The organism is Aliikangiella sp. G2MR2-5 (assembly GCF_015687155.1).
Taxonomy (GTDB): Bacteria; Pseudomonadota; Gammaproteobacteria; order Enterobacterales; family Kangiellaceae; genus Aliikangiella.
In genome coordinates this window covers 173,014-288,356 of the sequence record NZ_JADPQF010000004.1, presented here as the reverse complement: position 1 = coordinate 288,356, position 115,343 = coordinate 173,014, and the positions used below count along the sequence as shown (strand labels likewise).

Here is a 115,343-nt window from a genome sequence, read left to right as displayed (position 1 = left end):
CTGCCTAAAGAAGACTCTGGCCCAGATATGGGCGGAATGGGTGGTATGGGCGGCATGCCAGGAATGATGTAATTCATTCTCTTCCGCTAGAAAATTAAAGGCGCTCAATCGAGCGCCTTTTTTTTATTTCAATGCGATATCAATGAATTATTGATGTCGCTGTAACAACCTAATAGTTTATTTTTAATTGAGCTTTATCTACTTCTTTTGCTCCAGTTTTTCCTGCAATGCCCTTGCTTGCGCTGGAGATAAATTTCTGACGGCTCTTTCAATCGCGTATCGCTGTTCTGTTGAAGACATACTATCGAAACCTTCAATATTAATGACTTCTTTAATATCATCCCGTGTCAAAGTTTTTTGTACTTGAACAATCAAGTCATTCATTTCCAGAGTAATATATTGCCCTGCTTCAGGAGGTCGCTCTGAATAGTGTACTTCTCCGTTTTCATCAACCCATTGATAAACTTTTTGCTGAGCATGCTTTCCAGTATAGAATTCAGCTTGTGAGACTTGTCTACCCATAAAAATATCACCGATATCATCCATTAAAACGGAAAAATTTTCTTTCGCTTGATACTTCTCCAGAGCATAACCAATCTGCGTAAAGTCTCTGCCACCAAATAGTTGAAGTCCTAATAGTATTAATGCCATCAATACTAATATCAATAATAGTCGCTTAATCATTGGATATTGCCTCGCATCGTAACCACTCTATTTTTCCCTATTTGCGATAAACCTTAATTCGCTTCTGCTCTATTAACAGGAAATTCCATACCTAGCCATGCTTTGAAAAAAGCTTTCTGAGTTTCACTAGGTGATTCTAAAAACCTTATTTTTCTTTTTTTACTCAATCTCTTAGTAAGCTTTAAATGTCTCTTGATTAGCTGCCGGTCTCGAAACAGAGTCAGTTCAACTTCATCCCCTTCATTATATTGTATCAGCCATTTTTCCAAACTTTTTGAATCGACCTGTCGCTTATCAATTGCCAGCAGAATGTCTCCACTTGTTAATCCGGCTTCCCAGGCTGGGCCTTCTCTCTCAACCGAAGTCAATTGAATTAAACTACCTTGTTCTTTGCTTTCAAACCCCATCCAGACTTTATTATCGCTGTTTTTAACAGGAGCAAACTCAAGTCCAACTTTGTTGAGAAGATTATTGAAATCAATATCCTTTGGAGATTCTATATTTTCTCGCCACCAGTTTTTATAAAGCTTATTTGTGAGCTTCTCAATAGTCGCAACCACTTCTGCTGTGTCAAAGTCAGTTACGACAAACTGTCTTCCGTCACGTTTGTCATTTTGCTTTTGATAAAGAGAATCATGCAGCTCTTTAATTCCCGCACTCATATTGCTATCTTCAAGCATTTCAAAATCGAGTAGCCATGAAGCCATAAAGCCTTCCGTGTATATATTTACGCTGAAATTGTTAGCAAAATCACCACCTTGAGCTATCCATTTTTCCATACTCGCAGCAGAGATCGACTGGATATTTCTACCTGGCTTTTGTTGAAATTCATCGATTCGCTCAGCTAGCTTATCCAAAAATTCATCCATGGTCTGCAGATCTGAATTTAGCAAAATGTGGTCTTGTAAGTAACTTGTAGTCCCTTCAGCTAGCCATAACAAATCGGAGTAGTTTTCATGCTGGTATTCGTAAGGAACCAGTCCTTTGGGTCGATAAGCTTTTACGTTCCAGGTGTGCACCAGCTCATGTGCTGCAGTTCTTAGAAATCTGTCTAAATAGTCCTTCCTTTTAGCAAATAGCTCAGAAGGACGTTGAATTACGGTAGAGTTTATATGCTCGGTAGCACCTGTTGCTTCAGCTGTAGCATGGATAATAAACACATACTTTTGATAAGGATAACCCTTCCAGATAGTTTGCGAGGCGCTTACCATTTTCTGTAAGTCTTCAACTATCGTTTGACTTTTTTTTGCAGGTTTTCCCCAGATAACAACTTGATAGTCACGCTCATCCTCGCTAAATTCGTAGACATCATTCACTCCAGTTTCAATTGGAGAATCTGCCAGCTGGTGATAATCCTGTGCCAGGAACTCATGTGGCTGAGCCTGAACCATACCGGAAAAGCTCTTCCAGCCGACAGGAACATTCAGCTCGACACGATGCACTTGTTCCATCAATTCGGGCACATACATAAACACTGCTGTAGCATCGAGATATGCATGAGAATAATCGATATGACGAGTTCTTGAACTCAGTTCATTGGCATAGAGCAAGTAACTAACCGTCAATTCTCTTTCAGAAGGATTTTCGATCTGCCAACTCGACTTATCTATTCTCTTCCAAACGAGTTCTCGCCCGTTTTTTCCCTTAGCGATGAAATCACGGACACCATTCGCCTGATTGAGTATTTTATAATTCCCAGTACGCCATGCCGGCATCTTGACAACGACAGACTTCATTCCAGCAGGAATTCTCATTTCAACCTGTGCAAGATGATGCTCTGGTTGTTCAATGCTTATTAAATAAGACACTTTGGCGCTCAGTGAATAACAAAAAGTAGTTAAGAGCGAAAGAAATGTGATTTTTTGTATGAGTCTCATTGCTGACCAAATTGGTATATTGAGGCGTTTTACCTGATTAGAATTGTGGCTCATTTAAACAAAATCAAACTCTGGAATCAATTTAAGTGTTTAACAAGGTGAAATCCGTGAAATATAGTAAACTCAATTTTCAACATGAGGTTGCGGATTTTAACTGTATGAGCAAACCATATTCAGAAGCTTGTGAGAGAAATCAAAAGCCGATATTCGATGTGATAGAGCCCTATTTAGTAAGCTGTCGCTCGTTACTCGAGTTAGGTAGTGGTACCGGGCAACATGCAATTTATTTTGGTCGAAGACTAAAGCATTTGAGCTGGCAAACCAGTGATCTGAGAAGTAACCATCATGGAATCAATCAGTGGATCAAAGAGTCGGATATTGGCAATATACTCCCACCAATACCGCTTGATGTACTCAATGACGAATGGCCCAAAACCCTGTATGAAGCTTCTTTTTCGGCAAATACTGCGCATATTATGCCATGGGAAGCCGTTGAAGCCGCATTTTACGGACTTAGTCGAGTACTAAAACCAGAAGCACCGCTTCTGATATATGGCCCATTTAACTACAAAGGAAAATTCACCAGCGAAAGCAACTGTCAATTTGATCGTTGGCTGAAACAGCAACATGCACATCAAGGTATTCGAGATTTTGAAGCTATGTGTCTGTTGGGTGAAAAAAATGGCTTTCAGTTTGAAAAAGACATTGCCATGCCGGCAAACAATCGTATTTTAGTTTGGGTCAAGAAACAGTGATACCGGCTAAAGGCCATATAGGAAAGTACGGCCTTTAGCATGACTATCATTTATTGACTGGATTCAGCTTTCATCACCTTTACTTTTTGTCCTTTAGAATCAATTTCGTATTGCCCAACCTCAAGCTGGGTATCACCTTTGCCCACAACAACAGGTATAGTAAACGGCTTACTTAAAATCTGGCCATTTTCTTCAACCGATGCCACCAGATGAATGTAAAAAATACCATCTTTAGGAGCCACGACCTTAAGTGTCGGCAACGCGCTTCTTTCACCTGACTTTCGTAGTTCACTATGCAAATCAAGCTGCTGACTAACCCAGGTTAATTTATCAGAAGGAGTGATATTTGCACGAATACCAGATTTAACGCGAGAACTAAATGAGAGTGAAATTTCGATCTGCTCACCGGCACTTGGGTTTTTCGTTAATAGCTTATAATTCATATAGATTGGTGCAGATGGTTTGCCAACCGACTGTTTGACGCTATTGCTCTGCTTTTCATTGTGATGATTTCCAGCCAATACGCTTGTCATCATGGTGGATAACATCATAACTAAAGTTAATTTAAAATACTTCATAAGGATTATCCTTTTCTAGTTAGCCACAATTGTTACATCGACACAGGTCGTTTTACTGGTATTGGTGTCACCATCGACATTCGCATATTCATAAACATCCATAACATAACTACCGGCATTCAAATTCTGTGATGTCGTCTCATTACCATTCGTTTCACTGAAAAAGCTCACGGCTCCTTGTTGGTAAACAACTATATCAGGATCATCTCCACTATTTTGACCATTGGCAGTGAAGCCATAACTCCCATTGGTTGCAATATCAAAACGAATATACTGACGATTTCCCAACTTGTTATATTCGCCGTTAGTATTATTGAAACAAACTTCAACACTGCCTCCGCCCACTGTGGCAGTCTTATACACAGGTATTGAATCTGCATTTCCACCATCATTCGTTTCAGTGGAGCCATAATCATCAGCTACGGTAATATTCTGTGATGCGAGCAAACTATCTATCGCAGCACTATTACTCGGCGATTCCGTTTTGATCTGGTTGGCCAGAGAAAAAATGGAGGTAAAGGCATTGGTTGTTTTTTCACCATTGACTAACGCCTGATAAATAGGTGCAAAGCCCAGGGTTAAGTTATCCGAACCATCGTTATTTGAATCATAAAAGTCATAGAGTAGTGATTGCACACTCGACTCTGAAAACCAGCCCTGGTTTGTTGAGGGATTAGACTCAACATTTATGGAAAAGCCTTGTCCCTGAGCAGCGCCAAAGGAGTCTCTGTAAACAGGGTCGTCGGTCACAATGCCTGACAATGCGTTTCCGTAACCTTCACCAAGAGCAACACGCATATCTAGCTTGTCTGCGCCACCATGTTGTCCACCAAGAGAATCGGTACGAGAAAACTGATCTTCAAAATAATGTCCCCACTCGTGGATAATTACATGATCATCATATTCATCCGTATCGCTATTGGCTCCCCCAAGGATATAAATTCCAGGACAGGCGCCGCTACTCAAATAAAAAGACGTTCCAATTTGACCACTATCAAAATTGACACATTGGTCTCCATTGCTGCCTGAAGTATTTACATTATTCGCACTCCAGTGAAGCCTTAGAGCAGGAAATTGTGCGCTACTGTCAACTGAGAGCACTTTTTGAATCGATTGATATACATCATCTAGAATAGCGAAAGGTGCTGCAACTCTGGTTCCGCCATAACTTGAGCCACTCCAGCCTGAAGACGCATTCAGATTTAGGGAGACATCCCTTCCTGAAACATCCTGTGTCGATGAATCCATAACATAGATTGCATCATTGCTGGTGTTATCAACAACCGTAAAGTCCCATGACGCTGTTCCAGTCTGCTTGAGTTCCGCCTTAACTCTCACGATTACGTTTCCGCCGTCAGCGACATCGAAGTTGTAATTCCCAGATTCATCGCTGACAATAGTCTGCAATACGCTTGCATCAGAGGCCTGCAATAACTCTACTGTGGCGCCTCGAACAGGTGCCTGACTGATATTGTTGTAATCCAGAGCATTATTGCTTGTGTGAGGAACCAGATCGAAAGTGATAACGCCAGAAATAGTTCCCGGACCAGATAGACCACCGCCATCACCACCACTACCACCGCCACTATCATTGGAGCTGGAGCCACCACCACCGCACGCAATAACGGCCGATAAGAAAACTGCAGGAAGCAAAGCTTTCAACAAATTCATAATTACTCCTGTTCGAGCATGAAAAATATATTTATTGAGATAAAATACTAGTCGAGTTTTGCTGAATTGTCGGTGAATTATTCACCTTTTCTTTCGTAATTTTTGCAATATTCTTAAACGATACTTTTTTATTGTCTATTAACTCGCTGATTTTTACGAAATTAAAATTGCTCTTCAGTTCGGGCAGCTTCTTTGCCAGAAATGAAAAGGTTTCTGGGTAAGGGTGACAAATTACCACGACTTTACCGTATTGATGAGCAATATTTTTTGCCTGCTCTAAACGTCGGAGCAGAATTTTCTCCAACTCTATTTTTTCACTTTGAGTATGATGATCTAGAAAAATATCTCGACCGACGGCGGGAACTCCCCACTTGGAGGCAATACTTTCTGCCTGCGATTCTTTATTAGTTTTTGAGTCCAGAAAATACCAGTTTCGTGCTTTTACCGTTTGCATGACCTGATTCATTTTCTTGATATCTTGAGTCAACAAACTCCCCATATGATTATTCAAGCCAACCAGGTGTGGGATCGTTTCTGCATTTTCAATAATTGTATCTAACACTTCCTGCTCTTCCATGTCAGAAAAAATCGCGCCCGGACCAAGCAAATCAGGACGAGAGAAAGCTTCCATCGGTTGATGCATAATAACTTCATGTCCATTTTCATTAGCCAAATTGGCGATTGTGTAGGCATGTGGAGTTTTTGGCAGTATTGCCATAGTCAAAGGAACAGGTAGTTGAGCCAGTTGACGAGCAATTATTGAGTTATCACCCAGGTCATCAACAACTATTGAAATCAAAGGCTTATTCGCCTCTATTTTATCTTCGAGCTCAGCTGCGCTCACCGAAGCAAACATTAGATTAATGATTAGAGGTATTAACAACAACTTGTAACCAATGACTTTCATTTTGATATCTGGAATCCCGTGAACTATCAATTTGACTTATAAATTTATTAGGAGTTGATGTGCCTGCTCGAGTTCCAAATCAGAATATGAACTTGCATCCAGTGTACTGATGTTGCTTTGGCTAGCCCTAGACTTTGAATCGGAAGCTAAATTTGCTGATTCGGGTTTGTAGTATACGTTTGGTTTAACGCCGACATCCTGAATTTTCTTACCAGAGGGAGAATAATACTCGGCAGTAGTAAGCTTCATCCCTGCCTTATCATTTAATGCAAATATCGACTGAATAGAGCCTTTTCCATAAGAGTCACTTCCAAAAATTGTTGCCCGGCGATGATCTTTTAATGCTGCAGCCATAATTTCACTAGCAGAAGCAGAACCCTCGTTAATCATTACCAGAATTTCCATAGAACGAAACGGAGTTTCTGAATGCGCGTAGTAGGTTTCACTTGCTCCTTCTGCTCTGCCAGCTGATATCAAAAGCTTGCCTCGGGCAATAAATAGATCGGCTAGTTCAAGCGCGACCTCCATCACGCCGCCAGGATTATCCCTTAAATCAATAATTAATTTATTTAGCGGCTTGGATCGAGATAAATACTCAACCGCACGTTTAAACTCTTCAACACTATGTAGGGTAAACTGATTAATAGCGATATAACCTACACCAGAATCTAATAGCTTACTGGTGACACTTTCAATCAAAATGATTTCACGGGTAAGTTCAATAACTTTAGGTTGAGGAAACTTTGTTGACGCCACAGTGAGGGAAATACTAGTACCTGCTTGACCTTTAAGTAATTGATAGATTTCTTCTGCGGGCTTAAACTTGATAGATTCTCCTCCAACTTCAGTAACAATCATCCCTACTTCCAGTCCTGCTCTTTCAGCCGGACTATTTTTAAGCACTTCTGCAATTTCCAACCCAAATTTATGGTCGTTAAAACTCAAACCAATCCCAGCATATTCCCCTTCATTATCGCTATTAAACCTGGCAAAATCATCCGGAGAGAGATATCGTGAGTGTCGGTCAAGATGAGCAACCATTCCGTTAATGGCGGCTCTTAAAAGCGTTACGTCATCCACTTCTTTGACATAAGAAGTTTTAATTTGGTAATAAGCTTCGCTAAATGCCTGAAGCTCCTCAAGCGCCAAGGGTTCTGTAGGGGTTTTCGCCCATAGGCTGAAAGCTGCGGCACCACCAATGACAGTCCAAAAAAAGCGTAATTTAGTTGATTTCTTGTACATGATGAACTCTCAATTAACAGGTATAGAGAATTAGACTCTACCCCATACTAATACTTATTCTACACTGCATAGTCCCGAATGAGGCTATCAAATAGTTGGTTTGTTGAACCAATTCAAGTATTTTAGCCTTAAATCGGCTCATCTAAAGCAAATTATGGATAAGGTATTTTGAAAAAGAAACTACTTAAGTTTGGAGTCGCTTTACTATTAGTACCGATAACTCTTTATCTAAGCCTCCCTTTATGGGCACCGATCGCTGCAAAAAGCTTTCTACCAGAAAAGTGGGTGCTAACAAACATAGATCTTGGCTATCCCAATCTTAATGCCTGGAAGTTTAATTCAGTCCGACTGGAACATCAGGGGTATCAACTTTTTGTTGATGAGCTAATGCTAGAATTTGGTGCTGAGGCAATCAGGCTGTCTAACTTGACCGCTAAAGTGATGACTAGCACCTCTCCATCCGGCCCTTTGCAATTGCCCCGACTACCTCAACCATTGCCGCTAGATGATTTGCCATTCAATCAACTCACAATTGAAGATTCGATCATAGTACTTCCACATATCACTCTCAGTGTTGGTCATATCAGTTTTAGCAGAAACGCTCAACGACAATTCGAGTTATCAATAGACTCGATTTCCGAAACACGGCTGAAAACAAATGATAAATCTAGTCCATTACCCGCTACCCTGAGCCAGTTAATGCCATTAGTCGCTCGCATAGAAACTGACGCCCAGGGCTTTAAAATTCCGCTATACAAGGAAAATACTCGGATAGCTCAACTGAACTATCTAAACACGGAGCTTCCCCCTCAAGTTGTCGTCACTATTTACCCGGAAATAATCAACGCGCTACTAAAGGTATTGGCGGACAATAATTTCACACCTTTTTCAGGTAAATTAAGGAGCGCAAATTTTCTCTCTCCATTAGAGCTCATTGTGAATACCACACAAACTGAACACTTAACCGAGTTGACGGATTACCCGGTTAACGAAATCGGGGTAAAAACCAGTTTAAGTGTTGCAGAATTATCAAACTCTCCCTTGAATCTGGAAATATTCGTAAAACCGACAACATCTCCACACCAGTTCAAAATTAATAGCTTGCTTTCAAACGAAGGCTTAGTTGTATTTCAAGAATATGAGTTAAGCAAACCTAGGCTACACATTAGCGGTTTGCTAGATACCGATTCGATGCGACTAACAAATACTTCTGTCGATATGACCCTGGAGTCGTCTAATAGTATATTTGGTGAAGGAGAATTTAAAACAGATCAAGGGACCTTGAACATCACGACAGATTCGCTTGCGTTAATACTATTCGAAAATGCTAAAAATCTGATGTTCAAGCTGGCACTTAAAGTTAATAACCTTCAATTTTTGGAAAAAAATAAGAAGGGGGAAAAATTCGCATCCAATATAGATTCACAGTTAACTATTAATATTAAAGCTATTGAAAGCTTGTCACTTGAAAAACTATTGGAGACAATGAGTATCGAGGGAAATATAAACTTAAGCCACATGAAAAACAACCGTTGGACTCCTTCTACTTCTGCTACGGCAAATATTAATTTAAAAGAACTTTCCCCTTCATTATCCAGTGGCACTATTGAATTTATGTTAAAAGATTTTAATGGTAGTCTCGACGGACTTTATTACACTTCTCTGGACATTCCTCTAAGCTTTACACTTTCAAACAGTCAAATGATAGGAATGGGTCAAATAGTAGTTGATTCAGGTTCTCCAATCCCAATTGAAATAGATTGGAATAGAGAGAGAAAAAGAGGAACCATTGGACTAAAGAAGTCACCTTTGGAACTCAGTCTTATTGATCAATTGATTCAAAACAAACTGGGAGAGAAAGTTGAAAATTTCGCTTTGTTTAGCGGAGATTTAACTCAGCAGTCAAACATATATCTGGATAAGGATCTACATATAAAATCTTTGTTTAAGATGGATAACGGAGAAGTTTCTGTCAATGACAATAGCATTCAGCAATTATATATGCGCAGTGAGCTAGACTTTAAGGAATCAATCAAGGTTGACACCGATTTTAATGCAAAAAAAATTGTACTCGCCAGTGGTCTTGAGTTATCAGATTTCTCATCAAAAATAGAATACTTTCAAACGTCAACCACACAATCGATGACAACTAGAGAGGATTCTGACTTTGCTATAGTACTAACAGATATTAAAACAAAAGTTATGGGTGGAGAGCTTATTGCAAATCAGATAAGCCTCGATAGTGATGGATTTGATTCCAGTCAGATACTGTTGAATAAACTCTCTCTCACCGAACTCATCTTTTTTCTCGGTTTAGAAACACTTTATGGAGAAGGAGAGCTTGATTTTGAGCTTCCATTAAAACAAAAGGGCGATGCAATCGTTATTGAAAATGGTCTTTTTAAAAGCAAAGGAGACGGAATTATTAAATATGATACGGGTCAGGATCTTTCTGGAAGTCAAAATATTGCTTTTAAAGCGTTGCAAAATTTTCATTATAATGAGCTGGACGGGACGCTGAACTATAACAATGAGACGGGCTACCTGATAAAAATTCATCTATTGGGTTCCAACCCGGATTTATATGATGGTAGAGCTGTCGACTTTACCTTCAATATACAGGGTAAACTGCCAGGACTATTTCGCTCGTTATTCCTATCAGGCAACTTTGAGAAGAGTCTACTGGAATCTTTGACTAAAGAAGGAACGCTCGACACACAAAAAAACAACTAGTTGTTCATCCGCTATTCATCTAAACTGTTTTATTGTGTTAGCGAATAGAAATTCAAAACGGTTGAGTTATAACCGATTAAAGGACATCAAGATGCGAAATGCCATTATTATACTGATAGCAATCCCAATTCTAAGCGCCTGCAACCCTACTGTTAGGGTTGAACCCATTAAAATAGAGGCCAATATTACTATCAGCCATGAGATTAAAATCAAGGTTGAAAAAGATGTAGAAGAAGTGCTATCTGAGGAAGACCTCTTTTAATTATTCAATATTACTCGACAAACTTCACCGAATGCAGGATTAACTTATGAAAGCCATCAATTACCTAATACTTATTTTCTTGCTTATCTTTAGCGCCCAATTGTCAGCATCGCCACTTAGCGACCCCAAAGAGAAAGGAATTATAGGTGAACGCTTTGACGGATATTTGGGTATTGTTAAAGATGCATCTCCAGAAATTCAAGAGCTGGTAAAAAGCGTCAACACCAAACGTAAAGCGCATTACATGGAAATAGCCAAAAAGAGAAAACAGTCCCTATCTCAAGTTCAGATGGTGGCAGGTCAAACAACGATTAAGAAAACTCAGAAAGGTCACTATATCTTTTTACAGGGAAAAGGCTGGGTGAAGAAATAACAGGATCAACTTAAAAAGAGAGCGCTAGAGCGCTCTTTTTAGAGAAATCAGTGAAACCTAGTCCTTCAGTAGCGTAGTTTGAAAACATTCAACGCCACTCCAAATCTGATAAAACTTTTCCAGTTCGGGATAGTTTTTTCGCCATTCTATATCACGGTGACGAAAATCCAGATACTCAAGTGCGCTCATCAAGCAAATTTGTAAAATTGTTAGAGTTTCCGGCAAGAGCGATAATTTTGATTCGATATATCCAAGCGTACGCGTAATCGCTTTATTTTGTCTCTCCCACCAAAACTTGCTAAAAGAATCTTCGTTTTTTCGAGTTTCTTCAATTCGCCGGGAAACGAGGCTATCGATCAGACCGGAACAAACAGAAAGCAAAGACTTCAGTCGCCAGTCTGCATAAATAGGGTTGAATAGTTCTCCACCAGTATAATTCGCATCGAGATAATCGCAAATAACTTCGCTATCGACGATAGTTTCGCCATTATCTACCAGGCAAGGAACCTTACCTAACGGGCTCGCTGTGAGAAAAGCTTCCTCATCTTTAAACGGGTGAGACTCGATAAATTGCACTTGATCACTGATGCCCAGCAGGGCGATAATCGTTCTAACATTTTTGGCATAGGGCGAAGAAAGGGTATAGTAAAATTGCATGAGCTGTCCTTATTCAGGCGAAGAAGATGACAATCGAAAGTGAAACTAGTATAAACCATTCCGATAACGCTCGAACAGCGTCAAAAGTGCTCAACCCGTACCAGAGTCCGTCCGCCAAAGGATTATCTCATCAACCCGATGAAGCAGCACCAGAGCCAGACTATAAGCTATATCCTCCACTTTCTATAGCTATCGCAACATTACTCGGTTCATCGCTCGCGGGAGGTTTTTTACTCTATGCTAATTTTGATAGCGTTGGAGAGAAAGGCAAAGCTCTCGCTGTGGTAATAGCCACCATTTTGCTCTCGGTAATAATCATTTTTTTCAGCCTGGTGTTATTTCCCAACTCTTATTTAAGTTATATTGTGGTCAACTTTATCGTTGCGATAATGCTCTTGCCTATTGCATTTTTTTCACAAAGACACTGGCTAGATGAACTTGACGACGATGAAGAAAGACTTCACACACTGGGCCGTGCTGTGATTATAGGCTTCATCGGCTTCTTTGGCCAAAGTGTCATTATTTCTCTCGCGGTAACCCTATTTTTTGGGTTACCTCATCTGCTCTAAAAAAGAAGAATTTGCATGAACTATATCGAACCGGTTTTTAGACCGCCGAGTGAATGGAAGTCCTACATTTTGCAAGTCACTAATGGATGTTCCTGGAATCAGTGTACTTTTTGTGAAATGTATACAGCACCGCAAAAAAAATTTCACTTCAAGGAAATTTCGCAGATAGCAGATGAGCTAAAGCTAGTCGCGAGTCATCCGCAAAGAGTCTCCAGAGTCTTTCTGGCCGATGGCGACGCCATGACTCTATCAACCAGGAGACTGCTTCAAATATTGAAGGCAGTTAGAACCCATCTACCCAATGTCAACCGAGTAACAAGTTATTGCCTGCCAAGAAATCTTAAAAGTAAGACAGTAGCAGAACTGAAAACTCTTAGGAAAAATGGCCTAAAAATGGTCTATGTCGGCTGTGAGTCAGGCGATGATGAAGTACTTGAACATGTTAAAAAGGGAGAGAGCTACGAAACTTCTTTAAACGCACTGCAAAAGTTGAAAGCCGCAGGAATTAAATCATCGGTGATGATTTTGAACGGACTAGGCGGCAAGAAATTATCAAAACAACACGCAATCAATTCTGCTCGACTGATGAATGAAGCTCAACCAGAATACCTGTCAACCTTGGTTGTGAGCTTTCCCATGGGAGAACAAAGGTTTCGTTCCAATTTCACTGATTATGAAGCTCTCGGACAGCAAGGACTTTTCCAGGAAATGGAATGGCTATTATCTGAATTAGAGCTGGAAAAAACTATTTTTCGTTCAGACCACGCCTCCAACTATCTAGTTCTCAAGGGTACTCTTGGACAGGATAAAGATAAGCTACTCAACCAGATAAAACTAGCAATGCAAGACCCTGAGTTAATGCCTCTTCGGCAGGAGTGGCAGCGCGGCCTCTAATTTGGTCGCGCTTAAGGTGCTTTATCCACTAGCTAAGACTCTGTTGCTTGCTCGGTGATTTCTGCGAATGTAGAACCAGATTTCCACCGCCAACCCATTAATAATCCAGCAACTCCAGTAAAGGCTGATCTGGGCTGTTTCCGGTTCAAGCCAAAAAGAGAAGATAGGTGACAAGAGCCTTAGTGTGATAGCGGCCGTGGTTAACGCCATACTTCGGATCATCCAGATCTTATGTTTAGCGACATTACCCTGGAAAATCGCCATTACTGCTATCAGAGTACTCAGCCACCACAATGTTGCCAGCAGTGTCAAAGCAATGGTGCTACTCAGTCCTCCATAAGCATTCCAGGCCATGTAGTAACCTCCCATTGCGGAAAGCATGACAGAACAAACATAGAGTTTACCCGCAAGCCGGTGCCAGCCAATGCGTTTATTGATCGTTAAAATTTGAAACGGTACTAGCAGGGAAGCGATAGCCCCGGCAAACACGTGAGACCAAAAAAAGACAGGCGGTAATGCGGCCAACCGACTTTGTAGAGAACCCACAGGCTCTTGAAATGGAAGAGCAATCGCATAAGCTGCAACAATAATGCTGAGTAACACACTGACACAGAATAGTAGAACTTTTATTATTTTAGCAGCGCGCTTAAAGAGTCTAACTCGCTTCTGGTCATATAGGCTATTTGCGAGCAAGTCTGATGAAGGAGTGACTTCCATATAATTTCCTCAAATTGAACTTTGAGGTCATTACATCCAATAGCTAACTCATTGGCGTCTGCTTCGGTCGAATTGGGCGTCCAACAAGACCGAGCCGGACCTTTACTCATCAAATTTACGAATTTCAGCGCGATATTGGCTTGGAGTTTTACCAGTGAGTTGTTTAAAAGCAGCGTTAAAGGTACTTTTTGAGGAAAAGCCCGCAGCCAGAGCCAGATCGATAAATTTCTTGCTCTGATCACTTTGCAACTGACGGCATACTTCATCTATTCGGTATTGATTGATATATAAATAGAAGTTTTTACCGGCTTGTTGATTGAGAGTCTCCGAGAGATGGTGTCCACTGACGCCAACAGCTTCTGCCAGTTCTTGTAAGGTCAACTGATTTTGTAAATAGGGCTTGTGTTCATGCATATGACACTCCACCGCTGCAAGAATGTTCTTCCGGGTTTCAGCATCCAGAGCACCACTCTTGCCGGCCTCATCTTCTCCAGATTGTCCTGCATCAGGCCTTGTCACCTGCTGCTTGGCTTCAAATGACGAAGCTGACTCCCGACGAGTTAGAACTTGCTTGAGCTGAGCAATTTTAAATAAGTGTGGATGGCGCCACTGTGCCAGCGCGATACTGTAAATAAAAATCACAATAAGTGCGTCAGCAATACGCGAAAATACCATCATGGGCTGAACGAAATCTGCAACCAGCTTAAAAGTCCAGATGATGACATTGAGCCAGGAGATCTTCCACAACCATGCAAACACTTGCGGATTATAATTTGCCAGGTTTTTTGCTGCACTCTGTTCTCTGCTATGTATGAGCCTGATACTCAATCCCAGATACACAAATGCCTGGGTGTAGAAAATAGCATTACTCACATAAAAACTGATAGTATCCGGTGCCCCCCTCAATCTCACTTCAAGCGGCGCAGTTAATGCGTCAAAATTTAATAGATAGCAGAAAATGAATGGCAAAAAATGCAATAGATCTTTGCGATGAAAAGCACGCTCGATGGTTGCGAACTGACAATACAGATAAAACATGGCGCCAAAGCTGGCCGGTAAAAAATACACCCATCCCACTAAAAATCCCAGATAAGTATAGGCTTTATTGGCAATAGTCAGAGCTCCCAAAAAACTCAACGCTAGCAAAAAGCACCAGACCCCAAGAATTCGACCGGCTACTGAAACTTTGGGGGTTATATTCAGTAGTATCGCCAATAACGTCCCCTGAAAAACGCCAATTGCAAAAAGATATTGAATAAGTATCGACATTCCTGGATTAACAGCCTGATCATTTTCTACATTCGGCAAAGCATAAGGCAAGTGAGCAATCAAAAAAAGCACTAGATTGGAATAAATTAAACACCAATAAAAAAGGGAGCCAGTGGCTCCCTTTCACAGATGCATACTTAAATTAAATAACACCACGACGCTCTTGATCCCGCTCGATTGACTCGAACAGGGCCTGGAAGTTACCTTCTCCAAAACCACGGTCGCCTTCACGCTGGATCATTTCGATGAAAATAGGGCCGAATAAATTCTTAGTAAAGATCTGTAACAGGTAAGTATTGTCAGCTTGACTATCCACTAAGATCTGGTGATGCTTGATACGCTCTTTATCCTCTTTAACCCAGGGCACACGTTCCCAGATAGTGTCATAATATTCGGGAATAATATCCAATGTTTCAATATAAGAACCCTTGAGTGCATCACATGAAGCAACAAGATCTTCAGTTCTAAAAGCTAGATGCTGCACACCTGGTCCATCGTAAATGTCGAGATACTCATCGATCTGATTGTTGTTATCGTCTTTACCTTCATTAATTGGAATACAGAAAGTTCCGCATGGGCTAGCAAGAGCATAAGATAAAAGTGCAGTTTTAACGCCTTTAATATCGAAATACCTGACTTCTTCAAAGCCAAACACATCTTTGTAGAAGTTAGCCCACTTTTCCATCGTTCCTTTGTAAACATTGTTGGTCAGGTGATCGATCTCGATAAAACCTTTGCTTTCATTTACCACTGGTTCTGACAAATCCTCAAAATCTGTCGCAAAAATATTGTCGTCACCTTCATACTTGTCAACGAAATAGATCAAGCTATCACCGATACCGTAGATTGCTGGATAAGGAAAGTCTTTAGTTTCTGCTTCCTTCGCGCCGCGCTTGAGTGCTTCAGCTAATGCAAACTCCGCATCGTCAACTTTCCAACCCATTGATGAAATTGCAGGCCCGTGTGCTTTAGTAAACTCAGCCGAGAAACCATTCTTTTCACCGTTGAGCAAAAAATGAATGTTATTTTGCTGATAGTAAGTAATGTCTTTACCTTTGAATTTTTTCAACATTGAAAATCCAAAATCCATAAAAACATCGTGCATAAATTTGGTATCGGCTGAACAAAATTCAGTGAACAATATACCACGTAAATTTAGAGGGTTATTCATTGGTTGCGCTGACATTTTTTTCTCCGTAAGTTTAATCTTCTAACCAGCTCTGGTTGTAATCCTGTTCCATACAGTCTTTAAAATGATTTGTAGTTTTTAGTGGATTAAAAGTGTCCACCATGACTGCGTATTCGTATGTTTCTTTTTTACCCACAGAGGCTTCTGTTTTTCCTGGCTGTGGGCCGTGAGGTACGCCTTTCTTGTGTAGCGTAATAGAGCCGGCTTCAATTCCGGTTCTACTCATAAAGTCACCGTCGACGTAATAAAGAATTTCATCACTATCTATATTGGTGTGATAGTAAGGCGCTGGAATAGCTTCCGGATGAAAATCGTATAAACGTGGCACAAAGTTGCAAACTACGTAATTGTTTGCGGTAAAGATCAAGTGATCACTTGGAGGCAAATGAATTTTGCCCACCTTCGGAGCATAATCCTGAATATTGAATGCCCATGGGTAACAGGCTCCGTCCCAACCAACCAGATCGTAAGGATGCCATTCCAGAATGCTTTTCTGATATTTCTCACCATATTTAATAACAAGGGGAAACTCACCTTTTTCAACAATCGCTTCCTGCAGCTCAGGCGTTCGAATATCGCGCTCACAGTAGGGCGCATTTTCCAGTAACTGGCCTGTAGGGGTTCTGAAATGTTTAGGAATAGTCACCATCGTTGGCGACTCGATTACAAACAGTCTGACTTCATCATAGCTGTCAAACTTTAGCTGGTATGTCGTCCCTTTCGGAATAACAAGGTAGTCCCATTTCTGAATTTCCAGATTTCCATACTCACTGGTCAGTGTACCGGTACCTTCGTGTACAAAAATCACTTCATCAGCATAGGCATTCCGGTAAAAATCATTCGTATCTTCAGTCACCCTGGCAGTGTACAGAGCGACATCATTATTAAATACCTGTTGTCGACGCGCGCTAAAGAAGTTTCCACTCGATTCCCCACGATAAGTATGGATCTTGTAGTTTTGCAGCATTGCATCTTTCCACTCAACCCCATGGTTTACTTCATAAGGCTCAACCTTGAGTACTTTGGTGGGCATATTGTAGTGGTATTTATTTGAGTAGATATTGGCAAAGCCGTGTGTCGAGAAAAGCTCTTCACGGTATAGCTCGCCGTCATCTCGATAGAAAGTAACGTGGCGCTTCGCCGGAATTTTTCCCTGTTTGATATAAAAAGGCATATAAATACCCCTAATTTAATTAAGGACTTAAAAGATTGGTTAGTCTACGTGCTAAAACAAACAAAAAAAAGGATATTCTTTTTACTAATTATATCTAGATATTTGATTGAGTTACTGGGAAAGCTTTTTGCACTGAATCTGGGCTATGATATTGGCTGTTCTACTTTTTAAAGGAATTAATCGAATGGCTAAAGTACTTGGACTAGGCGGCATTTTTTTTAAGGCGAATAATCCGGAAAAGCTCGCTGAGTGGTATCGTGACTATCTGGGTTTCGACCTCTCTTTTCCAACCGGAGTTAGTTTTAATTTGGAAGATCTCCCTCAGCGGGGATATCAGGTGTGGGGAAGTTTCAAAGCCGACACTGAATACTTTTTACCTAGCAATAAGCCTTTTATGTTTAACCTGATGGTCGATAATCTGGAAGAAATTCGTGCAGAACTGGAAGAAAAAGGATGTGAAGTGCTGGCGGAAACAGAATCAAGCGAGTTTGGGCACTTTGGCTGGATACTCGACCCCGAGGGCAATAAAGTTGAGCTGTGGCAACCACCAGCTAGTTAGCCCTCGTCAGTTATGGTTCCCTAGTCAGTTACCACAGATTTCCTGTCGGGGGCTTGCCCGGCTTTCTGCTATCGGGGATAAACATAGTCGGTCAGTCAAGAAAGTGATAGCATTACATCTGTTTTTTCAGTCAGTTGTATATAAGTGAATTCCATGTCGGAAAAATCAAAGGAAAAAAGAGGCTTTTTTGGCCTTTTCAAAGGTAAAAAAACTCAGCCAGAAGAAAAAAATGGTGTCGAACAACCCCCTAATGAGCAGAGCCAGCTAGTAAATTTGCCAGCCAGTGATACTGATGGGGAGCAAATATCCACTCACAGTACAACAGGAAACCTGGCAGAGGAGTCCAAATACCTGCGAAATGAGGATACGAAGCAGGAAGAGAGTGAAAAACAGTCTTTTTTTCAAAGACTTAAAAACGGACTGTTAAAAACGCGTTCTCAATTTAGTGAGGGTCTGGCAAATTTAGTATTAGGTCAGAAAGAGATCGACGAAGAAATACTGGAAGAAGTCGAGACCTTGCTGTTGATGGCTGATGTCGGGGTAGAGACTACCAGTCGAATCATTGATGATTTAACTGAAAAGTCCAATCGGAAAGAACTTAAAGATACTCAGGCCCTTATGGATCGGTTAAAGGCTCTGTTACTTGATATTGTTGACCCGGTACAGCAACCACTCGAAATTCCACAACAAGAAACACCCTTCGTTATTTTGATGGTCGGCGTTAACGGCGTTGGTAAGACGACAACCATAGGTAAGCTGGCACACCAGTTTCAATCTCAGGGTAAGTCGGTAATGCTAGCCGCAGGCGATACTTTTAGAGCAGCGGCCGTCGAACAATTAAAAACCTGGGGTGAGCGCAACCAGGTCCCGGTTATTGCGCAACATACCGGAGCAGATAGTGCCTCAGTCATTTATGACGCTGTTGAAGCTGCCAAAGCAAGGCAGGTAGATATAGTCATTGCCGATACTGCAGGTCGCTTACACAATAAAAGCAACTTGATGGAAGAGCTTTCCAAAGTTAAGCGTGTTATGGCTAAAGTCGATGCAACAGCTCCGCATGAAGTAATGTTGGTTGTCGATGCGGGCACCGGACAGAATGCATTGGTACAGGCGCAAGAATTTAATAAAGCCGTAGCACTAAACAGCGTTACGATTACCAAGCTGGATGGCACAGCCAAGGGTGGCGTTGTATTCGCTCTTGCTGATAATATGAAGCTACCAATCCGCTATATTGGGGTAGGGGAAAGTAAAGAAGACTTGAGACCGTTTAACGCAAAAGACTATATCGACGCATTGTTCTCCTGATAGTTTTACCGGAACTATATTGTCTTTGGTGATAAATATGGCCCAAAGCTCTTCTTTTGAAGTGCAGGAAGTCACCTGCACATTAGAAAAAAATAGCAATATTCAGGTTAACTAATGATCGAATTCGCGGAAGTATCCAAACGCTATCCCAATGGCCAGGAAGCCCTGAAAAAAGTTAATTTCACTCTCGAAGATGGTGAAATGGCTTTTCTAACCGGCCATTCCGGTGCAGGTAAAAGTACTTTGCTTAAACTTATTTGCTTGATGGAACGAGCGACTTCCGGTCAGGTAATAGTTAACAACAAGAACCTCAATCGCACCAGCAGGAGAAAAATACCTCAGGTCAGACGTGATATTGGCATGATTTTTCAGGATCACCGACTGTTATTTGACCGGAATGTTTTTGACAATGTCGCTTTACCATTAATGATCGCGGGATATCCACACAGAGAAATAGGCCGAAGAGTCAGAGCTGCACTGGATAAAGTTGGGCTGCTATCCAAAGAGAAGCATCTTCCAATTATGCTTTCAGGCGGTGAGCAGCAGAGAGTAGGGATAGCCAGAGCCGTAGTCAATAAACCCCCGTTGTTACTCGCAGATGAGCCAACAGGAAACCTCGATCCTGAACTTTCTTCTGAGATTATGCACTTGTTCGAACAGTTTAATCAGGTAGGAGTGAGCCTGCTAATCGCATCGCATGACCTAAGCCTTATCGCTCAGATGCACTATCGAACCCTCGTAATGAAAGAAGGACGTCTGGTTCAGGATCAGATAGACGAAGTAAACTCGGAGGCGGCTGCTCATGAGTAATGAGAATCTGACCGGAGCGAGTCTATCTCAAGGTGCTAGCCTTGGCGCCAGGCTGAGAATGCTGGCAAGGCTACACAAAATAGAAGCCAAGCGCGGAATAATCGAAATTTTTTCCAATCCGTTTTCTAACTTAATGACCGTAATGGTTATAGCGATCGCTTTAGCGTTACCCGCGGGGCTTCAGATCTTGCTGGATAACGGAAAGACATTGTCAAACAGTTGGGATGGAGTGAGCAGAATATCTCTGTATTTAAAGCTTGATGTGTCACAACAACGATTAAATACATTAGCCAGCCGCATTAGACAAACTAAGGGAGTTTCGACAGTAGAAGTAATTTCGCCTGAGCAAGCCATGGAGGACTTTAAGAAAGCATCAGGCTTTGCAGATGCTATCAACCAACTAGACTCCAATCCATTGCCTCCCGTACTGGTTGTTCAACCCACTTTCGAATTCTCGACACCCGAGACTTCAGAACTCCTATTAGCCGAGTTCAAAACTTTTGCAGAGGTAGAACTGGCTAAATTGGACCTGGACTGGGTAAAGCGACTTTACGCTATGCTTCAACTTGCAGAAAAAGCATCTGCAGCGTTAGGTGTGGTGCTAGCTCTTGCCGTTTTGCTGATAGTCGGAAATACTATTCGACTATCGGTTCAAAATAGAAGAGAGGAAATAGAAGTTGTTAAATTGGTCGGCGCAACGGATGCCTTCATTCGTCGTCCTTTTCTCTATACTGGCTTTTGGTACGGTCTACTGGCAGGCATTGCCTGCTGGCTAATCTTACTTGTTTCACTAATCTGGCTGGAGGCTCCGGTCGCCAGACTGGCGGGGCTCTACCAGAGTCAATTTAAACTAGCAGGCCTCAATTTTGGCCAGAGCACTCAACTAATCGCGATCAGCTGCTTTCTCGGCTTACTTGGCTCCTGGTTAAGTGTAGGCCGCCATATTCGTCAGATTGAGCCCAGATAGACCAGGTCACTCTATTTGGACAATCGCCAATCCCCTTAATGACCTCACTTTTTTCATTAAATAGGGGGGTAACAATTTGTTTCATAACGAAACTTTTTGGATTTTTAGCACTCTGATAGGATAAGTGCTAAAAAATTAGCACTCTTGAATTTAGAGTGCTAAACTAGCAAGCAATTAGAATTGCCTGTGGCGGATTTATTAAGTCGCGCATAAAGGCAAATAACTTGCTTGATTAACGCAAGAGGATTTAAATTATGAGTAAAGCATTAGCAACAATCGCTATGTCTGTACCACAAGGTAATATTGAGTCATATGTTACTGTGGTGCACTCAGTGCCAGTGCTCTCCTCAGAAGATGAAAAAGAGCTGGCAACAAGATACCAACAAGAGGGTGATTTAAACGCCGCTCGTGAACTTATCTTGTCTCACCTACGCTTTGTAGTTCATATTGCTCGCAGCTATAGTGGATATGGCCTACCTCAAGCAGACCTCATTCAAGAAGGTAACGTTGGCTTAATGAAAGCTGTTAAGCGCTTTGATCCTGAAGTTGGTGTACGCTTGATTTCTTTCGCGGTTCACTGGATAAAAGCTGAGATTCATGAGTTTGTATTGAAGAACTGGCGCATTGTAAAAGTCGCAACCACCAAGGCGCAAAGAAAGTTATTCTTCAACTTGAGAGGTGCAAAGAAATCGCTGAACTGGCTAAATAATGAAGAAGTTAAGGCGGTTGCAGAAGATTTAGGCGTATCAGAAATTGAAGTTCGTCGTATGGAAAGCAGGTTAAATTCACGCGACACAGCTTTCGATTTACCAAATGATGCAGATGAAGAAAGTAGTTTTGCACCAGCAGCCTATCTGGAATCTCCAGAAACAGATCCTGCGCAAAAGCTCGAACAGGAAAACTGGGAAAACTTTAATCAGCAACGATTAATGAGTGCAATGAAAACACTCGATGAGCGAAGCCAACAAATATTAGCGGCTCGCTGGTTAAGTGAAGATAAAGCAACATTACAGGAGCTTGCTGAAAAATATCAGGTTTCTGCAGAGCGTATTCGACAGTTAGAGAAGAATGCGATGAATAAACTAAAATCTGCAATGAGTTAAGCAGCTAAAGTAAGTGGTTACTAGCAGTAAATTACGAAGAGGCGCCAATTGGCGCCTTTTTTAATGTCTACAAGAAAATTCTCTTAAACTGGATAATCTTCTCGCATTTAAAAATCTTTCTTTTTATGCAAATTCGCCTGTTAATTAATTAACTGTGAACTACACTTGAAATAGAGAGATAACGAAAATGACCAAACAAGATCAGTCTACAAGTTGGAGTGCAGGATGATAAGAAAGTTAACCTACTGCCTGGTCACCATACTGTCCATGCTAGTCATCAGTTGTGGTGAAGCACCTAAACCCGAAAAAAAAGAAAAAGCAGTTGCCAAGCAAGAAACAGCGCCTCCCAAAGTAGAGTCAGTCTTATCTAAATGCCAGCTCAACATGGGATGGGATCCTTGGGAGCCCTACCAATACTTGTCTCCAGATAATAAGGTCAGAGGTTTGGAAATTGAATTGGTAGGAGCGATAGCTCAAGAAGCAGGCTGCGAACTTAAGTTTGTTCAAAAGAGCTGGATGAACCTACTTAACGGGATACGTAATGGTAGTATTGACCTGCTCGGCGGTGCAACAAAAACGGTTGCCAGAGAGCAGTTTGCGCGCTTCTCAGATTACTATCGTCACGAATCTTTTATTCTATATGTCAGAAGTGGCGAGTCAGAAAAATATAAGAACAAATCGCTCAAACAACTGCTGGAAGAAGGGTTCAGGCTCGGCGTTACTCAGGATTATATCTATGGCGACCAGGTTACTCAGCTACAAGATATACCGGAACTTGCCAGCAAATTTACCAGCGTGCCAACGACAGAAGTGAACTATTATAACTTGATACAAAACAATATCGACGGCTTTCTCGAAGATCCTTTTGTTGCAGCATATACGATTAGACGAAAAGGTTTGCAGGAACAAATAATCGCCCATCCACTTGAAATTCATAGTGGTGATGTATCAATAATGTTTAGTAAAAATAGCGTAAACGAAGAAACAGTTGCGGCATTTAATGATGCTCTTAAACGTTTAAAAGAAAGTGGCGCCTACAAGAAAATTCTGGACAAATATAGTCACCATTAAAATACGACTGGTGAACAGCCCAAAAGTGCTTTGACTAGATTTTTGGGCTCATTGCTATCACTAGAGCTCTTCTCCCATATCTCTTTTAATATCCAGAATATCAGAGTGGATCTGGTTAACTGGTACGCCTTGTGTTTTTAGAGCTTGAAAAACATTCATAACCATCATTTCCGAGCCCGAGATAAAAACCTCGCACTCAGACAACTTTTGCCGCCATTTTGAAATGGCGATTTCATGCGGAAATCCGCTCTCACCCTGCCATGCATCGCCAGGCTCTGCAACAACCGGTATAAACTTAAACTCGCCGCTATCAACTTTCCAGCTCTCGACTATTTTTTTCTGATAGAGTTGGGTTTCATTTTGCGCACCTAAATATAGTTCAAAACGGCGTGCTATTTTTTGTGCAAATGCACTTTCAAGCAAAGCTTTCATCGGAGAAAAGCCCGTACCACCAGCAATAATAATTACCGGATTGCTGCCAGCTTGGAGAACGCACTCGCCGTATGGACCATCAAGGTGAATTCGCTTGTTAGATTCAAAAAGTTTGAGCATTTCTTCTGCCAGTGGATGCCCTGGAATCTTGCGAATATGTAACTCTATGAACTTTTTTTCTTCCGGCGGGCTTGCGATTGATAAAGGAATACGTTTTCCATCACACATCTGAAGATACAAGTATTGCCCGCCTTTAAAAGGAAAAACACTACTGCCTTCAGGCGCTATTCTGATTCTGTAAATTTCTTCGGTCAATTGCTTGATGTCGAGAGTCTTACCTTTAATCTCATTCATAAACCTAATTTCTCCCACATCTCATCTACTCGCTGCTTAACTGCCGGGTCCATAACTATGGGCTCACCCCATTCTCGCTCTGTTTCACCAGGCCACTTGTTAGTAGCATCTATACCCATTTTAGATCCTAGACCGGAAACTGGTGAAGCAAAGTCCAGATAATCGATTGGTGTATTATCAATCATTGTAGTGTCACGACTTGGATCAACTCTGGTCGTCAATGCCCAGATAACATCGTTCCAGTCCCTCGCATTAACGTCATCATCGGTCACTATTACAAATTTTGTATACATAAACTGGCGTAGAAAACTCCATACTCCCAACATTACCCGTTTGGCATGCCCTGGATACTGCTTTTTCATGGTTACCACAGCCATACGATATGAACAGCCTTCTGGAGGCAGATAAAAGTCGACTATTTCTGGAAACTGCTTTTGTAATAACGGTACGAAAACTTCATTCAGTGCAACACCGAGAATAGCGGGTTCATCAGGCGGCCTACCGGTATAGGTAGAATGATAAATAGGATTTTTTCTGCTGGTAATACGCTCAATTGTAAATACTGGAAACTCTTCAACTTCATTATAGTAACCGGTATGGTCACCATAGGGTCCTTCCGGAGCGGTTTCATCAGGAAAAATAAATCCTTCAAGCACAAATTCAGCACTCGCAGGAACTTGCAGCTCATTACTCAAACATTTCGCGACTCGAGTTTTCTCGCCACGGAGTAACCCTGCAAAAGCGTATTCAGACAAACTGTCTGGTACCGGTGTTACGGCTCCCAAGATAGTTGCCGGATCTGCACCTAGAGCAACACTCACAGGAAATGGTTCTCCGGGATGTGCTTTTTGCCAAGCCTTGAAATCCAGAGCTCCACCACGATGAGATAACCAGCGCATGATCACCTTATTCTTGGCTATTACTTGTTGACGATAAATTCCCAGATTTTGCCTCACCTGGTCAGGACCTTTAGTGACAACAAGTCCCCAGGTAATCAAGGGCGCTGCATCGCCTGGCCAGCAAGTCTGAATAGGGATTTGTGACAGGTCAACCGCATCGCCTTCAACAACTTCAGTCTGGCAATCAGGACTTTTGACCAGTTTGGGATTCATATTAAGCACCTGTTTGAAAATAGGGGCTTTTTCCCAGGCATCTTTAAGGCCTGCAGGGGGTTCAGGCTCTTTTAAAAATGCTAATAACTTTCCGACGTCTCTTAATTGCGATACATCATCGCACCCCATAGCTGCAGCCACTCTTCTGGTGGAGCCAAAAAGGTTGGCCAATACCGGTATTTCTGAGCCCACGGGATTTTCAAACAACAACGCAGGACCGTCCGCGCGTAACACGCGGTCGGCGATCTCGGTCATTTCAAGGTTGGGATCGACTGGGTGAGAAATTCTTTTCAAGTCGCCCAACTTTTCCAGATGAGCGATAAAATCTCTTAAATCCCGGTATTTGACTGATTGTGAAAGCATCCTGTTATTTCACCTGACACAGGCTACTTTCTTTTCATCGAATTAAAAAACTCTTCATTGGTTTTGGTTAAGGCTAATTTATCAACCAAAAACTCCATGGCTTCGATTTCCTGCATCGGGTGGATGATTTTGCGTAAAATCCACATTTTTTGCAGCTCTTCCGGGGTAGTCAACAAGTCTTCTTTACGAGTACCTGAACGATTAAAGTTAATCGCGGGGAATACACGTTTTTCTGCAATCTTACGATCCAGATGAAGCTCCATATTACCGGTTCCTTTAAACTCTTCGTAAATTACTTCATCCATTTTAGAGCCGGTATCTACCAGAGCGGTTGCGATAATGGTCAAACTCCCGCCTTCTTCAATATTTCTTGCAGCTCCGAAAAATCGCTTTGGTCTTTGCAGAGCATTGGCATCAACACCACCTGTCAGCACTTTGCCAGAAGAAGGAACCACAGTATTGTAAGCTCGCGCCAGACGAGTGATCGAGTCGAGCAAAATTACCACATCTTTTTTATGCTCAACCAGTCGTTTGGCTTTTTCTATAACCATTTCAGCAACCTGAACATGTCGACTCGCGGGTTCATCAAATGTAGAAGCAACGACTTCACCGCGTACAGATCGCTCCATTTCCGTAACTTCTTCTGGGCGTTCATCAATAAGCAGAACTATCAAGACACAATCAGGATTATTTGCGGTAATCGATTGCGCTATATTTTGCATCATCATCGTCTTACCAGCTTTAGGAGGCGATACCACCAACGCTCTCTGTCCTTTACCAATAGGAGAAGCCAGGTCTATGACCCTAGCGGTAATGTCTTCACTCGATCCATTTCCACGCTCCATCACCATACGTTCATCAGGGTGAAGAGGGGTCAAGTTTTCAAAAAGAATCTTGTTTTTCGCATTCTCAGGGCTATCAAAATTGATTTCTTTTATTTTCAACAAAGCGAAATAACGTTCACCATGCTTTGGAGGCCTAATCTTGCCCGAAATTGTATCCCCGGTTCTTAAGCTAAAACGACGAATTTGACTCGGCGAGACATATATGTCGTCGGGCCCAGCCAAGTAGGATGAGCCAGCATTTCGTAAGAAACCAAATCCGTCAGGTAGTATTTCCAATACACCATCCCCAAAAATATCTTCACCGCTTTTGGCGTGATTTTTAAGGATGGCGAAGATAATGTCCTGCTTTCGCATTCGAGCGACATCATCAAGTCCGGCGTCTTTGGCCATTTCACTCAGCTTTGCTGCTGATAACTGTTTGATTTCGGTTAGATTCATAGGATTACTTTTATACTTTGCGAGTAGATGTGGCTTTGTGTAATTGATTGTGGGTAAGTACAGTGACCGAGCAAAAGGCCGGACGGATGCGGCTTAAACAACAATCGAATATTCGTTTCTCGTAATTGATGTTCCTGTCAATGAAAAACAATTTAACGTTGTAGACGATTTCCCCAGTGCAAACTTAAATACCCAGACACAAATGTAGTGATCTTTAGGTTTAGCTAACAGAGGAAAATGACAATTTGAAGTTTATTCTTGAAACAACACAAAATTACCTGAAAGGTCCCCAATGTGCTGATATTTGAAAAGTAGCACTTATTGAACAGATTGTCCAACTTTTTGCCAATGGGCAGCAAAAATCTGCCCATAGCGAGATAAAAAGCTTTAAGAACAGGGTCTTAAAAAGCTGACGTGCTAGATATTGCTATCAAGAAACGCAGCAAGCTGAGACTTGCTTACAGCACCGACCTGTTGTGCTTCAACGGCACCATTCTTGACCAAAATTAATGTCGGGATACCGCGAACACCATACTGAGGGGCTGTCGCCTGATTTTCATCGATATTCAACTTACCGATCTTAACTTTACCATCATACTCTTCCGCCAATTCATCAAGAATTGGAGCAATCATTTTGCACGGACCACACCACTCTGCCCAAAAGTCGACTAGAACTGGCAGGTCTGACTTAAGCACCTCGGCTTCAAAAGTATCATCGGTCAATTGAACAATCTTGTCGCTCATGTATTTTCTTCTCCTAAAATAGCAACACTGGTGCAAACAGCATTCGCTCGATTCAAAGCGAAATGCTATGATGCGTTTTTCATTCACTTATCATTATTGGGTTCTATTCTGCTATCACAAGGGGGAAGTTGCAACTGAAGATCGAAAATTCTCCATAGAATTATTCAATTGACAACTTCGGTAATTGCTCCCTTCCTGACGAAAGAAGCAATGATAAGACTTTGAACGACAGACACCCAAATCAGGAAAAAATTTACAATGGTTACCCATTTATCAACAACTGCATTTAAAAACATGGGCTTACATCCTTCGCTTGAAAGGGCGCTGGATGATTTGGGATATGAATATGCAACTCCGATTCAGGCTCAAACAATTCCTTTACTGCTAGAATCAAACGATGTAGCCGGACAAGCACAAACAGGTACCGGTAAAACCAATGCATTCCTGTTAGCTATTCTTGATGAGCTTTTAACCTTGCCGGAAACCAAAGAGCGTAGCGCAAATGAACCGCGAGCACTCATTATAGCCCCTACTCGAGAACTGGTTATCCAGATCTATGAAGACGCCAAAAAACTGGCAAAATACACCAAGCTGAAGCCTTGCGTAGTCTTCGGCGGCGCTGATTATGAAAAGCAGCGCAATGATATCGAAAGTGGCTGCGATATTTTGATTGGAACTGTCGGTCGTTTGATTGATTACTTTAAGCAAGGCGTTTATAACTTCTATGCTCTAGATTGTGTGGTTCTAGATGAAGCTGATCGCATGTTTGATCTTGGCTTTATCAGTGATATTCGCTACCTGTTCCGAAAAATGCCACCAGCGAAAGAAAGGCTTAGCATGTTATTTTCCGCCACCTTATCCCATAGGGTTAAGGAACTAGCATACGAGCATATGAATAACCCGCAACACATCCATGTAGAGGCAGAGCAGGTTACTGCTGATCGCGTCAAGCAAGAACTCTATTACCCCGCCAACCGAGAGAAGCTCCCGCTACTTATTGGCCTCATGAATAAACTCCAGCCAGAGAAGTCGATGATATTCACAAATACCAGGCGACAGGCGGAGAAGGTCTGGTTAACACTGAAAGGTAACGGAATTAAATCCGGACTACTTACAGGTGATGTACCGCAGAAAAAGAGAATTCGTCTACTTGAAGAACTTAAAAAAGGCACTATCGACGTTTTAATCGCTACTGATGTCGCCGCTCGCGGATTGCATATTACCGGAGTAAGTCACGTTTTTAATTTTGACCTGCCAGACGATGCTGAAGATTATGTCCACCGAATAGGCAGAACCGCGCGCGCAGGAGCAGAAGGCGATGCAATTTCATTTGCAGGGGAAGACAACGCATTTAATTTACCAGCTATTGAAAAATATATAGGTTTTAGCCTGCCCACAGCGGAAGTCACTCCAAATCTGTTAGCAGATATCAAACCGCCAGCAACGGCTGATAAACGGAGAAGAGCAGGTAACAGAAACCAGTCTCAACGTTCATCAGGAAATCAAAGAACTAAAAACCGGGATGATAATGTAACAGAGCGCAATCCAAAAGAGAAAGCGACAAACTCGAGTACAGACTCCTCTACCTCAACTCAGACAAGCACGACGGATTCTCGCGAATGAGCGAAAAAATTGCAGTCGACCTCACGTTAGAAGCTGAAGGGCTGCGCTGTCCGGAGCCGGTGATGATGATCCGTAAATCCATGCGCACACTCTCAAAGGGACAGGTACTTCTGATCATCGCAGATGATCCTGCAACCAAACGAGACGTCCCTAATTTCTGTGAATTTATGGATCATCGACTACTTTTAAAAGATACCAGTCAAACACCTTTTCGTTACTGGATTGAGAAAGGCGCCTAAAGAGGAGATAAGGTTGAAATCCGCATCAAATTCTCCTCCAGAATCCTTGATAAAAGCCATTGGCGACTCACCTATGCCCCCCGTGGAAAAGTGGAATCCTGATTATTGCGGAGAAATGGGACTCACAATAAAAGCGGACGGCCAATGGATATATCAGGGCACCCCCTTTACTCATGCAAAAATGAAACAACTTTTCTCTCGAGTTATCAAAAGAGAAGGCGAAAAATATTACCTGGTAACACCAGTTGAAAAGCTGGGGATTGAAGTTGAGTGGCAACCTTTCACCATTGTGGATTTTGACTGGTGTGAAGGTCATAAGGGGCTCCAGTTAGAATGTCTCGATAACTGTAAAAATAAAATTCAGATAGCCTCTCCTGAGCGGTTGATACTCTCAAGCTTTCTGGGCCAACAACTACCTGCAGTCTTAGTTCGACGAAACCTGTATGCAGGATTCAACCGCAGTTGCTACTATCGTTTGCTTGAACAAGCCTCAATTCGACAGGATGATGACACGCATCAAGTTTATATCCGGTCAAATGGAATAGATTTTAACCTTGGCACATGCCAGCAGGATTAGTCAAAGCTATGCATATCCAGTTTAAGCGGGTCCCTAGATTAGCGGTTGTTTTTTACCTTGTGGGATTAGCTGTGATTGGCGTTACCTTACTAATCTATCATTATTTTCCCGAGTGGCTTCCTGTTCAAAGAATACAACAAGCCTTTATCGGTGGCGCCATAATTGTCGCTGTCGGATCGGTGATTAACAGTTTTTATCAATTTAAGCCTGGTCAGTCCAAATCTGGGCAGAAAGGCCAGCCTTCCGATTAGAATTTATAAGGAATCGCTATGCAAAGTGACGCAGAAATTGTGAAGCAATTTGAGCCAAAGCCCATTACCGAAATTGCTGCCGGCCTTGGCATAAATGAGTCCTTACTAATGCCTTATGGTCGAGAAATAACCAAGGTGAATATAGAAGCACTCAAGACTCCTACAAAGAAAAAGGGTAATTTGATTCTGGTTTCTGCCACCACGCCAACGCCGGCAGGAGAAGGTAAAACGACGACGACTATCGGCTTGGGGCAAGCATTTACACGTTTAAATAAATCAGTCTGTCTGGCTTTGAGGGAACCTTCACTGGGTCCTTGTCTTGGTATGAAAGGTGGTGCGACTGGCGGCGGTTATTCGCAGGTATTGCCGGTAGACAGAATCAACCTCCACTTTACCGGAGACTTCCATGCGATTACCTCCGCTAATAATCTGATTTCAGCCGCGGTTGATAATCACATCTATCATGGTAATGCCCTCAATATCGATCCTCGTCAAATCGTTTGGCGCCGCGTGATGGATATGAATGATCGTAGCTTGCGGAAAATAGTTCTGGGACTCGGAGGAAAAATGCAGGGGATACCACGGGAAGGCGGCTTCGATATTACCGCTGCCTCCGAAGTTATGGCTATTCTCTGCCTGGCCAAAGATTTTGACGATCTGGAGCGCCGACTGAATAATACGCTGGTGGGCTACAGTTACTCCGATGAGCCTATATTTGTACGCTCACTTGGTATCACTGGTGCACTACTTGCGCTATTGAGAGACGCTCTACATCCGAACCTGGTACAGTCTCTTGAAGGCACACCGACCTTTATACACGGTGGCCCTTTCGCCAATATCGCCCATGGTTGCAATAGTGTTTTAGCGACTCAAATGGCGATGCATCATGCAGACTGGGCTATTACTGAAGCCGGCTTTGGTTTTGACCTGGGAGCGGAGAAGTTTTTTGACATCAAGTGTCGAATGGCTGAGCTGGATCCCGTAGCCGTTGTACTGGTCACTACCGTACGCGCACTCAAAATGCACGGCGGTATGGATAAATCTCAGCTAACCAAAGTTAACACTGACTTTGTAAATTCAGGCCTGGAAAATCTGGACAAACATATTGAAAGTGTACAGTTATTCAATAAGGTGCCCGTCGTCGCACTTAATCGCTTTGCCGACGACTCAGACGAAGAAGTAGCAATAATAAAAGCCCATGTAGAGGCCAAGGGAATTGCTTTTGCCGAAAGCAATCACTTCAGTAAGGGCGGTGAAGGGGCAATTGATTTGGCAGAAAAAGTGATTGCAGCCAGCAAAGATGCAAAGCCCTTTGATCCTTTGTACGACCTCCGTGATGACGTAGTCGAAAAAATCCGTAAGGTAAGTAAAGCGATGTATGGTGCTAAGGATGTCGCCTTTACCAAAGAAGCCGAAAAGGATTTGCGTCACGTTGAACATCTTAAACTAACACATTTGCCCGTTTGTATTGCCAAAGCCCCGAGCTCGTTGTCTGATGATCCGCTACTTCACGGACGCCCTCGAGACTTCCAGGTAACCGTACGCAATATTCAGGTTAACGCTGGTGCAGGCTTTCTGGTGGTACTAACAGGAAATATTATGCGCATGCCTGGGCTGCCCAAAGAACCTGCAGCAATGAAGGTAGAGCTTCTTAAAAACGGCGAAATTGTCGGCGTCAGCTAGAAATGATTACAAACCTCGGTTAGTAATCTCTCTTCAATACCTTTTAAAAATATGACAAAGTTCACGGTTTGAGCCAGTGCCCGTTCAAACCGTGAATTTTTTACATTGAATACACAATAAAAAATTTTCTATAGTGCTTCAAGGTCTATACTTTAAGGCCGGATGGCAGAAATATCTCTACCCGTGATACTGGAGCTATAAATTGCGAGCTACCTTCTTTTTTAATATGACTTGTCTGATATCAGGCTGTGTTTTAGCCGCTTGCTCGACGCAAATATCTTCTACAGGTCCTCTGGAAAAAAAGAATAGCTCAGTCGAAACCAGTTCGATATCTATTGATACTTTGATCGGACAGGGCATTACAGAAAAGTCAATTTCGCTTAGTCAAACCATCCAGATCAACTTGAAGAGTAGCCCCAAGTGGAAAGTTATAGTTGGCCGAAAAGATAAAAATTCGACCGTAATTCATAGCACTGAAAACGGAACTCAACTGACTTTGACTTTTAACAGAATCGGCTACTACGAGATACTCGTGGAAAGCCTGCCAAATGTCGAAATGACGATGGCCCCAAACTTAATTAGGTACCCACTTAAACTGCAAGTTCGCGATTAGGCGAATGATGTTTATTTATTTCCTGCTCTCACGGTAGGACTATTAAGATAGGTTAATCAATGAAAAAATCCGCCAAAATATTACTTTCTAGTCTGGTAGCGACAATACCGGTCGGCCTGATAAGCTACAATCAGCTAAACACGCAACAGTGTGGGCTTGTCTTTGACTCAGAAAAAAGAGCATTACTACAACAAATTGACCTCCCTACTCAACAGAGATTGCGTCAAGAAAGAAGTCTACTCGCCAAAGAGCTATGTCAGATACCAGGTGACAAACTCTCTCATGCAATAAACCGACTCAGCCAGCCTAAGCCAGATATGCCTGGTGAAGCGCAAAAATTTCGTTATCAGCAACAAGTCAGTGAAAATGGTCGACTCAATGTAAAAAACTGGAACCTCGCGCGGGAACAGGTTAAATCCCAGCTGCTAAACCAGAAGAGAGATGCAGGCATTAACTCCGCAAATTGGGAGTCGATAGGTCCTGGCAATATCGGCGGAAGAATTCGCTCCCTGGCATTTGATCCAGATAATAGCCAGAGAATCTATGCAGGAGCAGTAGCCGGGGGAGTTTGGCTGACAGAAAATGGCGGTGCATCCTGGCAACCAACCGATGACTTTATGGCGAATCTTTCGGTGAGCACTTTGGTTGTCGATCCAAACGATAGCAACATCGTTTATGCCGGAACCGGAGAAGGTACTTTCAACGCCGATCAAGTAAGAGGCCTTGGTGTTTTCAAATCAACAGATAAAGGAAACAACTGGAGTCAACTCAGTTTCACCAATGATAATTCTGATTTTTACTGGGTTAATCGACTAACCATTCTTCCGGACTCTAGCAAACTGGTTGCAGCAACCCATACCGGTATCTGGGTATCAACGGATGCCGGCAATAACTGGACTCTGAAACATAGCGGCCGCTCTTTTGATGTAGATGCTCACCCAGCAGATTCTGCATTGTTGGTTGCGGGAGTCGCTGGCGGCTCGCTGTATTCAACCGATGGTGGAGAAACCTGGCAGTCGGCAAGTGGGTATGGCAGCATTGGTTCAGCACGAGTGGAAATCGCTTATGCCAGAGGCGATGCACAAACCGTTTATGCTTCTGTAAACCGCAATTCCGGAGAAATCTGGAAGAGTACCGATGGCGGTCAGTCCTTTTCACTTGTCAACAGTGGAGAAGCCTATCTGGGCGGACAGGGATGGTATGACAACGCTCTATGGGTTGACCCGACAGATAGTAACCATCTTATTGTTGGTGGTATCGACTTATGGCGAAGCGTTGATGGCGGAACGACTCTCACCAAAATTAGTACCTGGTGGCAAGCTCCGGACTCAGCACATGCGGACCACCACTTTATCCTTGAGCATCCAGGTTATGATGGTAGCACAAACCAACAAGTTTACTTTGCTAACGATGGTGGCGTTTACACCGCACCGGATATCACTGTTGCCTCAGGCAGTAGCGGTTGGCAAGAACTCAATAACCAGCTAACAATTACCCAGTTTTATGGTATAGGAGTATCTCCTGATGGTACGGTAGTTGGCGGTACACAGGACAATGGAACGCTAGTATACAAAGGCGATAGTGAAGGCTGGACAACAACTTTTGGCGGTGACGGCGGATATTCTGCGGCAGATCCTGGTGATTCAAATTACCTCTACGGAGAGTATGTTTACCTGCGTATCCATCGCAGTACAAATGGCGGCGTAGGCTATAGCTCGAGTTATATCTACGATGATGCAATGGATAATGCTGCAAACTTTATTGCTCCTTTTATTCTCGACCCAAATAATGCTAACCGTTTGCTTGGCGGTGGAGACCAGCTTTGGATATCTAACAATGCAAAAGCCAACCCTCCCAGCTGGAGTAGTGTTAAGCCATCAATTGGCAGCAACATCAGTGCGATTGCTGTTGCCGAAGGAAATAGCGACATAATTTATGTCGGTCATAACGACGGCTCTTTATATAAGACTACTAATGGTACTGATCCTTCTCCAATCTGGAACAGTGTAGCGACCATAGACTTACCATCTCGTACCGTTATGCGCATCGCGATCGATCCAGTGGATAGCAATATTGTTTATGTCGCATTCAGTGGATACAACAGCGGTAACCTTTGGAAAACTGTTGATGGAGGAGCGAACTGGGAAGATTCCACCGGAACCGATCCAGCCAACCTTCCTCCAGCACCGGTAAGAACTATTGCAATTAAGCCCGACGAAACCAGCATGATTTATGTCGGTACAGAGGTGGGCATATTTGCCAGTGAAAATGGCGGTACAAGTTGGAGTCTGGAAAATGACGGTCCGGCGAATGTCTCCGTTGACGAGCTGGTCTGGGGAGACGCCAATACTTTATATGCGGCAACTCATGGGCGTGGTATCTTTAGAATCAATATCGCCGGATTAAGTTTTACCACCAAAGAAAATGTGGCGCTTTCAAGCGTTCAGCAAAGTAATACTCAGACCATAACCGGCTTAACAGGACCAACCTCTCTTTCAATCACAAATGGAGAATTCTCAATAGGCTGCGATGGAACCTTCTCCAGCGAAACGACTACGGTAAGCAATGATCAAACCATTTGTCTGAGACATACCGCATCCAGCGAATATTTGACAGTAACAACGACCCTAGTCACCCTGGGAGCTCGTACATTTGAGTTCAAGTCACAAACGCTTGCGGACATGGTACCTGATGATGTCGTATTCACCCCTTTGGTCGACGTCGCTTTAGACTCATTGCAAACATCAAACTCAGTGACTATCAGCGGTGTAAGTAACCAGGTCAATGTGAGTGTTTCCAATGGAGAGTACTCAATCGGGTGTGATGATAATGGCTTCACACAATCTTCCGGAACGGTTAGCCTCAGCCAAACACTTTGCTTGAGACACACTTCATCTGCCAATGAATACGGGACGGTGACAACCGTGATCACGCTGGGTGAAAGTGAGTTTGAATTTACTAGTCGTACCCTGCACGATAAAGATCCTGACGTGTTCAGTTTTAACTCAGTGCCTAATGTAGAACTTGGCCAACAGATTACTTCTAACAGCGTTACTATAACAGGCATATCAGGATTGGTTGATATTAGTGTTACCAACGGAGAGTACAGTATTGGCTGTGGAACCAGTTTTACTTCAAGCGCTGGCACAATTAGTAATGAGCAAAGTGTATGTGTACGCCACACCAGTTCATCGAGCCATTCTCAATCAGTTGAAACAAGTTTAACCATAGGTAATGGTTCCGCGACTTTTACTTCAACAACCAAAGCTGCGCCTTCAGGTGGAGGTGGTAGTTTTGGCTATCTTCTATTGTTCTTGACCGGTGTTGTTTTCAGGACTCGCCGGACACAATAGCAAGCTCGCTTGACATTCACTTGATACCGGGCTCTCTCCAGCCCGGTATCCCTTCCTTGAATCTCAATAGCTAGTGCCGTTTTCTAGCCCAACATAGATACTTGCTGATTACTGGTTCCTGTTTAAGCTTTTCCAGTGTATTAAAATTCCGTCCCAGCTCCTTTTCCGAAAACTGGCGATGAATAAAGGAGTGACACGGCCGACAAACATCGATTCCAGTTAGACGCATCGTCTCCTTTGAGTAATGCTTGTTAAACCATTTATTCGAATGGCAGCTACGCGGTATAAGATGATGAAATGTCAACGGCTTTAACTGCCCACATAACTCACAGGCTCCATTTTTGTCTCTTAGTTTTTCCACTCTTTTTATTGCCCCTTGATAGCCTATAATCTCACCAATATTCAAACTACTACTTTTCAAAGGGCTGTTCGCAATCCATGTCATGTCAATTAACCCCTTGAATAGTCAGGTATTTTATAATGTATGGTCTACACTTTATTAAAGCCCTTTAATAACTCAACTACTCTTATCCTGTTTTCTATGCCTGTTCGCATTTTACTTATTCTAGCCCTGACTATAAGTACCGAACCCCTGGCCGGGAAAGCGGCTGACATATTTGAACTTGGAGACCCCTATTTTGCCACGGTCGGCGCAGAAGAGTCAGTTCCTCTGGGTATCGTAACCGCACTTGCCCAGGATAAGCAGGGGTTTGTATGGATAGGAAGTCAAAAAGGATTAGTTCGCTATGACGGATATAGATTTAGACTTTTCAAAAATAATAAGGACAATCTCAATTCCATTGGTGGCGAGTTTATCAGTGCGCTTTGGCCTTCTCCCGATGGTCGACTTTGGATAGGTACAAGACATGATGGGGTTTCGATTTATGATCCGAAGACGGAAAGTTTTTCACGATTAACCCACAAAGAAAATCACTCAGGACTTTCGGATAACTATATTTCAGCAGTTACCGGTAACAAAGAGCATGTCTGGATTGCAACACACCGAGGATTAAACAAGCTCGATCTCAGCAGCAATAAAATTACCCAATTTGCTGCAGGTATCTCTCAGGGTTCTTCAGCCATAAACATAAAAAATTCTATTTTAACTATCAATAACCTGCTATTGGATAAAAACAATCAACTATGGCTGGCCGCAGCTGATGGGCTATATCTGTTCAATGATAAAACAAATAGCATCGAAAAGTTTCAAGATTCAAATCAAATTCTAAGTGAGACCAGGTTTGACATTAGAAACCTTTTTCAGGATAGAAAAGGGCGAATTTGGTTCGGAACTTTCAAGAATGGAATAGGGTTAATCGACCAAAAAAACACCACCATTCGACTATTCAATAATGGTATTCCTTATTCCAACAATGCAATGGTTCGTTCGATCGTTCAGCCGACACACGATGAAATATGGGTAGGAACTTACAGTATAGGTATTTTTGTTTTTGACTCGGAAACTCTGCGCTTAAAAAAGAGATATCAGCACGATATATCGGTCCCCAGTAGCCTTAATTCCGATAGTATCGGCGCCATGTTAGTTGATAACTCTAACCTGGTTTGGCTGGGAACCTGGGGTAATGGCTTAAATATCTTTAACCCACTTAACTCGGCATTCCGAACTTTGAGACATAGTCCAACTAATCCTAAAAGCTTGAGCAATGTAGATATAGTTTCTGTCAAAGCTTTAAAAAATGGCGACGTATGGGTTGGAACCAGGGGAAAAGGGGTCGACATCTTACGACCGGGTGAAGGTGTTGTTGACAGGATAACACCAGATATAAATAACCCTGGGGCATTGCAAGATGGCACAATAGCCGCAATGCATGAAACCCGGGATGGAACCATTTATGTTGGAACTCGCTTAACAGGGTTATACCGCTACCTACCACTTGATAAAAAGTTTAAACGCTACACTACCAATGATGGTCTCTCAGACAATGTCATTAAAAATCTGGTTGAAGATCAGAATGGCTACATATGGATAGCCACAGCACGGGGACTGGATCGATTTGACCCCGAGACAGAAACCTTTCGCGGATATAACACCAAAGCCAATGCCAAACAGAGCATAGGCAGTAGAGTAAACTCTTTAGCGATATTAGAGAGCGGCGTGCTTTACGCCGGAACTTCTGCAGGTCTTTACAAGCTTTCTCCGGGAGAAAACTTTTTGGAAAGAGTGACCCATAATCCTGCAGAATCAAATTCTCTGTCACACAATATGGTGGTTGGACTTTTTGTCGACAACAATCAATCATTATGGGCTGCTACAGCAAGAGGTATAGACAAGTTAATTCGTTGGGACAGTCACGGAGCTTTTTTTGAATCAATCAATAAAAAACTAGGTTATCCAAATGATGCATTATGGGGAAATATGCTGATTGACCAACAAGGAAGAGTTTGGGACGGGAAAAATATTTTAGACATCAAAAATAACAAAAGGCGAGAGCTTACCAAAGCCGATGGCGTCGACTTTGGAGTGAACTGGTACGCTGGGTATAGTAAAACAGCAACCAATACCCTGTTATATGCTGGTTCGAAAGGGCTATTGATGATTAAACCAGAACTGTTTGCTGAGTGGGAATACAATCCTCCAGTAGTGATCTCACAATTAAAAATAAATAACCAAAAAATTGCCGGCAGTCAATTTGATAGTCTTACACTTGAACCGCAACAAAAGAGCTTCAGCTTTGAATTTAGTGCGCTCGACTATTCAGCACCAGAATCTTTGAAGTATCGCTATCAACTTGTTGGTTACGATACTGCCTGGCAGTCGACTGACGCGCAAAACAGAACGGCCTTTTATAGTAACTTACCCCCTGACAATTATGAGTTTCGGCTAAATGCAACAAACAGAAACGGAGTTTGGAGTAGCCAGGAACTTAAAATTCCCATACGCGTGTTACCTGACTGGTATCAAACCAGCCACTTCAAATTCGTAATTTTTATACTATCCTTTGGCATCTTGTATTTAGTCTACTATTTGAGAGTCAGGCAGCTCCATCAAAACCAAAAAGTACTCATACAAAAAGTTGACCAAAGAACTCAAGAGCTTGAAAAATCGAATTTGAATGTTCGCACCTTAAGTGACATAGGTCTCGAAATTAGTTCGACTCTGGATCTTAAAATAATTCTTAATACTATCTATCAAAGAGTCAACCAAATGATGGACGCTGCTGTTTTTTGTATCGGTTTTTATGAGGAAGAAGAGCAGAAGATTGTTTTTAAACTGGCAATTGAAAAAGGAGAGTACCTGCCAGAATTTTCAGTATCTATGTCAGAGAAAGAGCGATTTGCAGTTTGGTGTGTAACACATCGTAAACCAGTGATTATCAATAACATAGAAATTGATAGAGTTAAGTATGTTGGTGATCGTCCTCTGGTCGCCCCTAAAGCAGGGGATGAAACGGCATCCATTATCTATTGGCCTCTTGAGGTTGGCGGAAAAATTATAGGAACAATTACTGTCCAAAGTTTCAGTGCTAATGCCTATAGCGAATATGATTTGAATATTATTAAAACAATAGCCTCGACTACGGCAATTGTAATGGATAATGCCAACGCCTACGAAAAAGCACGTCATGCTGCTGAAGTAAAAAGTGTTTTTATGGCTAATATGAGCCATGAAATAAGAACGCCTATGAACGGTATACTCGGCATGGCTCGTTTACTCAAAGAAACAGAACTTTCAAAAACTCAATCGGTTTACGTTAACAACATTGATATATCAGCCAAGGCACTACTTAATATTGTTAACGATATCCTGGATTTTTCCAAAATAGAGGCAGGAAAAATGGAGCTAGAATCAGCCCCGTTTAGCCTTAGCTTGATGCTCAAAAATCTAGATACAGTTATTACAACTTTATCCAAGGATAAAGACACTAACTTTTCTTATCATATTGATCAAGAAACACCACTAGACCTTGTGGGTGACGCAACACGGCTTGGTCAAATATTACTGAATTTATGCTCAAATGCGATCAAATTCACCGCCAAAGGAGAAGTTACGCTAAACGTGACTCCATTGAGTCAGTCACAGACTGAATGCCTGCTTAAAATAGATGTAATCGATCAGGGTATAGGTATACCGGAAGAAGTCATACCCAGGCTATTTTCCAGTTTTAGTCAGGCAGACACATCGACCACAAGAAAATTTGGTGGAACTGGCCTCGGATTAGCTATTAGCAGACAGTTAGCCGTTAAAATGGGAGGTGACATCACCGTAAAAAGTAAACCCAAAATTGGTAGTTGCTTTACTGTAACTGTCGCTTTGCCAATTGCCAGCCAGGAAACTGCTCAATATAGGAAATTGTCTAATCTAAAATCGAAGATATCGGTTGCAGTTATAGAACCGACTCCAGATGACAAAGAAAAGTTATCGAGAGCACTTCAGATCAATCATTGCTATCAAACATTGTTTGTCGAAAAAAATATGGCCAATAATATGCCAATAAAAGAACTCTCTAAGTATTCCGTCATAATGCTCTCGGCAGACCATGACAAGAATACATTGCAACAACAGATAGAAGAGCTTAATAATAAACAAGGCATACCATTGAAAAATATTGTTCTTTATACAAACAATCCTCAAGATCCTGACTTCAAAAAAATAGTGAAATCTGAAAATTATTATTGGGTACATAAACCTTTCAGTCCAATCGAATTGCGTTCGGTGCTACCCAAGATGGTGATCGTATCTAAAAGCGCTCTAGAAATAGATAAGCCATTACCTCTAAAGAACAAGCATATTCTTGTCGCGGAAGACAATGAAATTAACCAAATGGTAGCCATCAAGCTACTGACCAATTTTGGCGCACAGGTAGATGTAGCCAAAGATGGTAAGGAAGCGATAAAAATGGTATTTGACAATAACTATGACCTTGTACTGATGGACATTCAAATGCCTAAAATGGATGGAAATACTGCTACCATTGAAATTCGTAAAGACCCGAGATTCAAAGAGCTTCCGGTAATTGCTACCACTGCAAACGTTTTACAGCAGGATATAGAATACTACTTATCCCATGGAATGACTGATCACATTGCCAAGCCAATTCGCGCGAAAGAGCTGTTGGATAAAATACAAATATACCTGTTTAAAGATACCTAGAAACCTTTCACTGACTATATTTTTTCGCTCGTATCCAGTTAACACTAAAAAGAGAAAAGGATCGAGGATATTTCTTTTATAGATAAAGAGAAGCGTCTCTCCTTATGGTAATCTTGTAGCAATTGATATTCAGTCTACAAAAATTTATTGAGTCATTTTATCTATGCAAATTAATCAAAACTCTCTAAGTAAAGCACGTCGAGAATTGCTGAGGTGTGAATATCTCGGACCCACAGTCAAAGCTTATGGTAGGTGTAACATTAATCCGGAAAACCGCGACCCCTTTGACGCGCTAATTGCTTCAATTATTTCGCAGCAGCTATCGGTTAAAGCCGCAGACACTATCGAAGGTAGAGTACGCGAACTTGTTGGAAAAAAATTTAAACCAACTGCAATAATCAATGCAAATGTGAATGATTTACGAAACGCAGGCTTATCTGGTCGAAAAGTAGAATATGTTCAGGGGATCGCCGATGCAGTGAAAAGGAAAAGACTCAATTTTAAGCAGCTAGAGTCAGCGAGTAACGAAGAAGTGATAGAAAAGCTCATTCAACTTCGAGGCGTAGGAAAATGGACGGCTGAGATGTTCATGATTTTTGCACTGGGTCGGATCGATATATTCTCTTCGTTGGACGTCGGCTTACAAAGGGGAATGCAAATACTTTTTGGTGAAGAGGCATACGATCTTGCGGCAATGGAAAAACTTGCCCAACGCTGGCAACCTTATAGGAGCATTGCCAGCTGGTATCTATGGCGACTTGCCGGATAACTTTATCAGGAATAATACTGCTTATAAATTCGCTGACAATATTTTACTAATACAGGATAATTTCTGGCAGATTCGTTGAAAGTATTATCCAGATCAGCAAGAATAACTTCTGCCAAAAACCCAAACAGTGTGGCGTCCAAAGAACAGGGTCTATCACCAAAAACAAAGGGTTTATCGCCTATCAAGTCTGTCAATGCTTGATAAGTCTTTTGACAAATACTGATGATTTCGTCCTTAGTGTGACGCGATACACCTTGACCGTAAAGTGTTCTAATCACTTGCTTTCTGGCAATAATCGGAACAATAGCGTTTAGCGGAAAAGGAAGCTTGCCAAAAAAGGCCTTTTTCACTTTTGCCCAGGATTCTTCATCCTGCCAGCGAGAATAGACTATTGCGAAATATAGGTTTTCATCCAAAGACTTGGTCGTAAGATAAGCAATGGCCTTCTGTTCAGCACTTAAATGGCCATCAAGTGGCCTGTTAAATTTATCTTCCAGATGATCAAAAATGAATTGTGAATCAGCAATTATCTTATCGTTATCTCTAATATAGGGAAGCTTGCCTTTTGGCGCGTGCTTTAAATTACTGAGTTTTGAAATTTTTCTATACTCAATTTTGGCCATCCGCAAGTAGGTGTCTACTTTTAGCACAAAAGGACTGGGATCTTCTAACCCCAAATTCGGTGTAAATCCATACAGTTCTATCATAGGTATTTTGCTCGTTCTCGTAAAGTTGCCCTACTATAAACGGTATCTCCTGACAGGGTAGTGTCAGGAGTGACAACTTGAGTGACAATTTTCAGACGCTTTGAGAAAATAACGTTATTTGAGAATACCTTTTTCTATCGCCAGCAATACAGCACGAGTTCGATCTCGCACCCCAAGTTTGGCTAATAAGTTTGATACATGGTTCTTGATGGTTCCTTCAGATTTGTGAAGCGCTTCTGAAATTTCCTTATTGGAACAACCACTAGCCATCAACCCCAAAACTTCCATTTCCCTGGGTGAAAGCGGCTCTATATTTTCCGGAGCCTCAAACTCAGATTTATACCCTTGTAGTCCCTGCATCAAACGTTCTGTGATTGCCGGTTGCATCAATCGATTTCCGGCATAAACCGTTTCTATTGCATCAATCAAAGTTTCCAGAGAAACATCCTTTAACAGGTAGCCTTTGGCACCAGCCTGGATACCCTTCAGAATAAACTCATGATCATCAAATGTAGTCAGGATAATCACAGGAATGGTAATCCCTTCACTAGCAAGAAGGTTAAGTGTCCCTATTCCATCAATTTTAGGCATGGATAGATCAAGTAAAATAACATCCGGCTGACAATGACCAATCGAGTCGACAACTTCGGAGCCATCTTTAGCTTCACCAACGACAGTGACCTTATCAGAAAGATTAAGCAGACTCTTAATACCTTCTCGAACTAGCATCTGGTCGTCGACCAGCATCACTCGGATAGACACCCTCAAACACCTCTTGAATACATTGGTGAAGCATTAGCCAATGGAATTTCGATGCTAATCTTAAGCGCATTTTTCAACCTGTTAATGTGCATGCAACCATTAAGCTCCTGTATTCTCTCTCGCATTCCTGTTAAACCATTACCTTGTTTAATATCAACGCCCGCTGAACCATTGTCGTACAACTCCAATACCAAATTTGACGGTTTGTTCTGCTTTAAATCTACCCAAAATTCAGTCGCGTTAGCATGACGCAAACTATTTGTCAGGGCTTCCTGGATTACACTGAACAGAGCCTTGGCGATATTCATTTGTTCTAAATTGAACTGGTATCTAATCTGACGATGTACTGTTAAACCAGGAAGAGAATCACACATCGCTTTAAGCATCTTGTCAAAATCAAGCTGCTGATTCTCTCTCAAAGCACTAACAGCTTCTCTAACATCGCTAAGTAATAATTTAGCTAACGCATGACACTGTTCTACTTTGGACTTTGCTTCGCCATCAGTCATTCTGCCAGCAACCTGCAGATTTATGATCAGTGCGGTTAGATGATGTCCAAGCAGATCATGCAACTCTCTGGCAATTCGCGTTCTTTCATTTTGTCTCGTAGCTTCAGTGAGTAGCGTTTGTGTTGCTTCCAGCTCTTTGTTTAACCTTTTAGCTTCGTCCGTTGCAATTTCAGAACGTCTCGTTTCATAGTTCATCAGTATTGCAAAGATTTGAAATGTGAGATACAGAAGACAGGTAAAGAATACGTTCTTATCACCCCAGTAGAAAGCATAGATGCTAAACCATAGCACTGAGATTAGCGTAGAAATAGTAACTGAAGCCCTCAAACTAAAAATGTGTGGCAAAATTGCGGACCAGATGATGATCAATATTGGCAAGAAATCCGCAGGGAAAAGGAATAGTAAGGCAAACGCTGAAACTAACTGTAAGCTTAAAACAACCAGTAACTTTGGTTTGCTATTAATGAAAGCGCTTTCTCTGACAATGGCCAGAAAACACGCAATGTATAAAAAGAAGCAGGCAACGATATACGGTGTTCTGTTTGCGATTGACTCTGGCGCTTGATGTAAAACATAGAGAGATATTCCGAGTATCACCGCCCAGGTCATAACAGCGGCAAGTTCAGCAAAAGAAAAGCGTTGGTTTAATATTTTCATATCCTAATTATGACAGATCTGGCAATAAACCCAATAGGCCAAAAGTCATGGTTTAAATTCGTGACTTCTCGCACTTAGAAGCAGCGAGAGAGTTACCTAAAATAGTTTGTCTTGAACAGGCATTAAGCAAAAAAATGCCATTCACTCAAAAACATAGACGAGGACAAACTTGATGGGCCCGTTAATACATCAAACCGCATTTTATATTCATGTTATCGCAGGAAGCATAGCACTGGTAGTCTTTTGGTTACCGATGCTAGCTTCAAAAGGAGGAACTATTCACCGTCAATATGGTCACTATTTTTCTATCGCTATGTATACAGTCGCATTGAGTGGATTGACCATGACATCTCTTGTACTGCTAGACCCTATAGGAATTCGCGCGCCAGAAAGAAATCTGACATTTGAAGCGGCGACTCAATTAGCCACGAAGAGCAGAAACTCTGCCGCTTTTTTATTTATGCTGTCGTTACTGGTATTGGTCAGTGTCCGTCAGGGGCTGCTCGTACTTAAAAGTAAACACAACAGAAAACTCCTACGACAGCCATTTCACCTGGCGCTTCTTTTACTTCTAGTCATTGCCGGTGTTTTTGTTGGATTAAGAGGGTTTGAGCTCAATATTGTGCTATTCCAGATTTTTGCTGTGATTTGTATTTTGGTTGGTTCTGGTCATCTCCACTATATATTCAAGCCTGTCATCAAACCCCGTGAATGGCTAATCGCCCACTTGAGTGCAATTATTGGGGCTGGTATAGGCGCTTATACAGCCTTTTTTGTATTTGGGAGTAGCCGGCTATTTTCACAGTTTGTCGATGGCGGTACTCAAGTTAGTTTGTGGATAATCCCCGGTCTAATAGGCACCGTCGGTTCAGCTTACCTAACACGTAAATACCGTCGAACTTATCGAGTCGCATAACTCTATTTCATCCAGTTAACTAAAGGAAAATAATATGCTTGTCAGAATCATAACTATAACATTGTTTTTATCATCGCTGATATTGCCATCAAGCTTGATGGCAAATCCAGCGATAGAAGCCTTTGATAAAAATAAGTTTGATAAAGCTAAGCAACTGTTTTTAAAACAGAAAAGCTCTCCAGAACAACAATACTATCTCGGTCGAATAGCCATCGCAGAAGCGGACCTTGATGAAGCTGAAGAGCGACTGGAAGAAGCAGTAAAGGCAGCTCCAGAGCAAGCAGATTATCATTATTGGTACGGTTCAGTTTGTTTGAGACAGGCAGCTAATGCATCTATTTTCAGCGCACCAGGTTACGCTAGCGACGGTAAGGAGCATTTACTTAGAGCTATTGAGCTGGATCCGAGTCATATACAGGCGATGAGAAACATGATTGCCTTTTACTCCCAAGCCCCTTCGATTGCTGGAGGTTCCATCGAGAAAGCCCTTCAAATGGCAGATAAACTGGAGGCGGTTTCCATCAAGGATGGACTGATTAGCAAGCTCGATATTTACCAGAAAGAAGAGCAGATAGATAAGCTAAACGAAACGGCCAAGCAAATAGAAGAAAAATTCAATAAGGATGCACAGGCTCTTGTAGCCGTCGGCTTTAGCTATCAACAAAACGAGCAGTTTGAAAAAGCTTTCAGAACCTTCCAGGCAGCAAGCGAAATAGATTCCACAGACAGTGCCCAACAAACAGCCAAGTTAACCTCTCTCTATCAAATTGGGCGTACTGCAGTACTCAGTAAACAAAACCTCGATATTGGAAAGAATGCTCTGGAAAAATACATGACCATGCAAGCTGGCACAGGTTTACCCAGTAAAGACTGGGCTCGCTACCGCCTTGCAATGATCTATCATGCTCTGGGAAACCTGGAAAAAACAAGGGCGTTAATTGATGAAATAGAGGACGATCAGGATGAAGCCCTAACAAAGCAGCTAAAAAAGTTTAAACGAAAACTTAAAAGCTAGCCCACTATTCAACTAGACACTTTCGAGGACTTTCCTTAAAGTCCTCTAACTAGCTTTATCTATTCCAGAATCTGTTCTTTATTTTCTTCCCTTCCGATCGCACTTAATTCATCTGCCTGTTCCCTGCTTAGCGGTGTGATCGATTTGATAAAGCACTTCTCAGGTAAAGTTTTTTGCAGCGGATCAGCCACTGAAACAGAATCAAACTTTGCATACAACGAGCTACTACTCTGATTCACAGCTATTGCTTGAGCAAATTTCAGATTAACACAGGGAGTTGATATTTTAATTAAATATGGTCGATTAAACGAAGTCGATAAAATAATGTACTCACTATTCAGGTAACGCCAACTATGTAATCTGAATGCAACAATAGAGTCTGTTCTCTCTAAATTATTTTGCTTGACATAGTTTTGGTAGGCCTTACTTCTGGCATCATCGTTCAATTTCATGCTACTGCAAGAAAGAATTGCAAAAATGGAAATGACTACTGCGATAGACTTTTTTATGTGAAAAACCAGAGTAGAAGTATTCAAACTAAAACCACCTTTATAATGACCAAATTCACAGTAAAAAAACTCAGCTAGGCCAGCATTAAAGGATTCATGCTTTCCTCGAATTTCTTCAAATATAATACCTAGACACTCCATTTTGGCAACTCGTTACAATTTAAATATTATAAGTACCAGGTTTTCAATAATTTAACTTTTAGCTCCTCAGGTTTGCCTTGTTTATGTCATCTTTGCAAACTATAACTTAATAAAGGAACCAATAAATTCCGAGGTTGCTTCCCAACGAATATTGATAGTTCTAGGTTGACTATCAGTATCTGCAGTACGACGAGGAGCAGGATGAATCACTGGACGAAATTACCGGTAAAACAACTCGTTGTTTTATCACTTATTACCACTCTCACTTTAATAAGCGCTGAGGCTAAACCTTCGCACTATAAGATAACCTTTGGCCAGTCTTTAATGTCGTTTGATTCTTCTCTTTACTTACAATCGGAAGACTTCTCTCGAGATGATTTTGTTGACTTTGAAAGCAACCTGAATTTCGATAAAAAAGTTAATTTAAGCATGCTTAAGCTGGAATCAGAGTTCATGCCCAACCATAAGTTTTCGCTTACCTTTTTACCTATTTCCAGACGAGCAATTGGCGGTCTTACAAAGGACTTTTCATTTAATCAGCAGACTTATGAAATCGGAAGCCAAATTGACTCACAATTAGATGTTAACGGATTTGATTTTGAATACACCTATGTTTTTTATCATAGGGGAAACTGGAGTCTAGAAGCTCTGACAGGGCTATACTGGGTTAACACAAAATTTAATCTCGACGTCTCTGCATACATCCAGAGTGATGAAGAAAAGATTTCGGGTAAGGGACATTACAGAGGCACTTCAAATACCAGTCTACCTATACCTCTGTTTGGCCTCGGAGCAGAGTACCGGCTAAGTGATCGTAGTAAATTACTTGGCTCTTTTCGTTACTTTGAGTCTTCCAATAACGGAAACGAAGGTTATACGACTTCGTCATTAGTTGCTTTGGAGTTTGATTTAGCAAGAAATTGGGGAATAGGAGTTTCTTATAGCTTTTTTAACGCGACGTTTAGGATCGAAAAAGACCTGCTAAAAGATGTTAATAGCCATATTTCCAGTGGAATTCAATGGGAATATCAGGGCACCAATCTGTATTTTTATGCTAACTTTTAATTGTAAAGTGCGAGCGTTGGACCACAGAGCGTCTATGGTCCGACAAAGCATTATAGCTGACTTAGAACATGTTCGGCGCTAGAGACTTCGAACTGCTTTGGCTCTTCGATAAATAGAGCTGTGACTTTGCCATTTTCAATAATGGCGGCAAAACGTTTACAACGAATCCCCATACCAGCAGCAGAAACATCAAAATCCAGGCCCAACGCCTTGGTAAAATCGGCATTACCATCTGCGAGCATTACAATCTCTTCTGCATTGCTCGCTTCTCCCCAGGCTTTCATAACAAAAGCATCATTGACTGACATACAAACGACTTGCTCAACACCTTTTGCTTTAATTTCATCAGCTTTTACAACAAAGCCGGGTAAATGTGCCGCCGAGCAGGTGGGAGTAAATGCGCCCGGAAGGCCGAAAAGAACCGTTTTTCCGCTTGCAAACAGGTCAGCAGTATCTATATCTGCGACTTCGCCGCCTTTGATAATTTTTACATTGGTAGAGGGGATAGTCTGGTTAATCTCAATTGTCATGGAATTTTTCCTAATCAGTTAATTGAATCTGGGCAGAGTATAAACCACCTACAACCTATATATAAATTGCATTAAACTCTAAACACCATAGTTTTTAGATATTAAACTGCTTATCAAGTACTTGCTCCAGCTCTTGCTGCACGACTCCTTTTAACGCCTTGAACATTATCCCCAGACGTACCGTCACTTCGACCGAATGCTCAGAAATCTCTATAGAGCCATTCGCACCTTTACGACGAAAAAACATTGTTTTTTCATTGTCCCATTCTGACGAAATCCCCAGTTTTTGCTCTAACTTAGAAGCAACCTTATTCACTCGCCGCGTAACTTCGTCTATTGATAACTGGTGTTCTCTGATTAAGCTGATAACTGCCATGATAAAACTCTCGCTTCCGTCAATTAATCTTTATTCGACTGATTATCAGAATCTCTACTTGACTCTGATTTTGTTGATTTCTTTTTGGATGAACTTTTACTGGTAGAACCATCACCGAACAAGCCCCTGTCTGAATCCACCATTCGCCCAGAGCGCTTAGCAATCTTCTCCAGTTTTTCGTTTATCTCGGTCATCTGCTTGTGCGTCCCCAGATCAAGATCCAGCTTCCCATTCATTACCTGAACCAGAGGATTGAGTGTCTCATGTAACAAGGTAGCAAACTGGTCAATTTGTGAAACGGTACCATTGGAATCATCTATTTTAGACTCTGCTGCCAATTGTTGGGATTGTGTTTTAATAGCATTCTCCAACTGTGAACCGAACCGATTAATCGCAGCTACAAACTCTTTTTGCCAGGAGATTTCTTGCCTTTCTGCGATTGAATTAGCTTGCGCAGTTTCATTCGCTACAACGATGTTTTTCTCAGCAACTGCTCGCCAGGCATTGATGCCACTCACCAAATCATTTAACTGCACAACAATTTTACTTCCCGTGTCGGCATCATCTCCACCCATTGCTTTATTGCGTACATAATCTTTTTTGATCTTCTCCCACCGACTCTCCTGCTCGGCATTTAGCGTATTTCTGAGTTCGCCTAGTTTGAGTAAATTAGCCTCTGTTCCCGTGGTCAGAAGTTGTGACTCTCCCTGATAGTGATCATCTATCAAACTATGTATTTCATCTTCGGTCATAATGGCGGAAACTTTTTCTACCATCTTATTCATGTTTCGGTAAGAGCCTTGTAACTTAAAGGTAGGTTCTGTTCTGAATTTGTCGTCTTGCGCACTTGCAGTGATGTATTCCTGATTGACCCGCCATACAACTTGCTGAATAAACTTTAGCTTTTTTAAAACTTCAACAATTTCCTTTACTTCGGCACTACTATATTGGTGTGAAAGTTCAGTTGTAGCAATGTCTTTGCCATTCGCCATATCGAGAAATTTATATACATCTCCCATATCACGCGTCGCTAAAGGCGCTAGAACCGGATTAGAAGTGAGTGCGTTCTCTATATAGCTTAGCGCAAACACTTCTTCCTTTCCGCTCAGCACATCACCCAAGTTGTATATATCAGCACGGTTAGCGAGCATATCTGGAATTTGGAAAGACTCACCAGATTCAGTATAGGGATTACCTGCCATAACTACACAAAACTTTTTGCCGCGCATATCGTAAGTCTTTGTTTTTCCTTTCCAGACTCCTTCGATCCTTCTGGTTCCATCACACAAAGATATAAATTTTTGTAAAAACTCACTATTGGTGTGTTGGATATCATCTAAATAGAGCATCACATTGTTACCCATCTCTAATGCAAGGTTAAGCTTTTCAAGCTCTTGCTTTGATGCACTATTATCTGCTTGAGCAGGGTCAACTGAAGTGACTGAATGGCCAATAACCGGGCAATTAATTTTCATGAAAATTAAACCCAGTCTATCTGCGACATATTCCATTAATGTGGTTTTACCGTAACCGGGTGGAGAAATCATTAATAATAACCCCATCAGATCGGTACGTTTGTTATCACCTACGGTTCCCATTTGTTTGGCGAGGTTATCACCAATAATGGGTAAATAGACCTCGTTAATTAGTCTATTTCTCACAAAAGAGGACAAGGGTTTCGCTTTAAATTCATCCAGGCGTAGGAAATTTCTTTGCTCCTTAATTACTTCGTGCCTGGTTTTAAGAAATGCCTCATAACCCGGTATTACACAATTTCGATGATAGCGATTTCTTTCAATAAATTCATCCAGTCGCAGCGAAAGTTTTCTTTCCTTGATCAATGGGTGACTCCCCATCAAACCTTCAACTTCAAACTGGATATCTATCTCACGATCACTACGGCTTATGCGTTGTTCCGCGTTCAAGATACCGATCGCTTCACCGACAAATGCCTGAAACTCAATTTTATTTTGCGATTTAACATAGGCATTTAACCAGCTTGAAGTTAACAGCCAGCGCTTACCCACTTGTCCTTTTAAGTCCTCAAGACTTTTAACAAAGTCGCGCCATCCCCCCTGAGTTTCCATATGGGTTTTAAAAGCATCGCATAATTGACGGGCGTATTTTGAAGTGGCAAAACTGACGTGCTCTGCGGCAAGCTCATCGCATAAATATTCAGCGCTACTGGCGATAAGCTGTTCGGACTGCGACAGCTGGTATTCCGCTAAAAAAGCCTCGATAGCGGCTTTTATTTCCTCTACCAAATCAGACTTTGCCTGAACATTGTTGAACAGGTTAACCATTAATCGAGCGTTACCGGCTCGCTGCTGCCATAAGCGAGTAGAATCGTCTCTTTGCATATTGGCCCAGAAAATACAGGCCAGCCCGCGAGCAAGCGGCGCAAATTTAAAAACCCCGGCAATTTCATAAACCGGCACAACCTGTTTCAGAATTAGCGCTGCATCATAGTCATGTATGCCTTTTTCATAACCTTCTTTGTAACGCGGAGTAGCAAACTCGGAAACCAGCTGATTCAGAAGTTTGAAATCCGCAGCCGCGGTAGTCAGCTTTTGCCAGTCCAGTCCAAACTCTTCGCTGATTGCCGAGGTTAATATCTGATAGGCCAGATATTCGGAACGATACAAATTATCAGATTCTGAAGGTACGGTGATATGCCAGAAGTTTTTCAGGGCATTGAGCTTTTCGTTAGTTAAAGGCTCAGAATAATCAGTTCCCGTCAGGCGTACGTTTAGCCCGTCGCCTTTTGGCAATAGGGTCAGGTCCAGCTCCTGACTATTCACGGAAAATTTATGCCGCGGCCCCAGCTTGATAACATTGCCGCCTTCTTCATAGAGATCACTTTTATCTCTTAACGAGCGAACCGATTGTTCTTTGATCCCTTTTAAGCGAGCACTCAAGTCTTCCGCTTTAACACTGTCATCCAGTTCGATAAGTTGCCCGATTAAATCGCGAACTTTATTAACCAGACCATCGGCAGCAAAGAACGCGTTTAACTCATCCGTTTCATTAAAGCGTTTTACTCTTCTTTGAATACTTTGCAATATTCGCTCACCTGCTTCAGCCAATGATTGCGCTTTTCGCTGTCTCGCTTCAACCAGCGTTTGTTTATGCTCTTCGAAGGTTTCGAATATTTCCTCTCGCTTGGCGATAATATCGGCAATGAACTCTTCATAATCACTAAACTCGCCCTCGAGCTCTTCCAGCTGAACCAGGAGCCGCGAGACTTGCTCATCGCATCGCTCGGGAGTCGTCGACAAGCTGATAGCATTATGAATACTTTGATTCAATAATTTGAGCCTTGCGCCGAACTGCGCTGTAGCTTCCTTGTTTCCCATCGATCTTCGTTGATGATCCAGCTGTGCTTTTTGCTGATTTAACTGGCTGTACAAAGCGGACACAGCGTCCACGATTTTTGTCTGCAATGTCGCATCATCCACTTTTAGCGTGGCCATCATTTCAGAAATCAGATCCAGACCTTGCGCCATGCTATCGAGCGACTCAATGAAGGGTCTTAGTTCAGCGTTACTTTTACATTTGACGCTATTTTTAGCAATTTCATCGAGCTCCTTGTAATAGCTATCGAGGGAATCATCTGAAGCAAGAAACTCAACAGTTTGCTGATTGAGCTTATCCTCTACAACACCAATTTCCTGATCGAGTTCGTCTATTTTCTGAATATCGATATAGCGATACTCTCTGATACTCATCAGATGACCGCGATGCTGTCGGATATTATTTAACCCGTCGACAAAATCCTGCGGCGAATGCCAGCTGTCCGGCTCAATGTGTTGGATAATTTCCTTTTGCCGAACTTCCGAATCTCGCAAAGCCTTGCTGGATTGCAGTCTTATGCTTTCAACTTTTTCATATTCATCGATGACTGACTCTGAAGTTTGTGCGATCGCTTTTATTAGTTCTGCGATTTCTTTGAGTTCCCTTGAGTCCAGCCAATAATAGGCGTCGAAAATTTTTGAACAATTTTCACTTAATTCATTGTAGTGAGTTGCCGAAACTTCTTCGGAAGCCACACTTTTGGCGATAGAGTAGAGCTCAGATATTCCTCTAACCAGTTCGGCATTGCCTATCTTGCCGTAAAAACTTGTCGACTCAGGTTGCTGACTGGCAAAAACTTCTGAGAAGTAGGGAGTCTGCCAGATCTGTAAAGGGTGAACGCGACTCGGTTCGTCTTCCGCATAGAAAATAATCATCCGACCATCTTCATAAAAACCGTAACCGTGCCCGAAAAGTGGATTCTGCAGTGACTTCTCAATCAAATTATAGGGGTAAAGCGCAATGATGTTGGTTTCCGGCTGATAAAAAATGTAGAGCACGTCTTCACCATTGGGTGAGCGCAATGTCTTTTTATAGACCAGCCCGTTTAAATCATCATCAAAAGTTTTATATTCTCCGGTCGTCAGATAATAACCTCCAGGGAAAATAATTCCATGGTCTTCCGGAAGCTGCTGACAGGCATCCCCGATCTGATCAATACGGGTGATCGATTCGTTTTGTCGATTAAAAACCAGATAGCGAAAATTATCTTCCAGATAGGGTTTTATCTTTAACAAAATGAGTTGATTCAGATCGGCAAAGTAAAACTCAGCGTCATCCAGTGACTGATTTTTTTCCTCCACTGACTCCGAATAAATTCCTCTACCAACATTGGTATTGTTCTCAATTTTTATAGTGATATCGCCACGCAGATTATCGACAAATAAAGTATCCAGAATGTTGATGTGGGGATTGCGGCCATCGATAACATCGTCTCGCTGACATTGAGACCATTCAAAGTCATGACTGTCCGGTAGTCGCAGATCTCTTTCTCCACGGTTATCAATGTATTCAATTCGTTTTCCATCAGCCGAAACTTCCCAGCGAAAAACACGAATATCGCTGAGCTTGTCGCCAATCTGAAAAGAAGCAAGGAGTTTATTATCCTTAAGTACAAGTTGAGAAAGGCTGGTATTTTTATAGTAAGCGTAAAGCTCTTCAAACTCTTCGATAAATCGTTGATCATTCAGAAATGAATCGATGGTCGGTACGTTTTTTAATTCATACTGTCCATCTTTTTCTTCGAGCTTATAAAGCGAAAAAACATCGTCAACTTTGGTTTCCTTGCGTAGACCGATGAAAACGTTATACCCAAAAAGAACGTGTTCGCCGACAATGACTAAATCTTTTGCCTGACAATTATTTTCAGTACGTAGCCGCATACGCCCCAAAACTTTCATTTCGGTAGTACCAAACTCCGCCTGACGCTCACTGTTGATTTTAGCGGTCAAGTTTTCAAGCGTCTTGCCTTGCTTGATCAATCGTTGTCGAATGATGTCATAGGCGCCACCCTCGGCAACTGCTTGCTCTACGATCGAGTTGTCTTGCTTTTGATCAGTCACAAAAATTCCTGCCTTTCCCTGAGTTCTGCAGATTTATAGAAGACCAGCTCTTAAACCTGCAGATCGATTGAATACTAAAAACGGAAATATAGGCCCAAATTATTGGGCCGTAATCAGCTCGTTATACTTCGTTCTTGGAAGGTTCAATGATTTCAGGCTTATTGCTAGCACCGCCTAGCAGCTTTTCCATTAAAGCCTGAACGATAGGACTTTTTTCGATAAATCCGTTGACGGCATTACCGGCACCCATACCTTTAGCTAACTTATCGAAGTAATCACCTTGTCCGCCGACGATATCAATATTGGCATTCTTAAGTGCTGCAGAAAGCACTTCAGCCTGATCACCCGATATTTCTTTGTTAGCGTCAATCGACGCAAGTACTTCTTTCAGGTTGTATTCAAGATTCATTCTGAACTCTTCAAATTCGCGAGAATCTTTACTCATATTGTTCATCGCAGCGAATTTTTCAACCAGCGCATCTGCTTCAGCTTTACCTTTTTCACGTAAAATGTCTGCTTCGCTCATACCGATTTCTCGTTTGGCAACAGCATCAGCTTTACCCAGCTGCTCGTTACCTCTCGCTTCAGCAGTTAGCTTCTCTTCAAGTACATTGGCTTCAGCAAGGCCTTCTTTTTGCAGCGAAGCTGCTTTTGCTTCCTGCACTCTGGCCTGAGCGAAACCTTCTTTCTCGAAAGCATCTGCTTTTGCTTCAAGGACTTTAGCCTCAGCTAATCCGGATGCTGCTCGAGTCGCTTGCGTACCTTCGGCAATTTTCTTTTCTGCCTCTGACTTTTTCGCTGCGGCTTCAAGTTCTGCTTGCGCGAGCATATTAATCTCTCTTGATTTATGCTCTGCTTTTTTCTCTTCAGCTTCAGCTCGTTTTACCGTATGAACAAGTTCTTCCTGTGCCGAAGCTTCAGCGGCTAACACTTTTACCTGTTTCTGACGGTCAGCTTCGGAGACTTCCTGAACTTCTTTAATTCGCTCTTCTTCTTCTGCTACTTTTTTCTCGACCGCTATTCGCTCACTGATCGTTTGCGCAATAATTTTCTTTTCTTCCTCGAGCGCTTTATCTTTATCGATAATTGAAAGCTCAACTTCACGCTCACGGTTTACCGCTTCCATTTGTTGTGCACGGATAACTTTTTCTTTTTCAACGACTACAGCGCGTTCACGATTTTGCTCAGCGACTTCAATCTGACGCATTTTATTTTCTTCACGGATCGCGATCTGTTCGTCTGAAGCAATTCTAGCCTGTTCTGCTTTGAGCTTCTCTTCAGCTTCTACTTTTAGTGTTTCGGCTTGCTCTCTAGCTCTGATAGTTGCGATTTCACGCTGCTGCTTTGCTGTTGCATCTTCTTCCTGACGCTCTAAAGCAAGAAGAGCTTCTTTGGTTTCAACATTCTTTTTGGTGATCGCTAGTTCTTCATCTTTTTCCAATCGATTAGTTTCGACATTTTGAACGGCAGTAATTTCTGTGATTCGACGAATACCTTCAGAATCAAGAATATTATTTGGATCAAGTTGAGATTTAGGAGTCTGCTCTAGAAAGTCAATCGCGACGTCTTCCAGAGCATAGCCGTTAAGATCATCACCAATAACATCAACTATTTTTTCTCTAAATTGAATGCGATTTTCAAATAACTCAAGAAAATCCATTTTCTTACCGACTGTTTTTAACGCTTCTGAAAACTTGGCGTTAAATAATTCGTTTACAGCTTCTCTGTCTGAAGCTCGTTCAACTGAAATCGCTTTTGCGACTTTTAGAACATCATCAGTTGTTTCATTCACTCGAAGATAAAATGCTACTGTTATATCCGCTCTTAAGTTATCCTTACAAATCAAACCATCTTTTCCACGACGGTCAATTTCCAGAGTAATCAATGAAATTTTCATTACTTCCATCTTGTGCACAACGGGTATCACTAGTGCTCCAGTAAAACTAACTTTCGGTTTAGCCCTCAGGTTATTGACTATCAGAGCATAGCCTTGCGGAACCTTTTTGTAGACTGACGCGACAAAAATCCCAATAAATATGATTACGGCGAGTATCGCTCCCGCAATAATAAAGATTTCAGAACCCATGTTAATCCCTCATTTATTAATTAAAATTTATTGCTTTCAAATTCCTTTTCAGGAACGACTTGATAAATAGAACTTTCCACTTCTACGCTGATTACTCTAGCTAGATCACCTTTAACTAGGTGATATTTTTCGTCTGAGCGAACTTTTAAAATCAGACTAGCTCCGTCATTTAAGCATTCGGCTTCTCCAAAATCAGACGTTACCTTCGTCGTTCTGACTTTGCACTGCTTACCCAATAATGATTGACTAGTGGTCGAACTATTTAATTTTGTAAAAAGCTTTCTTAGTGGTTTAATTATTTGTGCTGTAATTGGTATTGACATTAGAAAACTTACTACTAATATTCCTGCCCCAATAAGATAACGTATAGCATCAGAATTATTCCAAAATAATCCATATTTCACCGCAAAGTAAGATATTAACCAGGAACAAAAGAAGATTATCGTTAAAACGATGAAAATAGGAACACCAGTCAAACCTAAGGTCACGAGAAAACCTGCAACCCCACTTACATCTCCAACATCACCGTCAAAATCAATGTCCAGATCAAAAAACTCAACATCGAAAAGGCCCAGTGCCATTAATAACCAAACTCCAATAATGACGAGATTAATGGTTGTAAAAATAGCAACTGGAAAACTGCCTGCAATTTCAAGAACACTTTCCATATCAACTCCCTAAGCCCTTGCTTGCTTTCTATTATTTTTTGTTCGAAGAATTGGTAGCCAAGCACTAAAGATTCCTGCCAAAAAACCAAATAGATGGCCTTCAAAACTCACAGATTGTCGAAAATCTAGCAGACTAAACACTATTCCACCGTAGAGCGCAATAGTTATTATTGCAATCATCAAACTTTTTAGATTTCGGTCAAATATTGCACTACTAATAAGATATCCCCAGTATCCCATGACCAACCCTGAAGCGCCCGCATGCAAACCACTTCGAGCGAATAACCAGACAAGAGTACCTGTGATTAGCATTATGCTTAGGGTTACTTTTTCGGCATTCCCCTTAATGCAAACCATGATGCCCAGAATAGCCACGGGAAGTGTATTGGAGAAGAGATGCCCAAAGTTCCAGTGGAGAAAGTGAATACTCACAATACCGTATAGCTGCGAAACATCTCTTGGTAACAAGGCGAACTGGTTGAGTCGATGCTCCACTACCAGATTAACAATTTCAATCAACCAAAGCAGGACTAAAAAAAATCCCAATAGTTTCATACTCTGGATTGATTCTTTATTCACTTGATCACTTATCCTCTTTCATCACATCATCGATTATTGTTTGAGCTGCCTTTTCTTTAATCTTTAATTTGTCTTCCAAATTCACCGCATATTTCTCAGCAAGAAGTATATAGTCTTCTTCAGACAGTGAAATAGTCAGTCTTGGGCGCACTGGTTTCTTACAGGGCAACCCCAAAATCGCTCTCATTTGATCAGATGGAGACAGATCATTATGGATCGCTTTTAATTTCAAACGCTTCTGTGCTTCAGTTGAAATATCAAAAGCAACTTGTGTCGCTTTAATCGCTTTTTTCTCGCTGGAAAAAAGTTCTCTCTTTTTATTGGCCTTTTTCGTCACGGTAATTCTTTTGAGGTTATTGGCGCCGTTAAGTACTATCTGACTACAACGGCGCATTATTACTATTTTGACTTAAGTCTTGCTAGTACAGCTTCAGCAGAGTGCTTTTCCTGTTTAATACCCGATGCTTTAAGCTTCTGCTCGAGACTGTCGCCTTCCATTTCTTTTTTAAGCGCAACGCCTGCTTGAAGTTTATCTTCCTCAGCCTGTTGCTTTTGCTTAATACGTTCCAAAGACTCCCTGGCAGAGCCGATTGAAGACTCATTCGCGGTAATCGTCTGCGTAACCGACTTGGTCGCTTGATGAACTGAATTTCTGGTTTTGACGATCGCCAGTTCCCGCTCATGATCCGCAATGATCTTTTCTGCTTCCTGGATCTGGGATTTAAGTAAGTCAGCATTTTTCTCATAGGTAGCAAGATCTATCTTTTGCGTTTCAGCTTTAGATTCTAGTGACGCAATTTTCGTTGCGATTTCCAATGCTAAAGTTTCATCATTTTTTTCCAGCGCTTTAATTGCATAGTTTTCATTTTCGGCTATCTGTTCCTGTACTTCTTTTAGCTGTCTTTCTGCAGCCATTTTCTTGGCAACAATTTCTGTTAATCCTTGTTTAGCTTCCGCAAGATTAGCTTTCGAGTCGTGAATTTCCTGCTCAAATATTCTTAAAGACTGTGTATCTACAACGGCTTCACCAATTTCTCGGGCGCCACCACGGATAGCGGTTAATAACTTGGTAATAATGTTCATTTCCGGCTCCTTATTTAATAAACTCTTCTAAAGCTTGCAAAGTATCTGTTGAATTACTCGCAAGGGTAATCAATTCCTGAACTATACTGTCAAATTTTGACACCGTAGCTAATGAGCCAAAAATTACATAGTATCCATCGACTACTGCAAATGAACTCAAAGGCATCGGCAGGTTAAGTTCGAGCAGGTACTGATTTAACTCATTTTCTCTTTCCTGATGAATTTCCTCTTTGGTAAATAGATAGGAAATACACAAGATTTGGGACTCGGTAACGGTCATAAAGATTGGAAGCTCTTCTAAACCGGATACTTCTACTCTCAATACTTCCTGCTCACCTTTAATTGGCAAACAATTGAAGGTATGTCCCTGAACCTGGCATTCGGCCAGCTTCAGAGTTAATTCATTCAAAAGATTCATCTCGCCTCCTTGAGCGCTTTTGACATATTATGTCAACAAGATTACCAATACCGACATATTATGTCAAGTATTTCCCATTGCTAGTAAACGCTGTGAAATGGGTCTTATTCCCTAGATGCTCAATACTTGACCGCTTTGTGGCTTGTCCATAAATGAAATTCATTTAATATGAGAGCAAGGGTAAACAACTCCGGTCATAGAACAGTCTACCAATTAACACAATGAGGATGAGTATGAAAATAAAAGCAAGATTCGGGTTCAAAACAGGGTTACTAGCTTTGCTACTGAGTACTAGTTTAAATGCAGAAGAGCAATCTCCAGATTTTGAAACCACAGAAGTTTCTCCGGGCCTTTACATGATTTCTGGAGTAGGGGGCTTTACAGGCGGAAACATTGGCCTCTCGATCGGCACAGACGGAGTGGTAATGATTGATGACTCCATGCCTCCATTAGTTGAAAAGCTAAAAGAAGCGATTAAAACTGTAACCCCTAATAACGTGGACTTTCTGGTCAACACCCATGTGCATGGAGACCATACCGGCAACAATCACAACTTCGGTGGGCAGGGCACTCATATTGTCGCTCATCAAAACTTAAGACATCATCTTTTATCAAAAGGATTCTCTACGCCAGAAGGAAATAAGCCTGCGCCAAAAGCTTCGTTACCAGTCATTACTTTTTCGCAAGAAATGGCTTTCCACTTAAATAATGAAGATGCTCAAATATTTCATGCTGCAAATGCACATACCGATGGAGATGCTGTCATTCATTTCAAAAATGCAAATGTTATCCACACAGGAGATATCTTTTTTAACAAAATGTTTCCTTTTATCGACCTAAACAGCGGTGGTAGCGTAGATGGCTACATTAAAGCGCAGGAAAAGATACTCTCAATTGCAGATGATCAGACGAAAATCATTCCTGGTCACGGCCCTCTGGCGACCAGGAAAGATCTTGCGGCTACAATAGCAATGTTGAAGGAAAGTCGTGAGCTGATTTTAGCCGAAATAAAGGCAGGTAATAGTGAAGAGCAGGTGGTTAAGTCAAATCCGCTTAAAAAGTTTCATGACGCATGGAATTGGCAGTTTATTACAACTGAAAGAATGACACGACAACTTTACAAAGGCCTAACTGCGAGTAAATAGCCTCCCTGGCGAGTCTACTATCAACTTTAAAATCGAGCCCTTATACGATAATTTCTATGTTCGTACAGGGGCTTTCCATTCAAATCATTATCGCTTTAGCAAGGACTCAGAGTCTGTTCTATACTGAGTAGACTTAGGGATAGACTAAAAGAACTTCGCTTAATGACTATTATTTAAAATAGCAATCATATCCTTATCATCGATGATGTAGCAGACAACATCAAAGTCGCGATGAGCATACTTCAGGATGACAACTATAACTTTTCATTTGCAGTACAACGAAGTCAGGCGTCAACGTCAATAGCAAATGGTTTCGAATTAGAGCCTATTGATTACCTAAATATTTAAATCTTACGAGATAGTTTGTTCAGAAGCCATTGATGGTAATGATGCATTAAAAAAATTTATCAGCCAACTTGCCAATTGTTGCGTTAACAGCTTCCGTTGTGAGAGATGAATATGAATCAAAGCGTAGTCGATTTTTCGATGGCTACCTGTAAAAACAGGTGTTAAAGTGTGAACTTTTCTCAGAATTGAAAAAATATCTTCCATATCAGAATAAGACCGTCTCAACAGAAAAGAATGCCATAAGAGAGACAGAAAAAAACACTATCTCATTTCAAAAAATAGCCTGAAAGCGTTAACTCCAAAGCAGAAAAAACAATGCTTACTAATAAAGAAATCAAACAATTTAGCTGAAATCAATGATTTTTACTGGAACTAAAAGCACCTTCTGAAAAACAAAGTAACGAACAACTGAAGAGTTTTGCAAATGATTTGATATAAGCGGTAGGTCTTTTTGAAATCGATAAAATGGCAGGTTACTCAATCAATTGATCTCATTAATCGAGTAATAATATTATCCATAAATCCCAATAATAAGTATCCAACATGCCAAAAATGCTTTGAGATATCTCTCGTTAAACAATAGCGCCAATTTCTTTGCCATAATTCCGCCTAAAATCGCCCCTGGGCCTGCAAGCAGTACAATCTGAAGATATGCGTTAGGCTCAAGCCAAAGTAGCTTTATTGAAGCAACCCATATAGAAACTGCCGACACAACCACTGCGGCTGCAATTGCAAATTTTGTGTCAAAACACCTCAAAATAAGTACGGTTGCAATGATTTCCCCAATACCAACTGAAAGCCAGGCAGTAATTACTCCGCCTAAAATGGAAGCAATTGCCAATATTATATAGTCAAGCTTTTGTAATTCAGTTCGTACTTTTCCTTTAGGAATAAAAACAACCACCAGAATACAAAGCCCTAAGATAATGGAAAAGTAGCTAAAAAGCTGATGTAGAGATGCCGGTGGAGACAAACTAAATATGAAGGAAAAGGCTAGACCAATTGTCGAACAAATTGATGAAATAATGCAAGTTGGAATAAAGGCCTTCCATTTCATATTCGAAACTCTTTCGCTTCTATAGAACAAACACCAAGTTAACGCGCCTGCTGTCATTCCAAAACACTGAATGCCGATACTCGTTGAAACAGCCTGCTCCTCCGATAATCCTATTTGATTAAAAAATGGAATAAATACTACACCACCTCCAGCGCCAGTTGAATTCGCAAAAATGGCGCCAATAACTCCTAACAGACTATAAGGCAGGTAATCTGATTGAATATAGTGAATATTGGAATAGTAAATAGCGGTAAAGGGGATCAACCCAAGTGCGACTGACATAAGCCTGATAGCAGACTGTGCATCAAGGTTTATTGATTTCATTAAAATACTCGATAAAAGTTTTTGCCGTTCTCAAACCTATTTCTATCTATTACAATATTCTTAATCGTATTGAATACCAGCCAATTACTTAACATGTTTGAGCAGTTAGAGAGCTTAATACAAATGAGGTTAGGATCTCTACTAAACCACTAGCACTTTGCCAAACGCAATTAAACCTCTCATATAGAACAGTGATATAGCCTGTTGTCAGACTTTCACTCATAACCCTCGCCTGGCAAATGGTTACTCGAAATCATAAAATTTGTATGGCGAAATACATTCTTCGTCATAATTAAGATACAGGTTTAGATAAATCGATTTTCCAGATATCTGTTCTTCAATATGTGTTTTCTCACAAAGATAGATAATGTCATTCTTTTTCAATGTTCTGGTGTCATTCAGCTCATCGACATAGACCCGCCTGCCTCCATAGAGCTGTATAGATATCATGTCAATTGGCATTTTACTGTAATCTTTAAGATTCATTTCTGAAGAAGAAAAACAAAGTTCTGACTTAAGATTACAACCCATTTTTCTTTCAAGAGTGGCAAAAAATATTTTGAAATCTATCAAATAATTCTCTATGCAGGATACTTTTACTTTTTTGCCTGAAGACAGATGCTCGAGCATTACATTTCTATTGACTTTACCTTTGGCAGAAAAGGACGTCATTGGTAGCACTCTACCATCACTGGATATACTTACATCACCCGGAGATAAAAGTGAACTGCTTGCTAGAAGAGAAATATGCTTAATTGAAATCAGATCGCTTAATATGACTTTATTAGCAGTTATAAAATCAAAAACACTCCTTAGTTTATGGTCATCCAAAGCGTATTTTTTATCCGCCTTTTCAGATCCGCAAAGCGTTTTATTCATCATATCGATCATCACTCTCTAATTTGTTGTTTTGGTTCTCAGTAACTAAAGACTATCTCGGCAGGTTTCTCGCAATTTATTTCTCTCTGCAAATTTCAAATAGCCATTTGAATATAGAACTTCACATAGCATTAAAGCATTTTTTTCATCGAAATCTGGCAGTTCGCTCGGGCGAAAATTTGATTGTTCGGAGATATATTGCAGAGCATTTTGTGCTGCTTTTGGTAATCTCATTTCCTTTCCGTCGAATATTAAACGAATAAAGTCACCTTGATAAAAAGCCTGCCAAACCATATAGGGATTGACTTCCAACAATGAATCATGAAGCAGCTCCTGTGGTGAAAATATTCGCTCTACCTGCTGATAAGCTACTGGGAAGGTTTGCAATAAGTAATCCTGATAAAGCTCAGTTGATAATTTGTCATATTGAACTTTTTTAATCTCGTTTGTTAAGAGCTCAATATAGCTTTGGTTATCAAACACCTTTTTGTGATTAATATATTTCCTCATCTCCACAGAATTTTCAAATATCTGACTTAGTGATTTTTTTAACAGGTCTACTCCGGTATGGCCTCGCATGCTGATAGTTATATGCAGAGAGGTAGACTCGCAAGCTTTTGCAGAATGTACGAATCCTCTGGGCAAGTATAATAAATCTCCTTTTTTTAAGACCTCAGTAGCTAGTATTTCACTATTTTCAATTGCAGCTTGATATCGAGTCTCTGAAGTCATGTCATCAGGAAGTTCAATTGGATTATTACCGATGAGCCACTCTTTATGTCCGTAAATTTGTAGTACAAATACATCATGACTATCGAAATGAGGCTTAAACCCTTGACTTCCTGCAGGCGTTAGAAAAGCATTTGCTCGCATTCTTACATGAAACTCATTTTCCAGATGTGCTATAAATTGTCCCAACGGTAAATGGTATCTACCTATATTTTCAAAAACAAGCGTTGCGCCGGATTTAAAAAGTTCAAATATCTTACTCTTATCAGCGCTTCTATCTTCGTATGAAATTTCAGAGTAAGCTATTTTTTTCCCAGCCTTAAAAACTCTGATGTCGTTTTCAATAAGTCTTTTTGAACTGAAAATATTATTTATATCATTCAAGCTTAAAATATCATTGTAGAAGTCAGAATTAGTTCTGGTGAGTAACAATGGCCGGCATCCTAAATGTTCGTCAGTGAATCGCTCGCAACCTACACCATTAAAAAAGCCGTTCAAATCATTAGGCTTTAATTTGCAACCAGCAGAAAATTCATCTTTATAAAACGTTAGCACCGCATTACCTCACTTAATTTATTCCTGTAGCAATGAGCTTCCAGTCACTACTCGAGAACAAGTTAAATGGAATTCTTACTGATGACTTTTTCCAGGATTCGCTTTTGTTTAGATAAGCCACATCCACAAGCGATAGCTCATTATTTTTTAGCCTTAGAACTTCAGTTGAGTGACGACTGGCATCGATAGCTATTGCACTATCGTTAAATAGAAAGCTGATATTATCAACTTCAGTGTGTCCAAAAATTATTTTTTTAAAATCATGTTTAGAAGCAAGTTTATTGAGTTGCTGTTGTGAGAGCATAGGATAGAAAGGAGTTTCCTTTACCATTCCACGATAGTTTATAACACCTTGAGGCCCAAAAATTGCCTGATAACTTATATCATCTGGCGCCTTACCTTGCCAATATTCCAACAGTACCTTATTCAATGAAAACAGATCATTAATATCGATAATTTTCGGGCTCAAGCCTGCATGTGTAAACAAATATCCATTGAGCTTCGCTATAATAGGCTTCGATCGGAGCCATTCTCCTAAAATGGTATTTTTGTCAAGTGCTTGAGTCAGAGGAAACATTTTCTGTGTTAGATAAACGCTAACCGGATGCGCATGTCTAAAATCTCCCTGTAGTTGAAAAACTTCATGATTCCCTAGTAAAACAAGTACAAATCCTCCATGTTTAGCGGCTTGTTGCTCTAGATTGTAGATAAACCACATTAAAGCTCTGTCATCGCTTGATTTATCTATCAAATCACCTGTTAACACAACTCCATTGTTGGCAAAGTTCCAATTGTAATTCTCATCAACAATACCGAGATTTATTAGTACTTTTTTGAAATATTCAATATTTCCATGTAGATCACTAAAAGCGTAAACTTCTCTATCTTCAATGCTATCCGGAATATTGATTGGCTTGTTATTCAAATTGTAGCGATAACTTTTATCATTACACTGTATTTGATAACTGGACGCTCCTAGAGTGTTTTCACTAAAGACTCTGTTATTACAAATCCATTTTGCGATTCTTTCATTTTTCTCGTTAAATCGAAAAATGGGGCCATAGTACTTCTTCTGTAATGCTATATTTTTTTCCTTATTCGCACTTTCATATAACCTGAAACGTGCAGAGTAGGGACCACTTATCGGAATAACATAGTATTGAAAGAGACCATTTCTATCGGTGACGAAGTAAGCTCTATTCATCAAATATAAAAAAGATATTATCATTAACACCAGCAAAGCCAGAGCCACAATTATTATACGTCTGCCTTTTTTACCCATAGCGTCACTACTCCGAAATAACAAACAAGCCTACTTCTACTAACTTCTCAAATAGCTTTAAGGCGGCATTTGTAGGTAGCTCAACTTCACTCGGTGAAATAGAATCAACATTGACTATCTTTTGAACAATATCCAGTAGCGACTCTGGAATAGTTATGGAATCATAGCGCGTCAATAGAGAGTGGCTTTTCTGCTCTTTTACTAGATGTGCAACAACGTTTGTTCTAACAAGGACAGAGTCCATTTTGAGTTCAAAGCTGCTTCGAGCAGGAATTTCTTTATTGCCGAGTAGTTCCGAGCTCGCATTGCAAATAGAAGGAAGTATGGGGTGCTCTAGTAGTTTATTAACCAGTTGTTGCTTAACCTGATCTAGAGTTTTCTCACCACTGAACTCTAGACTGGCTCTGAATAGCTCATCGTCAAAAATAGCTTCCTTTAGCCACTTCATTGCCACATCACTATAATCGACAGTTCTAATTCCAAATGAATAGTGAACCGATAACGAATCACTGGTACTTGCTGAATGAATACATCCTCTTGGCAAAAACAGGATATCACCTGCATTTAAAGTGAGCTTAATTTCATCTTTCGGCTCATATGGATAGTGACTGAAGTTCTGATATTTATTCGGAAGTTTGACTGGGCTATTCCAGAGCGACCAGTTTTTGCTACCAGATGCTTGATAGACAACAATATCGTGACAATCCCAATGTGGAGCAAATCCTTTCGAATTTGGAGGCGTGTAGTAGCAGTTGGAGCGCGTTGTTGCAAGAACGCGTTTTTCCAAACCGTTTTTCAGGCTTTGAATACGATTCTTTACTCGACCATCAAATCTGTCAAAGTATCGGAAAACGAGCGTCGCATTTTTTTCAATAAGTTTTTCAATTGTTTCGACACAAGCGATACCATCTTTCTCGAATTGCTCAAAAGGTAATACATTGCCGGTATAAACTATACGACAGTCCCTGGAATAGATATTATTATTTCTAACGATATTCAACAAACTATCAAGTGTATGCTCTGCTTGAGTTAGTTCAAAGTCATTACGTATATGAACACTCCTTTTTTGCCAATAGCAACTAAAAAATGTTCCGTTCCTGATCATCTCTAATAGATAAGTAAAAGGTGTGGTATCGGACGCACTAATGCTGTCGTAACTGTTAACCTTGAACTGCTCATTGGCGCAAATATCTAAAACACTAGTATTCATTATGCTGTTCCTCTTGCTTTCCAACAAGGTTATGTAAGTTCAACCCGACACTCATTTAAATAATTCTTGTAATTCACTCCCAGCATTTCTGCGAGTGCTTCGTCCAGCTTGTTACATGCTAGTTCTCGTTTTTCGGGTGACTTGCTAACACATTGCTTTATAAATTCGAGAATATTTTCCTCAATATATTCCCCTTCGGGAGTTTGGTTAAACACTTCAAAGCTATTATTACTTATTGCTTCCATTAGCTCAGAATAGCCGGGCTTGTCAAAAAGTAATTTTCCTGTTAGACAGTAGTAAACGACTAGACCTATTTGATATAGCTCTCCATAATAGCTAATAGGAATCGATTTACTTTGATCGAACCACGATTCATTAGTATTTTCAGGTGGAAAGAAATGAGGTACGCCGCCAATTCTATCAGCGACTGGCCCGCCTATTTTGTAAGCACAGTCAAAATCAATAACAGTTGGTTTACCTGAGTCATCAATCAGTATGTTAGACGGATGAATATCGCCATGTAGAAAGCCCTTTTCGTGAATAGCGCGAAAGGTGCGTACTATCTCTAGCGCTAGCTCAACTCTTTGTTTAATGGTATGTCTTCTATTGACAAAGTCTTTCAAGGATGTGCCGTTTATATATTTGTAAGCGAGTGCAACATAGCTATCATCTTCTAATTTATAGGCATCAATGACATTTTCTATTTCTCGCAATTCAGAAAGTAGCTGATATTCAAAATTTAGTCTGGACTCTTGTCGAGCAAAATTCTTGTCGTCACGTGGGGCTTTTACGACCCTCAAAACCACTTCCTCATTGTTGCTATCTACTGCACTAACAACGGCAACAAGTCTACTATTTCTAAAAACATCCTTAAGCTTGAAGCCAAAACGTGTCAATATCTTCTTTGGATGAGTGTAATGCAAACCTTGTTTAAAGCAATGCGACAGGGGACTACTAAAAACTTTTTCAGAAAAACTGACGACTTGTTCTGAATTAAAACCCTTGCCTTCAAGTTTGCTCGCTACTTGAGCAACAGTTTGATAAGCGCTAAATGCTTGCATAAACTCCATAATATTTTCATTAACCATAAAATTTACAACGTGATTTTCCCGTTGACATCGAACATGAACTTTACCGTCAGATTGCTTTGTAAAAGACGTGTTTTCTATCAACTTATATTGCTGCTGTGTCGTCATCATTCTCAACCAATTCTCCGTCACTAATATGCAGGTTTCTATTGAATTTTAGGTTTTCAATAGTTTCATGTGTCGTGTAGATAACGATTTTTTGTTTAGATATGTTATTCAAGTAGTTGACAATTTTTTGGACAGAACCCCGATCTATTCCTCTAAATATTTCATCGAATATCAGCACATCAGCGTCCGACATAAGCGCCCGAAGAACCAGAATTTTTCTTTTCTGCCCTGTTGAAAGGCTATCTTCATTATCTTCTAACCATGAGTTTAAACTTCTATTATGAGGCGAGATAAAGTCGTCCATTCCCAATTCTTTAATAAGCTGATATATCGCTGAGTTATTCGCAGAATTAGTGAAGTTAATATTAAATTGAATTGACTCGTTAAATATTTTGTCTTCTGCACGAAACAACATAATTCGGTCTTTACTGATCTGTTCATTCAAAGGCGAATTGTCTGTTGAGAAAAACCTAATACCACCATTTATGTTTCGAGTAATTGAACCGGACAATATTTTTAAGAAAGTGGACTTGCCACTACCATTCAAACCATCGAGAAGAATTCTGTCTCCGGCCTGAATCGATAGTCTTTTAATCGAAAGCTTGAACTTAGAGTCAGATACTTTATAACTAAAGTCATTAAAGTCTATCCTGGCAAGATTATTAGTCTCGACATTTGATGTAGGAACATTATCCGAACCGTTAGCTCCTGAAATAAAATCCAGAAAACGGTCTATCACAACCGTTTGCTCCTGCAGTTGGAGTTTCGTATTCAAAACAACTCTCAGAGAGCTTATCAAATAGTTACTAAGTACCATCAAGGTAAATACCTGGCCTAAAGATAGTTGCTGCTCTTCAATATGTTCATTCATAGAGATCCAAATAACAGCTATATATCCACAAACACCTATAAACCTTGGAATATGAACGAATAACTTTGAAATTAGAAGACTCTTAGCTTGTAAATCGAGAAAATTATTTAAAGTAAATTCGTTACTCTCTGAAAATACGGGTTGAAGCTTGTTCTTCTTGATAATATCGTGCCCTTCAATAACATTCATAGTCTCAGTTATTAACGAGCTTTTTTGTGAAAACTTTTTAGATTCTAGCTCTTTGACCTTTGGCGCAGTCAGATATAATGCAACAGCGTAAATAGCACAAATCAATGAAACTATATAAAAGACTTTTGCATGAATAAACAGTACGGTTAAAGAAATGAGCAAACACACAACTATATTAAAAATATAGTTATTGCAGTACATAAAGATTACGTTCTTTATTCTAAACAAGTCATTAAGTCGTTGAACTAACTCTCCTCTAGAATAGGCGGAGATTGACTCTACGTCATAATACAACAGTGAGTTGTTATACTGCTTTACTAGCCAGCTATCTAAACGCCTCGATAAAACAATTTCGGACAAACTACTAATAACATTTAAGAGAAGTTCGAAAAACCTGACAAAGAATAGAACAACAAGAAAAACCATTACGGTTGACATGTTTTGAGCAGGGCTAACTTCATCTATAATAGCCTGGTTCGCAAACAGCAGTAATGTAGCAATCATGATTGTAAAGATGCTTACTAATGTGAACTGCTTTAACGAACGATATACTTCTGAAGAAGATCTTGTTATATGGGCGATAAAACTGGGAATATCCCTGTTACGCTCCATAACTATTTTATCATTTACTTTAATACTATTTTTATAGGAGAAGACTATAGGCGCTTTAAGCAATACATCTTCTTTTGCTAACTCAAAATGTTTAAATCTAGGAGGAAGACAGCCATTATTTGCACTAAGTATTTTCTTCAGGAAAACAGCTTTTTTCTCTTTGGACTCAAAGCCAACCGTATCTTCCAACCATTTTAAGTATTGTATTTTATTGTAGCTATCTATTATGTCCTTTTTTGAATCGCTTAATTTGAAGTCAAGTTTAAGCTCTTCGCTATATTTTTGAACTGTACTTTTCATTAATTCAAGTGATAGTTCTTCATTTACAGAACTCTTGATTCTACTAACGTCACCAAAAAACTCTTCTTTGTTAATCCATTTGGACGAACCTCTAACAGGATCTAATATAAGAAACTTGTTTTTTTTCTGCTTCTCTATGATGACGTAGTGATTCCTGTTTCTCTTCTCTATCATCGCAATGCAAGGAAGTAGATCACTATGGTCTTGTTTATTGATATCGAGAATATTGTATTTACCTGATACATCAAAGGACGCCAGATAGCTCTTTACTGAATCAAAATCTGCCCCTTCTTCGTCTAGCGTTATTTCCTGTTGAATATCATGACGTTTAACATTGATGTTAAATAGATTAAAAATGGTCTTGATTACGCTTATCGCGCAATCATTAGTACTCAACTGTCTGTCAATATATCTGTTGTACTTTTCTTGTGTAAAAAAGTCACTAACCACGTCTGCTTTCACTCTCGTTATCAATATTCATTTTTTTAAGAATATATTTATACAAAGGAACTTTTTCCCACAAAACTCTTGCCCTGAAAGAATACCCGATTTCTACATCTAACCGATTATCGAGATTCACTTCAGCAAAATGACCTAAGCGCCCGGAGACAGGATGTGAAATCTTTCCGACTGATACCTTTTCTACAGTTCCTTTTAGAATGCCGTACTTATAGTGATTCCATGCAAAAAATTCCAGATTGACTTTTTGCCCGACTTTTATTTGTCGATAGTCCTCATCCGACAGTGCAAGCACGCCAATTAGTTTTGCGCCTTCGGGAACCAGGGTGACTAAAGTTTCATTAGCTGTTATCGTATTGCTGGTTAGTACACTAGGCTCTACAGAAGTTATAACTCCACTAATAGGAGCTAGTACCGTCGTATGAGTCAATTTTATTTTCAGTTGTTCAATTTTAGATTTAACGTCATCCAGGGTACTATTTAAATCAAGTAGCTCCTGGCTTACCTGGTTTATTTCATAGTCAATATTACGATTCTCTATTCCCAGTTGGTATTGGCTGTCTGCAAATTCCAGTGAAGCCAGTTCGTTTTCATATTGTATTGAAGCTCTCTCTTTTTCATAGGAAAGTCCTCTCTCAATAACATTGTGTGCTTGAGTTCGAATATCTAACTCTTTTACTTTTGACAATAGCTGCTTATTATTTTTATCGAGTTGCTGGATTAGCTTTTTCGCATCATCTTTAATCGAGCCAACATATGACTTACTTACTTCTGAGAGTTCCTTCTTGTTTTCGACAAAAGATTTCTTGGAGCTTAATCTCTTTATCAGGTTTTTTTCATACTCTTTATTTAGTATCAGTCTTTCCGCTAAGATTTCTTTTTTCTCTAGGTACCCGATTATTTTTTGATTTAAGTATTCCTTTTTCTTTTTTAGTGAATCAAGTTCGATTTTCAAAGCGTTGTCATCAAGTTGAAGCAAGATTTGATCAGCTAAAACATTGTTTCCCTCTTTGACTGGAAGTTCTTTAATTTCAGCCGATACCTGTGATTTTATTTTGTATGGGTATGGATTAGTAGAAACAAAGCCATTGATTGGCTTGGAATAGTCATCCACATGAACAAAGCTCAAGAGTATATATAGCGCCAACGATATAAATATCGTCACTCGAACAATAATTTTTAAGATTAGATTTTCATTAAGACTCATACCTGATTCTATTTCATCATATTACTAGATGCCCTTTTAAGGCACTTCAATTTTTTTTAACACACGCTCTAGCGTTCCAATGATACATCCAATCAAACTGGCTATTACTTTACGAAGTCACAGTGTTGATTCGAAAACTTTCGACTCATGTTTTACGTAGATGATATTGGAATGATTTACTAATACGCATGGACTTCTTAGCAACCAGATTTTTTACTAAACCGGTAAACAATATATCCTTATAAAAATGCCTATCCACGCTTACGCACACCAGTTCCGCATCGAAACCTGTTTTGATTTTTAAAAAATACTACAAGCAAACTCGACGATGTGAGCTTCTAAAGATTCTGAAGTGATTCTCGCGCTAAATTAGAACTTCCGTTGATATATTTTTAAATGCACAATGGAGTAAAGCAAAAATTGTATCTATCAAAAACATAACTTACAGGTCGAAAACCATAAAAGTTCCCGACCTTAAAAGTAAATATTGATACAGTAACTAACGTATCTATAATTACCTCTTAGAAGTTACGAGTGATAGTCCACCACTCATTTTTGTCAACTTCACCAGGAGGAGTTTCCCAAACGCCTGCTTTTGTCTCAACATTTGTGATCAACTCAACGTCGTTTAGATCTAACTCTTTATTTACTTTATTTTCTGTTTCAGTTTTCATTTACATATTCCTTGTTATTAATTTAGTTATCCCTTAAATCAAGGGAGGAGTAGTGTAAACCAAAAAAAATAATTTAATCAACAGCCAACAATTGCCCAATTATTTGTTATCGAGATATTAAAAATACCTACCAGCGTTAAATAAAAAATATATCTACAATGGAGATTAAAATAATTTTTATTCGATGATAATTTAAATAAAAATTCAATAAAGAGATTGAAAAAATATTCAACAAAGAGATTCTAGTGAATATTTACTAGTAAAATTCATTTGAAAATTTGCTAAAGTATTTCGGCATAGCTTTGGTTATCAAACAAATCAAAACGAGAGATAAACTTATTGATATGTAATTTGTCGCAAGTGTAGAATCAGACAAAATTAATAACAAATGTTCAATGGAATTATGAGTACAAACAAAATTAAGTCTTTAGTTATTGCCGGCGGAGGTAGTGCAGGATGGATGACTGCTGCAATGCTATCGAAGCTATTTAGTCCTGCAATTAAAATCATTCTTGTTGAATCTGACGCGATTGGAACTGTCGGTGTTGGCGAAGCAACGATTCCAGCAATTAAAAATTTTAATAGAATGCTGGGTATTGATGAAGCTGATTTTCTTAAGTTCACTAAAGGTACCTTCAAACTCGGAATTCAGTTTGATAACTGGGGTAAAGTCGGCGATAGCTATATGCACGCTTTTGGTCGAGTCGGAAATAGTATTGCGGCAAGTAGTGAGTTTTCTGATGCCAGTTTTATTGACTACTGGCTAAAGTACAAACAAAAATATGATAGTAGTGACTTCTGGGATTTCTCTCTGAATTACTTAGCGTCAAAAGATAATAAGTTTTGTGATGAAACCTCTTATGCATATCATTTTGACGCAAGCTTATACGCAAAATATTTGCGAGAGCTTAGTGAAAAATGGGGTGTGGAGAGAGTTGAAGGTAAGATAACTAATGTAAAAAAAGATGAACGAGGATTTATCAAGCAATTAAATTTGGAATCAGGAAAAGAAGTTTCGGGCGATTTCTTTATTGATTGCACTGGATTCAGATCCTTGTTGATAGGAGAGACTCTAGGGTCCGAATACGAAGACTGGAGTCATTGGCTTCCAGCGGATAGTGCAATCGCCGTTCAAAGCTCATCAACTAAGCAACCGATCCCATATACGCGGTCAACTGCACATAAAGTCGGTTGGCAGTGGTGTATTCCATTACAGCATAGAGTCGGAAATGGAATAGTTTATAGCAGCAAGTTTATGGATGATGACGAAGCGAGAAAAACTTTGGTTGATAATATTGATGGTGATTTATTAACTGAGCCTAGAGTCATCAGATTTAAAACAGGGATGCGTGTTGAGCCATGGAAGAATAACTGTCTGGCGATTGGGTTGGCAAGTGGCTTTTTGGAGCCCCTTGAATCAACAAGCCTTCATCTTATTCACACAGGTATCAAAAGATTTGTGAAACTTTTCCCGAGCAAAGAAAACTTTCACAAAGAGCGCACCGAATATAACAGTCAGACTAACAATGAATATCAGAGAGTTCGAGATGTTATAATATTGCACTACTATCTTAACCAGCGTGATGATAGTGACTTTTGGATTTATTGCAGGGAAATGGATATACCAGAATCATTAAAACAGAAGATCGAAACATTTACTCGTACGTCAAGAATTGAACAAAAGGAAGGAGATATGTTCAGTAAGCGATCTTGGCAACAGATAATGTTGGGACAGGGCATCACGCCAAACGGTTATCATCCAATCGTAGACTTAATGCCAGAGTCACAACTTGAAAAGGTATTTGCCCAAATGAGGGAAAAGATTGAGATGGAACTTGAAAATCTACCAACACACCAGGAGTTTATAGATAGCTTCTGCAAGGCTGATTCTTATTAATCATTTTTCAATTCCTGCAGTATTGGTTAGCGGAGCGATAGCTTGGTATTGTCGCTCTGCTTGTCAATTTGATCATTTTTCAACAATAAAAATATACACTTAACTATGAGCCACAACTTAACATATGAGAAAATGTTTAGAAAATCAGGCGCAAATTAGTTAGTTTTGATACAAACGCAGGATAATTTATTTAGAAGACAACTTTCAGCTATTTTTTGGTGTTAGTTATGGTCAAGAGAAAAGGAGGCTCTCTATAAAGATAAAATGTGGAAATCTATCGTTGATAATAGCCGATCTGTATCCTTGGCATGTCTTGATGTAACGTCTTGATGTAATGTCTGGTGCGTGATAAACAACGCACCAGACTCAACAATTGACACTTTCGCTTTACGAGTAGTTTTCAAACTTTATCTTTTGAAAGATTTTGCTCTTTTAGCGATAGTCTTCCGGGGACGGGCAAGAACATAAAAGATTTCTGTCGCCATAAACATCATCTATTCGATTAACCGTCGGCCAAAATTTATTATCTTGCTGACCTTGTACCGGGTAAGCACCTTCTTGTATGGAATAGGGCTTATTCCAGTTAAGCAGATCGAATTGCGTATGCGGCGCATTAGTCAGCGGGTTATTGCCTTTTTCCCATTCACCACTAGCAACTTTTTCAATTTCTTTCTTAATCGAAATCATCGCTTCGGCAAATCGCTCTATCTCGCAAAATGGTTCACTTTCTGTAGGCTCAATCATTAAAGTACCAGCAACAGGGAAAGACATTGTCGGGGCGTGGAATCCATAATCCATCAGCCGCTTGGCAATATCAACTTCTGTAATTCCAGTTTCGGCTTTAAGTGGACGAAGATCTACGATACATTCGTGTGCTACTTTGTCATTACGTCCGGTAAATAGAATAGGGTAGTACTCACTAAGTCGCTTGGTTAAGTAATTGGCATTGAGCAACGCCATTTTGGTCGAATGCGTTAATCCTTCTTTGCCAAGCATTGCACAATACATCCATGAAATAGGTAACACGCCTGCACTACCATATGGAGCGGCAGATACTGCACCATTGTTCTCCCCGGTACCTTGCAACTTTCTCACCGCATGATTTGGCAAGAATGGCTTCAAATGAGATTTTACACCAATTGGGCCAACTCCCGGTCCGCCTCCCCCGTGAGGAATAGCAAAGGTCTTGTGAAGGTTAAGGTGTGAAACGTCAGAGCCCATTAGTCCAGGCGAAGTAATTCCCACCTGCGCATTCATATTTGCACCATCCATATAAACCTGACCGCCATGTTCATGGATTAGCGAGCAGATATCTTTGATTGTTTCTTCAAATACCCCATGGGTTGAAGGATAAGTAACCATCAAGCAGGAAAGATTTTCTGAAACTTCTTCAGCTTTCGCCTTTAAGTCTTCGAAATCAATATTTCCTTTGTCATCACAATTAACGATAACTACTTTCATGTTGGCCATCTGCGCACTTGCAGGATTGGTACCATGTGCAGAGCTAGGGATTAGGCAGATATTACGATGACCTTCTCCAATACTTTCATGGTATCCTCGAATAGCCAGTAATCCAGCATATTCACCTTGTGCCCCGGAATTGGGTTGAACTGTAACCGCATCGTAACCGGTAATTTCAGCTAACCATGACTCGAGTTCTTCGATCATTTTCTGATAGCCCATGGTTTGCGAAGCTGGCGCAAACGGATGAATATGGCCGAACTCTTTCCAGGTTACCGGCAACATTTCAGAAGTTGAATTAAGTTTCATTGTGCAACTACCCAACGGAATCATTGCGTGTGCCAGGGAAAGATCCTTATTTTCCAGGTGCTTCAAATAACGCAACATTTCAGTTTCACTGTGATGAGTGTTAAACGTTGCATGAGTTAAAATATCTTTTTCTCGCAATAAACCTTTTTCAAATGATTCGTGCGCTCTGGCTTTTTCATCTAACGACACAAGATCCAGTCCACTATCATCACCGGAAATTACAGAATAAAGTTTTTGTACCTCTTGCTCGGTAGTCACCTCATCAAGACTCAAGCCTATTTGACCATTGTCATCTACGCGTAAATTGATTTTCGCTTCAGCTGCGCGAGCAATTATCTCGTCTCGCTGATCGCCGGCATCAATTGTGAGCGTATCAAAATAGCTTTTATTAACTAGCTGTAGACCTTTTTCCTGAAGTGCATGAGCAAGTATTCCTGTTAATCGATGAATACGATGGGCGATATCTTTCAGCCCTTGCGGTCCATGATAAACAGCATAAAATGCAGCTATGTTTGCCAAAAGCACCTGAGCAGTACAAATATTGGAGGTTGCCTTTTCACGGCGAATATGTTGCTCACGTGTTTGCATCGCCATACGATAAGCTTGGCGTTCATTGCTGTCTATGGAAACACCAATAATTCTGCCTGGCATGGCTCGCTTATGTTTTTCGCTGGTTGCAAAAAAGGCTGCGTGAGGACCACCAAACCCCATTGGTACACCAAATCTCTGAGACGAGCCAAGCACAATATCTGCACCCATTTCACCTGGCGCTTTTAACATCACCAGACTCATTATGTCGGCAGCAACGGCAACGATCGCTTTGTTAGCCTGTAACTGGCTGATGACTTCCTGCAAATCAATCACTTCACCGTAGCGATTAGTATATTGAACGAAAGCACCAAAAACATCGTGATTAGCAGCGTCCTTAGCCTTACCAAAAATCAATTCAAACCCGTAGTGAGCTGCACGAGTCTTAATAACATCAATGGTTTGTGGAAAAGCGTCTTCATCGACAAAAAACTGGTTTGACTTTTTATTCTTAGACACTCGTTTTGCCATCGCCATCGCTTCTGCAGCTGCAGTTGCTTCATCCAGAAGTGAAGCGCTAGCCAGGTCCAGACCCGTCAAATCCATAGTCATTTGCTGGTAAGTTAGTATTGCTTCCAGACGCCCCTGTGCAATTTCCGGCTGATAGGGTGTATACGCCGTATACCAACCAGGGTTTTCAAGTACGTTTCGCAAAATAACAGTCGGAGTTTTGGTATGGTAGTAGCCCATACCGATAAATGAACGATAAACCTTATTTTCACTGGCGTAGACACCGATGTCTTCAAGTGCTTGCTGTTCGCTTCGAGAAGAGGGAAGGTTCATTTCTTCTCGACGAATTTTATTAGGTACAGTTTGCTCAATCAGTTCATCCAGTGAAGAAACCCCCAGATAATCGAGCATTTTCTGGGTTTCATCGGCATCAGGACCAACATGTCGTTGAATAAATTCCTGACTGCCAGAAAGTTGGTTAAGAGTCTTGTTCATTCGCTTTCTCATTTATCAATCGGCCTCAAATTGCAGGCCCATAAAAATCAGATACCGCCGTTAAATCGAAAAAGCCCCGACACTTGCCGAGGCCCGTCAAACTTCATTTGCTGGGTAAGATCTAAGGCGAAAACTTGGTAAATTATTCGTCGATTTCTGAGGTGTAAGCTTCAGCGTCGATCAGGTTATCAAGCTCTGACGGCTCTGATGGCTTCATCTTGAACATCCAACCGTCATCATAAGGAGAGGCATTGACTGTCTCAGGAGCATCTTCAAGAGCTTCATTGACCTCAATGATAGTGCCCGATAGAGGGGCATAAATATCTGAAGCTGCCTTAACAGATTCAACAACTGCGATTTCATCTTCGACCGCAACTTCGCTATCTACTTCCGGTAACTCAACGTAAACCACATCACCCAGTAACTCTTGTGCATGGTCAGTAATACCAACAGTTACAGTGCCATCATCTTCTTGACGGATCCACTCGTGAGAGGTGACATATTTCAAATCACTTGGTACGTTGCTCATACTAGCTTTCCTCAGTTAATAAATTTTCAACAAATACTTTGTAAGTACTGCTTATTGTTGTTATTTGGGTAGTGTCAGATTTTAAAATAAACTAACACCACTTTAGACGAATTTTATTCAATTATTCAAAAAAATCTCGGCGCTCATTTTACACTAACACTAACATTGACACCAAAACTGTTGCTCTTCAATTAAACCAGAGCCTCTCCTTTTCGAACAAAACAGGCCTTAACGACCTTAGCAGGCACCTGTTTGCCACGGATTTCAAGCATAACTTCTTCGCCAGTAGTCTTTGGAACACGAGCCATACCGATAGATTTTTTCAAAGTTGGGGACATGGTCCCACTGGTGGTTTCACCTTCACCGATACCATCCACAATAACTTTCATATGTGCACGGATTACCCCTTTTCCTTCAAGAACCAGGCCAACAAGCTTATTTTTGACGCCGGCTTCTTTCTCCGCCAGGAGTGCAGACTTACCGATAAAGTCTCGTGACTCATCACTCCAGTCAATGGTCCATCCCATATTAGCTTCTAAAGGAGAAACTGTTTCGTCCATATCGTTTCCGTAGAGATTCATACCAGCTTCCAGACGCAAGGTATCACGAGCCCCTAGTCCACATGGTTTGACGCCTGCCTCAACCAATCGTTGCCAAAAATCGGCAGCCTGTTCAGCCGGCACCATAATTTCATAGCCATCTTCTCCGGTGTAACCGGTACGAGCAATGAAGTAACCTTCACTCTCAGCTGCCACAAATATTCCTAATCCATCGACAGCGACTTGTTGAGCTTGTGAAAAAGTAGAGTTGGCTTTCTCGCGGGCATTTGGTCCCTGCACTGCTATCATCGCGTAGCTATTATTTTCTACAATTTCTACTGCAAAATTTTCAGCCTGTTTTGCCATCCATGCTAAATCTTTGTCTCGAGTAGAGGCGTTAACAACCACTCTGAAATTAGTATCTGAAATATAGTAGACAATCAGGTCATCAATCACGCCACCTTGCTCATTTAGCATCCCGCTATACAGGGCTTTGCCACTAACATTCAATTTTGCTACATCATTTGCTAATAAGTAACGTAAATAGTCTTTAGCCTGTTCGCCAGTAACGTCAACAACGGTCATATGGGATACATCAAACATACCCGCGTCTTGACGAACCGCATGATGTTCTTCGATTTGTGAACCATAATGCAGGGGCATATCCCAACCACCAAAGTCGACAATTTTAGCGCCGCATTGATTGTGGCTCTCAAAAAGTGGAGTCTGTTTTCCCATGAAAATTTCTCTGTTAGTAAGCTTGGTGGCGAATTATACAGGGCAAAAGCTTGAAATTGAACTCAGAGGACTGTATCTTTTTGTTATATCACACAATATAAATATAACTAATGCGACGCATTAGATTATCTAATCTGAAATATTGTAAGTTGGGCCAGAAATTACTGCCTCAGATTCCACTTTTCACTGAACTCAGGATCCGCCAGAAGCTTTCTTATCGCATCGTTTAAAGGCATTACCAGGTGCTCAGGAAAAGACTTTTTGCTTAAAATAAAGGCGATCGGGTTTTTGAACTGTATACTGGGAAGACTCGCTATCCTTGTTCCCGTCTTCCCTCTCTGTGCATAGGCAACGATCAATGGGTTATCTAGAAAACCATCTATTTCACCCGATATCAGTTTATCGTGGTTATCGTAAGTATCAAAAGCGACAATAATATTATCGCTTAACTCCAGCTCTTCAGCTATCTTCTGAAACTCAGGTCCATAATAATGACCTTTGGTTACCCCTAGACGAAACCCAGAGGCCAGCAGTTCTGTTAGGGACTTTTTACGAAAGGCAGGAAGCCTTTTACTTAAAACATATAATGCATAAAAGTCGGAAGCGTAAGGAATCGAAAACTTTGCAATTAATCCACGTTTTGCCGTCGGCGTTGTTAGGCCAGACCATTGAATATCACCGCTCTCGATACCTTCTAGCGTCTGTGCAAATTGTAATTGGACAAAGTCTACCTGACACCCAATATCCGCTGCCAGCCGTCGCACTAACCGAATGTGAAAGCCCCGAGGCTCTCCTTTCTCATCTACATACTGATAGGGTTTCCAAATACCAAACCCATATTTCAACCTGCAAATAGTATGGCTTTCAGATTGTTCACTTTGATTGGCAGCGACGATTTGCAAATTGGTGAATAAGCAAAGTGATGCGAGTATGAAAACAGCAATCTTTTTAATAGCCTTTCTCCCGGCAGCCTGTTCAGCTCTCTTCGGTTAAGCATAGACGCTTTTACACAGGAGTAAAATTGGAGAAACCGGTCTGTCACCAACTACCAATATTTTTCATATCAACCCAGGGCGGCCGGGGTGGAAGAGCCTGTCCCGCTTGCAGTAGTTCGATCGAAATACCATTAGGATCCTTAACAAATGCCATCCTTCCGTCTCTTGGCGGTCGATTGATAGTGACCGCCATATCCACTAAGAGCTCACAAGTTTGATAAATATCCTCTACTTCGAATGCAAGGTGACCGAATTGATCGCCTTGCTGGTAGTTACGCTCTTCCCAGTTGTGGGTAAGCTCTATCATCGGCGCACTTTCATTTTGTGCCAGAAAATACAAAGAGAATTTTCCATCTGGATAATCTTTTTGTCGAATTAACTTTAAGCCAAGTCCTTTTGTATAAAATGTAATACTTTCTTCTGGTACGTTAGTTCGAATCATCGAATGTAAAAAACGCATTTTGAAAACCTCAATTTGAAACATCAACTAAGAATAAGCTCTTGATAGTTCCAACTCAAGTTATGCTTTCCTAATCCAGCGTTATTTTCCGTTGTTTCACTATCGATTTTTTCGTTATAAAAATCTTTCCTGTGCGAGTGATTAGCGGAAACTACGGATTTAAAAGTTAGGTTTTTTATTTTCTTTTTTTCTGTAGACGCGAGTATATATCCTCGTTTCGGAACAGTAACGATTTCGAAGGGTAGTGCAATTTTTTTGATTATCGCTCGTAGGTGACAAATACTATGGTTTAGTCCCGACGGACCAGTATAGTAATTTCCTAACCAAAGGCGGTCGATGATCAGATTTCTCTGAACCAGACTTCCTTTTGATTCCAGTAGTAAAATTAATAGTTCCCATAACTTACATCTAAGCCTGATACTTCCTCTGGCATGAAGAATTCGTTGCGATGAAAAATCAAGTTTAAAATCTTGACTCGAATAAGATTGTTCTATTTCAGATAAACTCTGCATATCAACTCTCCAGGCTAATGTTAGTTCAATGTTGTTTCTAAATTGAGATCTGACAGTAATTGATTGACGTCGACTCCTAGCGATTCGACAACATCTACTTTGGCGCCAGCATCAATCAATGTTTTCGCTGTTTCCTTTTGTCCTTCACTAAGAGCCCAAACCAAAGGAGTATTCCCTACTGCATCCTGATGTTCGATAATAGCTCCTGCTGAAACTAGTTTTTGAACAGCTTTCGTTCTGCCATGAGTTGCAGCTAACGTCAGCGCACTTAAATACATACCTCTCTCATTTGCTCTCTGGTTAACCCTTGCTTTGGCCTTTAACAGCAAAGATAATAATGGAAGGTTTCCATCTCGACTGGCGATCATTAACGAACTAAATCCTAAAGAGTCAACACTATTGACTGAATACCCCTGATTAATGAGAAGCTCTACACAAGGTAAACATCTCTTGCGTGCTGCAAAAGTTAATAAATCATCTCCATAAGGGTCTACCACACCATCTTCTAGATATTTCTCTGGCAGATTCTTTAACAAAGAGAATTTTTTTTGTTCTATCGCTTGAAAGAATTTTTCAGATTGCGAATTTACAAACTTGTGATCTAATCTCGACTTAAAAATGGAAATTAGTTTTTCATGTCCTCGTCGTAGAGCAATCTCAAATGCATTACCATGAACTGTTCTTACACTTACCTGAGCACCAGCATCCAGTAAGACCCTGACAACCTCGATACGATTGAGGAAGCTGGCCCAGTTAAGCGCGGTATCACCGACTTTGTCACCTAACTCCAAGTCGGCACCAGCTCTTAGTAGCTGAACTAAAACTTTAAGATCGTCGTTGACTACCGCGGACATCAGTGGCGATTCCTTATAGTTGCTCATACGTACACGATTTGGATTTGCGCCTACCGATATCAAATAGTCGACAGACTCCAAGGCAGACTGTTTAACTGCTAGATGCAATAGCGTATATCCCGAAGAGTTATTGGCATTGATATTTGATAAACTCTGCGCGTTCTTTTTTAGTGCATCAAAATTTCTTTCGAGAATTGCCTGCTCTCCCTTAAGCAAAAGTTTCTGATCTTCAATATGCTGCTCAATAATTTGAATCAGGTTAGAGAACTTATTTTCTTTTGCCGTGCGTAAAGCATCATAGGCGTGTTCACTTTTCTGAAGAGGATCAGCACCATAGTTAAGAAGCAAACTCACGGCTTTTTCATTGTTATAATAAGCCGCCCAGTTAATTGCAGGATCGCCGTACTTATCAGTAGCTTTAACTTTGGCATTATTGTCGAGCAGCCATTGAATCGCGATAAAGTTACCAGCACCACGACAAGCATCGATCAACGGAGAAGTATGATAGCCGCTACTGCCGACCTGATTCACATTAGCTCCGGCAGACTTGAGCTTTTCCAATATTGGCAAGGATGAAAACATAGCTGCCAGATTAAGAGGGTAATAACCTAAAAAATTTTCGTTGGAAAAAAGGTTGAGTGACTCTTCATTAACCCAGCTCTCACGATCATACAGGATTCCAAGCATCAGAACTTCCAGGGTTTGAGGGAGGTTAATCGAGAGCGACTTTGGATTTTGAGTGGCAGCGTTGCTTTGCATTCTCAGCAAACGTCCATATTTCTGCTCAATAGAATTCAGAATAAATAGAGCAATGAGTTCTCGTTTGTTTGACTGAATGGCATAGTCAAAAGGTAGAAACCCTTTCTCTGCTTCAGCATATGGATCCGCTCCATTTTTCAATAAATACTCAACCATCTGAATATCGCCACGGTAAGAGGCAATATGCAGTGCAGCGTAACCACGGGCATTTTGCTTATTAATGTTAGCGCCTGCTTTTACTAGCCGTTCTACGAGAATTAGATTACCTGCACGGGCCGCCTGGTTAATCGCGCTGGCTTCGTCATTTCCATTATTCCCCAGGTTGATATTTGCTCCTTTAGAGAGCAAAAGGTCGACGATCTCTCTTCTGTCTAACCTTACTGCCAAGGGTAAGGAAGCATATCCAGTAAAGTTGTGTAGATCTGGGTTAAAACCAATATCCAGCAGCTGCTGCAAAGCTGAAATGTCATTTGCCAATACAGCTCCAATTAAGCTGAAAGACTGTGTTTGAGGATCAGGTAATATTCCGTTTTTGTATTGTCCCTTTTTAAAAAAGGACTTTTTTTGTATCAGACCGAGAGAGAATTTCACGCTGATAGGCACTTCTTTTTTTGTTGTGCGAGAAAGTTCCACGAGTAACGCTTTCAGAATTTTAATTCTGCCGCTCTCCAGCGCCCAGTCAAATGCTTCATATCCATTCAGATGCTCCAGTCGAATATTAGCTCCGCTATTAATCAAAAATTCAACTACATCGAGATGTCCGGAATAAGCCGCTTTCATTAAAGCCGTCGCTTTTTTATCATCTTGCTGATTGATTGAAACCCCCAAATCCAGCAACTTCCTGATTATGGGCAGGTGGCCTTTATCAGCAGCAATAAGTAAGGCAAGTTTTCCGTTTACAGGCTTTTGCAGAACCTGCAACGACTCAGAGGGATGACTCTTTATAAGCTCCTCTAATTTTAATGTATTTCCGCGCTCAACAACCTTATGCAATATCTGACTAAATGGGACTCCGGTCTCCTGGGCGCACAGGCTATAAACTGTTGAAAATGCGGTGAGTAATAGAAGCAAAAGACTTCTGCGGTAATTCAAGATCATTTTGTTGTCTGCAATCAATATTAACGTGCTAACATCATCAATAGCAAAATTCCAAACGCCTAATGAGCCAAGCTTAAATCCTTATGAGAAAGTTATGAGAAGAACTCAAGCGACTGAAAAAAAAGGAAAAATTGAATTTGATGGGTTTCAGTTTGATCTTGCCACTCACTCATTGATATCGCTTGGCGGTAAGCTGGAGCTATCACCCAAGCCGTCACAAATACTCGAAATTCTGCTCGAAAAAGCCGGAAAGCTGGTTACCAGGGAAGAGATTGCCACGACCGTCTGGGGCGAACAAGTTGTCGACTTTGATCAGAATATCAATTTTTGTATCAAGCAAATTCGACAGGTTTTGAAAGATGATCCCAAGAATCCTGTGTATCTTGAAACAGTCCCCAAAAAGGGCTACCGCTTTATTGCTGAAACTTCACTAGTCACTCCCGGTACAAAGAGTCAAACTCGACTTTTAACTTTCAAGCGAATCGCCGTTGTTGCGGGACTATTCCTGTTCATTATCGGATTCAAGTTATGGATTGGTTCCAGTGATTTACCAGAATATCCAGCAGAAGTGGAACAATCATTAAAACGAGCTTATTACCTGTACGAGCAGGGAGGCCCCGAAAACCACGAAAGAAGTCAGCTACTTTTTGAAAAAGTACTAAAAGATCATCCTGAAGTCGGGGAAGCACACGCAGGCCTTGGCCTGCTAAAATCGCAAAGGGCCTATACTCGACAAGCCAGAGCTCAGGTTAAACTACATGCCAATAGAGCTCTCGAGCTTTCCCCTGGAAGTAGTCATGGTCACTTGATTGAGGCAAAAATTCTTTTTTATTGGGAATGGAATGTTGAACAGGCACGAATCCATTTTCAAAAAGCCGCCGAACTGGATCCTCAGTCCATACCGGCACTTCACGACCTGGCGGTCACAGCAGCAATTCAGGGAGACCTATCCTCAGCCGAAGCTGCAATTCATCAAGCCCTGAAGGTTGATCCCGGACGCTTTCAAGAACACTATCACGCAGGCTGGTTTTATCAAGTTGCACAAAGATATGACCTGGCCTTAAAGCAATGTGTTGAAAGTCTGGAAATAGAGCCCAAACACCGCTTCAGTTTACTCTGTGCGGGTCGTTCAGCGCTTAAACTCAATCTCGCCCAGACAGCGACACACTATCTCACCGAATATATGCGTTTGGCCAACGTAGAAGAGTCAACTATTCAACCTGTCAGAGAATCCCTGGAAAAAGGCATTATAGAGGAATTTAACCGGTGGTATCTCGACTGGTTAGAACAAGAAATCGAAGACCCCTTCAACAAAGCGCTTGCTTTAGCAGAGCTCGGTTATAATGAGCGAGCTCTCGCACAACTAAAGCAGGCGGTTAAAGATCGTCACTCGATGGTCCCTACCGCCTGGGCATTCGATGAATTATCAGGACTTCGTGACGACCCTCGCTTTATAGAACTGATGAGTGTAGTTAAACGATTTTGAACACAGGCTTTAATTAAACTGTCATCGCCCCTATACTGCCAGTCAAAATATTCAAAACGGAATTTCTTATGCACCCAGTTGTAGAAACCTTTTTCGACAAGCCAACTTTTTCATTCACTCACCTTGTCTATTGCCCGAAAAGCAAGAAAGCGGCCGTTATCGATCCAGTCATGGATTTCGATCCTGCAGCAATGAGGACCTCAACTTGTAGCATCGAAAAGATTTACCAGAGAATTCAAGCTCTTGCTCTGGATTTATGCTGGGTAATTGAAACCCACGCGCATGCCGATCACCTATCAGCGGCTCAGTGGCTGAAGTCTAAATTCGATGCGCCAATCGTCATAGGCGAGCATATTACCGAAGTACAGAAGACTTTCAATGAGCTGTTTGAACTGGAAGGAGCTGCTGAAGCTAGCGCAGATGATTTTGACCATCTTGCAAAAGATGGTGATCGACTAACTTTGGGAGAGCTTGAAATTGAAGTAATGCATACGCCAGGACATACACCAACTTGCTGTACCTATGTAATCGGGAACACGGCTTTCGTCGGCGATACCATTTTTATGCCAGATTTTGGAACCGCTCGTTGTGACTTTCCCGGCGGAGATGCCAGGCAGCTTTACCGGTCATTACAAAGAACACTTTCTCTCGCAGATGATACACGCTTACTTATGTGTCATGACTATATGCCAGGCGGAAGAGATTTGAAGTGGGAATCAAGTGTAGCTGAGCAAAAGCGGGACAATATTCATATCAACTCAAGCGTAGACGAAGACAGCTTTGTCAAAATGCGTCGCGAAAGAGATCAACAGCTACCAGTTCCCAAACTGATACTCCCGGCACTACAAGTTAATATCCGGGCAGGAAAGATGCCACTAGCCAGCGCCAGTGGGACTCATTTTATAAGACTGCCGTTAAATAAACTGTAACACAGGAAACAGATTTCAAATATAGATAAATGCAATAGCAGGCTGATTGACCTGTACTATACTAAATAGTCAGTAGTTAAGAATATTCTGCTCGCATGCTTCAATGTTTACACCGTTATTCACCTGCTATTTTTCTAGCAGCATATTTGGCAGCACCGGCTGTCAACGGGCGAGATATTGATGTTAACAAGCTTTCCTTGCAAGAACTGCTTAACTTGAAAGTTGTCAGTGCATCCAAACGAGAGCAAAGTCTTGACGAATCACCGGCACTTGTGGAAATTATCACCCAGTCTGATTTACAGCGCAGAGGCTATAAAGATCTTAGCCATTTGCTCGATGATCTAGCAGGCATTCAGATTTCTCGAGCTTATAGCGACAACTACTTCAATACTTTCTGGCGCGGAATCAGACATACGATTGGCAGTTCTCATCTTATTCTTGTCGATGGTATTCGGTTTAATCACCTCTATACTAACGAATCAGAAGTTATGGCTGCAATGCCAATTTCTAATATTAGACACATCGAAATAGTTTATGGCCCAGCTTCCGTTGCTTATGGCAGCGATGCAGTAGCCGGTATAATCAATATCATCACCTATACTCCTAATGAAAGAGCACGGAGCGAAGCTAATGCGCAGGGTTTTTTACAAATAGGCAAACAGGATACCAAAGTAATAGATGCCAGTTTTTTTAAGCGGTTTAGAGAGTGGGATCTGTCACTGACAGCCAGAACGGACAGGGGAGATCTGGACTTCAGCCATACTGACGAATATCGTTGGACCCAGCGCTCTTTATTGGAAAACCCCGATATATGGGGCGGGTTTTCTCCCGAATACACCCAGCTATCCTCTCCTCACAACAATCGAGCGCTCGACATTCGGCTCTCAACCAGTAAGAATCAATTTATCTTGCAGCTCTATGAACTATCAAGTGGCTACGGGTTAAAATACACTTTTGATCACTCGCTTCCTGATGCAGGGCAGTGGATAGAGCAGGATTTTTCCTTTGTCTGGCGCTGGCAGGAACAGCTCAGTAATAACTTAAAAGTTAAGACTGATCTTCGGCTACGCGAAAGCAATTTCGACAAGGATTCTTTTTTCATCGAAGGCTATCTGGTGCAGGACCCTGAGTCAGGGGCAAATATTCGGTTACTCGATGCCTCCTATTGGTCTTCCAAAAATAACAGTACATCTTTCAATCTGGAAGTGGACTGGCTAGCATCAGAAAAGTGGCATTTTCTAGGAGGTATTGAACATGAAGCTAAAGATTTACAGAAGGCCTACAATACAGATTTTGGCCCTTCTTTGCCTCCAGCTGATGTTACAGCAGACTATTCTTTTCCGGCGCCACCAACGATAGACACAGTTGCCAATAACCGAATCGATACCAGTCAAAGCAGCCTGTACGGCCTGGTTGAATACGAAGTTGCCGACGAACAAAGCCTTCTTGCTCAAAAACTCCACTTTGGCATGCGCAATGTTCACGACTCTGAATACGAAAGCGAAACCACAATTAGAGCAGGGTATGTAGGCCGACTAAAAAATACAACGTTTAAACTATTTTATGGAGAAGCTTACCAGGAACCATCTCCTCGACTGCTGTATGGCGGTTGGAAAGGTTCGGGAAGTAATCCAACCCTGGAGCCTAGAAATGCAAAAACCTGGGAATTCAATATTAATTACAAGTTAGAGACACTATTGGTATCCGCAAATATCTTTCAAATGGACAGCGCTAACTTGTTCAACACGACTGACAGCGGGGCGATCAATGCTGGTGAAGCCAAAAGCAAAGGCGGAGATTTAAGAGTTCGTTACCGACCGAATATTGACTGGTCAGATAATATTACTTTTTGGGCCAGTTACGCCTGGATAGATGCAAAAGAGCAAACATTTGATGACAGTGGTGCACTAGCCTGGTTTCCAGTAGGGGATTTGGCTGACACGACACTCCACTTTGGAAGTTATTTGACTTTCAATGAGCATTGGCAGTTGAGTCTCAGAGGCAGATACTACGGAGAGCGAGCGACGGTGGAAACCAATCCGCTGGACAAGATTGATGCATTCAGTGTGTTGGATCTTAACCTTAATTATCAACCTCAGAATAGTCAATTCAACTATCAGCTGAACATTACCAATCTGTTTAACAAGACTTACTTTCATCCAGGCTTAAGAAGTGCAGGAGCCAGTGACACTAACCCTGGAGAAGTTGATGGAAACGGAATCTGGATAGGTAGCGAAAACTTCTACAATGCAAAGATAGCGCAACCGGGACGAAATATTGACTTATCAATATACTGGCAATTCTAATACCTTTTCCCAATTATAGATAACCTGCTGCAAAAGTTGACGCAATAAACAAGCCAGGCAGGAAAGTAAATGCTCTCTTTGTTTGAACACTCTATTTTTAATCCCAAATCAATATTACAAGAGGAGATATTAGCAACTAAACTTAAAGGACTTCATGTTGTAACGGAGAATACCAATGGTCAATCGCGCAGGTGAAAACTCTAAATCCTGGTTCCGGAGTGAACGTTTCTATCATACTGGAGATGGCTGGTGGTTTCAGACGCGAGAAGGAGTAGAAGAAGGACCATACATTTCGATAGAAGAAGCTGAACGAGAGCTATGTCTTTATATTAGACATGCTAATGACACCTTCAGGGCAGTTTGATTCTGTTAACAGTCAAAGTCTTCCACTTTGACAACGTTCAATCAAAGCAAATAATGATTTATCGTTAGGACTGGTTTCTATCAGTTTCTGATACATCTGAATAGCGAGTGCAGTATCTCCCTGCTTATATGCTTTCCAGGCCCTTATCATTGTTGTCTGATTATGTAGCTTTTCCTTTTGCAAACTAAAGTTATCATTGTCAAAAACTTCATAAAGCGTTACCGGCTTCGACTTACCCTGAATGAAGCAAGAGGCTATATAACGGATCCGATATTTACTTAAGTCCTTCAAGCTACGCTTAGTTTCTTCGGTGATCAGAATTTTTGTAGCAAAAGCTTTGGTCATTGACTCAACTCTTGCGGCCGCGTTGACTGTATCAGAGACGACCGTTGCATCCATTCTGGAAGCTGTTCCAACAGTTCCCAGCATGGTATTTCCTGTATGCAGCCCCAAACCGACCTCAATAATGGGTAACTTTTTTTGGCGCAACTTCTTATTATACTCATCGAGCGCTTCCAACATCTGAATTGCAGCGGTTACGGCAGTATCTGCACCACCAGGAAACAAAGCCATAATACCGTCTCCGAGGTACTTATCAATGATCCCGCCATTTTTATTAATGACAGGCGCAATCTGACTCAAGTAACGGTTTATAAATCGAAAATTAGCCTCAGGCGACATTGTTTCAGATAAGGTTGTAAAGCCCCGAATATCACAAAACAGTACTGTCATTTCTCTTTCACAACAGTCACCCAGAGCGATATCAGAAACGCCGCCAGCACTCAGTTGCTTCAAAAGCTGGTGTGGAACGAAACGACTATAGGATTTATTAAGACGGATCATTTCTCCCCGACTTTTATGAACACGCATTAACATCAGGTTGAACTGATTAGCCAGGTAGCCGAAACTCCCAAACGCTTTCGGCGATAGCTTAAAATTAAAGTCATTTTGAATTAGGCGGGCAATAGCGATAGTAAGCTGCTCTAAAGGTGAAGTTACTTTTCTGGCAAAGAAGATAGCCGCCAACATAAAGAAAATAGCCAGCACACTCATACCTAATATGATCGGTTTCAGTAAAGATTCTCGCAACTTTGTAAGTTCGCTTCGTGGAATCTGGAGTACAATCAAACCAATCGAAGTACCTTTACTGTTTCGTATTTGAGCAAACGCAAACTGACTACTTAACGTATCTTCAGTAAATGGATGTACACCTTTAGAACCTTGATTTCGAATTGCGGAAGTCAAAGCTTTTTGCAAACTATTTTCGCTAAAAAAACTATCTCCCGGCTGATGAATTGAGTCCCCTTTACTGACAAATCGATAGCTAAAATAATGAGTCACGCTGCCAATTTTTATCTTGTTTTTCAGAACGCCCTTACTTTTCTTATGAATTTCTATCTTATTGTAAAAACCATTCAGGGAGTTGGAAGTTCTGATAAATAATACGGGGATATCATTCACCTGAACAATAACTTCTTTTCCTTTATCTATCAGCTTAAATGTATAATTAAGATTCTCTCTTTCGATAGTAACTTTGTCGCCAAAATGCTCAGAATGATAAAGCTTTGCTTTTCCAGAGTTATCTAGAGCTACTTTAAACTCAAAACTATCGCTATAGATTTGAATGAAATCTCGTTCAGCTTTAGAAGTATCAATACCATAATAAAGCCTCCCACTATTCCCGGGGTCAATCAAAGTGAAAAGACGGTATTGATTTCCGTTTGCAGTAATAGCAGAAGCCAGGCGCCGATCGATTGACTGAGCCTGCTTGCTCTCTTTCAAATTAGAGGAAAGTAGTTTCTGGTGAGAATCACCATCAATCATTGCCGCTAATGACTTGACTAAAACTAACTTTTCTTCTTTGAAACGGACAAAAAAGTGCTCTTCGATGAGTTGATAAATTCCATATCCGCCTAAAGAAACAATCAAACCGGTCACCAGCAAAAACCAGCTGATAACATAAGTACGATACTGTCGGTTAGACTTGATTTCCAAAATTTGACCCCGTTATTTCACCTTCCTTTTTGGTACGACTTTTCCCTTGAACACTTAATTGAACGACATAAGCCTGTCACAATACTGTCTCGTTTTTACAAAAAATAGTAAGCTCAATGTCTTTTGGTAACTCCTCTGAAGTTACCAGCCCATTGCTTTCTTCGTAAAAAAAGACTTTATCGATGGACTATGGTTTACCCAGTTTAGCCCCAAGTTGCGCGAAATTGTAAAAACAGTATTGTTTTCCCCAAACAACGTTTTTAGCGCAGACATTGACTCCTGAGTTATTCGATTTTCCAGCTTTCTTTCTCTTTCAAATGGACGTAAATTATCACACCATCCAAAGTCTCGCCCCTTGTCGAACAACTCTTTAATCAATCGACTCAGACTTGCAACATCTTGAAAACCCAGATTTACACCTTGTCCAGCCAAAGGGTGAATAGTATGCGCTGCATCGCCGATGAGAGCAACTCGTTTGCCAAGATAGCTCTCAGCGTGACGCTTAACTAGTGGAAATCCCTGAAACTGACTGACTAACTCAACCCTCCCTAGCCTGGACTCAAACTGTCTGGTTATTTTATCTTCTAAAGAGCTTCTATCCCAGGTCTCGATTTTTTCAGCAAAGTTGTCGTCAGCCGTCCATACGATAGAACAGAGTTCGGGGTTTGCCATGGGTAAAAAAGCGATCGGGCCTGTTGAAGTAAATCGTTGCCATGCTGTTTGCTGATGACCCAGTTCTGTTTTTACATTGGCCACAAAAGCCGTTTGTTTATAGGGTACAGATGAAAAGCTAACTCCCAGCATTTCGCGAACTTTGGATAAAGAACCGTCAGCACCAATAAGTAATTTGGCTGCTAATGAGGTTCCATCTTCAAGCAATGCGGTTATCTTATCTCTCTCTTCGACAATTGCTGAAACAGTATTTTGATCATAGAGTTTAACCGTCGGCTGATGTGCCAGACGCATCAGTATTGCGCCTTGAATACAACGATTTTCAACGATACAACCCAGGTAGGGCGCAGCGACATCAGCAGCATCAAAATGTATTTCGCCGCTGCCATCACCATCCCAAACAGTCATTTTCTCGTAAAGCCCCTGCCGCGCTTGCGGAATTTTTTGCCAGCAATGAAATTCAGAAAGTAATTCCTGATTGGCAGGACTAATTGCACTTACTCTGATATCAAAATCCTTCGCCTCAGGCTCTTCAGGCAACAGCAATGGAGCAAACAGATCTAAACTCAAAGATTGTTTTTCTATAACCGCAATTTGCAATCCTGTTTCGCAGAGAGAAGCAGCCATAGCAAGGCCAACCATTCCACCACCAACAATGATGATATCGAATTTTCGACTATTCGCTTTCAATCCGCTTGTCATTATTTTGCCTCCAGCTTCTGCGATAAATCACCGGAAAGTCCCCTGGCCAATCGTGAGCTTTTGCCGTCCAACCCCATAGCAGCTATGGCAAAGCGTTTCTTTAACCAGGGTATCCTGTTCAATCCTGACAATAATTTATTGCGTCCTATTTGCAGGGGTAAAAATTCTCGACTAAATAATCTCGCTAGTATATCTGTTGCCAGGCTGGTTTTTTGCCAGTCTGCTTGTCGCGAGTCAACAAATCGCTTCAGACTGGCGCTTCCTCCGATACAGTTATCCTTCAACAGATCGTCTCTAATGCAGTCTGTCAACATCGCAATATCTCTTAATCCCAGATTAAATCCTTGTCCCGCGATCGGGTGCAAAGTATGTGAGGCATTTCCCAGAAGCAACAGCCTTCCTTGGTAATGCGCTTCAGCCCAGTGGCTCGCCAATGGATAAGAAAAACGCTTTCCGATACTTCTGATTTTCCCCAGGCGGTAGCCAAAAGCCTGCTGCAGTTGTGCTAAAAAGACATCATCTTCTACATCCATCATGTTTTCTACATCGTCCGGTTTGTGGCACCAGACCAGACTCATACGATTGCCTGTCAATGGCAATAAAGCCAATGGCCCGCCTGGGGTAAAACGTTCAAATGCACGATTGTCGTGAGGCAATTCGGTTACAATGTTGGCAATAACCGCATATTGATCGTAACTATATCGGTTAACTTTAATTCCACTAGCTTTAGCCAGTCTGGAAAAGGTTCCATCGCAAGCTAACGTCAGGCTCGCCTTGATATGCAACTTTTGACGCTTATCTGCAACACTTACCAGTAACAGCTCACTATGCTCCCGAGCCTGTTTCAGATTCGTAACTTCCCAAGGGCAAAATAGCTTTATATTTTCCTGATTGCTCAGGCACTCCCAAATTAATGGGCCAGAATCATCAAGAGGGATGACTTCACCAAAAGCTGATTGCTTATAATTTTTTGAGTCGAAACGGGCAAAACCAAACTGTCCCTGTTCAGAAACATGAATTTTTTCTATCGGGCAGGCAAGGTGCTGGATAGCCTGCCATAAGCCCAGTGTTTCCAATATTTTTACAGACGCGGCAGAGAGGGCGACCGCTCTTTGATCAAAACTGGAACTTAAATTGGAACCGGGTTCAACCGGCTCTACTAACGCTATTGACAACCCAAGCCTGGCGAGCGCAAATGCTGCAATAGCACCTGCCATACCGCCACCGACTACAGCGATATCAAAATTTTGTGGTTCTGCCGGACTACTCACACAAACTTCCTCATTTTCTTAGCCACTTTCAATATTTGCTTTTCATTATGCTTCTGACTGCATCAAGGCTTCTATTTCATGGGGTTCTTTGGGCACGCCAAACGTCAGTACCTTATTACTTTTTTTGGTAATCAAGACATCGTCCTCAATTCTTATTCCAATTCCCCACCATTTCTTATCCAGCCCCTTTGTTTTTGGCGCAAAATAGAGACCGGGCTCCACAGTAAGAACCATACCTTCAGCGAGCTCCCTCGGCTCGTTATCCTGCATATAATCACCAACATCATGAACATCAAGGCCTAACCAGTGTCCAGTTTTATGCATGTAGAAGGGTTTGTAAGCGCCTGCTTCAATTAAGGCCTCCAATTCTCCGTGAAGAATTCCCATACTGAGTAACCCTTCAGTCAGAACCCTAACAGCTACATCATGAGGATCGGTCCAGGCTTTACCCGGCTTGGCAGCCTTAATAGCTTCTTTATTGGCTTTAAGAACCCATTGATAAGCTTCAAGCTGCTCGGGAGAGTAGCATCCATTCACAGGGAATGTACGACTGATATCGGCAGCATAGCCGTCTAACTCGGCGCCCGCATCTATCAGGATCAAGTCTCCGTCTTTTAGCTCACAATTGTTTTCAACATAGTGCAAAATACAGGCATTTTCTCCGCCAGCCACTATGGAATTGTATGCTTCAAAACGCGCACCAAGGTTGGCAAACTGGTACTTTAACTCCGCTTCGATTTGTAACTCGCTTAATCCCGGACGGCATCTTTTCATCGCAGCGATATGTGCTTGAACAGAAATTTCCGCAGCTTTTTTCATTACTTTGATTTCGGCTTTACTTTTAATCAAGCGCATATCATGCAGAATATGTGCGAGATCGATCAGCTCCCCTGGAGGGTGGGCACCTTTTTTAACCATTTTTCTTAAGCTATTTATCCACCCCATGATTCGATTATCGAACTCAGTGTGGTTACCAAATTCGTAATAGATTCTCTCTCTGCCCTCCATCAATCCAGGCAAGATGTCGTCAATATCATCAATCGGGAAAGCATCATTACAGCCGAAATTTTTCTTGGCTCCAATCTGTCCTTGACGGCGCCCATGCCAGGTTTCCATTTTAACGTCCTTTTCCCGGCAGAAAATAACATACTCGCCATGCTCTCTCCCCGGCAAGAGAACCAGAACCGCATCAGGCTCTGGAAAACCGGTTAAATAATGAAAGTCACTATTTTGACGAAAATGGTATTCTGTATCGCGACTCCGAGTAACCTCGCTGGCTGAAGGCAAAATAGCAATAGAATTATTGCCCATTAAATCCATTAACTCTCGGCGGCGGCGAGCAAACTCAGCTCTTGATATCATAGAATTTACATCAGGATTATTATTTTTAACAAGTTGATAAGCCTCCCACCTGAATAACTATCAATCGCTGAGAGGGCTGTAGTTTATTTTAGTAGAAAAACCTTTACCTTCCTATCTCAGGTTAATGAATAGTCTCATTTTTTGGTGTTTCAGCTGTTTCTCCAGCCTGAGACTTCATCACTATTTCCCAATAGATTACCTGAACAGCAACTCTAATATGCTCCGCTACAGTGAAAAGGGCTTCCTGTGTTTCTTCGTCATCGTCGGCCTCAATCATAAGCTGAGAAATATCGGCCAGGTCTGCTATCGCTTCTCTGACATCGGTGTTTTCTATAGGGTTATCTCCTGTTTGTAATCCAAATCCCAACAAAAACCCCTGACACCAAAGCGTGATAGCTTCAAGCTGATCAACCGCAGGATAATCTTCATCAGGCAATAAGGTCGGGGCCAAGAGGTCATGATGCTGCATCTCTGCTTCTGTCCAATGTGCTAAATCATTAATCAGCCGCTGGATATTTTCCGGGACTTGCCCATCTTCTCTAACCAATACAGCAATACTATCCTGCCATCCTTCATCTGAAAGCTTAAGACCTGCAGATATCATTCCGCACAATGTTGCCTGTAGTTCGGCTGCGGTCAGCTCGAGGTCGGCTTCAGCCAGTATTTCTTCGACCTTTTCGTAGTTTAGGTCTTTTCTCGGCTCCATTTAGGGCTCCTATACCTATAAAATAGGGAATAATTGTCAATTTTGACGATTATACCATTGACCCGAATGATGATGCGCTCTATATTGAAATCATTCTAAAAAACAACAGTTTGCCATGAATACTTCAAATCTTTCACAACTTGAGGACAGCGTTTCCAGGATGCTCGACCAATTTGAGTCGTTGCAGCGGGAAAACAGGAAGCTGCGTCAGGATCGTGACAGTTTGATCGAGAAAAATAAACTCGCTAGTCAAAAGATTGAAGCCATGATCACCAAATTAAAAGAGTTGGGCTAAGCCATGGCAGAAGTAACACCAGTAACCGTCTACATTCTTGGAAACGAGTTCCATGTTTCTAGCCCGCCTGAGCAGGCTGAAAAGCTTGAAAAAGCTGCTAAAGAACTAGATAAGCGCATGCGAGAAATAAAGGCCGGCGGAAGAATAGTGGGCATGGATCGCATAGCGGTAATGGCTGCACTAAACCTGGCTTTTGAGTTATTACATGGCGAGTCAGGTCAAAGCGACTTGTCGACCAGTATCGATCAACGAATCAAACAATTACAAAAAGATATAGATTCAAAGCTAGCTTCCAGCGCCCAAATGGAGTTAACATAGCATCTTGCATCGCCTGCTTTGTGCGCCAAGCTGTTGTAGTCCTTGAGCCGATAAACTGTATCTCTGGGAGTTCTTGTTGATTAATGGTGTGCAAGTCCGGCCAAAATTAGCGATTTATCGTTAGTTTCGGAAATCGGAAAGCCTGAGTTAAACACGGAATTCCCCCCTGAACCTCCGGGTTCATGGGCGAGACCAGCAAACGGCAAAGCGGGTGATGATTCCTCCTTCAAATGCTCTGCTCATTTTACCTGCTCAACGTTTAATTACTATGAACCCCAGCTCCACTCAACAGCTAAAATCGGAAATCAGAAATCAGATCCGGGAGGTTCGTCGCAGTATCAACAAAAAATACTCTCTCAACGCTGGTTTAAATGTTACCCGACAACTAATAGAGTTAGAGTCTTACCGGCTAGCTAAAAATATCGCCTGTTTCCTCTCCTTTGATGGAGAAATCAACACCACGCCACTAATCAAACAAATTCAGCAAGACAAGCGCTATTGTCTGCTCCCAAAGCTAAGACCAAGTAAACCAAATCGGTTATGGTTTTTTCCATTTGAAGCTGGCGAGCAGTTACTACCCAATCGACTCGGGATCCCGGAAGTACAAAAGTCGGTTAATTTTGCTATCGCTCCTTCCAAAATCGATCTTTTATTGATGCCGCTTGTATCCTTCGACGAACACGGAAATAGGTTAGGAATGGGGGGAGGCTATTATGATGCCACGCTCGCTCATTTAGTTGATGAAAAAAACAAAAGTCTACGCCCAACCTGTATTGGCCTGGCTTTTGAACAACAAAAAGTAGAAAAGATTCCGGTTGAAAAGTGGGACTACCCTCTCGATGGAGTTCTCACTGAAAAACAACTCTATCTGTTTAACCGAAAATAAAGCGCCACTAAAACTTTGTCGTAATAGAAAAATGGGGAAAGAGCCTTACTATCAGTGCTAACTAGGGCACACTAATGACCTCGAAGGCTCATGCTTTCAACAGACCAAAGGGTAAGAGGTCTGGATATACACACATATGTGCTTTCACTTAAATAGACAAAGGAAAGCAGCATATGAAATGCTTTTAAGACTGAACTGACGATACTTGAACTTGTTGCGTTTGTGTTTCAGCAACACTAACCCCACTAAAGCTCGACAACACCATGCCGATCCCAAGTAACGCAGCCAGAACAACTAAAATATCTGGTTTACGTTTCATTTGGTTCTCCAATCTGCCCCCTGAGGCAGTCAATTTTTTGCTATTTTTTTTATTGTTGGAGTCCCTTACCCAAAATTCCTTCCTGCTCAATCTTCAGAATATCTAAAACTGCGCTCACAGTTTTATAGAACACTGAACAAGTTATTTCCTTATCACTTTGAATTAAGACTGCTTTTTCAAAGCGGACAGACAACATACTCCTGTTTTTTGACAGGATCAAGGGGGTATGACAAATTTTCGACTAAAATGTGAACTGCTCACATTTTAATCACAAAACTTTCTTTATCGGCGATATTTAAAGCAGGTATAATCGCGCTCAGATGCGAATAATAAGTGTCCGCTCTTTAGGTCCTTTTTCAATATTTTTTGTCCTTAATTTTAACTTCCGGAAAACATAATGGATAAACAACAGCAACTTAAAATTGAAGCTGCACGCGCTGCATTAAAATACATCGTAGACGGCGAAATCATTGGAATAGGGACAGGGTCTACTGTTAACTGCTTTATCGATCTGCTAGCAGAGCACAAGCACAGAATAAAGGCTGCGGTTTCCAGTTCAGAAGCATCAACGCGAAAACTGGAGGCTCTTGGCATCGAAGTTCTGGATCTAAATGATGCAGATTATATCCCGGTTTATATTGATGGAGCAGATGAAGCTAATGAACAACTGGAACTTATCAAAGGCGGAGGGGCAGCACTTACACGTGAAAAGATAATTGCTGCAGTCGCAGAAAAATTTGTCTGTATTGCAGACCAATCAAAATACGTAAAAACTCTCGGAAACTTCCCGCTTCCTATTGAAGTCATTCCGATGGCTAGAAGCCACGTAGCCCGAGAAATTGTTAAGTTAGGCGGCGATCCGGTGTATCGAACTGGCGTAGTCACTGATAATGGTAATGTAATTCTCGACGTTCATAGTCTGGAAATCACCCAGGCAAAAATTCTTGAGTCCAAAATTAATCAGATTGTAGGGGTGGTTACCAATGGGTTGTTCGCTCAACGCAAAGCAGATCATCTGATTCTGGCAACAGGAGATGGAATAGTAAGCTTAGACTCAAAATAGTCGAAGAGTTAGCTATTTGCTAACGCTTCAGCTTCTCTCAACCATCTGCGTCCACTAGCTTCATCAGCAACATCATGCATTATTAAAGTTGAGTTTTGTTTGAGCTGCTCTTTCCACACATCTGTATATACTTGTGCGAGTAAGTCAGCAGGTTTTACCGTTGCGACAAAGCGGATTTGAGTATCAGATATTAATCGCGGGAATTGAGTCTCTCGGATGAAAGCTTGTAGATTAGGTGAAAATGCGCCTTTAGCCTGGTCAGCAATAACCAGAACTTTTGTGACCGGATATTCGATCAACAATTGATAAATTCTATCTAGAGCCTTAAACATAATTCGTTCATCCCCATCCGGGCTATAGTTTAGCCACTCATGGATCTGGAGCATTTCATCTTCCTCGTAGAAAACATTAACAACTCCCTTTTCCTTAAATAATTGCATTCTGGTCCGCCAATTAAGCTTATTAAGTTAAGCTTAGTGGAGCCTGCTGTTTTTAACCATTTTTGCTTCAAAAAAGGAGAGAGCACTCTAATTTTCAGATATCTAACTTTGCTTCGGGCGCTTTGCTAACTTACGTTGCAGCGTTCTACGGTGCATCCCCAATGCTCTTGCGGTTGCCGAGATATTTCCGCCGTATTCGGATAAGACTTTGTGAATATGTTCCCATTCCAGTCTATCGATCGACATAGGTTTGTCCTCGATTGGGGTTTCTTCGCCTTCAACAGGTGATTCAATATGTGCAATCAACTCTCTGGCGGTAATGGGTTTGGTCAGATAGTCATCTGCTCCCAATTTAATTGCTTCCACCGCAGTTGAAATGCTGGCATACCCTGTAAGCAGTATTATTCGACAATTTGCGTTAGCTAATTTGATTGACTTTACATACCTTAAACCAGAATCTCCTTCCAGCTTGAGATCCAGAATCACATACGGTGCTTTAGCTTTGTAAATGGATTCGCTAGCAACTTCAGGGTGCTCAAAAGCCTCAACTTTATATTCCATCCGTGACAAACTACGAGCCATCACCTGACGAAAAGTAGCGTCATCATCGATTAAAATAAATTCAAGGGACATCAATAGCTCCTTATTAAAAAGCTTGATATTTTTTCTTGCTTTAGGGCATAAGAGGAAGCTGGATTCGGGTCAAAGTACCACCTGCTTGCTGGCTCATCAAATGCACTTGTCCGCCCGCTCTCTCTATACTGGCGTTTGACAAGAATAATCCCCATCCCAAACGCTGCTTTTTATCACTTAAAGTTGGCGCGCTACCTAATGTTTGCTGCTTCAGCTCTCCGATTCCCAGTCCGTTATCTTTTATATCAATAAAAACCCATGTTTCATTCAAGTAGCATTCAACCCGAATCTGGTCGCTGCCATTAAGCAAACTTGCATCAGCAGCATTATCCAATAGGTTAGTTATAGCTTGCTGCAGCGTTACCGAAAGACCTTTAGCGACACTATCAATAGCTGCGTCCCAGCTTTGAATAAGCTGCATTCTGGGTCGGTACACTAACCATTGCTCCAAAGTTTTACTGAGTTGTTGTTTAAAATCTCCTGGTAATCCTTGAGTAATCGTCTCCTGGTTTTTAACAGTCCGACTTTTTTCTGCCAGAGACTGAATAATTTGACGACAAGCGTTTATTTGGTCTGCGATAATCTTAAGATCATCCTTAAACTCGATGCCAATATCGCTATGCTGTAGATCATCGACAACAACAGCCATTGTCGACATTGGCGTTCCCAGTTCATGTGCTGCGCCGGCAGACATTATGCCCAAATTCAAAAGTTGCTCATCACGAAGCTGTCTTTCATGAAGCTCTCTAATCTTCTTTTCTTGCAGAAGAAACACCTGTCGAGCCAACAAACCAAAAAAAGCAATCAATATTACAGTCAAAAAAAAGTTAACCCACATCCCGGCCAAGTGTAAGTGAAAGGAATTCAATGGGCTGGCATCGCCAAGCTCTAGCGGTCTCTGATAAAGATTCAGAAAAGAGTAAAGCGCAAGTTGACTAATGCTTACCAAAATCAACTCTTTCTGACTTAACATAAAAGTTGCCAGCGCAAGAAAAAGGAGAAGAAGATAAATAAATGGGTTGTTAGCTCCTCCTGTGAAAAAGATCAGTCCCGTTAAGATTAGCGAGTCGAATAACAGGTGCATCATCAACAAGGTCGAAGAAAAATTGCCTCCTTGCTTACATCGCCAAAATGCATAGCTCTGAAACAAAATTTCAACGCCGATAAGTAAAATCAACCAGTCCAACGGTAAACGAATCTGTAATAGCCAGTTGGCTGCAAGAATCATCAGAATTTGGCCATTGATCGCGATCAATCGAATGCGATTTAGAATCGCCAGATAAGACAGATTTGAATCGGCCTTTGCCATATGAAAAACAGGGATCACTTTTAATTACTCTCTTTTCTATCCCGCGTAGTTCACGCCTTTGGTAAACATTTATTGTAAGGGTTTCACATTCTAACACCGAACAAAAAGCGAGTGGGTGCGACAATTAGTCGCATAGAATCGCGCCTCTTTGAATATTACCATGCAACCAATTACCCGGCTTTGACTGATTTTAGTAATTAGCTCCCATTTTCAAAATAAGTGTAGTAATCATGATAAACACATTTCAATTTAAAAAATTTATCGTTGCCACATCAATCCTTCTCTCCAGTAGTTATATTTACGCTGACGATGCAACAATTGATGAGAGTCGTACACTGGTCATTACTGGCTCTCCGATTCAACAAAGCATTGAAGGCTTGAGCGAACAACTTGACGAGTATGATAACCAGGTCATCACCGATGCCGGTGATCTCCTGATTCGTTTTCCTGGTTTTTCCGCAATAAGAGCTGGCGGCCATGGCATCGATCCAGTATTACGCGGACAAAGCCAAACACGACTTAATTTATTACAGCAAGGCGCATTTCTTCACGGGGCAGGGCCCAATAGAATGGATTCACCCGGCTCCTACACTGAACCCTTCGGCTGGGATGAGGTACAAATTATTAAAGGTGTTGAGTCTTTGATTTTTGGTTCAGGCGGTCCTGCAGGAACGATAAATTTCAAGCGCTATAGCCCGCTATTAGGAGAAAACGAAATAGAGGGAAAGCTGATGGTCGCTTATTCACCGGATTACTATAAACTTGGTACTGATTTGGCCACAGGAAACGAAAAAGGGTACCTCAGGCTAATTAGTCAACTACTCGATCAAAAGAGCTATGAGGATGGTGAAGGCAAGCTTACTCGTACAGCATTCAATACTAGAACGAATACCCTGATTGCAGGATATACCCCAAACCAGGATGTAGAGTGGCGCATTTCTTTTATGGCAAACCGAGGTGCGGATGCACTTTTTGCCGGCACCATGATGGATGGACCCAAAACAGATATGGATGCAATCCAATTAATGTATCTGGACGGAGATCAAAACTCTAATAATTACACCGAGTATCAGCTTTATTTTAATGAAGCACATCATGTAATGGACAACTTTAGTTTGCGGGAGCAAACAGCATCAATGCGTATGTTAACAGATTCCTACTCAAAAACCTCTGGGTTAAAATGGCTGAGACGTTGGCAAAATGCAAATAAAAATATTACCTGGCAAACGAGCTTTGACTGGCAGAATGTTGATCGTCATGCTGAAAGATATATGAGTATGATGGGCACGCCTTCAATTTTACAAGCGCGAATTTGGCCGCAAAATGAACTTGATATCAAAGGCATAGCTTTAGAAGCAGAGTATCTTTTCGACGATAACAATCGCATTAAATCGGGTATTCGTTACGATCATGTTTCAGCAAACTCTCCGGCTTTGCAAACCGATGCCGGCCAGTCGCTGTATCAAAACTATTATTCAAATACACCTTCGAACAGTAGTGAAGATAATGTTAGCGCATTCTCTCGCTACTTTCATAAAACGAACAGCTCACTCTATTGGCTAGGAGTCAACTCTACTGTAAGAACTGCAGATGCCACTGAACGATACTTGGGTGCAGCCAACAACATGGCAATGATGCGTTGGGTGGGTAATCCCGGCATTAAGCCGGAAAGACACAATCAGCTAGAGCTTGGTGTTAAATGGAGATTTGATAATGGTTGGCATGAATTGTCAGTATATCATGATCAAGTCAGCAACTTTATTTTACGAGATCGTGCCAGTATGGGGGATTTGCCTGACATTATCGCTACGGATATGGCAACGGTATACCGCAATACAGATGCTACTCTGTCGGGATTTGAATATGCAATTCAGAAATCATTTGCTCACTCCTGGAACTTCTACGGCAACGTTGCATATGTCAAAGGTAAAAGAGACAGCGACAGTTATCCATTGTATCAAATCCCCCCTGTAGAAGGATTACTTCAGGTAAGCAATGAAAGTGAAAAATGGGCTTACTGGATTGATTTAAGGTTTGCTATGAAGCAAGATGAGGTCGATGACAATATGATGCAGGGTAGCATGCTCGATGCAGGAAAATCTGATAGCTGGACGGTGATTGATTTCAAGTTTCGCTATAGCCTTAGTTCAGATTGGCAACTATCGGCGGGTATCAACAATCTGTTCGATAAAACTTTCTCCTACCATGTAAGCCGTGCGAATATGGATCCCTTTAATCCTGAAGCAATTCGAGTCAATGAACCGGGGAGACATTTCTGGTTTTCTGTCCTGAAAGAGTTATAAAAAACGCCCACGTAGCGTGGGCTTTTTTAGCTCGAACAAATGTTTACTCTCTATAAAAAGTATTAACTAGCTATTTTTACTTACAATCATTTCTGGAAACGGTAAAGGTATAACAATTTCCTTTTATAGACATATCACTTATCTATTTTAACTATCAGACGTTTGACGCTAAACTTAAACTATCATTTTGCATTCTAGGGCGAGCGATGAGCGAACAAAGAAGAGTTAAAAAAGCTGAAGAAATGGTTAACTGGAATTTGGTGTTTCCTAATCAGGCCAACCCTGCAGGTAATATGTTCGGTGGTGATGTGTTAGCGATAATGGATACTACCGCAGCCATGGCAGCAAAACGTTTCAGTGAGAATCAAGTATCAACTGTCACCGTTGAAGCGGTACATTTTGCCAAACCGATAATGGTGGGTGACAATATAAAAACGACCGCTAAAGTCGTTGCCGTTGGTAATACTTCAATGATTGTTAAATGTGATGTTTATCGAGATGATCAAAAAGGCGGACTGCTTAAATGTGTAAGCGCTTTTTTAACTTTTGTCGCCTTTGATTATCAGCGACACCCAACCCAGGTCCCTGAGCTTGAACTAACACAAGAGGATAAAGAAGCTCATCAAATGGCTCTCATTATCAAACAAAGTGCCAAGCAAAGAGAGGTTGAATTTGGACAACTCGATACAACACCTTAACCTCTCAACTAGGCAACTTGTAACTCTCTCCAGTAACTTGGTGAGAGTAATACAATTACAGTAAAAATTTCTAAGCGCCCGGCAATCATCGCTGACGACATAAGCCATTTTCCGGTATCGCTAACCTCTGCAAAACTACTCGCCGTTTTCCCAAGCCCGGGCCCGAGAACATTAAGACAAGCGGCCACAGCACCAAAAGCTGAATTGAAGTCTAGCCCCGTAGCGATCATTGCCAGTGTATAGGCTGCCGCCGTCAATGCGTACAGTGTAAAGAAAGCACGTATGGAATTAAGTACATCGTTTGAAACTATCTGACCATTGTAGCGTAAGTTTTGGATAGCTTTTGGGTGGACCAGACGATACAACTGTAGTCCTATTTCACTTAACCAAATTTTTATTCTGACAATTTTAATTCCACCCGCAGTCGAACCAGAGCATCCTCCCAGAAAGCTACAAAAGATCAGCATGGCAGGTAGAAAAGTCGGCCAATTTGAAAAATCATCTATTCCGTATCCAGTACTGGTTATGATTGTTATTACTTCAAAAAATGCAAGTCGAAAGGACTGTGATAATGTTTGGCTATATCCACTAATAAACAAGGTTGTCGCAGTAATAACAACGAGAATAAGAACCAGAATGATAAAAGTTTTGGTTTCTTCATCGTGAATGTAGTCTTCCAAAGATAGTTTATTAAGTACAGAGAAATGAAGCGCGAAGTTAATCGCCCCTAACAACATAAACACTGAAGCTAATAACTCAATGGTGAAGCTATCAAAATAGCCGATACTGGCATCATGGGTAGAAAAGCCTCCGGTGGATACCGCAGTCATTGCATGACAAACCGCATCGAATAGTGACATACCAGCCAGATAGAAGCTTAATGAGCAAGCGATTGTAAGTCCTAAATAGATAACCCAAAGATATTGTGCGGTATGTAAGATTCTAGGAGAAAGCTTTTCATCCTTCATAGGTCCAGGTGTCTCGGCTTTAAATAATTTCATTCCTCCTACATTTAGTAAAGGAAGAACAGCAACAACCAACACGATAATCCCCATTCCTCCAATCCACTGCAATTCCTGGCGGTAGAATAGTAGTGATTTTGGCATCTCATCTAGACCGCTCAAAACGGTACTTCCGGCAGTAGAAAGCCCTGACAATGTCTCAAATACGGCATCTACCAAGCTTAGATGAAGTATTTCCACAAAAGGAATTGCACCAGTTAACCCAATGAAAAACCAAATAAACGTAACCATTACAAAGCTTTCCCTAAACTTGATTTCCATATCAAGCCTTCGACTTGGAAGCCACATGAATAAGCCAATAGCCAGAGTTACTATAAATGCCAGTTCAAATGCCAAAGACTGTCCATCTTCAGTTGCTTTGGAAATAATGATGGGAGGCAAAAAACTACAGCTAAAAATCGAAAGCACCAGGCCCACGAAAAAGACAAAACGTTTTCGAAACATTTTTTTCTCCAATAAAAATACTAAACATCAAAGTATCATTGGAGAGAGGGAGGGGATCGTTCCGAGTGAGAGTAGTTGATTAGAGAAAAATAGGCCGATGATGAGAACAGAAAATTTGTCTCAATATAGATCTTTAAACTTAAATTCAAAGCTTGTATAAAGTGGACAAAATCCAAATTAGAGGGCTCATTTGTCTCAGGAGGATTATCGTCACAGATAGCAAGTCGAGTTTCTTCAACTTCGAAGGGGTTGTAGGAAGAATAAAAGGGACTATTACCTAAAACATTAAGCAATAAAAAACTTAACGATAATAATAGTAAGAGCCTTGTTTTCATTTAAACCCAACTAACATAAAACAACTTGATAAGTATAGCACATAGTAAGTAGTTTAAAATTGATTCAACCATTAAACTTTTTGTCATTTTCAATTTTTCGCAGCTTACATGTCTGAATTATTTTTTTCCTTTCCTCGTTAGTTGCTCCGTGCCAACCAGTAATTTCGTCGATATGTCTGAAACAGCCTACGCAAATATCATCTTCATTTAGACAACACTGGCTAATACATGGTGATTGAACAAAGTTAGGATCATCAAAATTCATATTTCAACTTACGCCTAAAGAAATAAGAATTCCTATTCTACCACTAAGCTCGCTTGATTGCTTATTTTCAGCACAAGAGACTTCTAACTTCGCCAAAAATCTCGAGTAAATAACACCATCAAAGTAAATATTTCCAATCGACCAAACAGCATTGCTATCGATAGAATCCATTTCGACAAATCACTCAAAGAAGAATAGTTTTGTGCAACTTCTCCCAAACCTGGCCCCAGATTATTCATGCAGGCAGCCACAGCTGAAAATGCGGTCACCTGATCTAACCCGTCGGCCATTAAGATCAGCATAAAAATAAAAAATAGTGCAACATAGGTTGCGAAAAACCCCCATACTGCTTCGATAATATTTTCAGAAAGTGAGTTACCACCAACCCGAATTTTAAAAATCGCACTAGGATGAATGAGCTTTTTAATCTCTCTCGCACCTTGCTTAAATAGAAGTAAAAATCGGATTACTTTCATTCCGCCACCGGTAGAACCGGCACAACCTCCGATAAAACTTGCAAAAAGAAGAAGGACGGGTAAGAACAGGGGCCACTCCGAAAAATTCTGCGTGGCAAAGCCGGTTGTAGTCGCGATCGATACAGCGTGAAACGCGGCATCACGAAATGCTTGCGAAAATCCATAGTGTTCGTGCACAACCAAAATCAAAGTCGCCAACAAGGTCACAAACATCAATACTGAGAAATACAGGCGAAACTCGGGATCGCGACTATAAGGGTGTATAGTTAATCCTCTTACTGCAGCAAAGTGTAAAGAAAAGTTGATTCCACTGATAAACATAAAAACAATGCAAATTATTTCTATCTGCGCATTGTCAAACCATCCAATACTTGCATCGTGAGTAGAAAACCCTCCAATAGCTACAGTCGAAAAGCTATGGCTAACGGCATCAAACAAAGACATTCCTGCCCACCAATAAGCAAGTGTGCAGGCGACGGTCAGCCCCAAATAGATATACCAAAGTGCTTTAGCAGTTCCCGCAATACGAGGTGTCAACTTAGAATCTTTAACCGGACCAGGCGTTTCTGCTCGATAAAGCTGCATCCCTCCAACACCCAGCATCGGCAATATGGCAACCGCTAATACGATAATCCCCATACCACCTAACCATTGAAGTTGTTGTCGGTAGAAAAGAACCGAGTGCGATAGATGATCGAGTCCTTGTATAACAGTAGCGCCAGTGGTCGTAAGCCCAGAAAAGGATTCAAAAACAGCATCGGCAAAGGAAAACCCCTTAATGTCCGAAGCATAAAGAGGGATAGCACCAAATAAACTCAATACCGTCCAGAAAAGAACAACGATCAGGAATCCATCCCGAATTCTCAACTCGCCGCGTAAACTTTTACGAGGGACAAAAAGCATCAGTCCTGTAATCAGGCTGATAAAAAAACCTGCAAAGAAAGCTTTACCACCGCCATCACCATAAATCGCCGCAATCATCAGCGGAGGCAACATGGTAGCGCTGAAAATAATCAGGAGAATACCGAGAACTCTGATAATCAATTGAATCTGCATATTGGTTTCTTATTGCAGTACTAAAAGAAGGTCAAATCGACCTGGAATATTTGCTCTACATCCCGTACATATTTTTTATCAACCAAAAACAGGATGACATGATCATTACTTTGGATCACGATATTATGGTGAGCAATAATAACCTTTTTATCTCTAACAATCGCCGCAATCGTGGTTCCTCTGGGTAGCTCAATTTCACCAATCGCTCTTCCGACAACTTTGGATGTATCTTCAGTTCCGTGCGCAACCGCTTCCATCGCCTCTGCAGCACCACGTCTCAAGGTGTAAACATTGGCAACGTCTCCTCGACGAATATGAGTCAATAGACTACTTGTTGTTGTATGTTGTGGAGAAACCGCTATATCTATTTCATTCCCTTGCAATAGATCAACATACGCAGGACGATTAATTAACACCATTGTTTTGCGAACCCCCAATTTCTTGGCAAGCATCGCAGACATAATATTGGCTTCATCTTTATTGGTCACGGCAATGAAAACATCCATATGATCAATATTTTCATCCAGCAAAAGCTCCTGATTACTTGCATCTCCCTGGAGAACAATCGTGTGCTCAAGTTCGTCACTGATTGCGTGAGTTTTCTTTGGATCAAACTCGATAAGCTTGACGTGATAGTTCTCTTCCAAAGATTTGGCTAATCCTTTTCCAATATTGCCTCCACCAGCGATCATAATCCTTTTGTACGGATTTTCGAGCTTTTGTAACTCTCCCATAACCTGTCGAATATGGTGACTTGCCGCAATAAAAAAGACTTCATCATCAGCTTCTATTACGGTATCACCGGTAGGCATAATCGCTTTGCCTCGGCGAAAAATGGCAGCAACACGAGTTTCTATATTGGGCATGTGATCTTTCAGTGCAGAGAGCGCATTCCCAACCAAAAGGCCGCCATAATAAGCACGTACGGCCACCAGCCTGACCAGACCATCTGCAAAATCAACAACCTGTAATGCGCCAGGATTTTCTACCAAACGACGAATATATTTAACCACGAGTTGTTCAGGACTAATTACTACATCCACAGGCAGGTTTTTTGAGTCAAAAAGCTTCTTTTCCTTAAGATACTCTACACTTCTTACTCGCGCTATTTTAGTAGGTGTATTGAAAATAGAGTAAGCAACCTGGCAGGCAATCATATTGGTTTCATCACTATTAGTTACCGCAATCACCATATCTGCGTCTTCTGCGCCTGCCTGTCGTAGAATATGTGGATGAGCGCCGTAACCTACTATCGTACGAAGATCCAGGTGATCCTGCAAAGCACGAAGTTTCTTAGGGTTGATATCGACCAAGGTAATATCATTATCTTCACCTGCCAGACTGATGGCCAAAGTACCGCCCACCTGTCCTGCGCCCAAAATTATTATTTTCATGATTTTCCAGCTATTTGCTCTTTTCTTCGTTGGCTATAACGATTGCTTGTTTACCATACACCTAAATATTTCAAATTTCCCCAATTATGGCGCTTTTCAAGATAGAATTCAGCTCTCTAGCCACGATGCAGGCTTTTGAAGCGCGCACAGATAAAATCCATCCATTTCAAGCTCTCCTGGTAATATCTGACAGCCAATGGAAGCCGGATTATTTAGCTTTCCTTCCCAGGCTAATGGTATGGGAAGTACATCAGCAGAATTCTGTTTCAAAAAAGTCGCTATTTGCTGCTCATTTTCAGCCTTAAAAACAGAGCAAGTCGCGTAAAGCAATATTCCACCAGGCTCAAGTAATTCCCATCCTTTTTCAAGTATTTTTCGCTGGATTTCAATCAGAGCTTTGACGTCTTCAGATTTTCGGTGAATCTTGATATCAGGGTTTCTGCGAATTACTCCGCTGGCAGAGCAGGGAACATCCAACAGGATTCTGTCAAATTTTCTATTTTCAGCCCACTTTTCTACCTGGACAAAGTCTTCGCAAACTAACTCACAGTAGATCCCCATTCTTTCAAACGTCTGTTGAATTTTTTCCGCTCGCGTAGAGGAGAGTTCTACCGCTACCAACTTTACATGCGGATTTCGTTGTAGCATATGAGTCGTTTTTCCACCTGGAGCGGCGCAACCATCAACCACATTTTTAGCGGTTTCCAGCTGTAACATATCAACAACCAACTGAGGTGCTGCATCCTGAACAGTAACTTTACCTTGCTCAAAACCAGGTAGCTGAGCAACACCGACGGCCTTTTCAAGTACTAATCCATCTTTCGCCAAGGGATGCTTTTTGGCTTTAATTTCATTGGATTCGAGTAATAACAGATAGTCATCAAGATTATTTTTAAGCGTATTGACCCGAATAGTCATAGGTGCCTGCCTGTTATTTTCGGACAGGATCTCTTCAAACACCTCTGGCCAGTCGGTTTTTAATCGCTTTACAATCCAACCAGGATGACTAAATCGATATTGAACGGCTTTTTCCAACCGCTTAGTCAGGGACAACTTCTCTCTTTGGTAACTTCTTAATACACCGTTAACCAGTTTGCTCGCCCAAGGCTTACCCAGAGTCCGAGTTAACTCAACTGACTCTGAAATCGCGGCATGGTCAGGCGTCGACATAAAATCCAGTTGATAAAGGCCCATAATAAGCAAAACCTTGAGATCTGAGTCTTTCGCTTTTAGTGGTTTTGCAAGTAAATTATCCAGGATAGTATTTAGCCGGTGATAATAGCGTAACGACCCAAACAGGAGCTGTTTAGCTTGGGCCGTTTGTTGCGGGGGCAGGGGACTATTTTCAGTTGCCAGTATTTCATTAACTGAACGTCCATTTTCAACGGCCACTAACCAGTTTAGTGCTTTGAGTCTAGCCTCACTCATAAATATTCAAGCCTGGATCTATTAAGCTGAAGTAAGCACTGGCTTACCTTCAAACCACTGACTTTTTGAATTAAGAAGCGCAGCAGCGTCCATCGCCTTACCACCATCAGGTTGTATTTTAGTTAATAAAATGACAGTCTGATCACCGCAAACGACTTCGATTCCTTTCTTAGAATAGCCGGTCACTGTTCCTGGCCGTTCAGAAGCTTTCTCATTACTCACCTCAACTTCCCACACACGAATTCGGTTTCCATCAACCGCTGTGTAGCACACAGGCCAGGCGTTAAAAGCGCGAACTTTTCTCTCAATCGCCAGAGCAGGCTGATTCCAGTCGATCGAGGCCTCCTGTTTGCTCAATTTTGATGCGTAGTTGGCAAGAGCATCATCCTGCTTTTCACCGCTGGCTTGCGGATCGAACTCTGCCAGGTAGTGAGTAATAGCCAGTCCTCCGAGAGTAGCCAGCTTATCATGCAATGAACTCCCAGTTTCCGATACTTCAATACCACAGGGGACCTTGAGTAACATATTACCCGTATCTAGCCCTTCATCCATCTGCATTATTGTAATTCCAGACTGACTATCACCAGCTTCAATAGCTCGTTGAATTGGAGCGGCTCCACGCCAACGAGGCAATAAAGATCCATGAATATTGACACATCCATAACGCGGTATATTCAAAACAGCTTTTGGCAGGAGTAATCCATAAGCAACAACAACCATCAAATCAGCCTGGTAACTGGCTAGTTTGGCCAGGTCACTTTCGGATTTGAAATTTTGCGGCTGTTCCACAGGAATATTATGTTCGAGAGCCAGGTTTTTAACCGGGCCTGCAATGAGCTTTTTGCCTCGCCCTGAAGGCCTATCTGGCTGACAATAGACAGCACAAACCTGATGACCAGCATCAATAATTGCTTGCAGCGCCGCGGCGGCAAAATCAGGCGTTCCGGCAAAAATAATTTTTAGATTCTTTTTTGTCATAAAGCTAGTCGCGGTTTTTAGCCCGATGTTCTTTTTCGAGCTTTTTCTTAATTCGCTGCCGTTTGAGAGGGGATAGATAGTCGACAAACAGTTTGCCCTGAATATGATCCAGCTCATGCTGAATACACACAGCCAGCAGCCCGTCCGCATCCATCGTAAAGCTTTCCCCATGTCGATCCAGAGCCTGAATGGTCACTTCATCAGCTCTCTCAACCTTGGCGTAGACACCAGGAAATGATAAACATCCTTCTTCCATCACCTCAACACCACGTTTTTCTGTGATTTCTGGATTGATAAATACCAGAGGTTCATCTTTTTCTTCTGAAATATCAATAACAAACAACTGCTTATGGATATCGACCTGGGTAGCGGCCAGCCCTATTCCTGGGGCTTCATACATGGTTTCAAACATGTTATCAATTTGCTGCTGGAGATCTTGGCCAAAATCAGTAATTGGCTGAGCTTTTGTTCTCAATCGAGGATCTGGGTACTCTAGAATTTCTAAGGTTGGCATAAGTCTGTGACGTAAGTTCTAGTAATTTCGTAAGTTATACTGCTAAGATAATGATCATACTGGAAAATTTATTCCAAGCACACCATTTTAACAAACTGGTCTTTTTGCCTGATTTTAGGCTAAAATGAGCTAAACAGGGCAAAAAATGTAAAATCGCCCGAAAAAATAAGGGATAGCACAATGAAAAAAATCACCATTGGCCTTTTTTCAGCGCTTCTGAGCTTTTCCGCCTGGTTTACTAGCGCGGCCGAATTAAGAGATGACCATCCAGAATTTCATATCGTACAACCTGGCGATACATTATGGGATATCTCTGAAATGTTTCTCAAAAGCCCTTGGTTATGGCCGGAAATATGGCACGTAAATAACCAGGTCGAAAATCCACACCTTATTTTTCCAGGTGATATTATCGCTCTTGTCTACATCGATGGGCAACCTCGAATTACCAAAAATATGATGCCCAACGGCACCATAAAGCTTCGTCCCAAAGCCAGAGAGCTTTCTGCCGACTCTGCGATCTCCACTATCCCTTTAGATGCAATTTCTCCTTTTTTGACTTCTGCTCAGGTAGTATCCAAGGAAGAGCTGGATAATGCGGCCTATATTGTCGGCAGCGATAGTGGGAGAGTTCTTGCAGCTGAAAACAATAAAGTTTACGTTCGCGGCGTAAAAAATGAAGCCGATGTTAAGTTCACTTTTTTCCGGGAAGGCAACCCCTATATTGATCCCAATACTCAGGAGCTATTAGGAATAGAGGCAATACATGTGGCTGAAGGGTTGAAAGAACAACATGGTGATCCGACTGTAATGCGCCTGAAAAAGTCGGTCACTGAGGTCCGCAAAGGCGATCTTGCAATACCAACTAATGAAGAGCAATTGCGTCCTTTATATTTTCCACACGCACCTGATAACTTTGAGGATGGTCAAATCATTTCAGTTTATGGTGGTGTAGAACAAATCGGTCAATATCACATAGTTGTAATTAACCGTGGGGAGCGTGAAGGAATGGAGATTGGCCACGTTTTGTCGATCTACCAGCGCGGTATTACAATGGAAGATGAAATCGCAGAAGAGAGAAATGACAATAGTGAAACCGGAGATGTGTTATCTGAGGTAGTAACATTGCCGGATGAATATGCAGGACGCTTGATGATCTTTCGAACTTTTGAAAAAGTAAGCCTGGGTCTGGTTTTAAAAGCCGAACGTGCTATTCATAAATTCGACAAGGTTAAAACACCACTCTAAAACTTTCAGCCTAAAAGGACGTGATTTGCAAGGAACGCAAATTGACAGCATCTCAGAAGAGCAGTGTTTACTTGCTCTTAAATCGATTAAGGGTATTGGTAATGCCACTATCCTTAAGCTCCTCACTCTTTTCAAAACAGCACAGTCGGTAGTTCGACAGCCACATTCAAAGTTAGTAAGCGCCGGGTTAAAAACTACACTCGCTGAACAAATCACTAGGTTTGATTTCAGAAAACTTTCTCCCGTCATAGAATGGCTACAAAACCCAGCCAACCATTTGATTTGCTATAACTCACCGTTTTATCCACCACTTCTGGCACAGATCCATAATCCTCCTGCTTTACTATTCGCTATCGGAAACCTCGAATTGCTTGCAACCCCGCAAATAGCGGTTGTCGGCTCACGCACGCCTTCACCTCAGGGAGTAATGAACACACAGCACCTAAGTCAAGGCCTGATAAATTCAGGAATAACGATTACCAGTGGGCTAGCTCTCGGCATTGACGGGGAGGCCCACCGCAGTGCACTACAAGCAGCTGGTAGCACTATTGCTGTGATGGGAACTGGCCCGGATAGAATATATCCTTGCCGACACAGAGAGCTTGCCCACCAAATTGCCGAACGAGGCTTAATCCTCAGTGAGCGTCTTCCGGGGGAAAGCTATGATAAAGGAAGCTTTCCCCAACGTAACCGCATAATTGCCGGCTTAAGCCTGGGAACTCTTGTAGTGGAAGCAGCTGAAAAAAGTGGCACTTTGATTACCGCTCAGTACTCTCTCGATGAAAGCAGAGAAGTATTTGCCGTGCCCGGATCAATCCTAAACCCTCTGGCAAAGGGTTGTCATAAGCTAATTAAACAGGGGGCTAAATTAACCGAGTGTGTAGAAGACATACTCGAAGATCTTCCCTGTATATACAAAGGAAAGAAGCCCCCAAACTTGTCTGAAGCTCAAGCTAGAAACCTGTCAAAAGAAGATGCAGCATTTCTTAAGTTCATTGATTACGATGTAACCACCCTGGACACAATTGTCAGCCGAAGCCAATTGACAGTCGATGTCGTCACCAATAAACTACTGTTACTAGAATTACAAGGCTGGGTTATAAACAGCGCAGGTGGTTTTATCCGCCAATAATTCATCATTTTCTGGGGAAGATAAATGAAAGCAGGAGTACTTGATGTACTGCTTTATATATTCGAACGATTTCAAGACGATGAGTTTGTACCTGTAGAAAAGGCACAACAACTAGTTGATGAACTCGAAGAGGTCGGATTCAAAAGCTTTGAAATTAATTCTGCATTGAGCTGGCTAGATGGACTGGTTGAAACTAGCTCAGAAAACTTTGCTCCCTTGCCTTCTTCGCTGATTAGTACCCGAGTCTATCACCCCTATGAAGAGCACTATCTGTCTGCTGATTGCCGAGGTTTTCTATATTTCCTTGAGCAAGTAGGGGTTCTGGATCCACATAGCCGAGAAGCTGTCGTCGACAGGGTTCTGGCACTTGAAATTGAACAACCAGTAGATTTAGATCAACTAAAGTGGGTCGTCATGATGGTTCTGTTTAACCTTCCGGGCAGACAAGGCGCAGCCGTTTGGCTGGAAAACATGGATGCCTGCTTTCATTAGAATATAGCTAGTAGCAGCTCTTACTGATAAAAATTTGTACCATCAGCCTGACTCTTAAACCTTTTATAGTCCCACTGATATTGTTGCGGATACTGGCGAATCATATCTTCCAGTTGCATATTCATTTGTTGATTGAACTCGTTGGCATCCAATCCCTGATAATCGAACCTGGCTTCTTTTAAATCAATGAAAAACCTTCCACTGACCTGTTCTCGAATAGCAGCCCCAAAAAGAAGCTGTGCACCGGTCTTGTTGAGAAACTTATGTAAAAGAGTCATTGTGAACGCCGACTGACCAAAAAATGGAGCGTAGTTTCCAGCACCAGCTTTGGGTACCTGATCCGGCAAAATCATCATGACGCCACCACGTTTCAAAGCTTTCATCAATCCCATAAGACCTTTGCTATCGGTCGCAAAAACCTGACCACCGAACCTTTCTCTGGCATTAAGAATCAGATTATCAAGTTCAGGGTAT

At 41.3% G+C, this 115,343-nt stretch carries 103 protein-coding genes and 1 other RNA gene (2 of these 104 only partly in view); 42 read left to right on the top strand and 62 right to left on the bottom strand.

Going from position 1 to position 115,343, the window contains the following annotated elements:
• Positions 1-72, top strand: the final stretch of a protein-coding gene (gene groL / locus IYN84_RS14300) for a chaperonin GroEL (RefSeq protein WP_196139920.1). 1,566 nt of this gene lie to the left of the window's left edge; 72 of the gene's 1,638 nt are visible here — the last part of the coding sequence; the start codon falls outside the window, past its left edge; its stop codon occupies positions 70-72.
• 126 nt (positions 73-198) lie between these two features.
• On the opposite strand, the gene IYN84_RS14295 is transcribed toward groL, so the two are convergent.
• Both IYN84_RS14295 and IYN84_RS14290 read right to left on the bottom strand, forming a co-directional pair.
• Complete coding sequence (locus IYN84_RS14295; protein ID WP_196139919.1) at positions 199-684, bottom strand: DUF4124 domain-containing protein; 486 nt, start codon at positions 682-684, stop codon at positions 199-201.
• Between the two features lie 53 nt (positions 685-737).
• Entirely contained in the window at positions 738-2,492 is a 1,755-nt protein-coding gene (locus tag IYN84_RS14290; RefSeq protein WP_196139918.1) for a PDZ domain-containing protein, read from the bottom strand.
• Between the two features lie 227 nt (positions 2,493-2,719).
• On the opposite strand from IYN84_RS14290, the gene IYN84_RS14285 reads away from it, so the two are divergent.
• Positions 2,720-3,316: a DUF938 domain-containing protein gene (locus tag IYN84_RS14285; protein WP_196139917.1), complete on the top strand. Its 597-nt coding sequence runs from the start codon at positions 2,720-2,722 to the stop codon at positions 3,314-3,316.
• 50 nt (positions 3,317-3,366) lie between these two features.
• Here IYN84_RS14285 and IYN84_RS14280 read toward each other — a convergent pair whose 3' ends face one another.
• The 4 genes from IYN84_RS14280 to IYN84_RS14265 are packed head-to-tail and all read right to left on the bottom strand — an operon-like array spanning position 3,367 to position 7,714.
• On the bottom strand, positions 3,367-3,894 hold the full coding sequence (locus IYN84_RS14280; protein WP_196139916.1) for a hypothetical protein: 528 nt from the start codon (positions 3,892-3,894) through the stop codon (positions 3,367-3,369).
• A gap of 15 nt (positions 3,895-3,909) precedes the next feature.
• Complete coding sequence (locus tag IYN84_RS14275) at positions 3,910-5,565, bottom strand: hypothetical protein (protein ID WP_196139915.1); 1,656 nt, start codon at positions 5,563-5,565, stop codon at positions 3,910-3,912.
• Positions 5,566-5,596: 31 nt separating this feature from the next.
• A complete protein-coding gene (locus IYN84_RS14270; protein ID WP_196139914.1) occupies positions 5,597-6,472 on the bottom strand; it encodes a divergent polysaccharide deacetylase family protein in 876 nt (291 codons plus the stop codon).
• Positions 6,473-6,508: 36 nt separating this feature from the next.
• The gene (locus IYN84_RS14265) at positions 6,509-7,714 is read right to left on the bottom strand and encodes a S41 family peptidase (RefSeq protein WP_196139913.1); all 1,206 of its coding nucleotides are present in this window, start codon (positions 7,712-7,714) and stop codon (positions 6,509-6,511) included.
• A 168-nt stretch (positions 7,715-7,882) separates the two neighbouring features.
• Here IYN84_RS14265 and IYN84_RS14260 point away from each other — a divergent pair, with 168 nt between their 5' ends.
• From IYN84_RS14260 to IYN84_RS14250, 3 genes are all read left to right on the top strand, one after another.
• Positions 7,883-10,447: a YdbH domain-containing protein gene (locus IYN84_RS14260; protein WP_196139912.1), complete on the top strand. Its 2,565-nt coding sequence runs from the start codon at positions 7,883-7,885 to the stop codon at positions 10,445-10,447.
• 91 nt (positions 10,448-10,538) lie between these two features.
• Positions 10,539-10,709 (top strand): YnbE family lipoprotein, encoded by a 171-nt coding sequence (locus IYN84_RS14255; protein ID WP_196139911.1) that lies wholly within the window; start codon positions 10,539-10,541, stop codon positions 10,707-10,709.
• Between the two features lie 46 nt (positions 10,710-10,755).
• The gene (locus IYN84_RS14250; RefSeq protein WP_196139910.1) at positions 10,756-11,082 is read left to right on the top strand and encodes a YdbL family protein; all 327 of its coding nucleotides are present in this window, start codon (positions 10,756-10,758) and stop codon (positions 11,080-11,082) included.
• 57 nt (positions 11,083-11,139) lie between these two features.
• Here IYN84_RS14250 and IYN84_RS14245 read toward each other — a convergent pair whose 3' ends face one another.
• The gene (locus tag IYN84_RS14245; protein WP_196139909.1) at positions 11,140-11,739 is read right to left on the bottom strand and encodes a glutathione S-transferase family protein; all 600 of its coding nucleotides are present in this window, start codon (positions 11,737-11,739) and stop codon (positions 11,140-11,142) included.
• A gap of 26 nt (positions 11,740-11,765) precedes the next feature.
• On the opposite strand from IYN84_RS14245, the gene IYN84_RS14240 reads away from it, so the two are divergent.
• The gene (locus IYN84_RS14240) at positions 11,766-12,308 is read left to right on the top strand and encodes a hypothetical protein (protein ID WP_196139908.1); all 543 of its coding nucleotides are present in this window, start codon (positions 11,766-11,768) and stop codon (positions 12,306-12,308) included.
• Positions 12,309-12,323: 15 nt separating this feature from the next.
• A complete protein-coding gene (locus IYN84_RS14235) occupies positions 12,324-13,202 on the top strand; it encodes a radical SAM protein (protein WP_196139907.1) in 879 nt (292 codons plus the stop codon).
• A gap of 21 nt (positions 13,203-13,223) precedes the next feature.
• Here IYN84_RS14235 and IYN84_RS14230 read toward each other — a convergent pair whose 3' ends face one another.
• The 4 genes from IYN84_RS14230 to IYN84_RS14215 all read right to left on the bottom strand — a co-directional run bounded on the left by IYN84_RS14230 (position 13,224) and on the right by IYN84_RS14215 (position 17,551).
• Positions 13,224-13,919 (bottom strand): DUF2306 domain-containing protein, encoded by a 696-nt coding sequence (locus IYN84_RS14230; protein WP_196139906.1) that lies wholly within the window; start codon positions 13,917-13,919, stop codon positions 13,224-13,226.
• Between the two features lie 102 nt (positions 13,920-14,021).
• Complete coding sequence (locus tag IYN84_RS14225) at positions 14,022-15,251, bottom strand: helix-turn-helix domain-containing protein (protein ID WP_196139905.1); 1,230 nt, start codon at positions 15,249-15,251, stop codon at positions 14,022-14,024.
• A 79-nt stretch (positions 15,252-15,330) separates the two neighbouring features.
• Positions 15,331-16,374 (bottom strand): 4-hydroxyphenylpyruvate dioxygenase, encoded by a 1,044-nt coding sequence (hppD, locus tag IYN84_RS14220; protein ID WP_196139904.1) that lies wholly within the window; start codon positions 16,372-16,374, stop codon positions 15,331-15,333.
• A 16-nt stretch (positions 16,375-16,390) separates the two neighbouring features.
• On the bottom strand, positions 16,391-17,551 hold the full coding sequence (locus IYN84_RS14215) for a homogentisate 1,2-dioxygenase (protein ID WP_196139903.1): 1,161 nt from the start codon (positions 17,549-17,551) through the stop codon (positions 16,391-16,393).
• 184 nt (positions 17,552-17,735) lie between these two features.
• On the opposite strand from IYN84_RS14215, the gene IYN84_RS14210 reads away from it, so the two are divergent.
• From IYN84_RS14210 to IYN84_RS14185, 6 genes are all read left to right on the top strand, one after another.
• Entirely contained in the window at positions 17,736-18,110 is a 375-nt protein-coding gene (locus IYN84_RS14210; protein WP_196139902.1) for a VOC family protein, read from the top strand.
• 153 nt (positions 18,111-18,263) lie between these two features.
• The gene (ftsY, locus tag IYN84_RS14205) at positions 18,264-19,415 is read left to right on the top strand and encodes a signal recognition particle-docking protein FtsY (RefSeq protein ID WP_196139901.1); all 1,152 of its coding nucleotides are present in this window, start codon (positions 18,264-18,266) and stop codon (positions 19,413-19,415) included.
• A gap of 114 nt (positions 19,416-19,529) precedes the next feature.
• Positions 19,530-20,225, top strand: a complete 696-nt coding sequence (gene ftsE / locus IYN84_RS14200; protein ID WP_196139900.1) for a cell division ATP-binding protein FtsE — start codon at positions 19,530-19,532, stop codon at positions 20,223-20,225.
• Positions 20,218-21,192, top strand: a complete 975-nt coding sequence (gene ftsX, locus IYN84_RS14195; RefSeq protein WP_196139899.1) for a permease-like cell division protein FtsX — start codon at positions 20,218-20,220, stop codon at positions 21,190-21,192. Before ftsE ends, ftsX begins: the two co-directional genes overlap by 8 nt.
• A 254-nt stretch (positions 21,193-21,446) precedes the next feature.
• Positions 21,447-22,295, top strand: coding sequence for an RNA polymerase sigma factor RpoH (gene rpoH / locus IYN84_RS14190; protein ID WP_196139898.1), 849 nt, complete (start codon positions 21,447-21,449; stop codon positions 22,293-22,295).
• A gap of 225 nt (positions 22,296-22,520) precedes the next feature.
• The gene (locus IYN84_RS14185; RefSeq protein WP_196139897.1) at positions 22,521-23,366 is read left to right on the top strand and encodes an ABC transporter substrate-binding protein; all 846 of its coding nucleotides are present in this window, start codon (positions 22,521-22,523) and stop codon (positions 23,364-23,366) included.
• 60 nt (positions 23,367-23,426) lie between these two features.
• Here the strand turns inward: IYN84_RS14185 and IYN84_RS14180 are convergent, their stop codons facing one another.
• From IYN84_RS14180 to trxA, 4 genes are all read right to left on the bottom strand, one after another.
• A complete protein-coding gene (locus tag IYN84_RS14180; protein ID WP_196139896.1) occupies positions 23,427-24,152 on the bottom strand; it encodes a hypothetical protein in 726 nt (241 codons plus the stop codon).
• Positions 24,149-25,627 (bottom strand): 4-hydroxy-3-polyprenylbenzoate decarboxylase, encoded by a 1,479-nt coding sequence (gene ubiD / locus IYN84_RS14175; RefSeq protein WP_196139895.1) that lies wholly within the window; start codon positions 25,625-25,627, stop codon positions 24,149-24,151. The genes IYN84_RS14180 and ubiD overlap by 4 nt, the downstream gene beginning before the upstream one ends.
• A 23-nt stretch (positions 25,628-25,650) precedes the next feature.
• A complete protein-coding gene (gene rho / locus IYN84_RS14170) occupies positions 25,651-26,910 on the bottom strand; it encodes a transcription termination factor Rho (RefSeq protein WP_196139894.1) in 1,260 nt (419 codons plus the stop codon).
• Between the two features lie 417 nt (positions 26,911-27,327).
• The gene (trxA, locus tag IYN84_RS14165) at positions 27,328-27,654 is read right to left on the bottom strand and encodes a thioredoxin TrxA (protein ID WP_196139893.1); all 327 of its coding nucleotides are present in this window, start codon (positions 27,652-27,654) and stop codon (positions 27,328-27,330) included.
• Positions 27,655-27,912: 258 nt separating this feature from the next.
• Between trxA and rhlB the strand changes: the two genes are divergently transcribed.
• From rhlB to IYN84_RS14130, 7 genes are all read left to right on the top strand, one after another.
• Positions 27,913-29,277 (top strand): ATP-dependent RNA helicase RhlB, encoded by a 1,365-nt coding sequence (rhlB, locus tag IYN84_RS14160; protein WP_196139892.1) that lies wholly within the window; start codon positions 27,913-27,915, stop codon positions 29,275-29,277.
• Entirely contained in the window at positions 29,274-29,516 is a 243-nt protein-coding gene (gene tusA, locus IYN84_RS14155; RefSeq protein WP_196139891.1) for a sulfurtransferase TusA, read from the top strand. Before rhlB ends, tusA begins: the two co-directional genes overlap by 4 nt.
• A 13-nt stretch (positions 29,517-29,529) precedes the next feature.
• The gene (locus tag IYN84_RS14150; RefSeq protein ID WP_196139890.1) at positions 29,530-30,093 is read left to right on the top strand and encodes a DUF1285 domain-containing protein; all 564 of its coding nucleotides are present in this window, start codon (positions 29,530-29,532) and stop codon (positions 30,091-30,093) included.
• Positions 30,094-30,101: 8 nt separating this feature from the next.
• The gene (locus tag IYN84_RS14145) at positions 30,102-30,344 is read left to right on the top strand and encodes a hypothetical protein (protein ID WP_196139889.1); all 243 of its coding nucleotides are present in this window, start codon (positions 30,102-30,104) and stop codon (positions 30,342-30,344) included.
• Positions 30,345-30,362: 18 nt separating this feature from the next.
• Entirely contained in the window at positions 30,363-32,027 is a 1,665-nt protein-coding gene (locus tag IYN84_RS14140) for a formate--tetrahydrofolate ligase (protein ID WP_196139888.1), read from the top strand.
• Positions 32,028-32,229: 202 nt separating this feature from the next.
• The gene (locus IYN84_RS14135) at positions 32,230-32,640 is read left to right on the top strand and encodes a hypothetical protein (RefSeq protein WP_196139887.1); all 411 of its coding nucleotides are present in this window, start codon (positions 32,230-32,232) and stop codon (positions 32,638-32,640) included.
• Positions 32,641-32,699: 59 nt separating this feature from the next.
• On the top strand, positions 32,700-35,993 hold the full coding sequence (locus tag IYN84_RS14130) for a hypothetical protein (RefSeq protein WP_196139886.1): 3,294 nt from the start codon (positions 32,700-32,702) through the stop codon (positions 35,991-35,993).
• A gap of 70 nt (positions 35,994-36,063) precedes the next feature.
• On the opposite strand, the gene IYN84_RS20990 is transcribed toward IYN84_RS14130, so the two are convergent.
• Positions 36,064-36,438, bottom strand: a complete 375-nt coding sequence (locus IYN84_RS20990) for a hypothetical protein (protein ID WP_210330510.1) — start codon at positions 36,436-36,438, stop codon at positions 36,064-36,066.
• A gap of 39 nt (positions 36,439-36,477) precedes the next feature.
• Here IYN84_RS20990 and IYN84_RS14120 point away from each other — a divergent pair, with 39 nt between their 5' ends.
• Both IYN84_RS14120 and IYN84_RS14115 read left to right on the top strand, forming a co-directional pair.
• Positions 36,478-41,106, top strand: a complete 4,629-nt coding sequence (locus IYN84_RS14120) for a two-component regulator propeller domain-containing protein (RefSeq protein ID WP_196139885.1) — start codon at positions 36,478-36,480, stop codon at positions 41,104-41,106.
• Positions 41,107-41,269: 163 nt separating this feature from the next.
• Entirely contained in the window at positions 41,270-41,875 is a 606-nt protein-coding gene (locus IYN84_RS14115) for a DNA-3-methyladenine glycosylase (protein WP_196139884.1), read from the top strand.
• A gap of 5 nt (positions 41,876-41,880) precedes the next feature.
• Here the strand turns inward: IYN84_RS14115 and IYN84_RS14110 are convergent, their stop codons facing one another.
• From IYN84_RS14110 to IYN84_RS14100, 3 genes are all read right to left on the bottom strand, one after another.
• The gene (locus IYN84_RS14110; protein WP_196139883.1) at positions 41,881-42,582 is read right to left on the bottom strand and encodes a glutathione S-transferase family protein; all 702 of its coding nucleotides are present in this window, start codon (positions 42,580-42,582) and stop codon (positions 41,881-41,883) included.
• A 114-nt stretch (positions 42,583-42,696) separates the two neighbouring features.
• Complete coding sequence (locus IYN84_RS14105) at positions 42,697-43,344, bottom strand: response regulator (RefSeq protein WP_371734891.1); 648 nt, start codon at positions 43,342-43,344, stop codon at positions 42,697-42,699.
• A gap of 2 nt (positions 43,345-43,346) precedes the next feature.
• Positions 43,347-44,048 carry a sensor histidine kinase gene (locus IYN84_RS14100; RefSeq protein ID WP_196139882.1) on the bottom strand — a complete coding sequence of 234 codons (702 nt, stop codon included), beginning with the start codon at positions 44,046-44,048 and terminating at the stop codon, positions 43,347-43,349.
• Between the two features lie 79 nt (positions 44,049-44,127).
• Here IYN84_RS14100 and IYN84_RS14095 point away from each other — a divergent pair, with 79 nt between their 5' ends.
• The 3 genes from IYN84_RS14095 (at position 44,128) to IYN84_RS14085 (ending at position 46,441) form a co-directional block, all read left to right on the top strand.
• On the top strand, positions 44,128-44,418 hold the full coding sequence (locus tag IYN84_RS14095; protein ID WP_196139881.1) for a hypothetical protein: 291 nt from the start codon (positions 44,128-44,130) through the stop codon (positions 44,416-44,418).
• A 264-nt stretch (positions 44,419-44,682) separates the two neighbouring features.
• Entirely contained in the window at positions 44,683-45,426 is a 744-nt protein-coding gene (locus IYN84_RS14090; protein WP_196139880.1) for a hypothetical protein, read from the top strand.
• A gap of 34 nt (positions 45,427-45,460) precedes the next feature.
• On the top strand, positions 45,461-46,441 hold the full coding sequence (locus IYN84_RS14085; protein ID WP_196139879.1) for a lipopolysaccharide assembly protein LapB: 981 nt from the start codon (positions 45,461-45,463) through the stop codon (positions 46,439-46,441).
• A gap of 59 nt (positions 46,442-46,500) precedes the next feature.
• Here the strand turns inward: IYN84_RS14085 and IYN84_RS14080 are convergent, their stop codons facing one another.
• A complete protein-coding gene (locus IYN84_RS14080) occupies positions 46,501-47,091 on the bottom strand; it encodes a DUF6491 family protein (RefSeq protein ID WP_196139878.1) in 591 nt (196 codons plus the stop codon).
• 201 nt (positions 47,092-47,292) lie between these two features.
• Here IYN84_RS14080 and IYN84_RS14075 point away from each other — a divergent pair, with 201 nt between their 5' ends.
• Positions 47,293-48,156, top strand: a complete 864-nt coding sequence (locus IYN84_RS14075) for a hypothetical protein (protein WP_196139877.1) — start codon at positions 47,293-47,295, stop codon at positions 48,154-48,156.
• Positions 48,157-48,206: 50 nt separating this feature from the next.
• Here IYN84_RS14075 and IYN84_RS14070 read toward each other — a convergent pair whose 3' ends face one another.
• From IYN84_RS14070 to IYN84_RS14030, 9 genes are all read right to left on the bottom strand, one after another.
• Positions 48,207-48,686: a peroxiredoxin gene (locus tag IYN84_RS14070; protein ID WP_196139876.1), complete on the bottom strand. Its 480-nt coding sequence runs from the start codon at positions 48,684-48,686 to the stop codon at positions 48,207-48,209.
• Between the two features lie 94 nt (positions 48,687-48,780).
• Positions 48,781-49,062: a polyhydroxyalkanoic acid system family protein gene (locus tag IYN84_RS14065; RefSeq protein ID WP_196139875.1), complete on the bottom strand. Its 282-nt coding sequence runs from the start codon at positions 49,060-49,062 to the stop codon at positions 48,781-48,783.
• A gap of 23 nt (positions 49,063-49,085) precedes the next feature.
• The gene (locus IYN84_RS14060) at positions 49,086-54,476 is read right to left on the bottom strand and encodes a DNA repair ATPase (RefSeq protein WP_196139874.1); all 5,391 of its coding nucleotides are present in this window, start codon (positions 54,474-54,476) and stop codon (positions 49,086-49,088) included.
• 121 nt (positions 54,477-54,597) lie between these two features.
• Positions 54,598-56,562, bottom strand: a complete 1,965-nt coding sequence (locus IYN84_RS14055) for a flotillin family protein (protein WP_196139873.1) — start codon at positions 56,560-56,562, stop codon at positions 54,598-54,600.
• 20 nt (positions 56,563-56,582) lie between these two features.
• Positions 56,583-57,230 carry an OB-fold-containig protein gene (locus IYN84_RS14050; RefSeq protein ID WP_196139872.1) on the bottom strand — a complete coding sequence of 216 codons (648 nt, stop codon included), beginning with the start codon at positions 57,228-57,230 and terminating at the stop codon, positions 56,583-56,585.
• A gap of 9 nt (positions 57,231-57,239) precedes the next feature.
• Entirely contained in the window at positions 57,240-57,809 is a 570-nt protein-coding gene (locus IYN84_RS14045) for a rhomboid family intramembrane serine protease (RefSeq protein WP_196139871.1), read from the bottom strand.
• A 4-nt stretch (positions 57,810-57,813) separates the two neighbouring features.
• Positions 57,814-58,203 (bottom strand): hypothetical protein, encoded by a 390-nt coding sequence (locus tag IYN84_RS14040; protein WP_210330508.1) that lies wholly within the window; start codon positions 58,201-58,203, stop codon positions 57,814-57,816.
• Between the two features lie 5 nt (positions 58,204-58,208).
• Positions 58,209-58,892 (bottom strand): PspA/IM30 family protein, encoded by a 684-nt coding sequence (locus IYN84_RS14035; RefSeq protein ID WP_196139870.1) that lies wholly within the window; start codon positions 58,890-58,892, stop codon positions 58,209-58,211.
• A 10-nt stretch (positions 58,893-58,902) separates the two neighbouring features.
• Positions 58,903-59,310, bottom strand: a complete 408-nt coding sequence (locus IYN84_RS14030) for a YjfI family protein (protein ID WP_196139869.1) — start codon at positions 59,308-59,310, stop codon at positions 58,903-58,905.
• Positions 59,311-59,543: 233 nt separating this feature from the next.
• Between IYN84_RS14030 and IYN84_RS14025 the strand changes: the two genes are divergently transcribed.
• On the top strand, positions 59,544-60,455 hold the full coding sequence (locus IYN84_RS14025; RefSeq protein ID WP_196139868.1) for an MBL fold metallo-hydrolase: 912 nt from the start codon (positions 59,544-59,546) through the stop codon (positions 60,453-60,455).
• Between the two features lie 859 nt (positions 60,456-61,314).
• On the opposite strand, the gene IYN84_RS14020 is transcribed toward IYN84_RS14025, so the two are convergent.
• From IYN84_RS14020 to IYN84_RS13980, 9 genes are all read right to left on the bottom strand, one after another.
• Positions 61,315-62,184: a sulfite exporter TauE/SafE family protein gene (locus tag IYN84_RS14020; protein ID WP_196139867.1), complete on the bottom strand. Its 870-nt coding sequence runs from the start codon at positions 62,182-62,184 to the stop codon at positions 61,315-61,317.
• A 243-nt stretch (positions 62,185-62,427) separates the two neighbouring features.
• Complete coding sequence (locus IYN84_RS14015) at positions 62,428-63,066, bottom strand: hypothetical protein (RefSeq protein WP_196139866.1); 639 nt, start codon at positions 63,064-63,066, stop codon at positions 62,428-62,430.
• Between the two features lie 42 nt (positions 63,067-63,108).
• Positions 63,109-64,347 (bottom strand): JmjC domain-containing protein, encoded by a 1,239-nt coding sequence (locus IYN84_RS14010; RefSeq protein WP_196139865.1) that lies wholly within the window; start codon positions 64,345-64,347, stop codon positions 63,109-63,111.
• 13 nt (positions 64,348-64,360) lie between these two features.
• A complete protein-coding gene (locus IYN84_RS14005; RefSeq protein WP_196139864.1) occupies positions 64,361-65,629 on the bottom strand; it encodes a metallophosphoesterase in 1,269 nt (422 codons plus the stop codon).
• A gap of 7 nt (positions 65,630-65,636) precedes the next feature.
• The gene (locus IYN84_RS14000; protein WP_196139863.1) at positions 65,637-66,839 is read right to left on the bottom strand and encodes a JmjC domain-containing protein; all 1,203 of its coding nucleotides are present in this window, start codon (positions 66,837-66,839) and stop codon (positions 65,637-65,639) included.
• A 29-nt stretch (positions 66,840-66,868) separates the two neighbouring features.
• Positions 66,869-68,038, bottom strand: coding sequence for a protein kinase (locus IYN84_RS13995; RefSeq protein ID WP_196139862.1), 1,170 nt, complete (start codon positions 68,036-68,038; stop codon positions 66,869-66,871).
• A complete protein-coding gene (locus IYN84_RS13990) occupies positions 68,013-70,469 on the bottom strand; it encodes an ABC transporter transmembrane domain-containing protein (RefSeq protein ID WP_196139861.1) in 2,457 nt (818 codons plus the stop codon). Before IYN84_RS13990 ends, IYN84_RS13995 begins: the two co-directional genes overlap by 26 nt.
• A complete protein-coding gene (locus IYN84_RS13985) occupies positions 70,450-71,673 on the bottom strand; it encodes an HlyD family secretion protein (protein ID WP_196139860.1) in 1,224 nt (407 codons plus the stop codon). The genes IYN84_RS13990 and IYN84_RS13985 overlap by 20 nt, the downstream gene beginning before the upstream one ends.
• Before the next feature lie 521 nt (positions 71,674-72,194).
• Positions 72,195-72,347: a hypothetical protein gene (locus IYN84_RS13980; protein WP_196139859.1), complete on the bottom strand. Its 153-nt coding sequence runs from the start codon at positions 72,345-72,347 to the stop codon at positions 72,195-72,197.
• Positions 72,348-72,750: 403 nt separating this feature from the next.
• Between IYN84_RS13980 and IYN84_RS13975 the strand changes: the two genes are divergently transcribed.
• Positions 72,751-74,244 (top strand): tryptophan halogenase family protein, encoded by a 1,494-nt coding sequence (locus IYN84_RS13975; RefSeq protein ID WP_196139858.1) that lies wholly within the window; start codon positions 72,751-72,753, stop codon positions 74,242-74,244.
• Positions 74,245-74,676: 432 nt separating this feature from the next.
• On the opposite strand, the gene gcvP is transcribed toward IYN84_RS13975, so the two are convergent.
• From gcvP to IYN84_RS13940, 7 genes are all read right to left on the bottom strand, one after another.
• Positions 74,677-77,547, bottom strand: a complete 2,871-nt coding sequence (gcvP, locus tag IYN84_RS13970; RefSeq protein WP_196139857.1) for an aminomethyl-transferring glycine dehydrogenase — start codon at positions 77,545-77,547, stop codon at positions 74,677-74,679.
• Positions 77,548-77,689: 142 nt separating this feature from the next.
• Complete coding sequence (gene gcvH / locus IYN84_RS13965) at positions 77,690-78,076, bottom strand: glycine cleavage system protein GcvH (protein ID WP_196139856.1); 387 nt, start codon at positions 78,074-78,076, stop codon at positions 77,690-77,692.
• A 191-nt stretch (positions 78,077-78,267) separates the two neighbouring features.
• Entirely contained in the window at positions 78,268-79,353 is a 1,086-nt protein-coding gene (gene gcvT, locus IYN84_RS13960; RefSeq protein ID WP_196139855.1) for a glycine cleavage system aminomethyltransferase GcvT, read from the bottom strand.
• A 161-nt stretch (positions 79,354-79,514) separates the two neighbouring features.
• Positions 79,515-80,198 (bottom strand): ABC transporter substrate-binding protein, encoded by a 684-nt coding sequence (locus IYN84_RS13955; RefSeq protein WP_246722964.1) that lies wholly within the window; start codon positions 80,196-80,198, stop codon positions 79,515-79,517.
• A 193-nt stretch (positions 80,199-80,391) separates the two neighbouring features.
• Positions 80,392-80,808, bottom strand: coding sequence for a VOC family protein (locus IYN84_RS13950; RefSeq protein WP_196139853.1), 417 nt, complete (start codon positions 80,806-80,808; stop codon positions 80,392-80,394).
• A 23-nt stretch (positions 80,809-80,831) separates the two neighbouring features.
• Positions 80,832-81,320: a helix-turn-helix domain-containing protein gene (locus tag IYN84_RS13945; protein ID WP_196139852.1), complete on the bottom strand. Its 489-nt coding sequence runs from the start codon at positions 81,318-81,320 to the stop codon at positions 80,832-80,834.
• 20 nt (positions 81,321-81,340) lie between these two features.
• On the bottom strand, positions 81,341-84,031 hold the full coding sequence (locus IYN84_RS13940; protein ID WP_196139851.1) for an ankyrin repeat domain-containing protein: 2,691 nt from the start codon (positions 84,029-84,031) through the stop codon (positions 81,341-81,343).
• 94 nt (positions 84,032-84,125) lie between these two features.
• On the opposite strand from IYN84_RS13940, the gene IYN84_RS13935 reads away from it, so the two are divergent.
• The 4 genes from IYN84_RS13935 (at position 84,126) to IYN84_RS13920 (ending at position 89,116) form a co-directional block, all read left to right on the top strand.
• Entirely contained in the window at positions 84,126-85,517 is a 1,392-nt protein-coding gene (locus IYN84_RS13935; RefSeq protein WP_196139850.1) for a winged helix-turn-helix domain-containing protein, read from the top strand.
• A gap of 68 nt (positions 85,518-85,585) precedes the next feature.
• Complete coding sequence (locus tag IYN84_RS13930; protein WP_196139849.1) at positions 85,586-86,446, top strand: MBL fold metallo-hydrolase; 861 nt, start codon at positions 85,586-85,588, stop codon at positions 86,444-86,446.
• Positions 86,447-86,541: 95 nt separating this feature from the next.
• A complete protein-coding gene (locus IYN84_RS13925; protein WP_196139848.1) occupies positions 86,542-88,752 on the top strand; it encodes a TonB-dependent siderophore receptor in 2,211 nt (736 codons plus the stop codon).
• A 175-nt stretch (positions 88,753-88,927) separates the two neighbouring features.
• Positions 88,928-89,116 (top strand): DUF6316 family protein, encoded by a 189-nt coding sequence (locus IYN84_RS13920; RefSeq protein ID WP_196139847.1) that lies wholly within the window; start codon positions 88,928-88,930, stop codon positions 89,114-89,116.
• A gap of 12 nt (positions 89,117-89,128) precedes the next feature.
• Here IYN84_RS13920 and IYN84_RS13915 read toward each other — a convergent pair whose 3' ends face one another.
• The 5 genes from IYN84_RS13915 to IYN84_RS13895 form a co-directional block, all read right to left on the bottom strand.
• Positions 89,129-91,111 carry an adenylate/guanylate cyclase domain-containing protein gene (locus IYN84_RS13915; protein WP_196139846.1) on the bottom strand — a complete coding sequence of 661 codons (1,983 nt, stop codon included), beginning with the start codon at positions 91,109-91,111 and terminating at the stop codon, positions 89,129-89,131.
• A gap of 141 nt (positions 91,112-91,252) precedes the next feature.
• Positions 91,253-92,485 (bottom strand): UbiH/UbiF/VisC/COQ6 family ubiquinone biosynthesis hydroxylase, encoded by a 1,233-nt coding sequence (locus IYN84_RS13910; protein WP_196139845.1) that lies wholly within the window; start codon positions 92,483-92,485, stop codon positions 91,253-91,255.
• Entirely contained in the window at positions 92,485-93,756 is a 1,272-nt protein-coding gene (gene ubiH, locus IYN84_RS13905; protein WP_196139844.1) for a 2-octaprenyl-6-methoxyphenyl hydroxylase, read from the bottom strand. Before ubiH ends, IYN84_RS13910 begins: the two co-directional genes overlap by 1 nt.
• Positions 93,757-93,801: 45 nt before the next feature.
• Positions 93,802-95,118: a Xaa-Pro aminopeptidase gene (pepP, locus tag IYN84_RS13900; RefSeq protein WP_196139843.1), complete on the bottom strand. Its 1,317-nt coding sequence runs from the start codon at positions 95,116-95,118 to the stop codon at positions 93,802-93,804.
• A gap of 121 nt (positions 95,119-95,239) precedes the next feature.
• Entirely contained in the window at positions 95,240-95,824 is a 585-nt protein-coding gene (locus IYN84_RS13895; protein ID WP_196139842.1) for a UPF0149 family protein, read from the bottom strand.
• A gap of 115 nt (positions 95,825-95,939) precedes the next feature.
• Between IYN84_RS13895 and IYN84_RS13890 the strand changes: the two genes are divergently transcribed.
• From IYN84_RS13890 to IYN84_RS13875, 4 genes are all read left to right on the top strand, one after another.
• Positions 95,940-96,119, top strand: coding sequence for a cell division protein ZapB (locus IYN84_RS13890; protein WP_196139841.1), 180 nt, complete (start codon positions 95,940-95,942; stop codon positions 96,117-96,119).
• Between the two features lie 3 nt (positions 96,120-96,122).
• Positions 96,123-96,437 (top strand): cell division protein ZapA, encoded by a 315-nt coding sequence (locus tag IYN84_RS13885; protein ID WP_196139840.1) that lies wholly within the window; start codon positions 96,123-96,125, stop codon positions 96,435-96,437.
• A 7-nt stretch (positions 96,438-96,444) separates the two neighbouring features.
• A non-coding RNA gene (ssrS, locus tag IYN84_RS13880) (6S RNA) lies at positions 96,445-96,655 on the top strand.
• Positions 96,656-96,705: 50 nt separating this feature from the next.
• Positions 96,706-97,323, top strand: coding sequence for a 5-formyltetrahydrofolate cyclo-ligase (locus IYN84_RS13875; protein WP_210330504.1), 618 nt, complete (start codon positions 96,706-96,708; stop codon positions 97,321-97,323).
• Positions 97,324-97,507: 184 nt separating this feature from the next.
• Here the strand turns inward: IYN84_RS13875 and IYN84_RS21490 are convergent, their stop codons facing one another.
• On the bottom strand, positions 97,508-97,642 hold the full coding sequence (locus IYN84_RS21490) for a hypothetical protein (protein ID WP_256435621.1): 135 nt from the start codon (positions 97,640-97,642) through the stop codon (positions 97,508-97,510).
• Between the two features lie 397 nt (positions 97,643-98,039).
• Between IYN84_RS21490 and rpiA the strand changes: the two genes are divergently transcribed.
• Positions 98,040-98,705, top strand: coding sequence for a ribose-5-phosphate isomerase RpiA (gene rpiA, locus IYN84_RS13870; RefSeq protein ID WP_196139838.1), 666 nt, complete (start codon positions 98,040-98,042; stop codon positions 98,703-98,705).
• Positions 98,706-98,713: 8 nt separating this feature from the next.
• Here the strand turns inward: rpiA and IYN84_RS13865 are convergent, their stop codons facing one another.
• The 3 genes from IYN84_RS13865 to IYN84_RS21715 form a co-directional block, all read right to left on the bottom strand.
• Positions 98,714-99,145 carry a hypothetical protein gene (locus IYN84_RS13865; protein WP_196139837.1) on the bottom strand — a complete coding sequence of 144 codons (432 nt, stop codon included), beginning with the start codon at positions 99,143-99,145 and terminating at the stop codon, positions 98,714-98,716.
• Between the two features lie 102 nt (positions 99,146-99,247).
• On the bottom strand, positions 99,248-99,778 hold the full coding sequence (locus IYN84_RS13860) for a response regulator transcription factor (RefSeq protein WP_196139836.1): 531 nt from the start codon (positions 99,776-99,778) through the stop codon (positions 99,248-99,250).
• Between the two features lie 40 nt (positions 99,779-99,818).
• Positions 99,819-101,105 (bottom strand): ATP-binding protein, encoded by a 1,287-nt coding sequence (locus tag IYN84_RS21715; protein ID WP_196139835.1) that lies wholly within the window; start codon positions 101,103-101,105, stop codon positions 99,819-99,821.
• Between the two features lie 212 nt (positions 101,106-101,317).
• Here IYN84_RS21715 and IYN84_RS13850 point away from each other — a divergent pair, with 212 nt between their 5' ends.
• Both IYN84_RS13850 and IYN84_RS13845 read left to right on the top strand, forming a co-directional pair.
• Entirely contained in the window at positions 101,318-103,390 is a 2,073-nt protein-coding gene (locus tag IYN84_RS13850; RefSeq protein ID WP_196139834.1) for a TonB-dependent receptor domain-containing protein, read from the top strand.
• A gap of 206 nt (positions 103,391-103,596) precedes the next feature.
• Positions 103,597-104,088, top strand: coding sequence for an acyl-CoA thioesterase (locus IYN84_RS13845; RefSeq protein ID WP_196139833.1), 492 nt, complete (start codon positions 103,597-103,599; stop codon positions 104,086-104,088).
• Positions 104,089-104,096: 8 nt separating this feature from the next.
• Here the strand turns inward: IYN84_RS13845 and IYN84_RS13840 are convergent, their stop codons facing one another.
• The 7 genes from IYN84_RS13840 to def form a co-directional block, all read right to left on the bottom strand.
• Positions 104,097-105,554 carry a TrkH family potassium uptake protein gene (locus IYN84_RS13840; protein ID WP_196139832.1) on the bottom strand — a complete coding sequence of 486 codons (1,458 nt, stop codon included), beginning with the start codon at positions 105,552-105,554 and terminating at the stop codon, positions 104,097-104,099.
• Positions 105,555-105,953: 399 nt separating this feature from the next.
• Positions 105,954-106,154, bottom strand: coding sequence for a DUF1289 domain-containing protein (locus IYN84_RS13835; protein ID WP_196139831.1), 201 nt, complete (start codon positions 106,152-106,154; stop codon positions 105,954-105,956).
• An 83-nt stretch (positions 106,155-106,237) separates the two neighbouring features.
• Positions 106,238-107,686, bottom strand: coding sequence for a TrkH family potassium uptake protein (locus IYN84_RS13830; protein ID WP_196139830.1), 1,449 nt, complete (start codon positions 107,684-107,686; stop codon positions 106,238-106,240).
• A 20-nt stretch (positions 107,687-107,706) separates the two neighbouring features.
• Positions 107,707-109,080 carry a Trk system potassium transporter TrkA gene (gene trkA / locus IYN84_RS13825; RefSeq protein ID WP_196139829.1) on the bottom strand — a complete coding sequence of 458 codons (1,374 nt, stop codon included), beginning with the start codon at positions 109,078-109,080 and terminating at the stop codon, positions 107,707-107,709.
• Between the two features lie 108 nt (positions 109,081-109,188).
• Entirely contained in the window at positions 109,189-110,508 is a 1,320-nt protein-coding gene (gene rsmB / locus IYN84_RS13820; RefSeq protein WP_196139828.1) for a 16S rRNA (cytosine(967)-C(5))-methyltransferase RsmB, read from the bottom strand.
• Positions 110,509-110,529: 21 nt separating this feature from the next.
• Complete coding sequence (gene fmt, locus IYN84_RS13815; protein ID WP_196139827.1) at positions 110,530-111,486, bottom strand: methionyl-tRNA formyltransferase; 957 nt, start codon at positions 111,484-111,486, stop codon at positions 110,530-110,532.
• Between the two features lie 4 nt (positions 111,487-111,490).
• Positions 111,491-112,000 carry a peptide deformylase gene (def, locus tag IYN84_RS13810; RefSeq protein ID WP_196139826.1) on the bottom strand — a complete coding sequence of 170 codons (510 nt, stop codon included), beginning with the start codon at positions 111,998-112,000 and terminating at the stop codon, positions 111,491-111,493.
• A gap of 180 nt (positions 112,001-112,180) precedes the next feature.
• On the opposite strand from def, the gene IYN84_RS13805 reads away from it, so the two are divergent.
• From IYN84_RS13805 to IYN84_RS13795, 3 genes are read left to right on the top strand one after another with little or no spacing between them, the layout of a single operon-like run.
• Complete coding sequence (locus IYN84_RS13805; protein WP_196139825.1) at positions 112,181-113,245, top strand: LysM peptidoglycan-binding domain-containing protein; 1,065 nt, start codon at positions 112,181-112,183, stop codon at positions 113,243-113,245.
• A 25-nt stretch (positions 113,246-113,270) separates the two neighbouring features.
• Positions 113,271-114,377 (top strand): DNA-processing protein DprA, encoded by a 1,107-nt coding sequence (gene dprA, locus IYN84_RS13800; RefSeq protein WP_196139824.1) that lies wholly within the window; start codon positions 113,271-113,273, stop codon positions 114,375-114,377.
• A 24-nt stretch (positions 114,378-114,401) separates the two neighbouring features.
• Positions 114,402-114,869, top strand: coding sequence for a DUF494 family protein (locus IYN84_RS13795; RefSeq protein WP_196139823.1), 468 nt, complete (start codon positions 114,402-114,404; stop codon positions 114,867-114,869).
• A 20-nt stretch (positions 114,870-114,889) separates the two neighbouring features.
• Here IYN84_RS13795 and IYN84_RS13790 read toward each other — a convergent pair whose 3' ends face one another.
• Positions 114,890-115,343 carry the 3' portion of a lysophospholipid acyltransferase family protein gene (locus IYN84_RS13790; protein WP_196139822.1) on the bottom strand. Its footprint extends 452 nt past the window's final position, so 454 of the gene's 906 nt are visible here — the last part of the coding sequence; the start codon falls outside the window, past its right edge; it ends in the stop codon at positions 114,890-114,892.

Bases quoted from the DNA above. Each gene is read 5' to 3' on its own strand.
- IYN84_RS14100 (WP_196139882.1), bottom strand. From the start codon at position 44,048: ATGAACTATGAAACGAGACGTTCTGAAATTGCAACGGACGAAGCTAAA.
- IYN84_RS13930 (WP_196139849.1), top strand. From the start codon at position 85,586: ATGCACCCAGTTGTAGAAACCTTTTTCGACAAGCCAACTTTTTCATTC.
- IYN84_RS14080 (WP_196139878.1), bottom strand. From the start codon at position 47,091: ATGGAGTGTCTAGGTATTATATTTGAAGAAATTCGAGGAAAGCATGAA.
- IYN84_RS13935 (WP_196139850.1), top strand. From the start codon at position 84,126: ATGAGAAGAACTCAAGCGACTGAAAAAAAAGGAAAAATTGAATTTGAT.
- IYN84_RS13940 (WP_196139851.1), bottom strand. From the start codon at position 84,031: ATGATCTTGAATTACCGCAGAAGTCTTTTGCTTCTATTACTCACCGCA.
- IYN84_RS13980 (WP_196139859.1), bottom strand. From the start codon at position 72,347: ATGAAAACTGAAACAGAAAATAAAGTAAATAAAGAGTTAGATCTAAAC.
- IYN84_RS13860 (WP_196139836.1), bottom strand. From the start codon at position 99,778: ATGTCCCTTGAATTTATTTTAATCGATGATGACGCTACTTTTCGTCAG.
- IYN84_RS14115 (WP_196139884.1), top strand. From the start codon at position 41,270: ATGCAAATTAATCAAAACTCTCTAAGTAAAGCACGTCGAGAATTGCTG.
- IYN84_RS13910 (WP_196139845.1), bottom strand. From the start codon at position 92,485: ATGACAAGCGGATTGAAAGCGAATAGTCGAAAATTCGATATCATCATT.
- IYN84_RS14050 (WP_196139872.1), bottom strand. From the start codon at position 57,230: ATGGAAAGTGTTCTTGAAATTGCAGGCAGTTTTCCAGTTGCTATTTTT.
- IYN84_RS14065 (WP_196139875.1), bottom strand. From the start codon at position 49,062: ATGGCAGTTATCAGCTTAATCAGAGAACACCAGTTATCAATAGACGAA.
- IYN84_RS14020 (WP_196139867.1), bottom strand. From the start codon at position 62,184: ATGAAATCAATAAACCTTGATGCACAGTCTGCTATCAGGCTTATGTCA.
- IYN84_RS13890 (WP_196139841.1), top strand. From the start codon at position 95,940: ATGAATACTTCAAATCTTTCACAACTTGAGGACAGCGTTTCCAGGATG.
- IYN84_RS13925 (WP_196139848.1), top strand. From the start codon at position 86,542: ATGCTTCAATGTTTACACCGTTATTCACCTGCTATTTTTCTAGCAGCA.
- IYN84_RS14055 (WP_196139873.1), bottom strand. From the start codon at position 56,562: ATGGGTTCTGAAATCTTTATTATTGCGGGAGCGATACTCGCCGTAATC.
- tusA (WP_196139891.1), top strand. From the start codon at position 29,274: ATGAGCGAAAAAATTGCAGTCGACCTCACGTTAGAAGCTGAAGGGCTG.
- IYN84_RS13835 (WP_196139831.1), bottom strand. From the start codon at position 106,154: ATGAATTTTGATGATCCTAACTTTGTTCAATCACCATGTATTAGCCAG.
- IYN84_RS13975 (WP_196139858.1), top strand. From the start codon at position 72,751: ATGAGTACAAACAAAATTAAGTCTTTAGTTATTGCCGGCGGAGGTAGT.
- IYN84_RS14250 (WP_196139910.1), top strand. From the start codon at position 10,756: ATGAAAGCCATCAATTACCTAATACTTATTTTCTTGCTTATCTTTAGC.
- IYN84_RS14210 (WP_196139902.1), top strand. From the start codon at position 17,736: ATGGCTAAAGTACTTGGACTAGGCGGCATTTTTTTTAAGGCGAATAAT.
- gcvP (WP_196139857.1), bottom strand. From the start codon at position 77,547: ATGAACAAGACTCTTAACCAACTTTCTGGCAGTCAGGAATTTATTCAA.
- IYN84_RS14245 (WP_196139909.1), bottom strand. From the start codon at position 11,739: ATGCAATTTTACTATACCCTTTCTTCGCCCTATGCCAAAAATGTTAGA.
- IYN84_RS14035 (WP_196139870.1), bottom strand. From the start codon at position 58,892: ATGAACATTATTACCAAGTTATTAACCGCTATCCGTGGTGGCGCCCGA.
- IYN84_RS14130 (WP_196139886.1), top strand. From the start codon at position 32,700: ATGAAAAAATCCGCCAAAATATTACTTTCTAGTCTGGTAGCGACAATA.
- IYN84_RS14235 (WP_196139907.1), top strand. From the start codon at position 12,324: ATGAACTATATCGAACCGGTTTTTAGACCGCCGAGTGAATGGAAGTCC.
- ftsY (WP_196139901.1), top strand. From the start codon at position 18,264: ATGTCGGAAAAATCAAAGGAAAAAAGAGGCTTTTTTGGCCTTTTCAAA.
- IYN84_RS14030 (WP_196139869.1), bottom strand. From the start codon at position 59,310: ATGAATCTTTTGAATGAATTAACTCTGAAGCTGGCCGAATGCCAGGTT.
- IYN84_RS14120 (WP_196139885.1), top strand. From the start codon at position 36,478: ATGGTCTACACTTTATTAAAGCCCTTTAATAACTCAACTACTCTTATC.
- rho (WP_196139894.1), bottom strand. From the start codon at position 26,910: ATGAATCTAACCGAAATCAAACAGTTATCAGCAGCAAAGCTGAGTGAA.
- IYN84_RS14215 (WP_196139903.1), bottom strand. From the start codon at position 17,551: ATGCCTTTTTATATCAAACAGGGAAAAATTCCGGCGAAGCGCCACGTT.
- IYN84_RS14145 (WP_196139889.1), top strand. From the start codon at position 30,102: ATGCATATCCAGTTTAAGCGGGTCCCTAGATTAGCGGTTGTTTTTTAC.
- IYN84_RS14095 (WP_196139881.1), top strand. From the start codon at position 44,128: ATGCTAAACCATAGCACTGAGATTAGCGTAGAAATAGTAACTGAAGCC.
- ftsX (WP_196139899.1), top strand. From the start codon at position 20,218: ATGAGTAATGAGAATCTGACCGGAGCGAGTCTATCTCAAGGTGCTAGC.
- rsmB (WP_196139828.1), bottom strand. From the start codon at position 110,508: ATGAGTGAGGCTAGACTCAAAGCACTAAACTGGTTAGTGGCCGTTGAA.
- IYN84_RS14280 (WP_196139916.1), bottom strand. From the start codon at position 3,894: ATGAAGTATTTTAAATTAACTTTAGTTATGATGTTATCCACCATGATG.
- IYN84_RS14275 (WP_196139915.1), bottom strand. From the start codon at position 5,565: ATGAATTTGTTGAAAGCTTTGCTTCCTGCAGTTTTCTTATCGGCCGTT.
- IYN84_RS13840 (WP_196139832.1), bottom strand. From the start codon at position 105,554: ATGTTTCGAAAACGTTTTGTCTTTTTCGTGGGCCTGGTGCTTTCGATT.
- IYN84_RS13875 (WP_210330504.1), top strand. From the start codon at position 96,706: ATGAACCCCAGCTCCACTCAACAGCTAAAATCGGAAATCAGAAATCAG.
- IYN84_RS13830 (WP_196139830.1), bottom strand. From the start codon at position 107,686: ATGCAGATTCAATTGATTATCAGAGTTCTCGGTATTCTCCTGATTATT.
- IYN84_RS14075 (WP_196139877.1), top strand. From the start codon at position 47,293: ATGAATCACTGGACGAAATTACCGGTAAAACAACTCGTTGTTTTATCA.
- IYN84_RS13850 (WP_196139834.1), top strand. From the start codon at position 101,318: ATGATAAACACATTTCAATTTAAAAAATTTATCGTTGCCACATCAATC.
- IYN84_RS13885 (WP_196139840.1), top strand. From the start codon at position 96,123: ATGGCAGAAGTAACACCAGTAACCGTCTACATTCTTGGAAACGAGTTC.
- rhlB (WP_196139892.1), top strand. From the start codon at position 27,913: ATGGTTACCCATTTATCAACAACTGCATTTAAAAACATGGGCTTACAT.
- IYN84_RS14040 (WP_210330508.1), bottom strand. From the start codon at position 58,203: ATGCGCCGTTGTAGTCAGATAGTACTTAACGGCGCCAATAACCTCAAA.
- IYN84_RS13795 (WP_196139823.1), top strand. From the start codon at position 114,402: ATGAAAGCAGGAGTACTTGATGTACTGCTTTATATATTCGAACGATTT.
- fmt (WP_196139827.1), bottom strand. From the start codon at position 111,486: ATGACAAAAAAGAATCTAAAAATTATTTTTGCCGGAACGCCTGATTTT.
- IYN84_RS13865 (WP_196139837.1), bottom strand. From the start codon at position 99,145: ATGCAATTATTTAAGGAAAAGGGAGTTGTTAATGTTTTCTACGAGGAA.
- def (WP_196139826.1), bottom strand. From the start codon at position 112,000: ATGCCAACCTTAGAAATTCTAGAGTACCCAGATCCTCGATTGAGAACA.
- pepP (WP_196139843.1), bottom strand. From the start codon at position 95,118: ATGATATCAAGAGCTGAGTTTGCTCGCCGCCGCCGAGAGTTAATGGAT.
- IYN84_RS14140 (WP_196139888.1), top strand. From the start codon at position 30,363: ATGCAAAGTGACGCAGAAATTGTGAAGCAATTTGAGCCAAAGCCCATT.
- IYN84_RS13995 (WP_196139862.1), bottom strand. From the start codon at position 68,038: ATGATGACGACACAGCAGCAATATAAGTTGATAGAAAACACGTCTTTT.
- IYN84_RS14110 (WP_196139883.1), bottom strand. From the start codon at position 42,582: ATGATAGAACTGTATGGATTTACACCGAATTTGGGGTTAGAAGATCCC.
- IYN84_RS20990 (WP_210330510.1), bottom strand. From the start codon at position 36,438: ATGACATGGATTGCGAACAGCCCTTTGAAAAGTAGTAGTTTGAATATT.
- IYN84_RS14265 (WP_196139913.1), bottom strand. From the start codon at position 7,714: ATGTACAAGAAATCAACTAAATTACGCTTTTTTTGGACTGTCATTGGT.
- IYN84_RS13945 (WP_196139852.1), bottom strand. From the start codon at position 81,320: ATGCAGAGTTTATCTGAAATAGAACAATCTTATTCGAGTCAAGATTTT.
- IYN84_RS13845 (WP_196139833.1), top strand. From the start codon at position 103,597: ATGAGCGAACAAAGAAGAGTTAAAAAAGCTGAAGAAATGGTTAACTGG.
- IYN84_RS14005 (WP_196139864.1), bottom strand. From the start codon at position 65,629: ATGGGTAAAAAAGGCAGACGTATAATAATTGTGGCTCTGGCTTTGCTG.
- trxA (WP_196139893.1), bottom strand. From the start codon at position 27,654: ATGAGCGACAAGATTGTTCAATTGACCGATGATACTTTTGAAGCCGAG.
- hppD (WP_196139904.1), bottom strand. From the start codon at position 16,374: ATGTCAGCGCAACCAATGAATAACCCTCTAAATTTACGTGGTATATTG.
- IYN84_RS14070 (WP_196139876.1), bottom strand. From the start codon at position 48,686: ATGACAATTGAGATTAACCAGACTATCCCCTCTACCAATGTAAAAATT.
- IYN84_RS13920 (WP_196139847.1), top strand. From the start codon at position 88,928: ATGGTCAATCGCGCAGGTGAAAACTCTAAATCCTGGTTCCGGAGTGAA.
- IYN84_RS14255 (WP_196139911.1), top strand. From the start codon at position 10,539: ATGCGAAATGCCATTATTATACTGATAGCAATCCCAATTCTAAGCGCC.
- gcvT (WP_196139855.1), bottom strand. From the start codon at position 79,353: ATGGGAAAACAGACTCCACTTTTTGAGAGCCACAATCAATGCGGCGCT.
- IYN84_RS13895 (WP_196139842.1), bottom strand. From the start codon at position 95,824: ATGGAGCCGAGAAAAGACCTAAACTACGAAAAGGTCGAAGAAATACTG.
- IYN84_RS14185 (WP_196139897.1), top strand. From the start codon at position 22,521: ATGATAAGAAAGTTAACCTACTGCCTGGTCACCATACTGTCCATGCTA.
- IYN84_RS14180 (WP_196139896.1), bottom strand. From the start codon at position 24,152: ATGAATGAGATTAAAGGTAAGACTCTCGACATCAAGCAATTGACCGAA.
- IYN84_RS21490 (WP_256435621.1), bottom strand. From the start codon at position 97,642: ATGAAACGTAAACCAGATATTTTAGTTGTTCTGGCTGCGTTACTTGGG.
- IYN84_RS14015 (WP_196139866.1), bottom strand. From the start codon at position 63,066: ATGATGAATAAAACGCTTTGCGGATCTGAAAAGGCGGATAAAAAATAC.
- ftsE (WP_196139900.1), top strand. From the start codon at position 19,530: ATGATCGAATTCGCGGAAGTATCCAAACGCTATCCCAATGGCCAGGAA.
- IYN84_RS13985 (WP_196139860.1), bottom strand. From the start codon at position 71,673: ATGAGTCTTAATGAAAATCTAATCTTAAAAATTATTGTTCGAGTGACG.
- IYN84_RS14295 (WP_196139919.1), bottom strand. From the start codon at position 684: ATGATTAAGCGACTATTATTGATATTAGTATTGATGGCATTAATACTA.
- rpiA (WP_196139838.1), top strand. From the start codon at position 98,040: ATGGATAAACAACAGCAACTTAAAATTGAAGCTGCACGCGCTGCATTA.
- rpoH (WP_196139898.1), top strand. From the start codon at position 21,447: ATGAGTAAAGCATTAGCAACAATCGCTATGTCTGTACCACAAGGTAAT.
- IYN84_RS14240 (WP_196139908.1), top strand. From the start codon at position 11,766: ATGACAATCGAAAGTGAAACTAGTATAAACCATTCCGATAACGCTCGA.
- IYN84_RS14085 (WP_196139879.1), top strand. From the start codon at position 45,461: ATGCTTGTCAGAATCATAACTATAACATTGTTTTTATCATCGCTGATA.
- IYN84_RS14230 (WP_196139906.1), bottom strand. From the start codon at position 13,919: ATGGAAGTCACTCCTTCATCAGACTTGCTCGCAAATAGCCTATATGAC.
- IYN84_RS14000 (WP_196139863.1), bottom strand. From the start codon at position 66,839: ATGAATACTAGTGTTTTAGATATTTGCGCCAATGAGCAGTTCAAGGTT.
- IYN84_RS14270 (WP_196139914.1), bottom strand. From the start codon at position 6,472: ATGAAAGTCATTGGTTACAAGTTGTTGTTAATACCTCTAATCATTAAT.
- IYN84_RS14285 (WP_196139917.1), top strand. From the start codon at position 2,720: ATGAGCAAACCATATTCAGAAGCTTGTGAGAGAAATCAAAAGCCGATA.
- IYN84_RS13805 (WP_196139825.1), top strand. From the start codon at position 112,181: ATGAAAAAAATCACCATTGGCCTTTTTTCAGCGCTTCTGAGCTTTTCC.
- IYN84_RS14090 (WP_196139880.1), top strand. From the start codon at position 44,683: ATGGGCCCGTTAATACATCAAACCGCATTTTATATTCATGTTATCGCA.
- ubiD (WP_196139895.1), bottom strand. From the start codon at position 25,627: ATGCTTTCACAATCAGTCAAATACCGGGATTTAAGAGATTTTATCGCT.
- trkA (WP_196139829.1), bottom strand. From the start codon at position 109,080: ATGAAAATAATAATTTTGGGCGCAGGACAGGTGGGCGGTACTTTGGCC.
- IYN84_RS13950 (WP_196139853.1), bottom strand. From the start codon at position 80,808: ATGCGTTTTTTACATTCGATGATTCGAACTAACGTACCAGAAGAAAGT.
- gcvH (WP_196139856.1), bottom strand. From the start codon at position 78,076: ATGAGCAACGTACCAAGTGATTTGAAATATGTCACCTCTCACGAGTGG.
- IYN84_RS14025 (WP_196139868.1), top strand. From the start codon at position 59,544: ATGAAAATAAAAGCAAGATTCGGGTTCAAAACAGGGTTACTAGCTTTG.